Origin of the sequence: Acinetobacter pittii ATCC 19004 = CIP 70.29 (assembly GCF_000369045.1) — a bacterium.
GTDB lineage: Bacteria > Pseudomonadota > Gammaproteobacteria > Pseudomonadales > Moraxellaceae > Acinetobacter > Acinetobacter pittii.
This window is the reverse complement of the sequence record NZ_KB849786.1, coordinates 1,154,743-1,270,085: the sequence shown is the minus strand read 5'-3', so window position 1 is coordinate 1,270,085 and position 115,343 is coordinate 1,154,743. Positions and strand designations below refer to the sequence as shown.

127 protein-coding genes, 1 other RNA gene and 1 pseudogene (1 of these 129 running past the window's edge) are annotated in these 115,343 nt (G+C 38.9%); 45 read left to right on the top strand and 84 right to left on the bottom strand.

Translation table 11 applies throughout. From position 1 onward, the window contains the following. Positions 1–477, top strand: the 3' portion of a protein-coding gene (gene hpaX, locus F928_RS10185; protein WP_005074254.1) for an MFS transporter. The gene continues 843 nt to the left of window position 1, outside the view; the window shows 477 of its 1,320 coding nt (coding positions 844–1,320); the start codon falls outside the window, past its left edge; it ends in the stop codon at positions 475–477. A gap of 61 nt (positions 478–538) precedes the next feature. On the opposite strand, the gene kipR is transcribed toward hpaX, so the two are convergent. The 3 genes from kipR to F928_RS10170 form a co-directional block, all read right to left on the bottom strand. Beyond that, positions 539–1,237, bottom strand: coding sequence for an IclR family transcriptional regulator (kipR, locus tag F928_RS10180; protein WP_002113797.1), 699 nt, complete (start codon positions 1,235–1,237; stop codon positions 539–541). Between the two features lie 204 nt (positions 1,238–1,441). After that, entirely contained in the window at positions 1,442–1,900 is a 459-nt protein-coding gene (locus F928_RS10175) for a DMT family transporter (protein WP_002113572.1), read from the bottom strand. A 9-nt stretch (positions 1,901–1,909) separates the two neighbouring features. Beyond that, on the bottom strand, positions 1,910–2,344 hold the full coding sequence (locus F928_RS10170) for a DMT family transporter (RefSeq protein WP_002113861.1): 435 nt from the start codon (positions 2,342–2,344) through the stop codon (positions 1,910–1,912). 99 nt (positions 2,345–2,443) lie between these two features. On the opposite strand from F928_RS10170, the gene F928_RS10165 reads away from it, so the two are divergent. After that, positions 2,444–3,376, top strand: coding sequence for a LysR family transcriptional regulator (locus F928_RS10165; RefSeq protein WP_005074248.1), 933 nt, complete (start codon positions 2,444–2,446; stop codon positions 3,374–3,376). Positions 3,377–3,413: 37 nt separating this feature from the next. Here the strand turns inward: F928_RS10165 and F928_RS10160 are convergent, their stop codons facing one another. From F928_RS10160 to F928_RS10070, 21 genes are all read right to left on the bottom strand, one after another. Next, complete coding sequence (locus F928_RS10160) at positions 3,414–3,797, bottom strand: hypothetical protein (protein ID WP_005074246.1); 384 nt, start codon at positions 3,795–3,797, stop codon at positions 3,414–3,416. Between the two features lie 166 nt (positions 3,798–3,963). Next, positions 3,964–4,416, bottom strand: a complete 453-nt coding sequence (locus tag F928_RS10155) for a hypothetical protein (RefSeq protein WP_002113854.1) — start codon at positions 4,414–4,416, stop codon at positions 3,964–3,966. Between the two features lie 205 nt (positions 4,417–4,621). Continuing rightward, complete coding sequence (locus tag F928_RS10150) at positions 4,622–4,981, bottom strand: hypothetical protein (protein WP_002113654.1); 360 nt, start codon at positions 4,979–4,981, stop codon at positions 4,622–4,624. A 116-nt stretch (positions 4,982–5,097) separates the two neighbouring features. Continuing rightward, a complete protein-coding gene (locus F928_RS0103750; RefSeq protein ID WP_225517708.1) occupies positions 5,098–5,556 on the bottom strand; it encodes a hypothetical protein in 459 nt (152 codons plus the stop codon). A gap of 69 nt (positions 5,557–5,625) precedes the next feature. Further along, positions 5,626–5,766, bottom strand: coding sequence for a hypothetical protein (locus F928_RS10145; RefSeq protein WP_000770264.1), 141 nt, complete (start codon positions 5,764–5,766; stop codon positions 5,626–5,628). Between the two features lie 468 nt (positions 5,767–6,234). After that, positions 6,235–8,019 (bottom strand): arginine--tRNA ligase, encoded by a 1,785-nt coding sequence (gene argS, locus F928_RS10140; RefSeq protein ID WP_000604968.1) that lies wholly within the window; start codon positions 8,017–8,019, stop codon positions 6,235–6,237. A 252-nt stretch (positions 8,020–8,271) separates the two neighbouring features. Then, positions 8,272–9,060, bottom strand: coding sequence for a nitroreductase family protein (locus F928_RS10135; RefSeq protein ID WP_005074242.1), 789 nt, complete (start codon positions 9,058–9,060; stop codon positions 8,272–8,274). Between the two features lie 3 nt (positions 9,061–9,063). Further along, positions 9,064–9,726 (bottom strand): hypothetical protein, encoded by a 663-nt coding sequence (locus F928_RS10130; RefSeq protein ID WP_000723569.1) that lies wholly within the window; start codon positions 9,724–9,726, stop codon positions 9,064–9,066. A 14-nt stretch (positions 9,727–9,740) separates the two neighbouring features. Continuing rightward, complete coding sequence (locus F928_RS10125) at positions 9,741–10,424, bottom strand: nitroreductase family protein (protein ID WP_000196954.1); 684 nt, start codon at positions 10,422–10,424, stop codon at positions 9,741–9,743. A 3-nt stretch (positions 10,425–10,427) separates the two neighbouring features. Then, on the bottom strand, positions 10,428–11,510 hold the full coding sequence (locus tag F928_RS10120; protein WP_001106817.1) for a SagB/ThcOx family dehydrogenase: 1,083 nt from the start codon (positions 11,508–11,510) through the stop codon (positions 10,428–10,430). A gap of 8 nt (positions 11,511–11,518) precedes the next feature. Then, complete coding sequence (locus F928_RS10115; protein WP_000360277.1) at positions 11,519–12,622, bottom strand: SagB/ThcOx family dehydrogenase; 1,104 nt, start codon at positions 12,620–12,622, stop codon at positions 11,519–11,521. 79 nt (positions 12,623–12,701) lie between these two features. Beyond that, positions 12,702–12,869 carry a hypothetical protein gene (locus F928_RS22455; protein WP_002113558.1) on the bottom strand — a complete coding sequence of 56 codons (168 nt, stop codon included), beginning with the start codon at positions 12,867–12,869 and terminating at the stop codon, positions 12,702–12,704. Positions 12,870–13,215: 346 nt separating this feature from the next. Next, positions 13,216–13,764, bottom strand: a complete 549-nt coding sequence (locus F928_RS10110) for a TetR/AcrR family transcriptional regulator (protein ID WP_005074237.1) — start codon at positions 13,762–13,764, stop codon at positions 13,216–13,218. A gap of 764 nt (positions 13,765–14,528) precedes the next feature. Further along, positions 14,529–15,431, bottom strand: a complete 903-nt coding sequence (locus tag F928_RS10105; protein ID WP_005074235.1) for a bile acid:sodium symporter family protein — start codon at positions 15,429–15,431, stop codon at positions 14,529–14,531. Positions 15,432–15,505: 74 nt separating this feature from the next. Next, positions 15,506–17,146, bottom strand: coding sequence for a long-chain-fatty-acid--CoA ligase (locus F928_RS10100; protein WP_005074234.1), 1,641 nt, complete (start codon positions 17,144–17,146; stop codon positions 15,506–15,508). A gap of 137 nt (positions 17,147–17,283) precedes the next feature. Then, positions 17,284–18,657, bottom strand: coding sequence for an outer membrane protein transport protein (gene fadL / locus F928_RS10095; RefSeq protein ID WP_005074231.1), 1,374 nt, complete (start codon positions 18,655–18,657; stop codon positions 17,284–17,286). A 156-nt stretch (positions 18,658–18,813) separates the two neighbouring features. Further along, a complete protein-coding gene (locus tag F928_RS10090) occupies positions 18,814–20,637 on the bottom strand; it encodes an acyl-CoA dehydrogenase (protein ID WP_005074228.1) in 1,824 nt (607 codons plus the stop codon). Positions 20,638–20,646: 9 nt separating this feature from the next. Beyond that, positions 20,647–21,108, bottom strand: a complete 462-nt coding sequence (gene nodN / locus F928_RS10085) for a MaoC family dehydratase (protein ID WP_005074226.1) — start codon at positions 21,106–21,108, stop codon at positions 20,647–20,649. Between the two features lie 2 nt (positions 21,109–21,110). After that, positions 21,111–22,022, bottom strand: a complete 912-nt coding sequence (locus F928_RS10080) for an SDR family NAD(P)-dependent oxidoreductase (protein ID WP_000154577.1) — start codon at positions 22,020–22,022, stop codon at positions 21,111–21,113. Between the two features lie 44 nt (positions 22,023–22,066). Then, positions 22,067–22,822: an SDR family NAD(P)-dependent oxidoreductase gene (locus tag F928_RS10075; protein ID WP_005074224.1), complete on the bottom strand. Its 756-nt coding sequence runs from the start codon at positions 22,820–22,822 to the stop codon at positions 22,067–22,069. 12 nt (positions 22,823–22,834) lie between these two features. Beyond that, on the bottom strand, positions 22,835–23,599 hold the full coding sequence (locus F928_RS10070) for an SDR family oxidoreductase (RefSeq protein ID WP_005074222.1): 765 nt from the start codon (positions 23,597–23,599) through the stop codon (positions 22,835–22,837). A gap of 178 nt (positions 23,600–23,777) precedes the next feature. Here F928_RS10070 and F928_RS10065 point away from each other — a divergent pair, with 178 nt between their 5' ends. The 3 genes from F928_RS10065 (at position 23,778) to F928_RS10055 (ending at position 26,536) form a co-directional block, all read left to right on the top strand. Next, complete coding sequence (locus F928_RS10065; protein WP_005074220.1) at positions 23,778–24,713, top strand: LysR family transcriptional regulator; 936 nt, start codon at positions 23,778–23,780, stop codon at positions 24,711–24,713. Positions 24,714–24,806: 93 nt separating this feature from the next. Continuing rightward, on the top strand, positions 24,807–25,376 hold the full coding sequence (gene yhgD / locus F928_RS10060) for a TetR/AcrR family transcriptional regulator (RefSeq protein WP_005074219.1): 570 nt from the start codon (positions 24,807–24,809) through the stop codon (positions 25,374–25,376). Between the two features lie 140 nt (positions 25,377–25,516). Next, positions 25,517–26,536: an MBL fold metallo-hydrolase gene (locus F928_RS10055; protein WP_005074216.1), complete on the top strand. Its 1,020-nt coding sequence runs from the start codon at positions 25,517–25,519 to the stop codon at positions 26,534–26,536. A 57-nt stretch (positions 26,537–26,593) separates the two neighbouring features. Here the strand turns inward: F928_RS10055 and F928_RS10050 are convergent, their stop codons facing one another. Then, complete coding sequence (locus F928_RS10050) at positions 26,594–26,962, bottom strand: hypothetical protein (protein ID WP_005074215.1); 369 nt, start codon at positions 26,960–26,962, stop codon at positions 26,594–26,596. A 407-nt stretch (positions 26,963–27,369) separates the two neighbouring features. On the opposite strand from F928_RS10050, the gene F928_RS10045 reads away from it, so the two are divergent. Both F928_RS10045 and yjlD read left to right on the top strand, forming a co-directional pair. Next, the gene (locus F928_RS10045; RefSeq protein ID WP_005074213.1) at positions 27,370–27,918 is read left to right on the top strand and encodes an RrF2 family transcriptional regulator; all 549 of its coding nucleotides are present in this window, start codon (positions 27,370–27,372) and stop codon (positions 27,916–27,918) included. A 158-nt stretch (positions 27,919–28,076) separates the two neighbouring features. Then, entirely contained in the window at positions 28,077–29,282 is a 1,206-nt protein-coding gene (gene yjlD / locus F928_RS10040) for an NAD(P)/FAD-dependent oxidoreductase (RefSeq protein WP_005074212.1), read from the top strand. A gap of 94 nt (positions 29,283–29,376) precedes the next feature. On the opposite strand, the gene F928_RS10035 is transcribed toward yjlD, so the two are convergent. Then, on the bottom strand, positions 29,377–30,069 hold the full coding sequence (locus F928_RS10035) for a type 1 glutamine amidotransferase domain-containing protein (RefSeq protein WP_005074209.1): 693 nt from the start codon (positions 30,067–30,069) through the stop codon (positions 29,377–29,379). Between the two features lie 155 nt (positions 30,070–30,224). Here F928_RS10035 and F928_RS10030 point away from each other — a divergent pair, with 155 nt between their 5' ends. After that, positions 30,225–30,641, top strand: a complete 417-nt coding sequence (locus F928_RS10030; RefSeq protein ID WP_002113932.1) for a MerR family transcriptional regulator — start codon at positions 30,225–30,227, stop codon at positions 30,639–30,641. Positions 30,642–30,865: 224 nt separating this feature from the next. On the opposite strand, the gene lysl is transcribed toward F928_RS10030, so the two are convergent. The 3 genes from lysl to cpo all read right to left on the bottom strand — a co-directional run bounded on the left by lysl (position 30,866) and on the right by cpo (position 34,177). Continuing rightward, positions 30,866–31,933, bottom strand: coding sequence for a saccharopine dehydrogenase family protein (gene lysl / locus F928_RS10025; protein ID WP_005074206.1), 1,068 nt, complete (start codon positions 31,931–31,933; stop codon positions 30,866–30,868). A 15-nt stretch (positions 31,934–31,948) separates the two neighbouring features. Beyond that, the gene (locus F928_RS10020) at positions 31,949–33,187 is read right to left on the bottom strand and encodes an NADH:flavin oxidoreductase/NADH oxidase family protein (RefSeq protein WP_005074205.1); all 1,239 of its coding nucleotides are present in this window, start codon (positions 33,185–33,187) and stop codon (positions 31,949–31,951) included. A 159-nt stretch (positions 33,188–33,346) separates the two neighbouring features. Then, a complete protein-coding gene (gene cpo / locus F928_RS10015) occupies positions 33,347–34,177 on the bottom strand; it encodes an alpha/beta fold hydrolase (RefSeq protein WP_005074203.1) in 831 nt (276 codons plus the stop codon). A 328-nt stretch (positions 34,178–34,505) separates the two neighbouring features. Between cpo and F928_RS10010 the strand changes: the two genes are divergently transcribed. Further along, the gene (locus F928_RS10010; protein ID WP_005074202.1) at positions 34,506–35,405 is read left to right on the top strand and encodes an acetoacetate decarboxylase family protein; all 900 of its coding nucleotides are present in this window, start codon (positions 34,506–34,508) and stop codon (positions 35,403–35,405) included. A gap of 84 nt (positions 35,406–35,489) precedes the next feature. On the opposite strand, the gene F928_RS10005 is transcribed toward F928_RS10010, so the two are convergent. From F928_RS10005 to F928_RS09990, 4 genes are read right to left on the bottom strand one after another with little or no spacing between them, the layout of a single operon-like run. Continuing rightward, positions 35,490–36,959, bottom strand: a complete 1,470-nt coding sequence (locus F928_RS10005) for an amidohydrolase family protein (RefSeq protein ID WP_002113897.1) — start codon at positions 36,957–36,959, stop codon at positions 35,490–35,492. Next, positions 36,956–37,750: an ABC transporter permease gene (locus F928_RS10000; protein ID WP_005074200.1), complete on the bottom strand. Its 795-nt coding sequence runs from the start codon at positions 37,748–37,750 to the stop codon at positions 36,956–36,958. The genes F928_RS10005 and F928_RS10000 overlap by 4 nt, the downstream gene beginning before the upstream one ends. After that, on the bottom strand, positions 37,743–38,564 hold the full coding sequence (locus F928_RS09995; protein WP_002113938.1) for an ABC transporter ATP-binding protein: 822 nt from the start codon (positions 38,562–38,564) through the stop codon (positions 37,743–37,745). Before F928_RS09995 ends, F928_RS10000 begins: the two co-directional genes overlap by 8 nt. 50 nt (positions 38,565–38,614) lie before the next feature. Beyond that, positions 38,615–39,607: an ABC transporter substrate-binding protein gene (locus F928_RS09990; RefSeq protein WP_002113681.1), complete on the bottom strand. Its 993-nt coding sequence runs from the start codon at positions 39,605–39,607 to the stop codon at positions 38,615–38,617. Between the two features lie 656 nt (positions 39,608–40,263). Between F928_RS09990 and F928_RS09985 the strand changes: the two genes are divergently transcribed. The 3 genes from F928_RS09985 (at position 40,264) to hpxO (ending at position 43,577) form a co-directional block, all read left to right on the top strand. Next, the gene (locus F928_RS09985) at positions 40,264–41,277 is read left to right on the top strand and encodes an isopenicillin N synthase family dioxygenase (protein ID WP_005074196.1); all 1,014 of its coding nucleotides are present in this window, start codon (positions 40,264–40,266) and stop codon (positions 41,275–41,277) included. Positions 41,278–41,510: 233 nt separating this feature from the next. Then, complete coding sequence (locus tag F928_RS09980; protein ID WP_002113694.1) at positions 41,511–42,227, top strand: FadR/GntR family transcriptional regulator; 717 nt, start codon at positions 41,511–41,513, stop codon at positions 42,225–42,227. A 192-nt stretch (positions 42,228–42,419) separates the two neighbouring features. Continuing rightward, on the top strand, positions 42,420–43,577 hold the full coding sequence (gene hpxO / locus F928_RS09975; RefSeq protein ID WP_002113556.1) for an FAD-dependent urate hydroxylase HpxO: 1,158 nt from the start codon (positions 42,420–42,422) through the stop codon (positions 43,575–43,577). Between the two features lie 99 nt (positions 43,578–43,676). On the opposite strand, the gene F928_RS09970 is transcribed toward hpxO, so the two are convergent. The 6 genes from F928_RS09970 to abaQ form a co-directional block, all read right to left on the bottom strand. Then, the gene (locus F928_RS09970; RefSeq protein WP_005074192.1) at positions 43,677–44,972 is read right to left on the bottom strand and encodes a hypothetical protein; all 1,296 of its coding nucleotides are present in this window, start codon (positions 44,970–44,972) and stop codon (positions 43,677–43,679) included. A 176-nt stretch (positions 44,973–45,148) separates the two neighbouring features. Then, entirely contained in the window at positions 45,149–46,522 is a 1,374-nt protein-coding gene (locus F928_RS09965; protein ID WP_005074190.1) for a nucleobase:cation symporter-2 family protein, read from the bottom strand. Between the two features lie 50 nt (positions 46,523–46,572). Beyond that, positions 46,573–46,908, bottom strand: a complete 336-nt coding sequence (gene uraH / locus F928_RS0103740) for a hydroxyisourate hydrolase (RefSeq protein WP_002113914.1) — start codon at positions 46,906–46,908, stop codon at positions 46,573–46,575. A gap of 396 nt (positions 46,909–47,304) precedes the next feature. Beyond that, positions 47,305–48,879 carry an aldehyde dehydrogenase (NADP(+)) gene (locus F928_RS09960; protein WP_002113745.1) on the bottom strand — a complete coding sequence of 525 codons (1,575 nt, stop codon included), beginning with the start codon at positions 48,877–48,879 and terminating at the stop codon, positions 47,305–47,307. Positions 48,880–48,889: 10 nt separating this feature from the next. After that, the gene (gene araD1, locus F928_RS09955) at positions 48,890–49,888 is read right to left on the bottom strand and encodes an AraD1 family protein (protein WP_002113632.1); all 999 of its coding nucleotides are present in this window, start codon (positions 49,886–49,888) and stop codon (positions 48,890–48,892) included. Positions 49,889–49,898: 10 nt separating this feature from the next. Next, a complete protein-coding gene (gene abaQ / locus F928_RS09950; protein WP_005074187.1) occupies positions 49,899–51,203 on the bottom strand; it encodes a multidrug efflux MFS transporter AbaQ in 1,305 nt (434 codons plus the stop codon). A gap of 169 nt (positions 51,204–51,372) precedes the next feature. On the opposite strand from abaQ, the gene ilvD reads away from it, so the two are divergent. Both ilvD and pdhR read left to right on the top strand, forming a co-directional pair. Next, complete coding sequence (gene ilvD / locus F928_RS09945; RefSeq protein WP_002113765.1) at positions 51,373–53,106, top strand: IlvD/Edd family dehydratase; 1,734 nt, start codon at positions 51,373–51,375, stop codon at positions 53,104–53,106. A gap of 83 nt (positions 53,107–53,189) precedes the next feature. Beyond that, a complete protein-coding gene (pdhR, locus tag F928_RS09940) occupies positions 53,190–53,906 on the top strand; it encodes a FadR/GntR family transcriptional regulator (protein ID WP_002113901.1) in 717 nt (238 codons plus the stop codon). Between the two features lie 67 nt (positions 53,907–53,973). On the opposite strand, the gene F928_RS09935 is transcribed toward pdhR, so the two are convergent. Both F928_RS09935 and catM read right to left on the bottom strand, forming a co-directional pair. Next, positions 53,974–54,768: a TorF family putative porin gene (locus tag F928_RS09935; RefSeq protein ID WP_005074184.1), complete on the bottom strand. Its 795-nt coding sequence runs from the start codon at positions 54,766–54,768 to the stop codon at positions 53,974–53,976. 80 nt (positions 54,769–54,848) lie between these two features. Then, positions 54,849–55,763 carry a LysR family transcriptional regulator gene (gene catM, locus F928_RS09930; RefSeq protein ID WP_005074181.1) on the bottom strand — a complete coding sequence of 305 codons (915 nt, stop codon included), beginning with the start codon at positions 55,761–55,763 and terminating at the stop codon, positions 54,849–54,851. A 100-nt stretch (positions 55,764–55,863) separates the two neighbouring features. Between catM and catB the strand changes: the two genes are divergently transcribed. The 7 genes from catB to pcaD all read left to right on the top strand — a co-directional run bounded on the left by catB (position 55,864) and on the right by pcaD (position 62,250). Next, positions 55,864–56,970 (top strand): muconate/chloromuconate family cycloisomerase, encoded by a 1,107-nt coding sequence (gene catB / locus F928_RS09925; RefSeq protein ID WP_005074179.1) that lies wholly within the window; start codon positions 55,864–55,866, stop codon positions 56,968–56,970. A gap of 23 nt (positions 56,971–56,993) precedes the next feature. After that, the gene (gene catC, locus F928_RS09920) at positions 56,994–57,284 is read left to right on the top strand and encodes a muconolactone Delta-isomerase (protein ID WP_005069136.1); all 291 of its coding nucleotides are present in this window, start codon (positions 56,994–56,996) and stop codon (positions 57,282–57,284) included. Positions 57,285–57,444: 160 nt separating this feature from the next. Beyond that, on the top strand, positions 57,445–58,365 hold the full coding sequence (catA, locus tag F928_RS09915; protein WP_005069135.1) for a catechol 1,2-dioxygenase: 921 nt from the start codon (positions 57,445–57,447) through the stop codon (positions 58,363–58,365). A gap of 134 nt (positions 58,366–58,499) precedes the next feature. After that, on the top strand, positions 58,500–59,171 hold the full coding sequence (catI, locus tag F928_RS09910; protein WP_005069060.1) for a 3-oxoacid CoA-transferase subunit A: 672 nt from the start codon (positions 58,500–58,502) through the stop codon (positions 59,169–59,171). Between the two features lie 18 nt (positions 59,172–59,189). Continuing rightward, positions 59,190–59,843, top strand: a complete 654-nt coding sequence (gene catJ, locus F928_RS09905; protein ID WP_005074177.1) for a 3-oxoacid CoA-transferase subunit B — start codon at positions 59,190–59,192, stop codon at positions 59,841–59,843. Between the two features lie 402 nt (positions 59,844–60,245). Next, complete coding sequence (pcaF, locus tag F928_RS09900) at positions 60,246–61,460, top strand: 3-oxoadipyl-CoA thiolase (protein WP_005074169.1); 1,215 nt, start codon at positions 60,246–60,248, stop codon at positions 61,458–61,460. A 10-nt stretch (positions 61,461–61,470) separates the two neighbouring features. Then, a complete protein-coding gene (gene pcaD, locus F928_RS09895; protein ID WP_005074168.1) occupies positions 61,471–62,250 on the top strand; it encodes a 3-oxoadipate enol-lactonase in 780 nt (259 codons plus the stop codon). Between the two features lie 57 nt (positions 62,251–62,307). Here pcaD and pad read toward each other — a convergent pair whose 3' ends face one another. From pad to F928_RS09830, 13 genes are all read right to left on the bottom strand, one after another. Then, a complete protein-coding gene (pad, locus tag F928_RS09890; RefSeq protein ID WP_002121058.1) occupies positions 62,308–63,795 on the bottom strand; it encodes an NAD-dependent phenylacetaldehyde dehydrogenase in 1,488 nt (495 codons plus the stop codon). Between the two features lie 33 nt (positions 63,796–63,828). Further along, complete coding sequence (locus F928_RS09885) at positions 63,829–65,046, bottom strand: hypothetical protein (protein ID WP_080632680.1); 1,218 nt, start codon at positions 65,044–65,046, stop codon at positions 63,829–63,831. Between the two features lie 144 nt (positions 65,047–65,190). Then, the gene (tynA, locus tag F928_RS09880; protein ID WP_080632650.1) at positions 65,191–67,506 is read right to left on the bottom strand and encodes a primary-amine oxidase; all 2,316 of its coding nucleotides are present in this window, start codon (positions 67,504–67,506) and stop codon (positions 65,191–65,193) included. Positions 67,507–67,714: 208 nt separating this feature from the next. After that, complete coding sequence (gene feaR, locus F928_RS09875; RefSeq protein WP_002120995.1) at positions 67,715–68,629, bottom strand: transcriptional regulator FeaR; 915 nt, start codon at positions 68,627–68,629, stop codon at positions 67,715–67,717. A 198-nt stretch (positions 68,630–68,827) separates the two neighbouring features. Further along, positions 68,828–69,784, bottom strand: a complete 957-nt coding sequence (locus F928_RS09870; protein WP_002036543.1) for a p-hydroxyphenylacetate 3-hydroxylase reductase component — start codon at positions 69,782–69,784, stop codon at positions 68,828–68,830. Positions 69,785–69,829: 45 nt separating this feature from the next. Beyond that, the gene (locus F928_RS09865) at positions 69,830–70,783 is read right to left on the bottom strand and encodes a PDR/VanB family oxidoreductase (protein WP_002121017.1); all 954 of its coding nucleotides are present in this window, start codon (positions 70,781–70,783) and stop codon (positions 69,830–69,832) included. A 34-nt stretch (positions 70,784–70,817) separates the two neighbouring features. Next, positions 70,818–71,555, bottom strand: coding sequence for an SDR family NAD(P)-dependent oxidoreductase (locus F928_RS09860; protein ID WP_002121069.1), 738 nt, complete (start codon positions 71,553–71,555; stop codon positions 70,818–70,820). A 10-nt stretch (positions 71,556–71,565) separates the two neighbouring features. Further along, positions 71,566–72,051 carry an aromatic-ring-hydroxylating dioxygenase subunit beta gene (locus tag F928_RS09855; protein ID WP_002120925.1) on the bottom strand — a complete coding sequence of 162 codons (486 nt, stop codon included), beginning with the start codon at positions 72,049–72,051 and terminating at the stop codon, positions 71,566–71,568. 10 nt (positions 72,052–72,061) lie between these two features. Beyond that, on the bottom strand, positions 72,062–73,339 hold the full coding sequence (locus F928_RS09850) for an aromatic ring-hydroxylating oxygenase subunit alpha (protein WP_005074154.1): 1,278 nt from the start codon (positions 73,337–73,339) through the stop codon (positions 72,062–72,064). A 29-nt stretch (positions 73,340–73,368) separates the two neighbouring features. Beyond that, the gene (locus F928_RS09845) at positions 73,369–73,902 is read right to left on the bottom strand and encodes a nuclear transport factor 2 family protein (protein WP_080632649.1); all 534 of its coding nucleotides are present in this window, start codon (positions 73,900–73,902) and stop codon (positions 73,369–73,371) included. 4 nt (positions 73,903–73,906) lie between these two features. Beyond that, positions 73,907–74,266 carry a hypothetical protein gene (locus F928_RS09840; protein WP_000387554.1) on the bottom strand — a complete coding sequence of 120 codons (360 nt, stop codon included), beginning with the start codon at positions 74,264–74,266 and terminating at the stop codon, positions 73,907–73,909. Between the two features lie 25 nt (positions 74,267–74,291). Further along, positions 74,292–75,440, bottom strand: coding sequence for an acyl-CoA dehydrogenase family protein (locus F928_RS09835; protein ID WP_079393539.1), 1,149 nt, complete (start codon positions 75,438–75,440; stop codon positions 74,292–74,294). A 36-nt stretch (positions 75,441–75,476) separates the two neighbouring features. Beyond that, positions 75,477–76,586, bottom strand: coding sequence for an amidase (locus tag F928_RS09830; RefSeq protein WP_005074151.1), 1,110 nt, complete (start codon positions 76,584–76,586; stop codon positions 75,477–75,479). 149 nt (positions 76,587–76,735) lie between these two features. Here F928_RS09830 and F928_RS09825 point away from each other — a divergent pair, with 149 nt between their 5' ends. The 3 genes from F928_RS09825 to F928_RS09815 all read left to right on the top strand — a co-directional run bounded on the left by F928_RS09825 (position 76,736) and on the right by F928_RS09815 (position 80,320). Then, positions 76,736–77,203, top strand: coding sequence for a MarR family winged helix-turn-helix transcriptional regulator (locus F928_RS09825; protein ID WP_005074150.1), 468 nt, complete (start codon positions 76,736–76,738; stop codon positions 77,201–77,203). Between the two features lie 400 nt (positions 77,204–77,603). Continuing rightward, positions 77,604–78,953: a spinster family MFS transporter gene (locus F928_RS09820; protein WP_005074149.1), complete on the top strand. Its 1,350-nt coding sequence runs from the start codon at positions 77,604–77,606 to the stop codon at positions 78,951–78,953. Between the two features lie 110 nt (positions 78,954–79,063). Then, the gene (locus tag F928_RS09815) at positions 79,064–80,320 is read left to right on the top strand and encodes an OprD family outer membrane porin (protein WP_005074147.1); all 1,257 of its coding nucleotides are present in this window, start codon (positions 79,064–79,066) and stop codon (positions 80,318–80,320) included. A gap of 37 nt (positions 80,321–80,357) precedes the next feature. On the opposite strand, the gene F928_RS09810 is transcribed toward F928_RS09815, so the two are convergent. The 4 genes from F928_RS09810 to F928_RS09795 are packed head-to-tail and all read right to left on the bottom strand — an operon-like array spanning position 80,358 to position 84,192. After that, a complete protein-coding gene (locus F928_RS09810) occupies positions 80,358–81,101 on the bottom strand; it encodes an SDR family oxidoreductase (protein WP_002120998.1) in 744 nt (247 codons plus the stop codon). 15 nt (positions 81,102–81,116) lie between these two features. Beyond that, a complete protein-coding gene (locus F928_RS09805; protein ID WP_002121108.1) occupies positions 81,117–81,815 on the bottom strand; it encodes a histidine phosphatase family protein in 699 nt (232 codons plus the stop codon). Continuing rightward, a complete protein-coding gene (locus tag F928_RS09800; RefSeq protein WP_005074145.1) occupies positions 81,812–82,933 on the bottom strand; it encodes a phosphotransferase family protein in 1,122 nt (373 codons plus the stop codon). Before F928_RS09800 ends, F928_RS09805 begins: the two co-directional genes overlap by 4 nt. Positions 82,934–82,950: 17 nt before the next feature. Next, positions 82,951–84,192, bottom strand: a complete 1,242-nt coding sequence (locus F928_RS09795) for an acyl-CoA dehydrogenase family protein (RefSeq protein WP_005074144.1) — start codon at positions 84,190–84,192, stop codon at positions 82,951–82,953. Between the two features lie 89 nt (positions 84,193–84,281). Here F928_RS09795 and leuO point away from each other — a divergent pair, with 89 nt between their 5' ends. Both leuO and pcaU read left to right on the top strand, forming a co-directional pair. Then, the gene (leuO, locus tag F928_RS09790; RefSeq protein ID WP_002121073.1) at positions 84,282–85,202 is read left to right on the top strand and encodes a LysR family transcriptional regulator; all 921 of its coding nucleotides are present in this window, start codon (positions 84,282–84,284) and stop codon (positions 85,200–85,202) included. 42 nt (positions 85,203–85,244) lie between these two features. Continuing rightward, on the top strand, positions 85,245–86,057 hold the full coding sequence (gene pcaU / locus F928_RS09785; RefSeq protein WP_002120879.1) for an IclR family transcriptional regulator PcaU: 813 nt from the start codon (positions 85,245–85,247) through the stop codon (positions 86,055–86,057). Between the two features lie 94 nt (positions 86,058–86,151). On the opposite strand, the gene F928_RS09780 is transcribed toward pcaU, so the two are convergent. The 23 genes from F928_RS09780 to F928_RS09680 form a co-directional block, all read right to left on the bottom strand. Beyond that, positions 86,152–87,018 carry an MBL fold metallo-hydrolase gene (locus tag F928_RS09780; RefSeq protein WP_002120908.1) on the bottom strand — a complete coding sequence of 289 codons (867 nt, stop codon included), beginning with the start codon at positions 87,016–87,018 and terminating at the stop codon, positions 86,152–86,154. A gap of 4 nt (positions 87,019–87,022) precedes the next feature. Further along, the gene (locus tag F928_RS09775; RefSeq protein ID WP_005074141.1) at positions 87,023–87,436 is read right to left on the bottom strand and encodes a DUF6691 family protein; all 414 of its coding nucleotides are present in this window, start codon (positions 87,434–87,436) and stop codon (positions 87,023–87,025) included. A 4-nt stretch (positions 87,437–87,440) separates the two neighbouring features. After that, entirely contained in the window at positions 87,441–87,854 is a 414-nt protein-coding gene (locus F928_RS09770; RefSeq protein ID WP_005074138.1) for a YeeE/YedE family protein, read from the bottom strand. 135 nt (positions 87,855–87,989) lie between these two features. Further along, a complete protein-coding gene (locus tag F928_RS09765) occupies positions 87,990–88,448 on the bottom strand; it encodes a DUF6438 domain-containing protein (protein ID WP_014206923.1) in 459 nt (152 codons plus the stop codon). Positions 88,449–89,280: 832 nt separating this feature from the next. After that, a complete protein-coding gene (locus F928_RS09760) occupies positions 89,281–89,730 on the bottom strand; it encodes a Mor transcription activator family protein (protein WP_005074137.1) in 450 nt (149 codons plus the stop codon). Between the two features lie 119 nt (positions 89,731–89,849). Continuing rightward, positions 89,850–90,287, bottom strand: coding sequence for a gp16 family protein (locus tag F928_RS09755; protein ID WP_005074136.1), 438 nt, complete (start codon positions 90,285–90,287; stop codon positions 89,850–89,852). Beyond that, complete coding sequence (locus tag F928_RS09750; RefSeq protein ID WP_005074135.1) at positions 90,284–90,496, bottom strand: hypothetical protein; 213 nt, start codon at positions 90,494–90,496, stop codon at positions 90,284–90,286. Before F928_RS09750 ends, F928_RS09755 begins: the two co-directional genes overlap by 4 nt. After that, entirely contained in the window at positions 90,490–90,777 is a 288-nt protein-coding gene (locus F928_RS09745) for a hypothetical protein (RefSeq protein WP_005074133.1), read from the bottom strand. Before F928_RS09745 ends, F928_RS09750 begins: the two co-directional genes overlap by 7 nt. A gap of 61 nt (positions 90,778–90,838) precedes the next feature. Then, positions 90,839–91,156, bottom strand: coding sequence for a hypothetical protein (locus F928_RS09740; RefSeq protein WP_005074131.1), 318 nt, complete (start codon positions 91,154–91,156; stop codon positions 90,839–90,841). A gap of 5 nt (positions 91,157–91,161) precedes the next feature. Continuing rightward, an RNA gene (locus F928_RS21930) (hammerhead ribozyme type II) lies at positions 91,162–91,230 on the bottom strand. Continuing rightward, positions 91,229–91,438, bottom strand: a complete 210-nt coding sequence (locus tag F928_RS09735) for a hypothetical protein (RefSeq protein ID WP_005074127.1) — start codon at positions 91,436–91,438, stop codon at positions 91,229–91,231. Before F928_RS09735 ends, F928_RS21930 begins: the two co-directional genes overlap by 2 nt. 11 nt (positions 91,439–91,449) lie before the next feature. Then, positions 91,450–91,629 (bottom strand): hypothetical protein, encoded by a 180-nt coding sequence (locus F928_RS09730; RefSeq protein ID WP_005074125.1) that lies wholly within the window; start codon positions 91,627–91,629, stop codon positions 91,450–91,452. After that, on the bottom strand, positions 91,629–91,901 hold the full coding sequence (locus F928_RS09725) for an HU family DNA-binding protein (protein WP_005074123.1): 273 nt from the start codon (positions 91,899–91,901) through the stop codon (positions 91,629–91,631). The genes F928_RS09730 and F928_RS09725 overlap by 1 nt, the downstream gene beginning before the upstream one ends. 17 nt (positions 91,902–91,918) lie before the next feature. Next, positions 91,919–92,536: a DUF3164 family protein gene (locus F928_RS09720; RefSeq protein ID WP_005074120.1), complete on the bottom strand. Its 618-nt coding sequence runs from the start codon at positions 92,534–92,536 to the stop codon at positions 91,919–91,921. After that, positions 92,529–93,212 carry a DUF2752 domain-containing protein gene (locus F928_RS09715; protein ID WP_005074118.1) on the bottom strand — a complete coding sequence of 228 codons (684 nt, stop codon included), beginning with the start codon at positions 93,210–93,212 and terminating at the stop codon, positions 92,529–92,531. The genes F928_RS09720 and F928_RS09715 overlap by 8 nt, the downstream gene beginning before the upstream one ends. Then, entirely contained in the window at positions 93,213–93,449 is a 237-nt protein-coding gene (locus tag F928_RS09710) for a hypothetical protein (RefSeq protein WP_005074116.1), read from the bottom strand. Further along, positions 93,446–93,664, bottom strand: a complete 219-nt coding sequence (locus F928_RS09705; RefSeq protein ID WP_000752926.1) for a TraR/DksA family transcriptional regulator — start codon at positions 93,662–93,664, stop codon at positions 93,446–93,448. Before F928_RS09705 ends, F928_RS09710 begins: the two co-directional genes overlap by 4 nt. A gap of 190 nt (positions 93,665–93,854) precedes the next feature. Continuing rightward, positions 93,855–95,132, bottom strand: coding sequence for an ExeA family protein (locus F928_RS09700; protein WP_005074113.1), 1,278 nt, complete (start codon positions 95,130–95,132; stop codon positions 93,855–93,857). 9 nt (positions 95,133–95,141) lie between these two features. Next, a complete protein-coding gene (locus F928_RS09695; RefSeq protein ID WP_005074110.1) occupies positions 95,142–96,893 on the bottom strand; it encodes a DDE-type integrase/transposase/recombinase in 1,752 nt (583 codons plus the stop codon). 2 nt (positions 96,894–96,895) lie between these two features. Then, positions 96,896–97,780, bottom strand: a complete 885-nt coding sequence (locus tag F928_RS09690; RefSeq protein WP_005074107.1) for a DUF3102 domain-containing protein — start codon at positions 97,778–97,780, stop codon at positions 96,896–96,898. Positions 97,781–97,792: 12 nt separating this feature from the next. After that, positions 97,793–98,089 carry a MarR family transcriptional regulator gene (locus tag F928_RS09685; RefSeq protein WP_005074106.1) on the bottom strand — a complete coding sequence of 99 codons (297 nt, stop codon included), beginning with the start codon at positions 98,087–98,089 and terminating at the stop codon, positions 97,793–97,795. Then, positions 98,089–98,250, bottom strand: a complete 162-nt coding sequence (locus F928_RS22445) for a hypothetical protein (protein ID WP_005074103.1) — start codon at positions 98,248–98,250, stop codon at positions 98,089–98,091. Before F928_RS22445 ends, F928_RS09685 begins: the two co-directional genes overlap by 1 nt. 44 nt (positions 98,251–98,294) lie before the next feature. After that, positions 98,295–98,501, bottom strand: a complete 207-nt coding sequence (locus F928_RS09680) for a DNA-binding protein (RefSeq protein WP_005074102.1) — start codon at positions 98,499–98,501, stop codon at positions 98,295–98,297. A 104-nt stretch (positions 98,502–98,605) separates the two neighbouring features. Here F928_RS09680 and F928_RS09675 point away from each other — a divergent pair, with 104 nt between their 5' ends. From F928_RS09675 to F928_RS09635, 9 genes are all read left to right on the top strand, one after another. Further along, entirely contained in the window at positions 98,606–99,070 is a 465-nt protein-coding gene (locus tag F928_RS09675) for a helix-turn-helix domain-containing protein (RefSeq protein WP_228681180.1), read from the top strand. 17 nt (positions 99,071–99,087) lie between these two features. Beyond that, the gene (locus F928_RS09670; RefSeq protein WP_005074098.1) at positions 99,088–99,852 is read left to right on the top strand and encodes a hypothetical protein; all 765 of its coding nucleotides are present in this window, start codon (positions 99,088–99,090) and stop codon (positions 99,850–99,852) included. Next, the gene (locus tag F928_RS09665; RefSeq protein WP_005074097.1) at positions 99,849–100,478 is read left to right on the top strand and encodes a hypothetical protein; all 630 of its coding nucleotides are present in this window, start codon (positions 99,849–99,851) and stop codon (positions 100,476–100,478) included. The genes F928_RS09670 and F928_RS09665 overlap by 4 nt, the downstream gene beginning before the upstream one ends. Positions 100,479–100,556: 78 nt before the next feature. Further along, the gene (locus tag F928_RS09660; protein WP_005074094.1) at positions 100,557–101,057 is read left to right on the top strand and encodes a glycoside hydrolase family 108 protein; all 501 of its coding nucleotides are present in this window, start codon (positions 100,557–100,559) and stop codon (positions 101,055–101,057) included. Then, the gene (locus tag F928_RS09655; protein WP_005074091.1) at positions 101,054–101,413 is read left to right on the top strand and encodes a DUF7940 domain-containing protein; all 360 of its coding nucleotides are present in this window, start codon (positions 101,054–101,056) and stop codon (positions 101,411–101,413) included. Before F928_RS09660 ends, F928_RS09655 begins: the two co-directional genes overlap by 4 nt. Continuing rightward, positions 101,410–101,754: a hypothetical protein gene (locus tag F928_RS09650; protein WP_005074089.1), complete on the top strand. Its 345-nt coding sequence runs from the start codon at positions 101,410–101,412 to the stop codon at positions 101,752–101,754. Before F928_RS09655 ends, F928_RS09650 begins: the two co-directional genes overlap by 4 nt. Next, on the top strand, positions 101,751–102,062 hold the full coding sequence (locus F928_RS09645; protein WP_000006949.1) for a hypothetical protein: 312 nt from the start codon (positions 101,751–101,753) through the stop codon (positions 102,060–102,062). Before F928_RS09650 ends, F928_RS09645 begins: the two co-directional genes overlap by 4 nt. 8 nt (positions 102,063–102,070) lie before the next feature. After that, positions 102,071–102,619 (top strand): DUF3486 family protein, encoded by a 549-nt coding sequence (locus F928_RS09640; protein WP_005074087.1) that lies wholly within the window; start codon positions 102,071–102,073, stop codon positions 102,617–102,619. After that, on the top strand, positions 102,616–104,172 hold the full coding sequence (locus tag F928_RS09635; protein ID WP_005074085.1) for a hypothetical protein: 1,557 nt from the start codon (positions 102,616–102,618) through the stop codon (positions 104,170–104,172). The genes F928_RS09640 and F928_RS09635 overlap by 4 nt, the downstream gene beginning before the upstream one ends. On the opposite strand, the gene F928_RS09630 is transcribed toward F928_RS09635, so the two are convergent. Genes F928_RS09630 through F928_RS09620 form a run of 3 tightly spaced genes read right to left on the bottom strand, consistent with a single transcriptional unit; the run spans position 104,169 to position 106,147 of the window. After that, positions 104,169–104,900 carry a hypothetical protein gene (locus tag F928_RS09630; RefSeq protein ID WP_005074082.1) on the bottom strand — a complete coding sequence of 244 codons (732 nt, stop codon included), beginning with the start codon at positions 104,898–104,900 and terminating at the stop codon, positions 104,169–104,171. The two genes, F928_RS09635 and F928_RS09630, sit on opposite strands and share 4 nt — an antisense overlap. A gap of 51 nt (positions 104,901–104,951) precedes the next feature. After that, entirely contained in the window at positions 104,952–105,722 is a 771-nt protein-coding gene (locus F928_RS09625) for a hypothetical protein (protein ID WP_005074081.1), read from the bottom strand. 50 nt (positions 105,723–105,772) lie between these two features. Next, positions 105,773–106,147 carry a hypothetical protein gene (locus F928_RS09620; protein WP_005074077.1) on the bottom strand — a complete coding sequence of 125 codons (375 nt, stop codon included), beginning with the start codon at positions 106,145–106,147 and terminating at the stop codon, positions 105,773–105,775. 222 nt (positions 106,148–106,369) lie between these two features. On the opposite strand from F928_RS09620, the gene F928_RS09615 reads away from it, so the two are divergent. The 10 genes and pseudogenes from F928_RS09615 to F928_RS09570 all read left to right on the top strand — a co-directional run. Beyond that, positions 106,370–107,983 (top strand): DUF935 domain-containing protein, encoded by a 1,614-nt coding sequence (locus tag F928_RS09615; protein WP_005074075.1) that lies wholly within the window; start codon positions 106,370–106,372, stop codon positions 107,981–107,983. Further along, on the top strand, positions 107,983–109,242 hold the full coding sequence (locus tag F928_RS09610) for a phage head morphogenesis protein (RefSeq protein ID WP_005074073.1): 1,260 nt from the start codon (positions 107,983–107,985) through the stop codon (positions 109,240–109,242). Before F928_RS09615 ends, F928_RS09610 begins: the two co-directional genes overlap by 1 nt. After that, on the top strand, positions 109,239–109,715 hold the full coding sequence (locus F928_RS09605; RefSeq protein WP_005074071.1) for a phage virion morphogenesis protein: 477 nt from the start codon (positions 109,239–109,241) through the stop codon (positions 109,713–109,715). The genes F928_RS09610 and F928_RS09605 overlap by 4 nt, the downstream gene beginning before the upstream one ends. Before the next feature lie 79 nt (positions 109,716–109,794). After that, positions 109,795–110,865 carry a phage protease gene (locus F928_RS09600; RefSeq protein WP_005074069.1) on the top strand — a complete coding sequence of 357 codons (1,071 nt, stop codon included), beginning with the start codon at positions 109,795–109,797 and terminating at the stop codon, positions 110,863–110,865. Beyond that, positions 110,866–111,279 (top strand): hypothetical protein, encoded by a 414-nt coding sequence (locus tag F928_RS09595; RefSeq protein ID WP_005074066.1) that lies wholly within the window; start codon positions 110,866–110,868, stop codon positions 111,277–111,279. Then, positions 111,276–112,184: a Mu-like prophage major head subunit gpT family protein gene (locus F928_RS09590; RefSeq protein WP_005074065.1), complete on the top strand. Its 909-nt coding sequence runs from the start codon at positions 111,276–111,278 to the stop codon at positions 112,182–112,184. Before F928_RS09595 ends, F928_RS09590 begins: the two co-directional genes overlap by 4 nt. An 11-nt stretch (positions 112,185–112,195) precedes the next feature. Beyond that, positions 112,196–112,624, top strand: a complete 429-nt coding sequence (locus F928_RS09585) for a gp436 family protein (RefSeq protein WP_005074063.1) — start codon at positions 112,196–112,198, stop codon at positions 112,622–112,624. Next, positions 112,618–113,229, top strand: coding sequence for a phage protein Gp37 (locus F928_RS09580; protein WP_005074059.1), 612 nt, complete (start codon positions 112,618–112,620; stop codon positions 113,227–113,229). Before F928_RS09585 ends, F928_RS09580 begins: the two co-directional genes overlap by 7 nt. A 3-nt stretch (positions 113,230–113,232) precedes the next feature. Continuing rightward, positions 113,233–113,583: a hypothetical protein gene (locus tag F928_RS09575; RefSeq protein WP_005074056.1), complete on the top strand. Its 351-nt coding sequence runs from the start codon at positions 113,233–113,235 to the stop codon at positions 113,581–113,583. A 3-nt stretch (positions 113,584–113,586) separates the two neighbouring features. Beyond that, positions 113,587–115,343 (top strand): annotated as a pseudogene (locus tag F928_RS09570) (hypothetical protein); the annotation flags it as partial.

Here is a 115,343-nt window from a genome sequence, read left to right as displayed (position 1 = left end):
TTAGAAATCGGTTTAGTGAATGCGATTCCTTATGGCCTAGCTTCTATTGCAATGATTTTTTGGGGTCGTAGCTCAGATCGTAAAAATGAACGCCGTTGGCATACAGCAATCACACTATTGATGATCTCATTTGGTTTATTAATTGCTTTGTTCACGTCTTCACTTATTGGCACAATCTTTTTACTCAGTGTCGTATTAATTGGTGCTTATTCTATGAAAGGTCCTTTCTGGGCTTTAGCATCCTCATGGATGTCACCGACTACAACGGCGGCAGGTCTAGCAGCCATTGGTGCATTTGCCAATCTGATTGGTGGCGGGTTGATGGTAAATATCTATGGCGCAATTCATGATGCAACAGGAAGCCACGCTATTGCCTTACTTCCACTTGCAGCACTAAACCTTGTGTCGGCTATTATGGTTTTCGTTATGTCTAGAAAAAAAGCTGTTTTGTTTAGCCAACCACAAAGTACTTCATAAACAATATACATAAAAAAGGGGCTAACGATTTAGCCCCTTTTTTATATCTACAATATTAGAATTAATTACGAATACTCTTACCACCTAAACTTTTCGTTAAATCATCTGCAATTTTGAAGAAAAAATCCCCCACAGATTTTGCAATTTCCGCAGTAAAACGACTTGATGGCCCCGAAACGACTAATGCTCCAACTACATCATTTTGAGCGTCAAATACAGGCAATGCCATTGAAGCAGCATGTGGCTCCGTTACACCCGTTGAATAAAAAGGTTCAGTTCTTGCTAAAACTTGTTCGTGTGTTGATCGCAATGCTTGAGCGCCTGCTGCTCCATCCATTGGTCGAACTTCGCCCGGCTGAATATGAACACGCAGTCGATGGGTAGAGTTCACTCTATATTGGCAAAGACGATATGCCCCATGTTTAACGTAAAACGAAGCAGTTTCACCAGTTTCATCAACAAGTTGCTGTAAACACGGCACCACATGTCTTTCTAGATCTAAAGCATCTTGATAAATTGTATTTAAACGCATAACTTCGCTGGCAAGCGTATATCTGCCATCCGAAAGACGGTTAACAAAACCAAAATCTTCTAGCGAAACGATTAAGCGCATGATGGTTGCTTTATTTAATTCTGTTCGTTCTGCGAGTTCTGCTAGGGTTAAAGATTTATCACCTATTCTAAAAGCAGTTAACAAAGTTAAAAGGCGATCAGCCGATGCATTTCCGCTTGTTGCTGGGTGAGGTTTAATTTTAACCATGTTTTTCCTACAATAGCTTGATATCAATTTTAATGTATTGAATTAGGTTTTTAACTTTACCATATTTCTTATATTTTAATTCTATCTCTCGACAGCAACTTCTTTCATTTATCAAAGTACTTAAAATATGAAGCATGGCCTCATTATTAGTAGGCTTTACCACTAACAATGAGACCTATATTAATTTTCAATCTTAAGCTTGTATTACGCTTCTATCTTTTTGTCTTTACTACTTGAATAGATAAAATATAAAGCAATCCCTAAGCAAATTAATGCACCTAATCGATACGGTGAAAAAGGGAGCATTTCATTACCAAACCAGCCAAAGTTATCAATCAAGATACTCATCAAAAGTTGCCCAAAAATTACAGCCACCGTAGCAACCGCAGCTCCAATTCTTTGTACAGCCAGTACCATAATGACAATATAAGGCACTCCACACATAGCACCCAACAACTGCCATTTAGGAACATCTAACAAGGTTAAAGTTTGTTTAGGTTCAAAATAAAAAATAAGCAGTGCAGTAATTAGAGCACCGACCGAGAAAGTCAAAAAAGCACTACGAAATACACCAACCTTAGCTCCAAGTTGACCATTAATTGCAGCTTGCACACTCAGTAAAGCACCACCAATGACGGCGAGAAGAATCATTAAAATTGTCATGCGCGTCTCCTATGCTTTTGCGACAAGTACAAGTGCAACAACAATAAAGATGAGTGCCAAAATTCGTTTACGGTCTACCTTTCGGTGTGGAGTCCCCAACAAACCATAGTGGTCGATGATCAGACTTTTAGACACCTGCCCCGCTAAAATGCCTATCATCGTCATGGCAATACCGATAATTGGAGTGGTAATGGTCAAAATAATGACGTAAGCAGGGCCAAGAACACCACCGAGTAATTGCCAAGAAGGAAGCGTAAAAAATGAAGGACTATTACGTGGACTAAAAAACAGCATGAGTAAAAAGGTAAGTGCTGCACCCACGCCAAAAATACTAAACGTGGCCCACAACTCACCCACCTCCTTTCCTAACGGCCCTAAAAGCCCTGCTTCGACCGATAGCCCCATTCCCCCTAAAATCGTTAGGAGTAGTAATAGAATTTGCATCTACATTGCCTCTTCTGTATCTAGGCAACGAATACTAAAGTAGCCAATTCATCAGAAAAACAGCATAATTCATGAATCACTTTTGCAGAAATTGCACAAATGGATTTAACAAATTCGATTGATATCCGCACGCTTCGCTTCTTTATTAGTGTTTATAACGCACAAAACTTCTCGAATGTAGCGCGTAAAGAAGATGTGTCTGCATCTATGATTTCTCGAACCATCCAACAGCTTGAAGATGCATTGGGACAGCAACTTTTCTACCGTAATACGCGAGCAATCACACCGACCGAATCGGGCAAATTATTTTTTGAATATGCAAAAAGAATTACCGAACAATTTGATGAAGCACAAAAGGCATTACAAGATAAAACTATAGAGCCATCCGGACTCGTCCGAATTAATGCCCCTGTGTTTTTTGGTCAACGGCATATTGCGCCGTGGTTGGCAGGTTTATCAGAACGTTATCCAAGACTCTTAATAGAACTAATACAAACCGATGAATTTATAGATCCGTTACGCGAAAGCACCGATTTAATATTTCGCATTGGAACGCTGACCGACTCATCATTTCATGCACGTATTTTTGGTACACAAAAGTATCATTTGGCCGCCTCTCCTCAGTATGTTGCCGAATATGGTGTTCTTGATCAGCCAACAGAACTTAATCAACACAAATGCTTAGTCTATAAAGGTTTTGAAGGTCCTAACCGTTGGTTAGTGAGAAAGCCCAATGAAGAATGGATACATTATCCAATTACCCCCTTACTTTCTTCAAACAATGCCGAGAGTTTAATGACAGCTGCGCTTCATGGTATGGGGATTGTTTTATTTCCGGACTGGTTGATTGGCGAGGCTTTAAAACAAGGCGACTTAATCAAGCTTTTACCTGAATATGAAGTCGCGATTAAATCACAGCCCCAGCATATTGCAGCCATTTATCCAAATGTCCGCCATCCGCCACTCAATATTAGAGCAGTGATAGATTATTTTTCAGAAATCTATGGAGACACACCGTATTGGCAGAATTAATTTTTGATTTATAACAAATCTTAAAGACTAAGATGTATCAATGTTTTCCTATTCGTATACGAAAACTATGCGGACTTACATCCGTAATTTTAATCGTATATAGATATTTAAGCTGTTCTTGATCTTTTCTCATATCAATTTCAACTATCCCATCAGCTTTCTCACCAGTTATATCAACCTTATAAGAGTAAGCTGGTCGCTTAGGACTAGAATAATGGTCCGATCCAAAACTACGAATACTATAACTTTTAATTTCTCCAAATTTCTCACTTATAGTTTTATCGGTATATATCGCTGATTCAACTCTTTGAATATTTCCCTTATTGTTAACAACTAAATACCCACCACTAAAAATAAGAAAAATTACAATTAATAAAGCTATGTTTCGTTTTTTCTTCAAATCTTTAAATTCTATAAACATGTTATTTTAACGTTACTTAGAAGAATTAATTATACAAACTATAATGGCTTAATAGACCAATTAACAAATTTAATTTCTATTGGTAGATTTGGATTACTCCAAAAAGATTGTATTTCATCAACCTTCTTTAAATTTTTAACAGTGCTTTTTCCTTTAACTTCAACAACTATATTCCCATTTTTTCATTGTAGCTAACTGTTTGAATGGTATAAAAATAATTTTTTACAAGCTTTAGTGCTTTATTTATCTGACTTATAGCCTCTTCTCTACTTTCTTTAGCCCCGTATTGAATATCAATAGGCAGATCACCTTTAGAAATTGCGTTTCCTACTACTATATTTCTCTTTTCATTCTGGCCATAACCTTTGACTCTGACCACAATTTTATATGTAGGCAAGTTTTCAATATAAATACCAGCGATACGTCCTTTAAATTCTTCTTCAATAGCATCTAAGGCAGAGTCTCGGTTAGCTTCTAAAAATAATGCTTTATTTGCTTCTGCTGTGTTAACCCCATGCAATAAAGAATAACTACGGATGCCCTGCTCAATTCCTTCATTTGATGCAGCAAATGTACAAGATGATGAAATTAAAATTGTTAACGCTAATATTTTTTTCATTTTTACCTTCTGGTCAAAAATAAGACTTAAATATAGCGATATATTGTTTATATAAAAACCAACTAAAATTGAGGCGAAAAACAAATCCCCTAAAGATTTCCCTTAATATTTTATAAGTAAATATAATATTTTTAAGGAAAAGCTTGAAAATTACAGTTTCTAAAACAAAAAATTATAATCCGTTATTTTTTGTTTATTTTCTAAGTTAACCACACATACTAGCAACTATTCTTTTAGTTTCTGGGTTGATTACTATAGTGACTCTGTCGGGGCGAAATTCTTCTGTAACTGGCTCCCCAATGTAAGCACTTCGATAGACTCTTGCATTAGTCATCGATAGGATCTGCTTTTCTGTTAAATCAGTTTTACCTATGAGATTCTTAGCTTTAACTGGATCACAATCAAAAGACGCATCCCATTCTTTACTTTTGCTAGGTACTAGAGGCTTAGATTCTATCTTTTGTTGCTGTTCTTGAGCTTGTTTAGGAGCTTCAGCATTTAATACATTATTTGAGCAAGCTGAAAGCAGGCTCATCACAAGCCCCCAAAAAACATATTTTTTCATATTTCTAAATACTAATTATTTATTTAAAGCCAATATATCATAAGTTAAAAAATGAGAAGTCACTTAAGGCGTCTATATAACTTTAGAACATAAAACAATTAAATTTATTAAAGCTATCACAACAGATGTTTATAACTCTGCTTACCACATTCATAAGGAGTACCTTTTAATTCTTCTAATTCCTCTTGTAATTTTTGTCGATCAAGTGGAAAAACAGTCATAACATCCTGATCTTTTAAGCCAAACCTTTCTCTATTTAACTCCATAAATTCAATCATTGGTTTTTGTGCTTTTCCAACATCGCATAAAAGATCAGTTATTCTCATTTGATGTTTAAAGCTAACTTGCCCCACCGAATGAATCCCGCTTAAATAGTTTTGTAAGTTTTGTTCAGCAGTTCGGGAATTTTCTATCAATCCTAGAAAAATTATCATTCTCTCTCTTCCTAGCTTTTCAGCATGTAAGTAACCAGAATTTAAACAAAATAAGATAAAGATAATTGAAGATAATTTCATTTTTTCTTGGATGTAAAAATTATTTGGATTTAAATTATAAATCAAAAGCTCTAGTCTCAATAAACACCACTACAATAAAAAAGCCCATCTTCCGATGAGCTTTTTAGTTAATTAAGATTATTAAATGCATTAGGCTTTAAATTCTGCTAATACAAAGTTTTTTACTATTTCATCAAAATTAGGTTTCAGAAGAGTTGGCTTGCTATCTTTTATAGTTTTATACCAATAACTCGCTGCAACTCCCATACTAATCAAAGCTAACAATTTCATAGCTCACCTCACTTATTGGGAAGAGTGAAACTTAAAGTATCATTCGCGTTTGTAGCGTTCCAACTCGTTTTAGCAAGGTTTCTGTATATTTTTTAAGCAATGTGTAATAAAAAAGTCCATTTCTTTGGGAGCTTTTTTTTAGGCTATTAGTGCAATTTACTTACACTTCGACCATTATAAAGCATATCTAGTACTTATCTTTTAGAGGGTCAAGGTTTCAATAAAAGATTAAGAATAGCCCGCCTCACCACTCCCCCTTTCATCTAAACTATTCGGGGTTAAAGCATTGAACATCAAGCCATCAATAAGTTTTAAAAACCATGTTGGCATTGGGTCTTAGCGGGTAGTTTTAAACTAAAAACCTGATCAAAAAGTTCTCAAAACAACCATTTTCTATACTCAATCGTCATATATTAAAATCGATAGGTAATCACACAATTTCTTTACATTTTTTGTTACTTGAGTATTTTACATACGAGTTGGAACCTCTATCCCTAGTAGCCATAAGCCACGCGATAAAACAGCATGTGCTAACATACACAGTGAAATTCGCGATGAACGTATTTCGTCATTATTAGCATTCATAACTGAACATTCTTTATAAAATCGATGGAAAACTTGTGCTAAGTTAAACACATAATTAGTAATTTCATTTGGCGCATAAGTGGAAGAGACAGAAAGAATATAATCTGGAAAACGCGCACATTCTATTACTAATTCACGCTCAGCAGGTTCAATAATATTAATATCTCCCTTACTCCAACCATATTCCTCAGCTTTTTTTAGAATAGAACTTATACGTACACATGCATATTGTACATATGGTCCAGTTCGCCCTTCGAAAGAGACAAGCCTCTCTGCATCAAAAATATAGCCTGATTGCCGGTGACTATCTAAATCTGCAAATTTTATCGCCGCCAGACCAACTTTACGCGCTAGTAATTCACTTTCCTCACCTGTTGTTTCAGATCTAAGGGCTATACGACTTTTCGCTTTCTGTATCGCTTCTTCAAGCAGGTCTGATAAACGTGCTACTCCCCCATCTCGAGTTTTATAAGGTTTACCATCAACACCATTTACAGTACCAAAACCAATATGAATTAATTTAGTAGATTTAGCATAATCAGCAACACGAACCGCGCGAAAAACTTGTTCAAAATGTAAGGATTGTCTTTGATCTACTACATATAAAATACTTTCAGGTTGGAATTTAATATAACGATCTAACACTGTAGCTAGATCAGTAGTCGCATAGAGTGCAGAACCATCCGACTTTTCTAGTATTAACGGTGGCATAGGTTTTTTATCTGTTTCCTCAGAAACATCAATAATGAGAGCACCTTGACTCTCTTTGGCTATGCCTTTGCTTCGTAAGGATTGGATCATTTCAGGAATAAGGGGCTGCACATCACTTTCTCCAAGAAATAAATCAAAATGTGCATTAAGCAATTCCATATCTTTAAGCTGCTTACTCAGCGATATCGAACGCAATTTTTCCCATAGAAGTCTATAACCAACATGACCTGCTTGTAAGGCAGCAGTAACTTTTCGAGCAAATTGCATCCGTTCTGGATCATTTTGACAAGCTTTAGATGCTTCAGGATATAAACTATCCAACTCCTCTATACATTTCAAAGAGTCAATTGACAAAGACGGATTTAGCTCATCAAAACATCGTAGATTGGGGTATCTAATTTCAATTTCAGAGATTAGCATCCCCATTTGCAGCCCCCAGTCTCCTAAATGTAAATCCGAAATTATGTTGTATCCTTGAATGGCAAAAATACGTCGTACACTCTCTCCAATTATGAGAGAGCGTAAATGTCCTACATGTAAAGGTTTTGCAACGTTGGGACCACCAAAATCAATAAGAATACAACGTTTATTGTTAACAAGGGATACATTGAGATTCGGGTCTTCTAATTGTTTAGATGCACTTCTATTTAACATCTCATCAGATAATTTTAAATTAATAAATCCCGGACCTGAAACTGAAACATTAGAAAATTCCGGAGAAATTAATAAATGATTGACTACAGTTGTAGCTAAGTCAAATGGATTTTTTCTAAGGCTTTTTGCAACTTGAAGGACACCATTACATTGGAAATCTGCTATATCAGTCATCATTGATTTAGTTGAAAATGCCGTCTCCGTCGGTAATCCTGCTTTAATAAATGCAGCCTGTAAAAGGCTATTAATTTGGCTTGTTAAAGATGGCTTTTTTTCTGAATCTATCAAATCATATAATATCATAATCTACCTCCAAAAATCATTTAAAATAAAACTTTTAAAAATTCGGTAAATAAAAGTAATCTTCTATATACATACCAAATAAAAACAAACTTATTTCTATTCTCAACCTCTTATTTATTTAATCAATAGGCAAATAAATATAAGTCAACAAATAACAATAATATCTACAAACCAAGAGCCTATCAATATAAATTCATTTAAGATTCAAAACAGGCTAATCAAAAAAAATATTAAATAAAATTAATATTTAAACTACCTCCTAATCAATAGAGTTAAAGCATAATAAATTTCTTTTTCAAAAACAGGAATATATTTATTACAAGTTTCAAAAGCTACAGTAAAACCATTATTTAAAGAATTAACTAAACTTATATTAGCCAATATATGACCAATATCAAAATAAATATCCGTTAAATAAGAGGAAGACTTATATCGCCACATATATACGGAAGGTCTAATATAAATATTAAAAGCAATAATATTATCAAAAAAATATTCCTCAGATATATTTTCTTTATAAAGTATTAAAGTATGTTCAACACAATTGTAATAATAATAATTATTATTATAAACAACAAATATTTCAACGCCATGTCTAGCTGCAATAGATGGACTAGGTTTAATCATCACATCATCAAAGTGAAATTTAACAATTTGTTTGGACTTACAAGAAAAATATAATAATAAAGAAATAACATCTAAATTTGAATTAACATTATCAAAAGAATTAATATCTTCTAATTTAATATAAACATTATCATCAAAATCCAAAGTTAAACGTGGTTGTTTATTATTTTTATGTGAAATTAAATTATTATTCATATCAGCTTTTCTAACAAAATCTTCATTAGTATAATCTATATATCTAATTTTTTTATGCCATTGAATATAATTAGTATTCAAATCAAATTCTAAAAAAAAATTTCTTAGATCTTTAACAAAATTTGAGTATCCATTAGGAATTTGAACACGTCTATTTAATTTGTAATCTACCATCCATAGTTTAGCACATAAAAAAATAAAACTTCTTGTACTTCTCATATATTACTCCTTTATAATTGCCTGCGTTACATATCTTTCTCTTCCCATAATAGTCCATCTACCATGATCGATTATTTCATAATTTTCATCTAATATATTATAAGTAGAAGCTAAACAAGAAATTGCATTTCCACGCCTATTACATACCTCATATGAATTACTCATCATAATAGCTTCTAATCTTGATTTTTTATAAGCTAAATCAATAATAGGAGATACTGAAGCCCCCCAACCAGAAACTCCCCTATATTCAAACTGAGTAATCGCATGAAATAATTCTTTCTCAAATTGATAAATAAAAGTTTTTGAGTTTATATTATTTATAATAATTACAGGTTGATATCTAGGATCATTTCTTATTTTATAATTATAAAATCTTTCTTTTAACTCATAACAACTATTTTCAATAGAATTTATTTTATTTGAATGCGCAGAAAAACCAGTAGTAGTTGAAAAAATATTTAAATCTCGTAAGTTGTAAAAAACGACTCTTTCAACAGCTTCAGACAAGAGCTTTTCGTATGCTAAATCAGTATCAAGATCAATAGAGCAACAATTCAGATTAATCTTGCCTCCAAAATTTGCAACACCATCAAAAATACTATATATCTCATTATCTATTGTAAGTTTTGTAAGGTTATAAGAAACTAAATTTATTTTTTTCATAATAAATTACCATTTTAAAATAACATAGCATATTGGGGTAAATTCCGCCTTCCACTTTTCAAAATACTTTCTCTTATAAATAATTCGTTTAGCCCTCCTATTGTTATACTTTCAAAACCAAGTGACAAACATTCTAATATAGCCATTTGAGCACTATGTCCTACTTCTATACAAACAAATCTATATGATTTTGAACCATAGCGGGAAGCAATTGCTGTTAATCTACAGCTCCATAAAATCATCCATGAAACACTCTTAAAATCTACATGATGAACATCCATAGTTTCTTTTAAAGGCTGATTCAAGGAGTATAAAAACAAAATATCGGATTTTTGTGGACAATATTCATAAATATTAATTATATTTCCATTTTCAATTTTACATAAAAAAAGCTTTAAAGGATAATAACCACCCGCAGATGGAATAGTTCTATTAGATTTCGTTAAAAAACCATAAGATGCATTTAATATCTTCTTTGCATCATTTATCGTCGGCGTTTTATTTTTTAATTGCCTTGAAGAATATCGATTAAAAAGATTTTTATTAATATTTTCTAAAGTTGATTCTTCAATAATTTTTTCAACTTTATCAATAGTACTTGGTAAAAAATATCTTTCATCTTCAAATATACAATACTCACTTTCTGTAATTTTCTGAGAAAAGAAAGCAAATCTAATAAAATCAGTTATTCTAGTCATAATTCACCCAATAGCTGCAATATATAAAGGAATATTATCAGAAAGATCTAAAAAATCTGCCATCTCTTCATCAAGTATTGCGGGTGTTATAAATGTATTAAAACCTTTTATTGTTGCTTGCACTAAATAGAACTGGCAAAGTTGAGCTGTATTTATTAATAAATTTCTGTAACTTCGCTCGTGTTTATATACCGTACTATATTTTTCTAAATCTGCTGCTATTATAATAGTAGCTAAACCGCCTGCTGCTCTTTTTTGACCAATTGCTAATTTGGCCACCTCTTTTTTATAATTTCCTTCTCTTATTAGTATAAGTGCATGCTTATTTAAATCATAATAGTAACAACCCGCAGATAAGACTTGATCTAAAATTAACAAATCTTTATAAATTACTATATATGTATGAAGTGCTGAAAAAGCACTATCATATACCGAGTCTCTATCACTAGATTCAAATATTTTCGTTCCTCTTTTTCTTGCATATTGATTTGAAAACCATAAAATTGAATCTATATCGTTTTGGTTAAATTCTTTTTTATAAAATGGCTGGAATGATCTCCTACCAATAATACCGTGAAGAATATCTTCTCCTGAAATATCATCTAAATCACTATTCAAATAATAGTAATTACTTGCATTTTTCTCATCTATCTCTTTAATTTTACTATTTTCTATTGGTTCAAAACTTTCATTTTCCAAACCATTAAAATATGCTGGATCATCTGAATAATTTAAATTTCTTGAAGAAAGATGCAAAACCAAAGCATCAATCCATCCATTATCAACCCACTCCTGCACACCAGCTTTTTTATGTACAATTGTACTAGCTTCAGCAAGTAAACCATAACTAATAAATGTTGATAATATATCATCCACCTCTACCTTTGATATATTATATTGTGAAAGAATTATTTCTTTTAACTCATTTATAGGACATGGCACAGATTCCGTTATTGTAGCAAATATAGGCAATATCTCTATATTTTCTACCTCATAGGATTCCTTTGAAATTAAATCATAAATTACTAAAGAGCCATTATTATTTTTTAATTGAATTGCTGGTTGAATATCTACAATATAGTTCATATATAATCTCAATATATAATAAAAGATGACATAACTGATTCTTTTAATGGATTTAGAGACAAGATTGATTCAATTAAATTTTCTGGTACAGAGTAACTTTCTGTGCAATCTAAACCCAAAATACTACCTACTATTATTTCGTTTGCATGAATATGTCCCAAATCAAAATGCATTACTCGGTAACTTCTTGCTTCTCTATATCGAAACATACTTCGTTCAAATATACAGCTATGTAAAATTATCACCTTCGGTTTTTTTCCTTTTCCTCTCACTAGTACATTACTTGCTATTATTAGTTTATTAACATCAAATGAGCTAATATTTATTTTATCTAATCTATGATTATTTACATTAAAATGATATGCTCCAAAATCTATACCATCTACTCCATCATTAACAATTATATATGCCTCTGTTGTATGCCTAGCACCTCCAGAAGGAACAGGTTTAAGTATATGCTTTCCTGTAGCATACATCTCTACTGTACCAACTTTGGCTATGGAGTAATTTAATAAAAGATTAATTAAATCTAATGATATTTTATTATTTAACCCCTCAATTTCTTTTGAGAAAATACTATTATTTATTTTACTCTTAAAAAATTTTAAAGGTATTAATTCAGCCAAATCATATTTTGGTATCGAATTCCTATACTTTTTAAAATTAGATGGCGGTTGCTCTTCTCTTACCTTGATATCCATTTCATTATGATCTAACTCTTGAATTTCTTTACTTTTAGAGTAATTTACCCAATTCATTCGTGAGGTACTAATATGAAAGAAAACACTTTCCATATTATTAATTAGTTTTTTTGAAAGAATAAACTTATTATACCCATATCCATCTTTTATATTATTTACTTCTAGTATTCCACAATCTATCAATCCTTTTATTGCATTAATAACATAATCATTTTCATGATTAATACTCTCTAATGCTTCTAAAACACTTCTTGGTTTCAAGAAAAATTCCCATACCTCCCAAAACATTTCATTTTTAATAATATCAGGTTCCCAAGCCAAACGGTCTTTTGCTCTGTATAAATACTTCTCAGATCCAATAAACCTAACTTGAAATGATGGGCATATTTTAAGTATAGTATTTTTATCCAAAATTTTTCTCCAATATTTTATTATTTCAGGAGAAATAGGAACCCTTACGGGCTCCTATTATCTTTTTCTATTCTAATATTCAAATAGGTTTAATTATTATGACACAACCTTGTCTATTACCTAATGCTCCATGAGTCTGAGTTGAGTTCTTTTTTAATGCTGCTTTAAAGTCATTTCTTGTGGGAACTTTACTTGATTTAATTAAGCTTTCGGTTGATTGGTTAATATTTTCATTACAATCATTCATGATGATTTCCTCTCTTTATATATACGTTAATTTTTAATTTAAATGTTGCACAAATTGCAACGTTTGGTAAAAAGCAAGATATATGCCAACATTACCACTCTATATTAACTTATTATTTAGCTTAATAATTTTTATTTAAATTATTAACTCACATTCGATCTATTAATTTTAATCTCTCAAATAAAATATAATTGCCCATTAATAGTGCAATATTTTTTTTATGCACCAAAAATAGCAAATTAAAAAAATTTAAACGTATTCTGAATAAAAAGACTCCTTTTAATAGTAGTGATGAGAGGGTATAAGCAATCTTGTTAAATCCCTTTCTTATTTTATTTAATTTTATCTAAAAAGAAAAAAACCTCTCCACCACCACATCCCTCTCTTCCAAACTTTTTGAGCTTAAAATCTGGAACATCAAGCCATCAATTAAGTTTAAAACCATGTCGGCACTTGGTTTTAACGCATGGGTGTCCAAACTAAAAACCAAATCAAAAAGTTCTTTAAGCAGCCATTTTCTATATTCAAGCGCTATACGGTAGGCCTGCGGGTAAATCTGTTTAGTCTCAAAAATGGCTTTAAGTAATAGATAGTACAGGCTATTAAAATTAACATGTAAAACAATAATCTCTTTGAGTTTATCGCTTGAGGTTCGGTAACGGCTTGAGTAAATAATTGCCAGCACTTCTTCTTTAAGTTTGCTTTTTTGAAAAGATATGCACATTTCAATAAGTCGCTGTTTTGAGTGAAAGTAATTATAAAAAGTGGCTTTAGGAATTTTGGATTTTTTGACGATTAAGTCCACACCCGCATTGTGAAATCCATAGAGATTGAACAGCTCAATTGCTGTATGAAGAACCTGTAATTTTTTGGAAGATCTTTCTAAAGTTGGCATCGTTTTACCGTTATAAATTCTTGTTGTTGCTAAAAGAGATTAAAAAGCCTGTGCCTTTTCTGGGAGAAAAAAAGGCACAGCAAAGCCGTAAAGACTGTGCTTGGCACATCTCAAGTTTTATTGTTGCTAAGTTTTAGACGTAATGATTTAAAGCCTGAAAAGCCTATAGCTCATCAAACTGCTTTAAAATTTTAAGTTGTGTCGAGATAGTTTTTGACAGTGACTGCCAATAATTTATGAATGTGCATAGCCAACTCCTTCTTGTGGGAGTTCTGCCAAAGCATTATAAATTATGGTGGCAGAACGGAAGAGGGTTGACGGACTGGTTTGGACTCCAGCACACTCGAAAGTGTCCCACTCCCGTCCTACCGCTACGAGAGGGAGACGAGAGATACATGCAAAACTATTCCTCAGAAGAAATAATCCTGATGTAGTCCAAACAAAACGGTCCGTCAAAACCGACTGGCAATGTAGGCCAGCCCGCAAATGGTAATCTTCAATATTTGAGCTGTCAATGTGAAATTGGCTAGAAATTATTTAATTAAATTATTGTTTTTCATTTAATTACATAATTAAGAAAAACCTTAAATATTGGCTTAACAATTTGCTTTTATAACAGCACTCTAACGCTTTTTTTATTGTAACTGCGCTTGCTCGGCCATAAATATTTTAAATTTTGAGACTAAAAAAGGAGGTATTAGCCTCCTCTTTTAATTCAAACTATAAACGTTTGGTGGTAGTTAAATACCTTTATCTGCCAGATATTACTGAAGATTCTTTGAATATGTTTTAGTTGATATTTGTGTGATCTCTTTCTTTTCTAGACGATTTAACAATGTGCCAAAGATTGCAGCAACAATGTACATAAATAATGAATAAACTGCTGCTGGCATAGCGGCCATACTGCTTGCCATTACTGTAAAAGCAATGGTCATGGCTAAGGTACTGTTATGAATTCCAATTTCAAACGCGCAAGCTTTTGCCTGAAAGCTATTTACACCCAATAATCTTGGAACAAAATAGCCAACCATTAAACTACATACGCAAAACAGCAAAGTTGCCAATCCAATTTGTCCAATATACGTCATCAGATTTTGGTAATCTCGTGCAATTGCTAATATGATGATCGATACGAGAAAAAGGATAGCAAAGATACGCACAGGTTTATTGAGTTTTTCGGCCGTATGCGGTGCAAAATGACGGACTAACATCCCGATCCCAACGGGCACTAAAATAATGAGAAAAACCTGTATGATTTTAGAGAATTGCAATCCTACATTTTGCCCATTTTCCATAAAGTGTTGTATTGCAAAATTCACAATTAATGGAAGTGTAAAGGCAGCAATGACTGAATTTATAGCCGTTAAAGTAATATTTAAAGCGATATCACCTTTATAGAGATAACTAAATAAATTAGCAGTTGGCCCGCCCGGTGACGCAGAAAGGAGCATTAATCCAACAGCAAGCATGGGTGGTAAAGCAAGAACCTTACAAATAATAAATGCAATACCGACTAAAATAACCAGTTGGCAAAATAATGCGATAAACACGGCTTTTGGGTGTTGTCGCACGCGTTTAAAGTCATTTATGGTCAACTCTAGGCCCAAACCAGCCATAATAATTGCGAGTGCAATTGGTAAAAATACGGTAATTAATCCTGAACCCATAATCTCATTCCTTTTTTCATTTATTTATGGACCTTCTATTCCCATACGCTTATGTTTTTAATTAAAAGTTCTTATTAAACCTTTAGTTCTTTTCTTAAAATTTTACCCACGTTCGACTTGGGTAATTCATTTATAAATTGAATATAGCGTGGTTGTTTGTAGCCAGTCAGGTTTTCTTTTGCATAGATTTGAATTTCTTCAACCGATAAAGAGTCATCCTTTTTGACAATAAAGGCTTTAGGCACTTCACCCGATTTTTCATCTGCAATCCCAACCACGGCGACTTCCAAAATTTTTGGATGTTGGGCTAAAACTTCTTCAATTTCGTTCGGAAAAACATTAAAACCTGAAACTAAAATCATGTCTTTTTTACGGTCAATAATTTTGGTATAGCCTTTTTCATTCATAAAGCCAATATCACCCGTTCTAAAGAAACCATCAGCAGTCATGACTGCTTTCGTTTCTTCGGGTAAATTCCAATAACCTTTCATGACCTGCGGGCCACGAATTGCAATTTCTCCAGTTTCACCGGGTGCTAATTGATGACCTTCATCATCCAAAATTGCAATATCCGTGCTCGGTACAGGAATACCGATCGTGCCACTAAAAGTATTAGAGATTGGCGGGTTAAAGGTCGCCACAGGCGATGTTTCTGATAAGCCATACCCTTCACGGATAATACGTCCTGTCAGTTTTTCCCATCCATCGGCAGTAGGTTTCAAAATTGCCATACCGCCGCCTGTAGTAATTTCTAAACGGCTATGGTCCAATTTATTAAAGCCTTCATGATTAATCAGCGCATTAAATAAAGTATTTACAGCAGGAAAAACCGTAGGACGATATTTTTCAAAACAATGTACGAGAGCGTCTAAATCACGCGGGTTTGGAACCAAAACAGTGGCATAACCTTTATTCATTGCACTGTGCAATAAACAGACAGTAAAACCAAAAATATGATAAAGCGGTAAGGCACAGATCGCTATTTCATCTTCGAAAGCATCTCGGTCACCAAAGTAGCTTTTAAAAACCACATTATTTTGTAATAAGTTGGCGACAATATTTTTATGGGTTAATTCTGCGCCCTTGGATACACCTGTTGTTCCGCCCGTATATTGCAAAAGCACAGTATCCTCAAGAACAAGCTTAGGACGTATATAGTCTTGGGCATTTGCCTTCAATAAGATTTGCTTAAAAACGTATTTTTTAGAATCTAAGGTGTCTAATTCAGTAGGTTGCTCGACCAACATTTCAGTCATGGTGGTCGTAATAATCTGCTCAATCGACACTTGCTCTTTGACAGCATCATAAACAGGTAAAAATTGCTCTAATATAAATAAGACTTTTGCACCTGCATCATTTAATTGATGCTTTAACTCGCGTGCTGTATAGAGGGGGTTAATATTGACCAGAATGTAACCTGCACGAATGACGGCAAGTGAAATAATCGGGTATTGAATAATATTGGGCATCATTACGGCAATACGTGTCCCTTTTTCTAGCCCTAAACTTTGCAAGAAAGTTGCTACTTGTCGACTATATAAATCGATTTCAGCATAAGAAAAAGATTGATCTGCAAATATAAAAGCCTTTCTTTGCTGGAACTTATTAAAACTGTTGTCCCAAAAATCGAGAAGTGAAGTTTGTTCATCCGGCAATGTAATCGTACTTTCTATATTCCATTGCTTATATTCGTCTAACCAGATCTGTTTTGTCATCTTATTGTCCTTTTATGAGAGGGAGAAATGGAACTATTCCTACTCCACTTTTTATATTTTCTTTAATCTCTTAATCTGCTTACTCTCGTGCAGAAATAAACTGTTTATATAACTAAGCGATCCATCAAATAGTTGAATTAAAATTTATAACCAATTTTCAAACCGTAACCGATTGAATAGTTATTTTTATATTCACCCACATAATATTCACTGCCTGCCTGAGCACCAAGCTGACCTTTGGCGTCACCAAGCCATAGGTACTTCATTCCACCTGAAATAAAGTATTTTGAAGTTGGACTATATTGCGCACCAAGCCCAACACTGTAATAACCTTTAGCTGGTCCGCCTGTGGATACGCGCTCACCTGCTCCCGAGTCCCAACCTACAGAAACTGAACCCGACCATTTATCGCTTAGGCGTTGTCCAATTCCAAGATTGGCAGACCATTGATCATCATAATAACGAACCAGATTAAAACCGTTTGGACGACTTGGCGTTGATAGAACCCCAACAACTTCTGAGATTTCACCAAAACGATAGGGTTTAAACTCAAAATCATTCCAGTGAACCCAACGCACGTTACCGAACAATAAAGTACCTTTGCGTAATCCGGTCTGAAATTCCAAATTCACTGACTCTGGCGCTCTAAACTTAGTTGATCCTGATGTGCCTGCTTCGGGTAAGCCCGCAACAATACGATTGAGTGCCTCCCTCCGCGATTCAGTGAGTTGTCCTATAGAAACCATATACGCTAAATGCTGATCAAGAAAATCACGGCCTTGCTGCGTACTTAACATATCAACCAGTGGCGCATTTTCATTGGCAGTCACTTCATGCATAATTTCTGAACGATAGGTCAATGAGGCTTTAATGGCTTTTTCGGGAATTTGATAACCAAATCCTGCCAGCCATCCCCAATCTCCAACTTCTTTGGCATTAAAGTCATAGCCATTATATAAACTGAAAACTTGACCTCTTAAATTGACGTTACTCTTAAACGTCTGATAAACAGGGCCTGCATAAAAATTCCAGTTTTTATCCGGTTGATAACCAAAAATCAGACTAAAATTTTGCATAACAAAATTCGATTTGGTGTTCCCTGTTACGACTTCTCCACCGGTCTTTTGGGCAAGTGTTGCTGAATCAATACCCGGTATTAAAATCGTATCACTCGGCTTAGCAACAAAGCTGTTATTTCCATAATATTCAGAATCGGAAGTAAAGGGCTGATCGTAAAGAAAACCAAATGAAAACTGAGGTGCTAACTGTAATTTCAAAGCTGCACTGGGACGATAATCAGAGTTTGCAATATCAGAAATACTATTACGGGTTGGGTTTGTACCTGCTTCTTGTCCTTCTAATGAAGTGTCTGAAACAGATAAACTTGCCTCAAAATAATTACCAGGTTGTAGAAATGCAGAAATTGATTGTCCTGTTCGATCAAATGCTGCTGCATAGAGTGGGCTCGTACAAAATGAAGCCATAACCATGACTAATGTTTTCTTTTTCATCTTTTAATCCGTCCTAGATTTTTATTTTTACTTATTAGGGCGCTCTTTACTGAACGCCTGATGTTTGTTTTACATAGTGATTCTTATTAGGCATTTTCTATAAAATCGGGTTGTTCTCCTTTTCTGTTAAACAGCGCGGTTAAGGAATGGTTCTTATTAGAACCATTCTTCTGACATATTGAGTGGAGTGGCCTCTACCGGATCAAGTACCACTAACCAACTTATAATTTTCGGCATTTCCCAACCAAAGAAATAATCACACGCTGCAAGCTTCCCACGCAGAAAATCAGGGTCTGTTGAGTCCGGCATGAGTTTATGAATGACTACAGCTTGATCAAGCCATAACCATCCCACCACAAGATGTCCAAAAGCTTCTAGATAATTGGCGGCATTTGCCAGTTGAAGTTCTACATCGGTTAATGCATGCAATTTCTCTGTTACATTTCGGATGAGTTGCCACTTTTGGTCTAATTGATCTGCATGATCTTTTAAAGAAGGCTCTGCGTTGGCTTGTTCAATCGTATTCATGATTTTTTCATGTAATAGCTTCATCGACAGTCCCTGATTAAGACGAGTTTTTCGTCCTAATAAATCGAGCGCTTGAATGCCAAATGTTCCTTCATGAATCGGGTTGAGTCGATTGTCCCGATAAAACTGTTCAACATTATATTCACGGGTATAACCGTAGCCGCCATGAACTTGAATGGCTAAATCATTTGCCACAAGCCCCCATTCAGAAGACCAGCTTTTCACTACTGGTGTTAATAGATCAAGTAATTGATGTGCTTGATCGCGTTGCTCGGCATCTTCAAGCGAGTGGATATCATCGGTTAATCGGGCTGCATATAGGCACAGTGCCAACGCACCTGAGACATATGCTTTTTGCGCCAAGAGCATACGGCGAACATCCGCATGTTGAATGAGCGGAATTTGTGGAGAACTTGGATTGCGTTCACTACGAGAGCGACCTTGTACTCGAGTTTTTGCATAATCTAAAGCATGAAGATAACCAGTATATCCCAATGCTGCTGCCCCAAGTCCAACCGAAATTCGGGCTTCATTCATCATATGGAACATATAGGCCAGTCCTTTACCAGCTTCGCCGACTAGCTCACCAATTGCGCCTGCTTCTCCTTCGGGTGTGAAACGACCTTCCCCAAAATTCAGCACACAATTCACAGTTCCCCGATAACCCATTTTGTGGTTAATTCCAGCTAATGCCACATCATTACGTTCACTTGGCTGTCCATTTTCATCGAGTAATTTGCGCGGTACAGTAAACAAAGAAATACCTTGCACACCTGCTGGTAATTGTCCATTTTCATCTGGAATTTTTGCCAAAACCAAATGAACAATATTGTCAGAGATATCGTGCTCGCCACCTGAAATCCACATTTTGTTTCCAAACAAACGATAACGACCATCTTTTGTTTTAATCGCACGTGTACGAATATCAGCCAGACTTGAACCTGCTTGCGGCTCCGATAAGCACATCGTTCCGAAACATTTGCCTTCTATCATAGCGTTGACATAGGGTTTAACTTTTTCAGGTTCACCATGAGCCATTAATAAATTTGCATTACCAATGGTTAAAAAGGCGTAACCCGCTGTTCCCGAATTGGCACCAAGTAGATATGCCATACCTGCACGCTCAATGGTATTGGGTAAGTTCATTCCATTCCAATCTGACGGAAACGCTGCACTCATCAAACCTGCATCCGCAAAGGCCTTTAGCGCTACCCCGACTTCAGGATTGACAGTTACACGTTCACCATCAAAAACAGGTTCGTTACTGTCATTTTTTTTATTATGAGGAGCAAATAAATCGGTTGCCAAAGCCTCGTAAACGTTTAAAACAGACGTATATTCAAAACGGTCCTGTCCTGCAAAAGAATTGCGTTGGCTGAGTTCTTCGACTTTTAGCCAATCGAATAGCAAAAAATCGACATCACGGCGAGAGAGAATTAATTCATTGCTCATGGTTTATTCCTATACATTTACAAGTGTAAGCCACTCGGCCACAAGTGCCGGTTTTGCCTGATCTTCGATTTCAATCGTGACTTCCATGATCAACTGATAACTTCCCTTATTTTTTTGGGAAATATTTTTTAAGTGAAAATTTCCACGCACCCGCTTACCGCTATGTACAGGACTCATAAAACGCAAATTATTGATGCCATAATTCACGCCAGATTTCTGCCCCTGTACAGTCGGCAAGACCTGAGCGGCCATCGCTGAAAGTAAAGAGAGTGTTAAAAAACCGTGGGCAATCGTGCCCCCAAAAGGTGTCTGACGAGCAGCTTCTTCATCCACATGAATAAATTGATGATCTTGTGTGACATCCGCAAAGGTATTAATCATGCTTTGATCAATGGTCATCCATTGCGAGCTACCTAATGCTTGGCCTTGCAACTCAACCAGTTGGTCGATGCTTAATGTATTTTTTGTCAAAATTACTCTCCTGCCATTAATGAAGCCTTTTTCAGCTCAAGCTCGCCCTGAGCGCCTCCTCTGACAGGAACAAACTCATCTGTTCGGTCTGAAACATCAGCTAAACGTTGTGCTAAAACATGCGGAACCTGTTCATCCGTACCTAAATAAATTCCTTGCGTAAGGGTAATGTGGGCAGCTTCAAAACTACCTGCGCCCGCACAAAGAATCATACGGGTAGGTGCATCTTCGCTAACCAAAGTCGCGATTGCAGGACTGACCGCACTTGGAGCAAGTGCTTTAAGGGCTTCTTCGGGTAATAATCCTTCAAGCATACGCGTTGCAGCTGTTGGTGCTAAACAATTCACCCGAACATTAGATTTTTCACCCTCTAAAGCCAGTGTCTGCATGAGTCCAACTAATGCCATTTTTGCAGCACTGTAGTTGGACTGCCCAAAGTTGCCATATAGACCAGAGGATGAAGTCGTCATAACAATACGACCATATTTTTGCTCGCGCATAATATCCCATACCGCTTTAGTGCAATTTACTGCCCCCATTAAGTGGACATCAATCACGGTACGGAAGTCATCTAGTGACATTTTGCTAAAAGTTTTATCTCGAAGAATTCCAGCGTTATTAATTAAAATATCTACACGTCCCCAACGGGCAATTGTTTCATCTACCATCTGTTGAACTTGTTCAATATCAGTGACTGAAGCACCATTTGCCATCGCCTCGCCACCAGCAGCAATAATTTCATCCACGACTTTTTGGGCCGCCATGGTTGAGCCACCTTTTCCGTTCACATCGCTACCAAGATCATTCACGACCACTTTTGCACCCAAACGAGCCAGTAACAATGCATGTTCCCGCCCTAGACCTGCGCCTGCACCTGTAACAATAGCCACTCGATTGCTTAAATTAATTGTCATGATTTTTTCCTAAATATATGAATAAGATGTATTTAATAAATGTTTTAATAAGCTGTCACACCGCCATCAATTGCAATGGCTTGACCTGTGAGATATGAGTTTTCTTTGGCACACATCATCAGCATCATTGCCACCACTTCACTTGGATGGCCAAGACGCTTCATTGGCGAGGCCTGCGCTAAAAAGTCTTGTTTCTCTTTGAGTTCACTGTCGACCACCATCGGGGTGGTTGTATAAAATGGACAAATTGCATTAACTCGAATGCCTTTATTTGCATATTCAACCGCTGCTGTTTTGGTTAATCCCACCACAGCATGCTTTGCCGCAGCATAGGCAGCCAATTTGGGAGCAGCGCCTAAACCTGCAACAGAAGCAACATTCAGAATAATGCCCCCACCTTGTTGCAACATCTGACGAATTTGATGCTTCATTCCAAAGAACACACCTTTGGCATTGACGGCAAAACTCAAATCCAAATCTGCTTCATCGGTATCAATAAAGCTTTTCATAGGCGGACTCATACCTGCATTATTGATCCCGACATCGATTCTACCAAACTGAATAACTGCACTTTGCACCAAAGCCTGTACATCTGCTTCACAGCTGACATCACACACTTGCGCAACCACCTCTACTCCTGCTTGGCGTAGCGGTTCAACTACAGTATTTAACCCTTCAATATTCAAGTCACCCAACACTAATTTTGCACCATACTTTGCCAGTTGCTCTGCCAGCAATGCACCAAATCCACTCGCCGCACCTGTGATTAAGACCACTTGACCTGAATAATGTTCGTACATTGCTATTCCTCCCTAAATAGTTAAACCGCCATCAACCACAATACATTCACCATTGGTGTAACTCGCAGCATCTGACACTAAATAAAGTACAGTTCCAGCCATTTCACGTGGTTCTGCATGACGGCGTAATGGAATTGTGTCCATCCAGCTTTTATAAATATCTTCATTTTCAAATAGTGCCGAAGCAAATTTGGTCTTGGTAAGACCCGGTAATAAAGCATTCACTCGAATGCCCAATGGTCCACATTCTTTTGCAAAGGCTTTGGTCATATTCACCACCGCAGCTTTGGTAATAGAATAAATACCTTGTCGGTCTCCGGGTTGTAGGGCATTTACAGATGCGGTATTAACAATTGCACCGCTACCCTGTTCTTTCATTAATTTACCCGCTTCAATAGACATGAAGAAATATCCACGAATATTGACTTCAACCGTTTTGTTATAGGCCCCAATATCTGTATCTAGAATATGACCAAAATAAGGGTTGGCGGCCGCATTATTGACTAAAATATCTAAACGACCGTGTTCTTTACGAATATATTCAAAAATTGCTGCAATATCTTCGAGTTTACCCACATGACAAGCGGCTGCCTCCGCTTTACCGTTTGCTGCAATAATTTCATTAGCAACGCGTTGGCAATCTTCAATCTTGCGACTAGATACAATTACATGTGCACCTTGTTCTGCTAAAAGTTTGGCAATTTCCTCACCAATACCACGGCTTGCACCTGTAACTAAGGCTATTTTTCCAGTCAAATCAAATAAATGTGTTACCATATCATTTCCTTATGTTCATAGGTTTTATAAAAATTAGTTGTAATCAACGCTTCTAAATTTGGTTACCACAAGCGCTACATTCAAAATTCACAGTATTAATCACTCTATTTCTTATGCTATTTCCTGACCATATCTAACTTGTTACAATGAATAAAATGAATTGTTTGAATAACAAACTATGAATGAAATGAATAATAATATTGCCTCTCTTGCTCGTATTGACCTGAATTTATTTCGTGTATTTGTGGCAATTTATAAAGAAAAAAATCTAACACGGGCCAGTGAACAACTTTTTCTAAGTCAACCTGCTGTTAGCCATGCTTTGGCACGTTTACGTGATCATTTTAATGACCCATTATTTATTCGAGATGGACACGGTGTTGTTCCATCACCTTTAGCCAAACGTTTATGGCCTAAAATTGAACAGTCATTACAACTTATGCATCAAGCAATTCAAAGCACGCATGACTTTGTGCCAGCACGAGATTTAAAGCATCTCACAATTGCTATGAATGATGAGTATGAAGGAATTTTTTTACCCTCTATTATTCAGCACTTAACTCAATTTAATCCTAATTTACAGTTAAATAGCGTACGCATTGATCGTAAAAACTTAAGACATGAGCTTTCTACGGGGAAAATCGATTTTGCGATTGATGTTCAACATTCGGTTGAAGATAGCATTGGTTATGAATGCCTTACTAAAGATCAATTTGTAGTAATAAGTCGTAAGCAGCATCCTTTATTATCCAAAACAAACCTAACCAAAGAAATTTATTTAGAAGCTAAACACATTACAGTGTCCTCTCGTCCTACAGGTCGTGTTTTTGAAGATTTTTTCTTATCTAAACAAGGTATCAAAAGATCGATTAGTTTCCGCTGCCAACAATATGAAACGGCAATCCGATTAATTACACAAATAGACCATTTACTCACGATTCCTCAATGTCAAATTGCTCATTTTAAAGATACTTACCCTCAAATTAAGGTGCATCCACTACCGATAGATATTGTTGGATATCAGATGAATTTATATTGGGATCAGCAAAAGGCCCATGAACACCAAATCGTATGGTGTAAGAGCCAAATATTGCAGCTTATGAATAATTTATAAAATATTAAATTTATGACAGTAAAATTCTATTTCGCTTGCACTGCTCATATTTTTATGTATGATTGAGTAATCACTCAATTAATATTTTTGTATATGGCTCGTCCTCGTAGTGAAGATAAACGTAATGCAATTTTAAGTGCTGCTATTGAAACATTAGCAGAGCTTGGCGAACGTGCGTCTACCTCAAAAATTGCCAAAGTTGCTGGCGTGGCAGAAGGTACTTTATTTACCTATTTTAGTAATAAAGAAGAGCTGCTTAACCAGTTATATCTTTCGCTAAAGGCTGAGTTACGTCAGGTGATGATGCTTAGTTACCCCACTAACGCTGACCTGCAAATACAAATGTCACATATCTGGCAAAGTTATTTGGACTGGAGTCTAGAAGCCCCTCTTAAACGTAAAGTAATGGCGCAGCTTTCGACCTCGGAACAAATTACTGAGCAAAGCAAACAAATTGGCATGCAAACCTTTTGTGATCTCACCCAAAACATTCAAGAATGTATTAATGATGGAAAATTAAGAGACTATCCACCGTTATTTATTGCTTCAATTTTAGGTGCGCTTGCAGAAGTTACACTTAATTTTATTGCCCAAGACCCTTCTCAGGCCGAGCTTTATCGTAAATCTGGTTTTGAAGCGTTTTGGCATGCAGTTTCAATTTAGATAAAAGTTAAGGATGCGCGGCGTCCTTATTTTTAAACCAATTAATGAGTGAGCAAATACTCATTTAAATAAATCAAAATAAGCACTTAGCCCAAGTTCTTATTTGCACATATAGGTTTGTTCCAATAAGGAAAAACAAGATGACTATTTCAAACACAACAGACTTGCCTTCTCCCTTAATGCCATCTCAACAGCACAATGGCAAATTTAGAAATACGCGTCCCAATCAACACAAGCCTTCTTTTGGCAAAACACTTCAGCTCATGTGGAAGTTTTTATTTAACAAACCAAAAGACACCGTTCCAAACAAAGAAATTCCTATTTTAAGTTTGTCGAAAGAGCAGTTATTAAGTGCACCCGATCGCTCTCTATTTCGCTTGGGCCACTCAACTATCTTACTAAAACTGCAAAATGAATTTTGGTTAACCGACCCAGTTTTTTCAGAGCGTGCATCACCTTTTCAATGGCTTGGACCAAAACGTTTCCATCAGCCCCCAATTAACATTGCCGAATTACCACCCATTAAAGGCGTGATTTTGTCGCATAACCACTACGACCATCTCGACTACCATGCAGTAATACAGCTTAACGATAAAGTTGAGCATTTCTTAACTCCGCTTGGTGTGGGTGACACACTCATTAAATGGGGAATTCCAGCAGAAAAAGTTCAACAACTTGATTGGTGGGATACCACACAGGTAGATGGACTAAAATTGGTGGCTACCCCTGCCCATCATTTTTCAGGCCGTGGTATGGGCGATAGCAATGCGACACTTTGGGCATCGTGGGTGATTATTGATAATGACTTACGTGTATTTTTTAGTGGAGATACGGGATATTTCGATGGGTTTAAAGAGATTGGACATCGTTATGGCCCATTTGATCTGACCATGTTAGAAACTGGTGCTTACGACCCTGAATGGCCTGATGTCCACATGCAGCCAGAGCAAACGTTACAAGCGCATATCGACTTAAAAGGACGCCATTTGTTGCCTGTACACAACGGTACTTTTGACTTGGCGCTTCATGCTTGGGATGACCCGTTTGAACGTATTGTCGGTTTAGCTCATGAAAATAATTTAGCCATTAGCACACCGCAAATGGGTGAACTCTTGAATCTTAATGAACCAAATGTCGAAAATTATTGGTGGCGTTCGTAAGTTTGAAGAAATTATTTGGAGAGTAAAAGAATGCTTTTGCTCTCCAATCTTAATATTTTAACTTGTCTTATGTGCCTTCCAAGGAAACTTAATTGTGCACACAACAAAAACCAGAAATAAAAATTGGGAAATATACATATAGTTGAGCAAGTCTCGCCCTACCTTTAATGTAATCCAAGTGTTGTGAATGACATCACTAAATATAATAAGAAAAGTTAGAATTAAGCCGATACGAGGTCTATAAAATAGAAGAATTGCTGCAAGTGGATCAATAAACGTTAAAGATGTCCAATAAATACAAGTAAATAAAGGCGCATTGTTATAGTCCCAAAACAAACCATGCATCAAAACTGTTTGTAAATGGTTGAACCCTGCACCGATAAGGCAAAGTGCATAAATACATCTAATAATAAATTCAGTTTTCAAAACAACTCTCTTATTCATTCATCATGCTATATAAAAAAATATTTTTATTCAGATAAATCTATTTAATATTTTAAGTAAAACAATCTACGTAAATATAATTTAAATAACTCTATAAATAAATGATAAATGCCTATTCCGTTTCATCTATCTTACTTATAAGTGGTGAACTATTTGATTAAACACCTGTTAGACATTCTTACGATTCAGAGAACTTAATAAAATATTTTTTATAAATTATTAAAATCTGTTTATTTAATAAAATTTAAATTATTCAATAAGATACATTCATAGTTAACACTTTTAAATAACCCTCTTTAAACTAGGACTAACTTTATCCTAGTTTTATTGTTGACTTAAAACACAGACTACATTAGTCTGTGTTTGTAGTTGATCAATTATGAAATTAAATGGCTTATATCACTAGTAGCGTCGAGTATGCGATTCACTGTCTTCTTTTTCTTGTGAACAATGAAGATAAACCTTTAAGTAGTAAGGATCTTGCCGAATTACAAGGAGTCTCTCCGAGTTTTATGGCCAAGATTTTTCCTAAACTTGAAAAGGCAGGTCTCGTTATTGCTCAAGAAGGTGTTCGTGGTGGATATTTACTCGCCCGATCTGCTCACGAAATCAGTTTTTTAGATATCGTGAATGCAATTGAAGGTGAAAAACCGCTTTTTGAGTGCCAAGAAGTGCGTGGTAAATGTGCAGTCTTTAACAATGCCCCGCCAGATTGGGCAACCAGTGGTGTATGTGCAGTACATGCTGTCATGCTACAAGCCGAAAAAGCTATGCGAGACGCTTTAGGTGCTCATACACTTGGCGATATTGCAGACCGTTTTGGCCGTTATGCCCCCGACGTATTTTTTAGTGATGTAAATGGTTGGATCAATGAACGCATTGAAGGAAGAACAGCAAAAATGCGGAAAAGTAAAATATCGCGGGATACTCCCGACTAATGAACTGAAAGGGTCTCAAACCCTAGAGCAATAACACCCCCTAATCGTTTTAAACGCCTTCTCAGATTTTTCGGACAATCAGAGAAAGGATTCTCTCACCTTAAATTTTGTGATGAGCAGGAATGTGCTGTCCGAAAATCTATCAAAAGGATAATCAAATGAGTAAGCGTATTATTATTGCAGGTTCTGGCTTTGCTGGTTTATGGGCTGCACTTGCTGCACAAAGAGCAATTCACTTAGCTTCGCAAGAACAAAACATTGAAGTGGTGATGGTTTCCCCTAGCCCGAATGTTGGGATCCGTCCTCGTCTTTATGAAGCTGTGCTTGAAAACATGAACCCTGATATTTCAGAGTTATTAAGTGTGGTGGGAGTTAAATTTCTGGCAGGTTGGGTAAATAAAATTGATGTCGACCAACAGACCATCGAAGTTTCAACCACTGATGGCAACAATCAAACCTTAAGCTATGATCGTTTTATTCTGGCAACCGGTAGTACGACTTTTATGCCACCTATACCAGGCCTTACCGAATATGGATTTAGTGTAAGCACCCTAGAAGATGCAGAAAAACTAGATCAGCACCTTAAAAACTTAGCAAATAAACCTGCAAATGCAGCGCGTAATACGGTGGTCGTTGCAGGTGGTGGTCTTACCGGGTTAGAAACTGTTACCGAAATGCCTGAACGTCTGCGTAGCATTTTAGGTGCAACTGATGTCCGTGTAGTTTTAGTTGATTCCTCAACAGAAATTGGCGCGGCGATGGGTGACCAAGCTGCTACCGTTATTCGAGAAGCTCTTAGCGAGCTTGGTGTGGAAGGTAAAGCTGGGCTACGAGTTACAGCACTAGATGCATCAGGGGTAACACTTTCTAATGGCGAAAAAATTGAATCAGAAACCGTGATCTGGACTGCCGGTATGCGAGCCAACCCACTCACCTCTCAAGTTACTGGTGAAAAAGATAATTTAGGCCGTATTTTAGGGGATGCCTATTTACATGCACCTGAAGCAAAAAATATTTTTGTGACTGGCGATACTGTAAAAGTTCCAACTGATGATTTAGGGAATTTTAACGTGATGTCGTGTCAGCACGCCATGAGCCTAGGCCGTGTAGCGGGTTACAATGCTGCGGCAGAATTAGTTGATTTACCCCTTCATCCATACAGCCAACCAAAATATGTAACTTGTGTTGACTTAGGTCCTTGGGGTGCACTTTATACCGAAGGTTGGGATCGACAAGTTCAATTTGTGCGTGAAGAAGCGAAAAAAATTAAACAGGAAATTAATACTGTCTGGATTTATCCACCAGTTGCAGACCGTGAAGCTGTTTTTGCAATAGCAAATCCTGATTTTGTAATTGTTCCTTAAATTTAACCTCGTAGGATCAATCCATTTATTTAAAAACCCTAAAAGCAAGCCCATCGCTGGTCCTACTTTTAGGGTTTATATTTGAATTATTAAATTATGACTTTTCTAGCTCTTCTATTATCGCTAAAGCTGTCTTTTTAGCTGAAAACGGGTTTTGACCCGTAATTAACTTACCATCTTGAACGACGTATGGTGCAAAAGGAATAAAAGCTTTTTCATAACGAGCACCATATTCTTTCGCTAACTCTTCGGCATTGTATGGCACTTTTTTTGCTACTCCTGCCAAAACCTCTTCACTCCATGCAAAGCCTGTTAACTTTTTGCCTGTTATAAGTCGGTCACCATTTGAAAGTCTGACATTGAGCAAGCCACAATAGCCATGACAAACACTCGAAACAATGCCGCCCTTTTCATAAATGTTTTTGGTGATTTCTTGAAGTTCAGGATTATCTAAAAAATCCCACATCACCCCATGGCCACCTGTGTAATAGATCACGTCATAGTCTTGCCAATTAATATCGGAAGGCTTAAAGGTATTTGCCAGCAGCGTAATAAAAGCCTGATCTTTTTCTCGGTCTTTAACAGATTTATCTGCCACTAAAGGCACAAGCGATTTTGGTTCAATTGGAGTTTTTCCACCATTTGGACTCACAATATCTTGCACATAACCTTGTTTTTCAAACTCATCATAGGCATGGGTAAGTTCACCTAACCACAGTCCTGTTTGTTGATCTACATCCTTATAGCGTGAAACATTGGTCACGACGTGTAATATGCGTTTAGACATTTTCTCACCTCATTTTCATATTTATAATTCTATTCTTTCGTCTATCAAAGCATAGAAAGTTGTTACTGAAAGTGTGTGCTTGGTAAAGTTATGAACCTTGCTTTTGTGTTACTATAAGTCTAAAGTTAGCTTGAATGTCAAGAGAGTATGTGGCTATGAATATTAGCGAGTTATCGAAATTAAGTGGTTTAAGTACCCCTACTATTCGTTATTACGAGCAAATTAAACTCTTGCCTAAAGCAAAAAGAAAATCGAATGGCTATCGTGAATATACTGATAACGATTTGAAACAACTTTCTTTAATCCAGCAAGCTCAACAAGTCGGGTTTTCTTTAGCAGAAATTAAAGCATTTTTGCCATCGAAAGTTGTCGCTTGGGACCATGATGCTCTCATTCAAACGATTGAAACCAAAATTCAGGAAATAGAAATTTTAGAACAAAAGCTAAAAGTCAGTAAGCAAAACTTACATACCATGATTGAAGCTATTAATAACAAACCAGATGAAATTACATGTGAGCAAAATGCAGAACGTCTGATGAATCTCTATTTTGACAACGCAAAAACACCATAATTTCAATTAGAGTTAATCGCTCTCGCGTTGTATAGATGGGTACTGGTATCAACTAAGTAACCAAAGCGTTTAAGTATCAATCTATAAATCTAAAAAAACGAATTACGGACCAACGCTGTAATTCGTTTTTTCATGCAAATACTATAGAAAAAAATCAGCCAATCTTTTGATAGCGAAAACCTTATTCGGGACGATCTATAAACATGCTGTTTTAATAAAGGCTTTTAATTAATAACCAACGGACCAGAACCCGGCAACTCGGTCACTAGTTTATAACCCATCAGTTTTGCTGGCGTATATGTACCGCCTTTCACTGTATTTTTGAGTAAATAATTCACCACAGTCAGTGAACCATTTACGGTAAGGCTATATGCATTTTCTGTTTGGATACGGGCAGTTTTGATTTCCCCACGTGAATTTCTGGCTTCACCCCAAACATAGGTAGGTACTTTCGCGCGGAGTTCCTCATTTGGTCCAACAACCGTTTTTTCAATACGTGACTTAATAAACTTCTGCACAGCATTGATTTTTAATATTGGGCGTACATAGTTCAGCATTTTTGCACCAAAAATCATTTTGGGAAATGCGGGTACAAATACTTCAATGTTTGGAATACCAGTTGTATAGAACGCTGTAGATACGTCTCCCCACGGAACACTCATGGCACTTTTTTTACCGTCACCAAAATCAATGGTCCGAACATAATGTGCTAATGGAACGGTGATAATTTTTCCGTTTTTACGAATTTTTCCGCCTTCGGCCATACCTTCTGTACTTGTTTTTGCCGTACCCGGTGAAAGCCCTGTTTTTGAATCAAAACCAAGCGCCAAATGGGTCGCATCTGGCAGAGCTTCTTTGAGCGCAGCGGCAACGCAATCTGTCGGAATCACATCAAAACCAACACCTGGACAAAGCACAACATCGGCTTTTTCGGCTTGGCTGTTAAGTGACTGTGCCAACTCAAATACTGAGATTTCGCCCGTAATATCTAGATAGTGAGCACCTGCCTTTATACAAGCTTCCATCATGGGTTTCGATGTCGCGGAAAATGGCCCTGCACAGTGCATGATCAGTTTAAAGCCTTTGAGTTGTTCACTTACCGCATCCACGTTATCGAGCCCAAAAGCCTTATAACCAAGCCCCAACTCTTGAGCAAGTGCTTCAACCTTAGCTTTGTTACGACCAGCCAAAGTTGGTTTTAGACCTTGGCGTACAGCTTCACGAGCGATTAACTCGCCCGTGTAGCCATTTGCTCCATAAATTATCCAGTTTGAATCGTTCGCATTTGTCATAACACAACTCACTTATTAAGAAGCAAATGAATAGTCACGCATGCCTTTTTTGTATTGGCGAGTACGGCATGACATAGCTGATTGTTGCAAAATTAAAGCCCAAGCTGGTGAAACATTTGGTTTTGTTTTTTTACCTGCGCTTAAATTACGTAACTGGAATTTGACCACAGCCATATTGGCAAGTGAAGCAAGTGTTTTGTTCTTCCAAGTAATTGGTTTTAACTCAGGAGTAAGATTCTGGCCTTGTTTCCAAGCATTTGGCAAATTAGGTTCAATTGCTAGAGCTGTGGCAATACCGACCATATCTACACCACTTTCAATCACTTTCTCTGCCACTTGTTTACGGCGTATCCCACCTGTCACCATAACAGGCATTTTGGCAACTTTACTAATCTCTTGCGCAAATTCTAAAAAGTAAGCTTCACGAGCAAGTGTACGGCCATCACGTGCTTGACCTTGCATTGCAGGTGCTTCATAGCTACCGCCTGAAAGTTCAACCAAATCGACTGCATGCTCATTTAACATTTTAACCACTTGTTGAGCATCTTCAGCGCTAAACCCACCACGTTGGAAATCGGCTGAGTTCAGTTTTACTGCAACAGTAAACTGAGGCGAAACCACTTTACGAACAGCTTTAACAATCTCAATTAAAATGCGAGCGCGGTTTTCTAAAGAACCACCCCATTGATCTTGGCGTTTATTACTCAGTGGAGAAAGAAACTGACTTAATAAGTAACCATGTGCTGCATGAATTTCTACACCAGTAAACCCAGCTTTTTCACCTAGACGCGCTGTGTTTGCAAAACGCTGAATCACCTCTGCAATCATAGATTCAGTCATTTCAATTGGTGTATTAAAGCGATTTGACATTTTGCCAAGATCAAGTGAAATAGCCGATGGCGCCCAAGTCTGCTGACCAAGGTTTGCTTGCATTTGACGCCCCGGATGGTTAATTTGAAGCCAAACCTGAGCGCCTTTTGAACGACCAATTTGTGCCCATTTTTTAAAAGTATCCAGATGCTTTTCATCTTCAAGCACTACGCCGCCCGGTCCAGTCATCGCTCGGCGGTCTACCATCACATTTCCAGTAATAATTAGACCTACGCCACCATTTGCCCAAGCCTGATATAAACGCATTAATTCTTCTGATGGTGCATGGTCTAAATCAGCCATATTTTCTTCCATTGCCGCTTTAGCAATACGGTTAGGAACATATGAGCCATTTGGGAATACTAATTTTTCGAACACTTTCATTGGAATGACCTCATTCAGTATGGCTTTACTTTAAGATTAAAGCTAACTTTAATGTCAATACCTTTTAGCATTTCTATATTTATTACTTTCAATTTCATTTACTTATAAATAAAAAAGAGGCACTTAATAGGCCTCTTTTTTAAAGTTTAAAGCTTTAAATTATTCGCGAATAAACGTCAACAAGTCAGCATTAATCACTTCATGGTTTACAGTTAACATACCGTGAGAAAAACCCGGATAGATCTTGAGTTGGCTATTTTGAAGTAACTCAGCAGATTTTACGCCAGACGTTTTATTAGGCACGATCTGATCGTCATCACCATGTAACACCAAAACAGGAATGGTGATTTTCTTTAAATCTTCGGTAAAGTCAGTTTGTGAGAACGCCACAATACCATCGTAATGCGCTTTTGCACTACCCGTCATACCCTGACGCCACCAGTTAGCAATAATACCTTCAGATGGTTTCGCATCTGGTCGGTTAAAACCATAGAACGGACCAGATGGAAGATCTCGGAAAAATTGCGCACGGTTGGTGAGAACCTGATTTTGCAGATCATCAAAAACTTCTTTTGGTAAACCTTCAGGATTATTTTCAGTTTTAACCATCAGTGGCGGAACTGCACTGACAAGAACAGCTTTCTTAACATTGTCTTGGCCATGACGTGCAATATAGTGAGCTACTTCACCACCGCCCGTTGAGTGGCCAATGTGAATTGCATTTTTAATATTCAGATGTTTAACCACTTCTGCAACGTCATCTGCGTAGTGGTCCATATCGTGACCATCCCACACCTGACTCGAACGTCCATGTCCCCGTCTATCATGGGCAACTACACGAAAACCTTCTTTAAGGAAAAAAAGCAACTGTGTGTCCCAATCATCTGAACTTAAAGGCCATCCATGATGAAAAAATAAAACTTGGGCATCCCGTGGTCCCCAATCTTTATAGAAAATTTCTACGCCGTCTTTTGTGGTTACATATCCCATCTTTGTTCTCCTGGTGAAAAACTGCTTGTTGATTCGTTATAAAGGATTGAATATTTATACTAAGTTTAAAGTTAACTTTAAGGTCAACTATCTTAATCGTCTTTTAAAAATAAAATTTATATGAAGACGCTAGGCGACATTGTATCTTTTTAATCTTTAATTGTTTTTATTTTATTTCCCTTAAATGTCAAAGACTTTACACCTCAAAATTAAAGACTTGACCTTAAAGTTAGCTTTAATCTTATAGTTTCTGTATTGATTCTAAATTAACACGTCTTGAAATATACAGCATTAGCTACTCGGTCAATTAATATAAAGGTGAACTTTCATGAATACAAAACAACAGTTTACTGAAGTTGAATTTGGGCAACAAAAAGTCAAAGTACCCAAAGGTGGTTATTATGACCGTTTCAGAATGAACCCCGATTTAGATGAAGTCGCGCAAGATCCTGCTGTTGGCAACATCGATTTTTTCCGTCATATTCCTAAAAAAATTGTGGAATCCCGAGTAGGTCCTGTTTGGGCACCCAATTTTTATTATCGTAGTGCAAATGTACAACTGCTCATGCTTGCACCTATTAAGCAAATTAAAGCAAAACTTCCTGCTGACTTAACGCCATTACAACCATTTCCAGGTTACGGGTTGGTTGCTGTTACGTTTTTTACCTATTCTGTTTGTGACAATGACCCTTATAACGAAGTGTCGATTGCGATTGTTGTCCGTAAGCCTAATGCTCGTGGTTCACATATTGCAGAGTTAATGAAATCGATGCGTCAACGTCATTTTTATGCTCATGTTTTAGCTTTGCCTGTTGATACTGAAATCGCCAGAGTGCGTGGTGTATATGGTTACCAGCTACCAAAATGGTTAACTAAAATTGACGTCAACATTAACTCAAAAGAAGTGCAAGCCGATATTTTTGATGTTAATGGCAAATTGGATTTAAGCTTAAAGACCGCTGTACCGACTTTAAAACATGTTGATTCTGAAACACATATCAACAGAGCCACCATGCTACATGTTGTTGATGGTAAATGGCATCAAACTGAAGTTGAGTCCAACATTCTTTCTTTTGCACAAAAACTTTTTCCAAAGAATGTTCAACTTGAGAAAAATGAGGGACCGTTAAGTACATTGCTAAATGAGCTTAGTGCTTCAACTATTCTCCGCTTAGATATTATTGAGGATGCTCAGGTGGTGCTTAATTTGCCGATTAAACTTCTTTGATATTTTGGCGGTATGATTACCGCCTCCCTTTAATTTAAAATAAACTTAAAGCTATTAATATCATAGTCTAATCAGATATCTAAGTTAGGCTATTTTCGCCATTTCGACACTACGCTGCTGCAACAGTTTCACCGATTGCTTCGCTTGCCAAGCTAATTCCATCATATCAACATCAGGAATTTGATCATTTTCCACTACCATTTTTCCAGCCACAAACATAGCTTTAATATGTGCTCTCCCGCCACTTGCCACAGGGCCAATCGCCATATCATGTAAGCCGAAATAACGCGGATCATTCAATTGATAAGCCACTAAATCTGCCTGTTGTCCAACCTCAATTGAACCCACTTGATCTAAACCTAAAATCTTAGCTCCACCTAAAGTTCCCCAACGAATGATATCCTCTATACTTGCAGCATCTGCTCCTCCTTCAAATAACCCACCCTCATATTGAGGTAGAGCCGACATGCCCTTTCTGGCCCGTTGTAACAGCCATGCAGCATGGGTTTCAGATAACATATCTGCGGCTTCATTCGAGCCCGCACCATCTACTCCAATCGAAATAGTCATACCCGCTTGTTCTAAACTGACAAGATCGGCAATACCACTCCCCAAACGTGCATTACTCTGAGGACAATGTGCAATCCCTGTTTGTGTTTGACCCAACAGCTGTATTTCTTCAGGTAATAGCTTAACCAAATGGGCAAACCAAACATCGCTTCCAACCCAATCCTGCTCTGCACAAAACTGTACAGGTGTCATACCAAATTTGGTTCGAGCCGCATCCAGATAATCTACTGTTTCAGATAAATGGCTATGCATGCGGATACCCAATTGTCTAGCAATCTTGGCGCTTTCTCTTAATTGCTGTGCAGTGGTCGAATGCAAAGCTGTAGTGGGTGCCATTACGATTTTCCGGAATGCATCGGAACTCGGTTGATGATATCGCTGTACTAGGAGTTCTATATCCTCCATATAGTCTTCAAATTTCTCAGGGCGTAATGCTTGCGGTAATTCGCTTTCTAAGCCACGCGTTAGAGTTGCGCCACCTCGGCATAACACAAAACGCATGCCTAACTTTTCAGCTTCATCAAATAAAATCGCAGCCCCATCGAATGGCATTTGTGGCCAGTAAAGATAATGATGATCCGCTACTGTTGCACAACCTGACCGTAATAATTCAATTAATCCGATACGTACTGCCACCCGAAATGTAGCTTCATCGAATGCACCACGAAATCGGTATGGCGTACTGGCAAGCCAAGAGGTTAGGTTTTGATTTAAACCTTGCGGTTCTCCCTTCAATAAGGATTGAAATAAATGATGATGAGTATTTACCCAAGCTGGATAAATTACACAGTCTTTCGCATCGATAATTTGTTCATTCGATTGTGCGGTCAGTTGTCCCAATTCAATAATTTTACCGTCTTGAATACGGATATCAGTAAATGAAGAACGTGCTGCATCCCCCGATAACCCTGTCAAAATGGCATAAGCATTTTTGATTAAATAGCGATGATTTAAAGAACCATTATTTGAAAGATCAGGACTCATACTTGTTCACTCTCATGCCATTTACTTAAAAAGAAATGACTTAATAAAGACATTAGCACAAATAAACCCAAGCCTGTGCACGTAATAAGAAATAATGCTGCAAACATTAATGGTAAATCGAGCTGAAAACCTGCTTGCAAAATTTGGTAAGCCAAACCTGCACTAGTCCCACCAGCTCCAGCCACAAACTCCGAAACCACGGCGCCAATAAGTGCCAAACCAGAAGAAATACGCAACCCACCAAAGAAATAAGGCAAAGCATTCGGCACACGTAAGCGCATTAAAATTTGCCAACGACTGGCTTTATTGATCTGAAAAAGATTAAGTAAACCTTTGTTGACGCTACGTAAACCTAAAGTGGTGTTAGTCAATATTGGAAATACTGCAACTAACATGGCACAAACGACTAATGCTAATGTTGTATTTTGAATCCAGATAATCACCAGAGGGGCAATAGCGACAATTGGAGTCACCTGAAATAAAATGGCATAAGGCATAAAACAGGCTTCTACTACACGGCTTTGTACAAAGACGAAAGCGATCAAGGTGCCAATGACTACAGCACAGACAAAAGCCAATAAGGTAATTTTTAGCGTGATCAACAAGCTTCCAAATAACACACTGGACTCTTTAATCATTGCCATAACAATATCGCTGGGTTTTGGTACGACATATACAGGTACTTCAAGCTGTTGAAAACTTAACTGCCAAACTAGTAGGAAAATCAGACCTAACCCTAGTGGAGCTGCAATAAGTTGTACCTTTGGATGTTCCATTAATGGTTTAATCATGACTATGCCCTCCGCTTGCCTCAGCTAATACTTGGGATAGATGTGAACATTGTTGAATAAAGACTTCAGAACTACGGAAAGCTTCATCACGCACATAAGGCCCCTCAATTTCAAGGTCAGCCACCACACGTCCTGGTCGTGCCCCCATCACAATGACCCGCGAAGATAAATACACTGCTTCATAGATGCTATGAGTAACAAAAACTACGGTTAAATCTCGCTCAGACCATAATTGACGAATATCACTGTCAAGTTTATGGCGAGTAAATTCATCTAAAGCTCCGAAGGGCTCATCCATTAACAGTAAGTCTGGTTCAGTCACTAATGCGCGAGCCAAAGAGGCACGCATTTGCATCCCCCCCGAAAGCTCTCGTGGATAAGCACGACTAAAGTTTTCTAAACCAACCGCCTTTAACGCGGCCATAACTTTTGGTGTACTAGTTGATTTCGAAATATGCTGCAAATCCAAAGGTAAGCGTACATTTTCTGCAATATTAGCCCAAGGCATCAGGGTTGCTTCTTGAAAGACCATTGCCATTTTGCATTGTGATTGAATCTCGGCCTTGCCATTCCAACGCACTAGTCCCGCAGAAGGTTGCTCCAGATCGGCAAACATTTTCAGTAAAGTACTTTTCCCGCAACCTGACGGTCCAAGTAATGAAACAATCTCACCACGTGCAATATTTAAATCCAAACGTTGTAAAGCATTAGTACCATTTGGATAAGTCTTTTCTACCCCTCTGACCATAATCATTGGCGTAATAAAATTTGAAGATTCATGTATAGAAGTATCAATTGTTAATGCAGAATTCATATGGTTTCCCCTCCGCGCGAATGCCTTTTTTCTTAACCCTATAACCCTGACTACTTAGCAGTTTTAACAAACTGTGTGGTATAAGCAGTTTTCCAGTTGGTTTGAGCTTTTAACAAACCAGCGTTCACCATAAAATCTCGTGTGGCTTTCCAACGCGCATCGGTCATGACCCCGATTCCTTGTGTTTTAGCATCTCCTCCATCAATCAGTTTGAGTTTGCGCATTTGACCTACTGCAAAGGCCAGCAGTTCATCTTTCATATTTGGGTTTTCTTTTTTAATCAAACTATTCCCTAATCGAGGATCAGCTAAATAGTTTTTCCATCCTTCCATCGATGCCTGAACAAAACGACGCATAACATCTGGTTTGTTTTGAATCACATCATTGCGTGTAACTAAAATACCGCCATAAGCTGGATAGCCAGCATCAGCAAATAAAAAGAAATTACTTGAAGGCTCTGCTTTTTTTGCCTGAAAGACTTCAGAGGTTGCATAGGCTTGCTGTGCCACATTTTTGCCAGCTAAAAATGGCTGCATATTGAAGGTATAAGGGCGAGCCTGTGCTGCATTTAATTTATATTTCCCTTTTAACCATGGCCACCAGCTTGCTTGCCCACTGGTTGAAACAAGAATTGTTTTGCCTTTTAAGTCCGCCAAAGACTTTACATCGCCATGAGTTAATACACCTTGTGGGTCAAACTGAAATGGTGCCGCAACTGCTTTGATTGGAAAATTACTTTCAATACCCTTTAAGACCTGTAAATCATAATTAATTATAATGTCGGCACGTTTGGACAATAGTAAGGTCATATTATTGACCTGTGGCCCACCAATTTTAATATCGACATCGAGTCCGTATTTTTTATAAATCCCTTGTGCAAGTGCCTGATAATATCCACCTTGCTCGGCTTGTGCATACCACGTGGTTTGTAGAACAAGTTTATCGGCAGCATAACTGGTTGAACTGAAAATTGTTCCTAGCCCCAATAATGCACTCACAATAACAGTACGTCGCCCTTTGCTTACATAGTGCTGAATATTCATAAATAAGCCCCCTAAATCTGTATTGATTTATCTTGCTATTCTTTTTAGGGGGGCAATCAATGTATCAAATGCACATTTCTCTCAAAACCAAGATGGTTTTGTCCCCAAAAGAGGAACAGCAAACGCTGTAGAGCAATGTCCCGCATGTTTACTACACACTGACCGCTTATACTCAGGAATGAATTAGCAAGCTCTGTGCCAATTTTGATTTCATTTTGTTTTTCATAGTAATAATCTAATTTGGGCTTATTTTTAATCATTCCTCAATGAACAAACTGCGTTAATTAATTTGTTTTATATGCGGCTTAGTGGTGCACTAGGTCATCATTCATGCACTTCACAGGTGCTTTTCTAGAATAAAAGATTTTTGATTATTCATCGCTGATTCATCTTAAATGCAATATTGCTCTCCCCATCCCAACTTCATAACCTATCCTTAGAAATTGGCACAAAAAGTGCTACATGCTCTATGTCAGAGTAGAAGCGTTCAGCATAGTAGTAATATTAATTGCTATGTGGGTCATTGCTCAGAAAACAGTTCATGTTCTTTACATAAAGTTATCTTTTATTAAGAACGTGTGGCTCTTTTTTGAATGTGACCCATTATTTCAATCTATTTGATTGGGTCACGATTATCCAAAATATGAGGTTGAAATATGAACAGCGCCAATATGACTCCAGTAGCTGAAAATGACTACAGCTTAGAAGAACTGCAAAAAGAAGCTCGTATGGGAGCTTTTGGTCAAGAGACCTTTGAACGGGAAGTCCGGGTCATTAATTTATCAAATTTTGAACAACGTAAATATGAAATTGCGGACCAACTCTGGTCAGCAGCTACCGATATTGGCTTCTTTCAAGTATCGAATCATGGGATTCCACTTGAGCAAATTCAAACTGCATTTGAAATGACACAACAGTTTTTTAATCTGCCAGAATCAATTAAAGCTCGCTACCCACTCAATCGCAATGCAGGTTGGGAAAGTAAGGCACAGGTTCGTCCATCGACCAGCACACCAGACCAAAAAGAGTCTTATCAAATTACCCGCCCACGTATGGAAGGTCTTTATCCTAGTCAAGAGGAATTACCTAATTTTAAAGATACCATGTTGGAGTTTGAACATGCATGTTGGCAAGTCGGCATGAAAATTTTATCTTGCTTTGCTTATAAACTAGGCTTTGCCGATAACTTCTTTACTCTTGCTCATGACCCGGATCAAGAAAGCTACCAAAGTACTTTAAGAATGCTGCACTACTATGCAATTGACCCTGCTCTTAAAGATCAATTAGGTCTATGGCGTGCAGGAGCACATACAGATTTTGACTGTTTAACGCTACTGTTCCAACGTAAAGGACAAGGTGGCCTGCAAGTTTGTCCGGGTAAAGATATGGAACAACAGCAATGGACCAGCATTGAGCCACGTGATGATGTAATTACCTGTAATATCGGTGATATGCTCACGCGTTGGAGCGATGATCAACTGCCTTCTAATTTTCATCGTGTCAAAAATCCTGAAACAGATGAATATCAAGGCGCACGTTATAGTTTGGCATTCTTCTGCCAAGCCAATGAAGATATGATCATTGAAGGGCCACAAAAGAAATATCCGGCCATTACAGCTAAAGAATATTTAAAACAAAGAATTAGCGCAAACTTCAACGGAAAGTATTAAAAGTACTGCGTACGGTCAGAGATAAATAGTCTCTGACCGTTCTGAAGTTTCAGCAATACATATTCTCATTAATCATTCTTAAACTTTTTATCCTTATTCAATAACGTAATATCCAGTTCAACTGGTCTGATCTGTTATTAAAAATACGGCTAATTTTAAGCACGCGCACCAACAAATAGATAAATTTTGTGTAGAATCAAATTATTTATTTATATATTTACGGTGTGTTGCTTATGAGCCCACAAGCTATGCTCAATGGAAAATCATCTCAGGTGACTGAGCAAGCGGTGGAAATCATTTATCAACGCATTCAACAAAATACTTATGCCGTCGGATCTGCTTTACCCTCACAACGTGAGCTTGCAATTCAATTAGGAATCAGCCGTGCATCTTTGCGTGAAGCATTAACCCGCCTTGCCGCTTTAGGTCTATTAGAAATCAAAGCAGGTAAAGGTGTTTACGTTATTTCACAGCATAGCCAAGCGGCAGAACAATGGGATGGTGAACATCGTGTATCACTTAAAGATTTCTATCAATTACGCTATGTACTAGAAAGTTTTTGCGCACTTCTCGCATGTGAGTATTTAACTGAAGATGATAAGTCCATCTTACAGCAACATTACCAATCATTAGCAAGTGCAATCAAAGAACAAAACTGGCAAGCAGCCTCTGAGTTTGATTATGCATTTCATCAACATATTATTGAACTTAGTCATAATCAATCGATTATTCAAACACTTAAAATACATACTGACTGGATTAAAAAGAGTCAGATCCTACCCTTTGTTCAACCCAATCTGGCATTTAAAACCATTCATGAACATGAATTAATTCTGCAAGCTTTATTTAATCAGGACTCAGCAGCAGCTGAAAAAGCTATGCAAGCACATATTATTGGTGCCGCACAGCGTGCTGGTGTGTATTTTTCCAGACATAACAGCGCAATATAATCATAAATTCCAAATTTGTAGTGCTATGCACTACTTTGCTCCATACTTTGAACCACATCAATACCACCTTTTTAAGATTGCTTTTTAATGGAGCAATATTACTGGTATGACCAGTAAAACCAGTTAATAAAATTGGCACACTTCTCGCTTAGAACGGTTTAGAAACTTACTTAAATACTTAGGATCTGAACAATGAATATCGCGATTGTAGGTGCAGGTATGGGCGGTTTAACTGCTGGTATCGCTTTAAAAAAATTTGGTCATCAGGTCACAATCTATGAGCAAGCAGCCGAAATATTACCTGTTGGCGCTGCCATCTCACTTTGGTCAAATGGTGTTAAGTGTCTCAACTATCTTGGTTTAACGGATCAAATCCAGAAACTAGGTGGACAAATGGAGTCTTTAGCATATCTTGATGGTCTTAACCAACAAACCATGACCCAATTTAGTTTGTTACCTTTATATAAAGAAGTAGGACAACGTGCCTATCCTGTCGCTCGAGCTGATCTACAACAATTATTAATGCAGCAATTTGGTGTGGAAGACATCAGACTCGGGATGAAAATGACTGCAATTGAAGCTCTTCAAAATGATGTCACCATACATTTTCAGGATGGTTCTCAGATAACAGCTGATCTACTGATTGGTGCAGATGGTACACATTCTCTTACGCGGCAGTTTGTACTGGGCCATCAAGTTGAACGTCGCTATGCTGGTTATGTAAATTGGAATGGCTTGGTTGATATTGATGAGCAGATTGCACCGGCCATGCAATGGACCACATATATTGGTGAAGGTAAACGTGTATCACTCATGCCCGTTGCACAAAATCGTTTCTATTTCTTCTTTGATGTGCCGCTTGAGGCTGGACTGTCAAATCAGCGTGAATATTATAAGCAAGACCTTAAAATGCATTTTAGTGGTTGGTGTGAACCAGTACAAAAACTCATTGAGCGTTTAGATGAGAAAAAAACCAATCGTGTCGAGATCCATGATATCGAGCCTTTTATGAATTTCTATAAAGGACGTGTAGTGCTCTTAGGTGATGCTGCCCATAGCACAACTCCAGATATTGGACAAGGTGGCTGCCAAGCCATGGAAGATGCGATTTATCTTGCTCGTGCCTTACAAATCAATACCTTTGGTTTAGAAGATGCTTTGAGCCGCTATCAAAACAAACGCAATGATCGTACTAAGGAAATGGTGTTAAGAGCCCGAAAACGTTGCGATGTGACACACATGAAAGACCCGAAAATCACGCAAGAGTGGTATGAATCTTTATATCAGGAACAAGGTACTCACATCATGCAAGGGATCATCAGTAATATTATCGGCAATCCTCTCGACTAAATATTTAAATGCTTTCCCCCTCTATAGGGGGATTTTTTAACCCATAAAAAAAAAGTGCATATTTCGATTTAAATATGCACTCTATGCTATAAAACACAGTTAAAACTTATAAGACAGTGCAAAACGGTTTTGTAAGAAATTTTTGTCATAGCGTGGTGATGTTTGGATACCTGCAAAATTGCTGACACTAAAACCTTTTAAAGCTCCCGTAAAATTATAAATACCAAACAACATATATTCAGATTGATTTCGACTCGCGACATTTTCCGACTCTTTTAAGTCCATAAATGAATAACGCGCGCCAGCTATCAACTGATCTGTCAAATTACCTTCTAAAGACAACATCAATGCATTACCTGAACCTAAATCTTGAGTGCTGGTGAAAAATGGCTGGGCAAAAAGTTCACCTGAAGAGGTTTTAGCTGCATAGGGTGTTAATAATGCCCCATTTAAATAACTACCCTGATCTGGTTTTATATAGTTATACGCGACTTTTAGACTGGCGGTAGGCATAACCTTAAACGCAGCCTGTACACCGAAAATTTGGCTATTAACCTCTCCAGCAAGTGCTTTGCCCTGATCTTTACCTGAAATATACTGGATTGAAAATTCAGGACTATAATTAAGCATTGGAATTGCTAAATCAGCTTGGGTATAGATTAGACGCGTATAGTCATCATAATTTTGATACCAAAATTGCGTTTTTAAACTTTTATCATTGGCTAAATTAAAGCGCTTCCCTGCACCAACCGACCAAACCCCATTGGTTTCCACATTTGAATTTTGACGAGAAGTTTTATTGAACTCATCCTCGCCATAACTTTTATATTTATTTACTTTAGTGAGTCGTAAGAAATCATAATTATTCCCGATCTGTACATCAGCAGCCTGATATAAAAACATCAATACACGACGGTCAGCATAATCGCCCATAAAAGGTAAATTTAGCCGCTGGTTACCAATCGTCACTCTAGCCAAATCGTTTTTCCAGCTTACATAAGCTTCTGCTAGACCATCCCTATCTTCTTTTAATTCTGGCACTTCATCATTTTCATTTTTATCATCCAGACGGCGCTGTATGTCGTATCCCACAGCTGCCTGTATGCCATAAAAAGGAGCTGTTTCATATTTAATATACCCACCAATGACGGTCGTATCCTGATTTAAATTATTCACAAAATAGCCATTATTAAGTGAGTAATATGCAGATTTAACTACCCCATGAATACTGCCGCATGCAAATGCTGCCCCTATACGGTCCATTGCATCATTACTCGTCTGACAATCCTGCTTTAGATTAAATAGGCCATTCAGACTGGTATCAGCAGCCCATACCGGCACAGTAGCAGCCATGCTCAGCATAAGTAATGCCGATTTTAATTTAAAATTTCTCATAAAATTCCCCTATAAGATTTGATTTGAAAGTCGCTTATGGTCTTTCAAAAGACCTGTTTTTGACCTTTTTAAAGTCAAAATCCCCCTAACCTATTCATTATTGAATAAGCGACCTTTAAATTTTTGCGAATGAAAATGCGGTTAAATTAGAATGTCTAATCCCTAACCGGTGTCGATCAATGCCCTGAATTTATGGGCGTAGTTGCAACATCAACGGACTTTTTGCTAAACGGTAAGTGGTTAAAAATAATATTAAGCAAAATGGCAGTGATACAGGCAGAACTAATACCTGAATGTAATAGGGTTTTTACCCATGTCGGAAATTGCGCATAAAACTCTTGGTTTACAATTGGAATCATGCCGATTGTGAGTGAAGTAGCGACAATAATCAGATTCTTATGATCGTTATAATCTACTTTGGCTAAGGTTCTTATCCCACTAGCAGCAACAGTGCCGAATAATACAATGCCCGCTCCACCTAAAACTGGCATCGGAATTGATGCAACAAAGCGGCCAATAACAGGTAATAAACCCAAGATAATTAAAATTCCACCAGCTGTTGCGACTACAAAACGGCTTTTAATACCTGTAATTGCAACCAGACCTACATTTTGAGCAAAGGCGGTTTGCATGAATGAACCAAAGATTGGGGAAATTGCACTCGATAGCATATCTGCACGTAGACCATTACCAATTCGTTTTGAATCAACTTTAGTTCCAACGATTTCACCAATCGCAATAATATCGGCCGTGGTTTCAGTCATGATTACCAAAGTAACAATTACCATGGAAAGAATGGCAGAAAATTCAAATACAGGAGAACCAAAATGGAAGAAACTTGGAAAAGCAAAAATAGGACCCGTACTTACTCTTGAGAAGTCAGTAAAGCCTGCAATATAAGCAATTACTGTACCCAAAACGATTGCTGCAAGAATCGCAAGGCGGCGCAGAATCTGATTTTGCAACATACTAAAAATAATCACAATCGCTAGCGTAATTACAGCCAAACCAGTATTAGTCGGATCTCCCCAGTTTTCAGCTTTCGGGTTTCCTCCCATAATCCAGCGGATCGCAACAGGTGTGAGCGAAATACCAATCATGGTAATGACGCATCCTGTGACCACAGGTGGAAAGAAGCGGATAATTTTTGCAAAGAATGGTGTAATCAACAAACCAATTAGAGATGCGACAATCACAGCACCAAATGCAGATGGCAACCCCCCACCGGTACTCACAATTGCCAAAATAGTGGCAACCCCTGCGAAAGATACGCCTTGCACAATTGGTAATTTTGCACCGAAATATTTAAAGCCAATGGTTTGTATAACTGTGGCGAGGCCTCCCACAAATAAGGCGGCAGCCACCAATAAGCCAATCTCTGAAGCATCTAGACCTGCAGCTGCACCAATAATCAATGGCGGTGCAATAATCCCACCGTACATGGTCAACACATGCTGCAAACCATATAAGATGTTTTTATTCATCCCTAAATATTGATGTTCTGCCGAGATATGCGGATCTCTCTCTGGATTTATATTGTCTTGATGCATGGGTTAATTCCTCAAATTAAATTCATGATGTCCATATTGCTTGGGTTGATTTAGCTGCCACGATACGTTGAATATGAGAAAGGACTGATCAATAGAGGCACGTGAAAGTGCTGGTGAATATCATTGACTTTAAAATCAATACAGACTCTCGGATAAAAGCTATTGGTATTTAGGGCCTGAAAATAATCCCCTACTTCAACAACCAATTGATAATGACCACGAATAAATGAGTCGACATTAAATGCTTGAATACGTCCATCTGCATCAGTGAACTGTTCATCGATTAAAATATATCCATGGCTCGTTTCCTCGAATAATTTCACCAATACTTGAGTTACTGGCTCGCCGAGTGATGCACTTAAAATATGTGTGCTGATACCCGCCATTATTGAATCTCCTGATTTGAGCGAAGAAGGACGTTTCTGAATTAATTCAGAAATCCAAGTTGGGATATGCACACAAGCTTGTAATACCAGCCGAGCCTGACTAGAAGCTAGTTGATTAAAAGTTTCGAGTTGCATATCCGCTCCAATTTAATGCATTGTCTGACTGGTCTGACCAGATGCATTAAATTAAGCAACAAATATGCCAGTTTAAATAAGATAGGCTTTCTAATAGTTATACATACAATCGGTTTAAAACTACTTCAGGCTTATTTAAATGCGAATAAAAGAAATAAAATTCTTTCAAAATAACTTTATGTAGACTTTTGAACAGTATCCTTAGGGATAGAAAACAACAATAAAAAAAGAGACCAGTTTGTGGTCTCTTTTTTGAATTGATTAGATAGCTTCTCTGGTCATCTCACCATTCACCAATCTTAAAATCTGCAACGGGTTGCTGTCTTTTAAAGCCTCTGGCAATAAGCTTTGCGGATAGTTTTGATAACACACAGGTCTGAAATAACGGTCAATTGCCAAGGTTCCAACAGAAGTTCCTCGGGCATCTGAAGTGGCTGGATATGGTCCGCCGTGTACCATCGCATCACAAACTTCAACACCCGTTGGATAACCATTTATGAGCAATCGACCAGCTTTTTCTTCTAACACTGGAACCACATCTGCAAACTCGGTTAAGTCTGCTTCGTCGGCAATTAAAGTTGCAGTCAGTTGACCATTCATGCTTTGTAGCGCCTGAATGAGTTGAGCTTTATCTTCAACCTCAATGATGACGGTGGTTGGTCCAAAGATTTCTTCTTGCAGAAGCTGGTCACCCGCCAGTAACAGCTCAACATCGGCTTTAAAGAGTTGTGGCTGTGCCTGATTGCCTTGCTGGGTTTGACCTGCCAAGTGCTTAATACCTTGATGCTGGGTTAAGTGCTCAAGACCAGAGGTATAACTTTTCAAGGTGCCGGCATTGAGCATAGTCTGTGCAGGTTTGCCACCCATAATTTCGGTTAGGTTACTAATGAGCTGACTAAACTCGGCTGATTTAATTCCCAAAATTAAACCTGGATTGGTACAGAACTGACCACAACCCAAAACAACTGAATCTGCCAAGTCCTGTGCAATTTTTTCACCACGGGTTTTCAGGGCTTCTGGCAATAATAACATCGGGTTAATGCTGCTCATTTCAGCAAAGACCGGAATTGGCTGTGGACGGGCTGCTGCCATATCACATAAAGCGCGACCACCACGAAGTGACCCCGTAAAACCAACTGCTTGAATTAAAGGGTGTTTCACTAAAGGTTCACCGACACCATTACCATAGATCATGTTAAATACGCCTTTAGGCATATTTGATTTTTCTACGGCACGTTCGATTGCCTGCGCTACAAAGTCTGCTGTCGCCATGTGGCCACTATGCGCTTTCACCACTACAGAACAACCCGCTGCCAGTGCCGAAGCAGTGTCACCACCTGCGGTTGAAAAGGCGAGCGGAAAGTTACTTGCCCCAAAGACTGCCACAGGGCCAACACCGATTTTAATCTGACGCAAGTCTGGGCGAGGTAAAGGCTGACGCTCAGGCAAGGCTGTATCAATCCGCGCACCTAAAAAGTCACCACGACGTAACACTTTGGCAAATAAACGCATTTGTCCACTGGTACGGCCACGCTCGCCTTGTAAACGTGCAAGTGGTAAAGCGGTTTCCTGTGAGACAATTTCAAGAAAATCTGTACCTAATGCATCGAGTTCATCAGCAATATTTTCTAAAAAGGTAGCACGCTGTTCAGGTGATGTATGACGATAAGTCTTAAACGCTTGACTGGCGGCTTCACAGGCCTGATTAATCTCTTGCTCAGTTGCATGGTGAAACTCATAAGGTAGAGCCTCATCAGTCGTAGCATGAATACTTTTTAATAAAGTTGTACCTTGTGCACTACGTGAACCGCCAATAAAGTTGTGTCCGATAACCATTTTATATTCCTTAGAGTGTAATAACTGAACCGATCGGTAGCTCTGGTTGTGTATGTGCGAGCTTATTTTTGAGTGGAAGTCCGAACTCTTTCATCTCTATTTCAAACTCATCGTTAACCTGTGCTTGAATACCATCAGCAAAAGATAGAGTCGCTGTACCGAAATAGTGAATATGAACATCCCCTGCTTTTAAGAATTGTTGATACTTAAAGTGGTGATATTCCAGATTTGCCAAGCTATGGCACATATTGTCTTCACCAGACAAAAACTCTTTTTCCCAAATGATTTGTCCATCACGGCGCAATCTGCTAGTTCCGACTAAATGTTTTGGTAACTCGCCTGTACGTAAAGCTGGACCAAAACTACAAAAACGTAATTTTGAATGCGCCAGATATAAATAATTACGACGCTCCATCACATGGTCAGAATATTCATTGCCCAGCGCAAACCCGATTCGGTAAGGCTTTAAGTCTTCGCCAATAACATAGAGGCCTGCAATTTCAGGTTCTTCGCCGCCGTCTTCGGCAAATGGTGGTAAAGGTAATTCAGCTCCTGGCCTTACCACGATTGAACCGTCACCTTTATAAAACCATTCCGGTTGTGCTCCGATCTGACCTTGTGCTGGACGCCCCTTTTGTAGCCCCCATTGAAATATCCGCATGGTGTCGGTCACCGAGCTGTCATCGCTTAAATTTTGTTGATGCATTTTGTCGCGTGCAGATGCAGAACCTAAATGGGTTAAGCCTGTACCAGAAACTAAACAGTGCGTTGGGTCTGGATGATCTAAAGGCGGCAATACCTTTAACTCTGCTAATAAAGATGAATAATCATAGGTTTCCGCTTCAAAGCCTAACGCCTCAACTTGTTGTTCCAGTGAAACTTTATTACGGATTGCTAAAAGTGCTAAATCACGAACCGATTGAATATTTTTAACCGGATATGTCATGTTGCCTTCTACTTTAGCGACGGCACGTTGATTTGCACGATTCTCAAATTGAATAATTTGCATGTTTTATTCCTTACAAAGGCTTTTGAATATTCACTGTTTGTGTTTTTTGACGTTCGAGCTTGGCATAGACGATGTAAGTCAGAATCAAGCCAAAAAGCATGACGATAGATAAGAAATACAAACCAGCAGCCATATTTCCCGTGTATTCTTTTAAAAGTCCGATCCCAAATGGACCGACATAGCCACCTAAATTTCCAACGGAGTTAATTAAGGCAATACCAGCCGCTGCACTTGCACCCGTTAAGAAACGACCCGGTAATGTCCAAAACACGGCAGTCGATGAAAATAGACAGAACGCAACTACAGCCAAAGCTGCCAACTGCATAACTGGAGAATTTAGCCAACCACTTAAAAACATTGCACAAGCACCTAGTGCATACAGAAAACTTAAGTGTCCGTAACGATCGTTCAGGCGGTCAGTACTACGCGGAATAATGAGAAGTCCAATAATTCCAAAAACGTAGGGAATGCTAGATAAGAAGCCAATTTGAATATCACTACCTCCCCCAAATTGCTTAATAATGGTAGGAAGCCAGAGATTTAAACCGTAAATACTTAAAGTCACTGGTAAGTAATACAATGCTAATAAAAGTACGCGTTTGTCTTTTAAGGCATGCAGTGGATTGGCATGTCGGGTTTGGTCATATTCGGCTTCATCTTTAACAAGTTCATTTTTAAGCCATTGTTTTTGTTCAATGCTTAACCATTTCACTTTATCAATATTATCTGGCAACCACAGGAATGTCGGTAAAGCCAATAAAACCGCGGGCAAGCCAACTGCAACAAACAACCATTGCCAGCCGTGCAAATTTGCAATGCCATCCATTCCAAGTAATAGACCAGCTAAAGGCCCTGCAATCATCATGGCAATCGGTTGTGAAAGCACAAACATTCCCATGATTTTTCCGCGATGCCGCACCGGATACCACTGTGTAATTAAATATAAAACACCAGGGAAAAAACCTGCCTCTGCTACACCGAGTAAAAACCGTAATAGATAAAAACTTTTAGGGCCTTGAATAAGCGCCATGGCCATAGTGATGAGGCCCCATGTTAATAAAATGCGGGTAAACCATTTACGAGCACCAAATTTGTCTAAAAGCAAATTACTTGGAACTTCAAAAAGAAAATATCCAATAAAAAATAAGCCAGCTCCTAAACCATAGGCAGCATCACCAATTCCTACATCTGCACCCATATGCAAATGGGCAAATCCGACAGCAGCCCGATCAATGTATGCCACAAGATATAGTATGACTAATGCAGGTATCAGCTTAAACGTGACCGTCCGTATTACATCCTTTTCGAAATCCATGTTCGACTCCATTTCCTTTTATTTACTTATAGAGCATCTTGCTCGTAAATTATCCCTTCAATTTAAAATATAGTAATACTATTTAAATTTCAAACCTTTTAAAAATAAAATTTATGGTGTATTTTTAATTTAATTAATTCTAATAGTAATACTATATAGGGAAATTTGTATGAATAACAAACAAGTTCTTCGTTCGGCTGCTTGGTTTGGTACAACGGATAAAAATGGCTTTATGTATCGCAGCTGGATGAAGAACCAAGGAATTCCAGATCATGAGTTTCAAGGCAAGCCCATCATTGGGATTTGTAATACGTGGTCTGAACTCACCCCATGTAATGCGCATTTTCGAAAAATTGCCGAACACGTAAAAAAAGGGATTTTAGAAGCGGGCGGCTACCCTGTTGAGTTTCCTGTATTTTCAAATGGTGAGTCGAATTTACGTCCTACCGCCATGTTTACCCGCAACTTAGCCAGTATGGATGTTGAGGAAGCTATTCGTGGTAACCCTATTGACGGCGTGGTGTTACTGACAGGTTGTGACAAAACCACCCCTGCATTATTAATGGGTGCCGCAAGTTGTGATATTCCTGCCATTGTAGTAACTGGTGGGCCAATGCTGAATGGTAAGCACAAAGGTAAAGACATTGGTGCAGGTACTATCGTTTGGCAAATGCATGAAGAGTTAAAAGCAGGCAAAATTGATTTAAACGAATTTCTATCTGCTGAATCTGGTATGTCACGCTCGGCTGGTACATGTAACACCATGGGTACAGCTTCTACAATGGCGTGTATGGCTGAAGCCCTAGGCACTTCTTTACCCCACAATGCGGCCATTCCAGCGGTAGATTCTCGCCGTTATGTGTTGGCTCATCTTTCAGGTATGCGCATTGTTGACATGGTTCATGAAGATTTACGTCTTTCCAAAATCTTAACCAAAGAAGCCTTTGAAAATGCGATTAAAGTCAATGCAGCTATTGGTGGTTCAACCAATGCCGTAATTCACTTAAAAGCAATTGCTGGACGCATTGGGGTTGATTTACAACTCGATGACTGGAACCGTGTTGGCCGTGGCATGCCAACCATTGTTGACTTACAGCCTTCAGGCCGTTTTTTAATGGAAGAATTTTATTATAGCGGCGGTTTGCCAGCCGTGATTCGTCGTATGGGTGAAGCCAGTCTCTTACCACATCCACAAGCCTTAACCGTAAACGGTCAAACCATTTGGGAAAACTGCCAGCAATCACCTATTTATAACGATGAAGTGATTCGGAAAATAGATAACCCAATTCGACAAGATGGCGGTATGTGTATTTTGCGCGGTAATTTAGCCCCTAAAGGTGCGGTGCTTAAACCATCTGCTGCCACACCTGAACTGATGAAACACCGTGGTCGTGCAGTCGTATTTGAAAACTTTGATGATTATAAAACCCGCATTAATGATCCAGACCTTGATGTTGATGAAACTTGTATTCTTGTGATGAAAAATGCCGGCCCTAAAGGCTATCCGGGCATGGCCGAGGTTGGAAATATGGGGCTACCACCAAAAATTTTAGCCAAAGGCATTACCGACATGGTTCGTATTTCCGACGCACGAATGAGTGGAACAGCGTATGGCACGGTCGTTTTACATGTTGCCCCTGAAGCCATGGCAGGTGGGCCTTTGGCCGTAGTTCAAAATGGTGACTTTATCGAACTTGATGCCTATGCTGGAAAACTTCACCTAGAAGTGAGTGATGAAGAACTTAAGCAACGTCTTGAAAATTTAGCACCATCAGCTCCACCAAGTTTTATTGGCGGTTACCGTAAGCTCTATGTAGAACATGTTTTACAAGCCGATGAGGGCTGTGATTTTGATTTCTTGGTCGGTTGCCGTGGCTCAGAAGTTCCACGTCATTCTCATTAATATTTATTCTTGAAAAAGATGATCTTGTTAAAACACAAGGTCATCTATACCATAGGATATTCAACATGTCGTAATAGTGAAATATGAGTAAAGCTGACTATAAAAATCCTATTCCAAGCAAAAGCCAACATGCATTAATTGTTCAACAATTGGGATTAAAAATTGTTTCTGGAGAAATTTCAGAAAATGAGAAACTCCCAAGTGAAGTTGATTTATGTGAGGAATATAAAGTCAGCCGCCCTGTCTTTCGCGAAGCAATCCGTGTTTTAAACGCTAAAGGCTTAACTTACTCAAGACCCAAAATTGGAACTGTGGTAAGGCCTAAAGAAGAATGGCATTTACTCGATCCAGATGTATTGTTTTGGCTAATTCAAACCACGCCTGAACACGAATTTTTTAAAACACTTTCTACCGTACGACGCGTTTTAGAACCTGAGCTTGCTTATATTGCAGCAAGTACAGCAAACGAAGAAGATATTGAACGCATTAAACATGCCTATGATGGGATGGAAAAAGCAACAACAGTTGAAGAATTTATAGAGCCAGATATTCAATTTCACTTAGCAATTGCCAAAGCAACGCATAATGACTTATTGGCTTATATGTCAAAAATGCTGGTTTTACCTTTACAGCAATCTATTCAAGTCACCAGTCTACGCCCAAATTTACAAGGCCATTCACTACCTAGACATAAAGCGATTTTAACCGCAATTGAAAATAAAGATCCGCTCTCGGCTCGCCATGCTTCACTTGTTCAGCTAGACGACACCAAAATGGCTTACGATTTAATTAAAAAATAATTTGATATATTCACTATTTAAAGCCTGATCACTCAAAATAAAGTAATCAGGCTTTTTTATTTATAAATTAGAATACCTTTTTAACTGAGACAGTAAATGTCGAATCAATCGGATTTGAAATTGGCGCATCAGGTTCACCATTACTATACTTTTTATAGAAACCATCTTTGTCCCAAGCTTTGGCATACGCTAAACCAGTAGTCCAGCCATCCCCTAAATCTTTAATCAATTCGACTTTCATATCTTGAAAGTTAGCTTCCGAGAAATTTTTAATTCTTTCATAGCCATAGTGAGCACCAAAAGTCCAAGACTCATTGATAGGCTGAGTAAAAGTTAGATCTAGATAAGTTGTTCCTCGTGAACGTTTACCTGCTGGGCCACCCATCGTATCTGAGTTATAGCCTGCATAATCTGGAGTGTAGGTAATGAAATATTTAAGAGTCAAAGGCCCATAACCAATTTGAGGCACAATTTCGCCATAGTTATAACTGGTACTTCCCGTTTCAGGCGTACTTTTAGCTCCTGGATAATAGTAATAAAAAACCGTCATTCCAGCCGAAAACTTATCAAAAGTTTTTATATAACCTGTATAAAAATCCCACTCAACTGAAGCATCACGAAGATAGTTAGAACTTACATTTGAAGCCCAAGTCCCTACAAATAATCCATTCGGATTTGCATAATCTAGACCAATTTGTAATGCAGGCTTGCCCCAAGTTTGTTGGAAACCACGTGAGATATATTGACTTGCGAAGGTTACATTAGCACTGTATGGAGAAATTTGTTCTTGTTCATTTACTTGCTCAGCATGTACAAAACCACTAGACATAACAAGAGAAGCTATCCCTAAAATTTTTCTCATCTAATAATCCTTTTAAATATTACCTATAGGTTTAAAGTTTTAAAATAACATGATAATTCAATTTAAAACGTATTAAAAAGTTATAAATTCAAATTTCTGGATACTTCTTCTTCGCTATAGATCTCTTCAATACAATCTAAGATTTTAGGAATATACGAACTTTGGTCCATATTTCGCATTGATAGAGAAATGGGACTATAGGCTTCTAAGTCTAAGATATTTAAATAAGTTAGATTCTTCATTCCAATGTCACAGGCGCTTTCTGGAATAATACAAATACCCTCTCCAGATGCCACCAAGCCAAGTGCCATATGAATTTCGCGGACTTCAGTCAGTTTGGCAGGAACAAGACCTAATTTGGTAAATAAAGCTTGAATAGTGGTCGAAAAATTCGGCTTAGGTGTTGTGGGATAAGAAAAAATTGTCTCATTGATAATTTGAGATAAATAAATTCCTGATTCTTGAAACTCACTTAAAGGATGTTTTTTATGAATCGCGAGTTTTAATTTTTCTTTTCGAAGTAGAAGTCGCTTAATGGCAGGATCGCTAATAGGTAGCCGTCCGAAACCTAAATCAATTTTTCCTAACTTTAAGGCTTCGACCTGATCTCGTGTACCACATTCAATAAGCTCGACATGAATGTCAGGATTTTTTTGTCTAAATAGATAAATGACCTGCGGTAATCGCCCATACAGAAGCGAACTCACATAGCCAACTTTAACAACATTCTCGACTAGCTTCAGTTTCTTTGCCATAGAAGCAGCTTGAGCTGTATGGGTCAAAATCTGTACCGCATGTTGGTAAAAAAACAGCCCTGCTTCAGTCACTTTTAATGGACGTGACCCTTTCACAAATAGATCAATGCCTAACTCTTCCTCTAGTTTTTTGATTTGGCGCGTGAGTGGTGGCTGAGCAATAAAAAGCTTCTCAGCCGCTTTAGTCAGACTTTGTTCTTCAACAACGGTAACAAAATAACGTAGATGCCTTAATTCCATTAATATACCTTTTTAGTATCTTAAAATACCGTTCTATATCTATTTTAGGCTATTACATTCTTCTATGGTATGTAAACAAGTTTGAAATAGTTGAAACTTCATGTATAGAACCATAGAAACCATACTTGTGGATATTCCAACTATCCGTCCTCACCAGCTGTCTGTGACTACAATGCGTACTCAGACTTTGGTGCTCGTTAAAATTACGACCACGGATGGTATTGTAGGTTGGGGTGAAGCGACCACCATTGGTGGACTGAACTATGGTGAAGAAAGTCCTGAAAGTGTCAAAGCCAATATTGATACTTACTTTGCACCATTACTCGCATCAGTTAAAGATTTAAATGTTGCTCAAACACTAAAACTGATTCGTAAGAATATTAATGGTAACCGTTTCGCGAAATGTGCCATTCAGACTGCTCTACTTGATATTCAGGCAAAACGTTTAGGCGTGCCATTAAGTGAAGTTTTAGGTGGCCGTCTGCGTAATAGTTTACCTGTACTTTGGACGCTCGCGTCTGGTGACACAGAAAAAGATATTGCTGAAGCTCGAAAAATGATTGAGTTAAAACGTCATAACACGTTCAAACTCAAAATTGGTTCACGCCCTTTACAACACGATGTTGATCATGTGATTGCAATTAAAAAAGCACTCGGTGCAGATATTAGTGTACGCGTTGACGTAAATCGTGCATGGTCAGAGCTGGAATGTATTCAAGGTATTCAACAGCTTCAAGATGGCGGGATTGATTTAATTGAACAGCCTTGTGCTATTCAGAACACTGAAGCTCTTGCGCGCCTAACACAGCGTTTTGATGTCGCAATTATGGCGGATGAAGCTTTAACTGGTCCTGACAGCGCATACCGTATTGCAAAAAGTCATGGTGCCGATGTATTTGCCGTGAAAATTGAACAATCTGGTGGTCTGATCGAAGCGTGTGAAGTTGCCAAGGTTGCAGGTTTGGCTGGAATTGATCTTTATGGCGGCACTATGCTTGAAGGCCCTGTAGGTAGCGTGGCTTCTGCTCATGCGTTTGCAACCTTTGAAACATTAGCGTTTGGTACTGAATTATTTGGTCCGTTATTGCTTACCGAAGAAATTTTGAAAGAACCGCTACGTTACGAAAACTTTGAATTGCACTTGCCAACAGCTCCCGGCTTAGGCATTGAAATTGATGAAGATAAAGTCGAGAAGTTACGTCGTTAAGGCAACAGGATAAGGAGTTTCCCATGTTATTTCATGTACGTATGGATGTGCATATTCCACTTGATATGCCAGCCGACAAAGCAAATGAAATTAAGGCTGTTGAAAAAGCCTATTCGCAAGACTTACAGCGTCAAGGTAAATGGCGTCACATCTGGCGTATTACAGGCCAGTACTCAAACATCAGTATTTTTGATGTCGAGAGCAATGAAGAATTGCACAATATTTTACAGGGTTTACCTCTCTATCCTTATATGAACATCGAAGTTATGGCGATGAATCGCCACCCTTCTTCTGTTCGTGATGATGATTCGTAAACCAAAAGAATTTTTTAAATGTGATCTCTGAAGTCCATTTAAAAACCAAGCAGATTATTCAGAAGGTAACAAGGAACGTGGCGGCACTTATTCGCTAGCAAAACAAAATGCCCGCAGCGCTGCCACCCAAAACCGTATTGCATACTTAAGGAGTTTTAGTATGAACCGTCAACAAATTGATGCGCTTGTAAAACAAATGAATGTCGACACTGCAAAAGGCGAAGTTGATGCACGTGTTCAACAAATTGTAGTGCGCCTTCTCGGGGATTTATTTCAAGCCATTGAAGATTTAGATATTCAACCTTCAGAAGTATGGAAAGGTTTGGAATATTTCACAGATGCTGGTCAAGCAAACGAACTTGGTCTTTTGGCAGCTGGCTTAGGTTTAGAGCATTATCTTGATTTACGTGCAGATGAAGCTGATGCCAAAGCTGGTATTACGGGTGGCACACCACGTACCATCGAAGGCCCACTTTATGTAGCTGGCGCGCCTGAATCTGTTGGTTTTGCGCGTATGGATGATGGTACAGAATCTGGCAAAATCGATACCTTAATTATTGAAGGTAAAGTAACCGACACGGATGGCAATATCATTGAAAATGCCAAAGTTGAAGTATGGCATGCCAACAGTTTGGGTAACTATTCGTTCTTTGATAAGTCTCAATCTGACTTCAACTTACGTCGTACCATCTTAACTGATGCTGATGGTAAGTATGTTGCATTAACAACTATGCCTGTAGGTTATGGTTGCCCGCCAGAAGGTACAACTCAGGCCCTTCTTAACAAATTAGGCCGTCATGGTAACCGTCCATCTCACGTTCATTACTTCGTTTCTGCACCGGGTTACCGCAAGCTGACTACTCAATTCAACATTGAGGGTGATGAGTACTTATGGGATGACTTTGCTTTCGCAACCCGTGATGGCTTAGTTGCAACAGCAGTTGATGTAACTGACCCAGCTGAAATTCAACGCCGTGGTTTAGATCACGCTTTCAAACACATCACATTTAACATCGAACTTGTTAAAGATGCCGCTGCTGCTCCTTCAACTGAAGTTGAACGTCGTCGTGCTAGTGCTTAATTGAAAGTATATGTGAGTTAAAAGTTCGCTTTTGACTCACAAAATTTATTCCATTTATTACTACCATTAAGAATTTAAATAAATTTTTAGCGGTAGTAATACATCACGTTACCTCATGCTCTAAGGTTTCTCACATGATTGACAAAAGTAAGTCCTCACTAAGCGAGGTTCTATCGCAGATTAAAGATGGTGCAACCATTCTGATTGGTGGTTTCGGTACCGCAGGACAACCCGCTGAACTCATTGACGGACTGATTGAACTCGGTGTTAAAGGCTTAACCATTGTCAGCAACAATGCCGGTAATGGTGACTATGGTCTGGCGAAACTGCTTAAAGCAGGTTCGGTTAAAAAAGTGATTTGCTCTTTCCCGCGTCAGTCTGACTCTTATGTTTTTGATGAACTTTACCGTGCGGGAAAGGTCGAGCTTGAAGTCGTACCACAAGGTAATCTGGCGTGCCGTATTCAGGCAGCCGGTATGGGCCTAGGCGCTGTGTTTACCCCAACAGGCTTTGGAACACTTTTAGCCGAAGGCAAAGAAACCCGCGAAATTGATGGTAAAGACTATGTGCTTGAGTATCCGATTAAAGCTGACTTTGCCCTGATTAAAGCTTACAAGGGCGACCGCTGGGGCAATCTGGTTTACCGTAAATCTGCACGTAACTTTGGCCCAATCATGGCCATGGCTGCTGATGTCACCATTGCTCAGGTTTCTGAAGTGGTTGAACTCGGTGGATTAGACCCGGAACACATCATCACCCCAGGTATTTTTGTACAGCACGTTGTACAAGTAGCGCCAGCACAGTAAGCAATAAGGAGAAATAACATGAGCTACCAGAAACTCAGCCGTGACCAGATTGCAAAGCGTGTGGCACAAGATATTCCAGATGGTGCCTATGTGAACTTGGGTATTGGCCTACCAACCAAGATCGCTAGTTACTTACCTAACGATAAAGATATTTTTCTTCATTCTGAAAATGGCCTGTTGGCTTTTGGCCCGCCACCGGCGGCAGGTGAAGAAGACCCAGAACTGATTAATGCGGGTAAAGAGTTTGTGACCATGCTTGAAGGTGGTAGCTTTTTCCACCATGGCGACTCGTTTGCGATGATGCGTGGTGGTCACCTTGATATTGCGGTACTTGGTGCATTTCAGGTTGCTGCGAATGGCGACTTGGCGAACTGGCACACGGGTGCACCCGATGCGATTCCTGCTGTAGGTGGTGCGATGGATTTAGCGGTTGGTGCCAAGAAAGTATTTATCACCACAGATCATGTGACCAAGCAAGGTGAGCCGAAGATTGTGGCTGAGCTGAGCTATCCGGTTACAGGTAAAAAATGTGTTGACCGCATTTACACGGACCTGTGTGTGATTGACGTGACTAAAGATGGTTTAAAGGTGATCGAGAAAGTGGAAGGTCTTAGCTTTGATGATTTACAGGCTTTGACTGGTGCAACTTTGATTGATGCGACTAAAGATTAAAATTTAAACAGCAGTAACTATCGTGAGAAGCGACATGGATGTCGCCCGTTGGACAGGGAGGCAAGGAAGCCTCCTCTGTTCAACAAAGGTTTTTGTTACTTTTGACCTTTCAAAAGTAAGGTATCACTTAAGCAAAAGACCTGCGGATATCACGGTAGATTACAGCCGTGATGTTATCCGTTGATATGAAAATTTATAAATCATCACAACGTGGTCTTATCTGTTTAAGCCAGATGCCACCAGCTAATTCGTGTCACTTTTTTTAAAAAAGTAACCAAAAACCTTTGTTACTCAGACACAACTTCCCTGTTGTGCTGAGCAACGAGGCGACATCCATGTCACCACCGCGAAATACTTACGGAGAATGGCTAAAAAGGCCTGAAGTAAAGGACGAAAGTTAGAATGAAAAACGCTTATATCATCGATGCCATCCGTACTCCATTCGGCCGTTATGCCGGTGGTCTTGCACCTGTCCGTGCCGATGACCTTGGCGCTGTGCCGATTAAAGCGCTCATGCAGCGTAACCCAAGTGTAGATTGGAAACAGGTCGATGATGTGGTCTATGGCTGTGCCAATCAAGCCGGTGAAGATAATCGTAATGTCAGTCGTATGTCAGCACTTCTTGCAGGTTTACCGTATCAGGTGCCAGCAACCACCATTAACCGTTTGTGTGGTTCATCACTCGATGCCATTGCCATTGCTGCCCGCGCCATTAAAGCAGGTGAAGCGAATTTGGTGATTGCAGGTGGTGTGGAAAGTATGAGCCGTGCACCCTATGTGATGGGTAAGTCTGACAGTGCCTTTGGCCGTAGCCAGAAGATTGAAGACACTACCATGGGTTGGCGCTTCATTAACCCGAAACTTAAAGAATTGTATGGTGTAGACACCATGCCCCAGACTGCCGAAAACGTCGCTGAACAGTTCAACGTTAATCGTGCAGATCAGGACCAGTTTGCCTTGGTGAGCCAACAACGCACCGCAAGCGCGCAAGCCAAAGGCTTTTTTTCTAAAGAAATCGTGGCAGTTGAAATCCCTCAGCGTAAGGGCGATGCTCTTGTGATTGATACCGATGAACATCCACGTGCATCAACCACCCTTGAAGCTTTAAGCAAACTTAAACCTGTGGTTAAAGCAGATGGCGCAGTAACAGCAGGCAATGCTTCAGGTATTAATGATGGTGCAGCGGCTCTATTGATTGCTTCTGATGAGGCAGTCCAAGCTTACAACTTAAAACCGCGTGCCAAGATCATTGCTTCAACAGCAGTGGGTGTAGAACCACGTATTATGGGCTTTGCTCCGGCACCAGCCATTAAAAAATTACTTAAACAAGCCAACCTGACTTTAGAGCAGATGGATGTGATTGAGCTGAATGAAGCCTTTGCTGCACAGGCTTTGGCCGTGACCCGTGATTTAGGTTTGCCAGATGATTCTGACAAGGTAAATCCAAACGGTGGTGCCATTGCTTTAGGTCATCCACTTGGTGCATCAGGTGCACGCTTAGTCACTACAGCCTTAAACCAGCTTGAACAAACAGGTGGCCGTTATGCCTTGTGTTCAATGTGTATTGGTGTGGGACAAGGCATTGCTTTGATTATTGAACGTGTTGAAGCACTTTAAGGAGAAACAAATGCCATCTTTTCGATCTGCCGATGCACAAATTAACTATCAAACTTTTGGCGAGCCATCTTTCCCTGCTCTGGTATTTTCCAATTCTTTGGGCACCAACTATGGCATGTGGCAAAAACAGTTTAATGAGTTAAAAGATCAATTTTTTGTGATCTGCTATGACACACGTGGTCACGGTTCATCATCTACGCCTGACGGTCCATATACTGTAGAGCAATTAGGTGAAGATGTTGTCCGTTTACTGGATCATCTAAATATTAGCAAAGCTGCTTTTTGTGGAATTTCTATGGGTGGTTTAACCGGTCAATGGCTGGCAATTCACTACCCTGACCGGTTTAGTCATGTGGTTGTGGCAAATACTGCCGCTAAAATTGGACAAGAACAAGCATGGCTTGACCGTGCAAAATTAGTACGTGAGCAAGGTTTACAACCGATCGCAGCTACAGCAGCCTCGCGATGGTTTACAGATCCCTTTATCCAAAGTCATGCTTCAATCGTCAACAACCTATGTAACGACTTAAGTGCTGGCAGCGCAATGGGTTATGCCAATTGTTGTGAGGCTTTGGCTAAAGCGGATGTCCGTGAGCAGTTAAAAGACATTAAAATTTCTGTATTGGTGATCGCTGGAACTCAAGACCCTGTAACGACTGTTGCAGATGGTGAGTTTATTCAGCAACGCATTCCACAATCAAAACTTGCAGAAATAGATGCCTCTCATATTTCCAATGTAGAGCAACCAGAAGCTTTTAATAAAATCCTAAAGGATTTTTTATTAGGTTAATTTAATGATTCAAAAAAAATGGCCTATAAAGGCCATTTTTTTATATCTCGTAGAAACTTAATACCGAATCATCACCGATTTTAATTCGGTGTAATCTTCAATAAATGCATCTGAAAACTCTCTGCCAATTCCTGAAGCTTTCACGCCGCCAAATGGAACTGAAGGATCTAAGAAAGTATGCATATTGACCCACAAGGTGCCTGCTTCAATTTTAGGAATTAATCGCAAAGCTTTAGACAAATCATTTGTCCAGATACTTGCGGTTAAACCAAAGCGTGACTGGTTCATCAGTTGAACGAGTTCTTCATCAGTTTCGAATGGCATTATCCCGACCACCGGACCAAAAGTTTCCTCTGAAAATAAAGGATCATCCGTATTTTTGAAGGAAATCAAAGTCGGCTGTACAAAATATCCTGATCGATCTAGAGTCTCACCACCGGCAATAATCTGGTTTTTGGCTTTAGCCATATCTAAATAATGTTTCACTTTATGAAAATGTGGCTGATTAGAAAGTGGACCAAACATACTTCCTTCATCCATAGCCGATCCAATTTTGAAACTAGAAAGTGCTTTCGAGAGTTTCTCGACCAGTTCATCATATTTTGCACGGTGTACAAAAAAACGCTCTGGGGATGCGCAAACTTGACCTTGATGTACAAAAGTTGCTTGCAACAAAGTCGGTAAAATCTCATCAATATTTGCATCGGCCAAAACAGCTATGGCATTTTTACCACCCAGCTCCAGACTTACACGGGTTAAATCACTGCTCATCGCAAGTTTACCAATCGCAATACCTGTTGGTACTGAACCTGTAAACGAGACTTTCTTAACGAGCGGCGACTCAATTAAATATTGTCCTGTCTCCCCCTTACCCGTAACCACATTAATTACACCCACTGGAATACCTGCCTCAATGGCAAGTTCAGCTAAGCGTAATAAAGATAAGCTGGCAAACTCACTTGGTTTAAGCACAATCGTACAACCAGTGGTTAAAGCTGAACCAATTTTCCAAACACCAATCATCAGTGAAAAATTCCAAGGCACAATCCCTGCAACCACGCCAATAGGCTGTCTTAAAGTAAAGGCTGTATATTTTTCACCTTGCATAGAAGGAATAGACGGTTGCATGGTTTGACCATTAATTTTAGTTGCCCAACCCGCAAAATATCTTAAGAAAATAACGGATTGTGCGACCTCAAGATGACGGGAAATATTGATAAGTTTTCCGGTAGACAAAGTTTCAAGCTGTGCAAGTTCTTCACCATATTGCTCAATTAAGTCTGCTAGCTTGTTCAGTTTAACGCCACGTTCATACGGCGTTGTTTCAGCCCAAGCATTTTGAAAAGCATGTTCAGCACTTTTTACCGCACTATCTACATCTTGTTGACTACCAATACTAATTTGAGCAACCACTTCTTCAGTCGATGGATTCACAATATCCACTTTATCTAAAAGCTCGGCAGCAACTAATTTTCCATCAATAAAATGTCCATGTTGACGCGCCATAAATTGCTGTACGCTTTCTAAAATCTGAACTTCACTCATTTTTATTTCTCTCAATTCATTTAAAAGGATTTATTAATAGATGTATTGCAAAATTAACTGCGCATACACATTGGTCTTATCATCGTAGTTTTGAGTACCACCACTATGGATATCGTGTTTCGGTTTATAGAGCCCAACTAAAGGAATAACATTGAATTTTTTATTGACCGACCAGACTGAAAAGACATCTAACTCATGTCCATCTACATTAGTTAAAGATTTATTTACTGTTTTGAACTTATAGGCCAAAGCACCCAACATAAAATTTTCTTTCAAATTCATCATGTAAGAAACTTGATGAATATCGGCATTTTTATTGAATGGACCAGCATAATTTCCGGCAACTTCGCCCTGAAACCATGTACCAAAGCCGACTGTATTTCCATAAAACATAGTGTCATATTGGTCTGAAAAATGACTAAAGCGGTAACCTAATGAGGGGGTATATTTTGAAGATAAAAAATTATAGTTCAGCGCTAAGTAGCCAGCATTTTCTTGGCCATCTTTTTTATCTTGAACCACAAACTCAGTTTTAACTTGTAGTTCTGGCAAAGGCTGATAATTCAAACGTAAAGCATAATTTTTAAGATCTTCGCGCCCTGAAACGTGTTCAGCATCTTCAAGGTCTAATACATTTAAATAGGTAAACCCAACGCCCCTATCTTTAAGCTGATATATCAGATCAGTCACAAACAGTTCAGGTGAAAATTGTGCTTTATTGTCGGACTTTAAATAAGCCAGCTTTAGCGTTGTATTCTCTTGCGGTTTGTATTGAAGCAAACTTGTAAAATCAAAGCTTCGACGAGCTGCCAGATAATATGCGCCGCCCCGATCGAGTGCACCATCCGCAGGCGCTTTACCGAGGTTTAACGCATCACCTGCAATGAAGAACCCGTCACCAATCATGATATTTTGCCGACCAATACTTAAATCATAGGTGATCAATTCATCTTTATTGGGGCCGTCTTTAAAACCAATGATCCATTCATTCACATCTGTTTTACGTTCTTTGCCATTACTATTTTGGCCGGCATCACCATCACCAAATGTTGCCGAGCTAATACCGCTCAAACTTGCATAGAGCTGATTGTTTTTAAAGGTGTATTGTCCTTTAGCACCATATTTAAGATGACCTTCTTGCCAATTAATTCTTTCATCCTCTAGATTTTCGCCGTTATAGCTTTTACCACTACTAAAAGCTCCAAAAGTTGCTTCAAAAGTTGGCTTAATTTCAAGCTCACCGGCATGCACAGTTGAAAAAAATGAGACAAAGAGAGTCCCTCTCACAACCTGAGAAAATAAATTTTTCATTGAGAAATTCCTTTTTTGCGAACGGCCTAACCGTGCTCAAGTGTGGGTAACCGATTCATTACCCACTCTAGATCATTTACTCGTTTAGTGATGGTCGTGCTGTGTGTTTTGCTCTTCTTCACCCAAGTTTAAAGTCGGGGTGCTGTCAAAGAAGTTCCAAGGTTTGATGAGTGTATTCACCCACTCTGTCGGCATGATTGGCCATTCTTCAGCACGCGCCACATGCGTTGTACCTGTTGTCATCCAGACCACAAGGTCTTTATTTTCAATATTTTCATTGTTGCCAATGAACTGTCCTAAACCTGTGTCATGAGTTGAACGGTTTGAATATTTCCCTTCAGGATAGCGTTCGTCTGGATTGTACTGAGTCACCCAAATTTGCTTATCCATAAAGTTCAAACGTTTAAATAACCATTCATCTTTAGAGAAATTGGCTCCTTTCGCCACAGGGTGTGTTCCACCTGCAAAAGGAATTAATTGGTAAGAAACTGGATTACCTAATTTATTTTCCTTGTTGAAATTCGTGAGTAAGCGAATGGTAGATGGATCAAATTTTTCAGCCGCATTTTGCTCATTCGTAATGACTTTACTATCAATTTGCATTGAGCTTGTACGAACACCACCTTTGTCATTGGCTTTCACCACAGGGTCCATATGCATAAAGCTGTTGTTTTCCCCATCTACATCCATGTCTAAGCGGAAGTTATAGATGTGCTGATGCGTTGTACCCACAATATTATGGTCAATTAAAGTTCCATATTTGGTGTCTTCTTTTGCGGTACTGTCATGCATGGTGCGTGATTTAACGCCTTTAACAGCTTCAATACCCGTTGCACCCGCATTAATCCCAATTACACCATTTTGGGCAAATACCCAGTCAAACATGTAATCGTAGTTTCCAACCGTACTAATCCAGCGCACCACAAGTTCACGGCGGGCTTCACTGGCATCTTGGTTACCAAAAATTTCGTGATGTTTATATTCAGGTCCTGCATAACGTTCAAATACAGCAATGGCATTTGGAATCACTTGTGGCTGGCCTTTGTAGTCTGTAATCACGGCATCAAGTAAAACAGCGTTGTCGGGTGCATCTGTTCCCGGAATAATAGATGAGGTAAGTGTTCCCATACCATATTCGCCAGAGTCCAAATAAGATTTGAAGTACCATCCAATATCAGGATCACCATATGGAACCACCATTCCACCCAAGTTGCCTTCATACATGACTTTGCGCTTCACACCTTTATCTTTATAGGTCACCGTTGAAAGTTGTAAGCCAACACGAGAGTCTAACGCCACATGCAAACACCAGTTGCCCCAATGTATGGTTTGACCGGTAATGCTAAAGTTCTTACCCTCAGGTTCAGTAATATTGAGTGGTTTTAGCTTACTTGCTACGGGCTTATTCGACATATAAGGTCGATTTGCCATTGGCACAGGAATAATCGCACCTTCTTCAATCTTGATAATTTTTTCTTTATCTAAATCAACTACAGCAACTAAATTTTCAATTGGATGTGCCCAATAATTGCCATCCCCTACATCTAGGTAAGCAACGACTTTTAATATATTGAGTTGTTTGTCCAGACCATCTTTACCGCCAAAATATCCAACAGTTAGCGGTGTAGCAATCACTTTCTTCACATCGGTAATACCGCGTTTCCGTAAAGCTTCCTGATATTCTTTACTTGTCTCAATTACACGCTGTACGGCTTCAAAATTATCGAGCAACACCATTCCATGAGTGTCTTTAAGTACATTCCATTTTGTGACTTGTTGAGTGTTAAGATTAACTTCACCTTCAATTGCTTGACTCCCCTTTAATAAAATAAATGAGGCAATACGATCTTCTTTAAATTCTTTGTGATTAATAAAGTAGTCCCAAACTTTTGCTTTTTCAGGTTCTTTAAGCTTTAACTCGGCAAAACGCATATTTTTATAGGCGTATTTCGAGCGGTTAATCACATCAAATGTCTTTTTAATTTCGTCAGAATTTAAGCTATTGAGTGGATGAAACGTATTTTCAATTTTAAAAGTTTGATCTAACCCAGACTGGAATACTTCATTAAAAAAATCTTTTCCAATAACAGGTTTACCATCTTTAATTAATAAAGGCACGCTGAGCGTGAAAGGTTTGCCATTTATCAAAACCTGATCTGAATTAGGTTTAGCTCGAACCACCATAGAACCTTTGGTGATCATATAAGTATTAGTAAAGTCATCTTTAACAACTTTAGCGCCTTGCTCACTCATGTTTTGATAAAGTGAGACCATGTCGGCCTTTCCACCATGAGCAAACGCTTGAGTATTGAGTCCCCAAAAGCTTGCAGCGATTGATAAGTTAAGTGCCAGTATTTTTTGTATGTCATTCAATAATCGTTGTTTACGCATTGGTTTCATCCTTTTCATCTATCCCTGAACTATCTGAATCAGACAGTTAAAATGCACTTCCTGTGAGTGAAATTCATTAGACCAACTTAATAGTTTTATGGTTATTAAGCTTATCTAACCTGCTCTAATGAATTTAATTTCAACACACTTACATAGGGCTAGCTTGTTCAAGAATGACGTCGAATTTGTCTAAAAATGACATTAAAAGAAGAAATATTTAAACCGGCATACCCTCTCTAAATTCTTTAGGAGAAATACCATAAGTCTTTTTAAAGATTTTTGAAAAATGAGCACCGTCCCAGAAACCCCACTTCAAGGCAATTTGGGTAATCGAACTCTGTTTGTTCTTTTTATCAAGCAAATCTGCTTTGACTTTTTCTAGACGCTTGAGCTGTATATATTTGTTAATAGATAAATTTTCTTGAAGGAACAAACGGTAGAGATGACGTAGAGATACCCCAATATGCTCTGCAATTAATTTAGGTGTTAAATCGGGTTTTGCTAAGTTTTCTATAATATAGCGCTCGGCTTTTTCCATTAGATTATTGGAGCTATGAACATTTTTATAATTGATTGTGGGTTTGATTAAGGCGATCAGCGCATCTTCAAAAGCATTACCGTCTTCGGTTGCGTACCAAAGTTTGATGTTTTCTGCAGACATATTTTTCAAAATATTCTTGAGTAAAAAACCACTCATATTTTGAGTAATCAGTTTTCCAAAATATTCAGTACTAATATTTTCTTTAAGTAATTTTTCACGTGAGAGATGGACTGAAATCTGACTCACCAAACCTTGCGGATACATCGAAATAGTTTCGACCGGGTCTACCAACACAATATCGCCTTCATTCAGACTTAGAGTCTCATTCTTATACTCGAGCAGCATTTTTCCCGAATACTGCAAAATCAAAAAACAAAAACGATTATTCACTCGATCTATTTCATCGGCTTTTCGGACAATTTTATTGGCATTATTTTTAATAAAAGCAATTTCGGTATCGCCCAATAAAAAGCACTGAACCTCACCAATGAATAAATTACGGGTTCCATCAAAATCGGTTTCAAAATTGCCGCACACATTTTTAATATGGTGCGTCCATGTGAGTAATGCATCACTTACATATTGGTTCATCCCTTACCTCTCTATACATGTGCCACCGCTCAAGATTTTGCGCTTGTGGTGGTGCACTGTCTTGGCATATTTGCAATCATGTTTTATTGATAAACAAATTGTGTGCCAAAAATTCCTTATCCGTGGAATTGTTTTGATGATAGTCAGCTAGATGTAAAGAAGCTGATAAATCAATTCAATTTATCAGCTTAATGGGGCTTATGCTACTCCCGCAAAATCTCGCAGCATGGTAATAAAAATATTCTTTTGTTCCTCAGAATACTTTTTAAACACCTCATTTTGGTGGCTATCGGCAATATCAAACAAATACTGCGCCGTTTGTTTGCCTTTTTCGGTCAGGGCGTACAAATTATCATGATCGACCAATAATCCTTCAAATTTTAGAATTTCAGCCGACCTTTCAACTTCTTGCATTGGCATAGCAATATCTCGCGGTAAATCTTCTTTACTAGAAGCAGTACCACTTGCCAAAACAAGCAAGAGACGAGATTCACTGGTACGGAAACCCGAAGCCATTTGCTTAGGAATATAGTCGGTTTGATAGGCTTTAAAAGCACGGCTCATTAAGTAGCAGACATTATTATATAAGTGCCCATAATGTGTTTGGTCTACGCCGTTCTGTTCAGTTTGTTTAACTTGAAGGCTTGGATGCGGCATGACACAAGAATATGCACCTTGATGGTAAACCAGCGGGCTTCGGCCTTGGTCATGGAAACGAACCACTTTACCAATAATAATCCAGTGGTCACCACCTTCGATCACTTGATAACGTTCGCACTCAAACACCGCAGAACAATTTTCTAAAATAGGTGCGCATCCTGCGCCAAGTTGAAAATTTGTGTCGGCAAATTTATCAATATTGCGTCTCGAAAACTTATTAGACAGCTCAATTTGCGTGCCCGATAAAATATTGACTGCAAAATGTGTTGCTTCTTCAAATACTGAAAAACTTGACGATTTTTTATCAATGCTCCACAAAATAAGCGGTGGATCGAGTGATACTGAATTAAAACTATTTGCGGTTACACCGACTTTCTCACCTTGTGCATTTTGTGCAGTAACAATGGTAACGCCTGTTGCAAAATTTCCTAATGCTCGTCGGAACTGTAGTGGATCGACCGTAAACTCATCTATTTGTTGTAATACATTCATCATCTTTCTCCTAAACCTTCTCTTACATCCATATAAATCGCGAGAGCATTAAATATCTAAAACTAATCTCGGTGTTTTAGAGCGTGAACAGCACACTAATATTTGCTCATTGCTGGCCTTTTCTTCGTCAGTAAAATAAACATCTCGATGATCAGGTTCGCCTTCAATTACATCGCACATACAGGTTCCGCATACGCCTTGCTCGCAAGACATTTCAATGTCGATGCCTTCTTTAGCCAAAGCCTGCAAAATGGTTTCGCCAGCTTCAACCATAATAATTTTTCCGCTACGCTCAGCCACCACTTCAAATGAATCTCCCGATGTGTCGGTTTCGACTTGGAAATACTCTTTGTGGATTTGCTGCTCAGGAAAATCGTGAGTCGTGGCGAGGTTAATCACCCAATCCATGAAACCGACTGGACCACAGGTGTAAATATGGCTCTCTAGGTCAATATCTTTAATGGCAGATTCAAAAAATGCTCGGTGGCTTGCACCTTCCGATTTAAAATGAAAAGTTGTGTGTTTTGCTAACTCACCATTTTTAATTTCATCAACAAAAGCACATTTTTCAGGGCTAGCGCCGCAGTAGTGAAGCTCAAATGATTCGCCTTCATGTGCAAGTTGATACGCCATCGTGATTAATGGCGTAATCCCGATTCCACCGCCAATCAAGACACTGTGTTTGGCTTTTAAAAGTGGAAATAAATTTTTTGGCTCACTGACCTGAATTTGCATGCCATCTTTAATTTCATCAAAAGCGGATATTGAGCCACCACGTGATTCAGGGTCACGTAAAATTCCAAGGCGAAACTTACCTTCATCATTTGGATTTTGGCAAAGTGAATATTGGCGCACCATGCCATTCGGTAAGTGCACATCAATATGCGCACCTGCTTCAACTTTTGGCAATGTTGTAGAAGTTGCAGATTCAAATTCCATGACTGCAATATTTCCACCTTCCACATGGCGATTTTTAACGACAACATCATAAAGTGTAGTCATGATTCAACTCCCTTTTCATGATTAAGCGATTGGCTTAACGCATGAATAAACCACCGTTAATATCCCATGTTGCACCAGTCACAAACGCCGCATTTGGACTCGCAAGCAACCCACAAGTTTCAGCAATAAAATGCATACTTCCTAAGGCTTTAACCGGAATATTCTGGATGAACTGTTCCATTTTTTCGTCTGACACCACACTATGAACGATCGGTGATTCCATAGGTCCCGGTGCAACTGCATTGACCGTTACCCCTTTTGCCGCAAACTCTTTGGCAAAAATTTTGGTTAACGTCACAATCGCGCCTTTGGTTGCCGCATAGTGTGCACCTGTTGCAGTACCACCGTTTTGTCCTGCTAACGACGCCATATTAATGATGCGTCCATAGCCTTTTTTAGCCATATATTGGCCAATAATTTGGCAAGCCTGAAAGGTGCCGCGTTGGTTGACTTGGGTCACCCAATCAAAATCGGCTACGGTAATTTCTAATACTGGCGTTGCTTTGGTGACGGTAGCATTATTAATTAACACATCAAGTTTAGAAAATTTCTCTTCAATCCATTGCACCGCTGCATGAAAATCTGCCTCAACTGAAATATCTAATTTCAAGGGAAACATATTTTGGGCATATTGACTTTGAGCCTTGGCATTTTCTGCTTTTTCAAGCGTACTTGCCGACAAAATCACTTGATGGCCTTGGCTCGCAAAATATTCAGCAATGACATTACCGAGTCCAGAAGCAGCACCTGTCACTAAAACAACCTGTTTCATGTTACCGCTCCTAAAGAATGTAGCTAATACCAGCTAAGGTATCGGTTGAGTTAACCAAGTTAATGATTTTACGGTTAATCTTAAAGCCTGTAGCCGCATCACGAGTTAGATGGTAGGTAATATCAGCTGTGTAATGCTTAAGGTTTTCTTTACGGAATTCACGTAAGTTTTGAGCACAACGCAAAACGATTTCATCATCTTGGTCTTGAATGACTCGTACTCGCGAAATACTGCGTACCGTATTCGCCTTTGGTGCCGTAGAAATTGCCTCACCATTTTCAAGACGCTGTACACGTAAAGTACGCATATGATTATCGTCATAGGCATAATTTAAGTTGTTTTCGTAGTCAGTGAGGTTTGGGTCAATTGGAATGATATAGACACCTTTTTCATTCCATAAATTAAGCCATTCACGGTACTCGCTGTGGTCTAACATATCTGCTTCGGCCCAGATGAAAGCAGTGACTTCATTTAACAATTGCAGATTCATATTCATTGCTCTCTCCTTAAGCCGTCATCATCTTTTTCCACTGCTGGTATGCTGCACGCATACCAGTTTCAGCACTGACATCACTTTTTAAACCATCTTCAGTTTTGACTTCGCCCGGTAAACCGCGGTTGAGCATGATCCATAAATCATTACCCGCATTGGCGCCGTGTTGTACGCGCTCCCATGCCTCAGAGTCATCTGGTGTACCAAAACCAAATGGACCTTGGAAATGTTCATGCAAACGTAAGCGATATTGGTTGGCAATTTGTGGGCCACCATCCATCGTAATTACCGAGTGATGAATTTCTGTTTCAGCAACTGAAATTGGCTGTAACACACGGAAGAACGCCATCGAACATGCAATATTCGGGAATAAATTTAAGTTAAAGCCAGAACCACCGACTGCACGAACAATACGGCGTACTTCTAACTCTTCATGGCCTTCGTCACGCAAAGCTTGAGCCAAGTCTTCAAAGCGCTCTTGAATTGGTCGCTCCATAAGCTCTTCGTCTAGATCAACCAGTTCAGGAATCATCACCATAACACTGTGACCATTCCCTAAGTCTTCAACAAAGCCTGGTTGGTTTTCGAAGTTAAAGAGTTCTTCTGTTTTTTCATCGACAGAACTTAAGAATGACTTATGTACCAACGGGAAGTGATATGCATCGGTGGTATTTTCAAGCTGGATTTTCCAGTTACCCGGGAAACGGAAACGGTGTTCACCCAACACTTTAATTGGATAACCCGCGCCCTGTTTCATAAATAGGTCAATCCATTTTTTTGCAGGCCCAAGGAACTCTTCAAGAGGCTGAATATCTTCTTTAAATGAAGCGAAGATCATGCCGTTATATTCTTCTACACGTAGACTCACCAACGGTAATTCTGACTTATCTAAACAATCGCCGTAACTTTCTGGAGATGGCACACCACGTAAACTGCCATCAAGTGCATAACTCCAACCGTGGTACGGACATACAAAACTATTAGTTTTTCCTTTTTTATGTTCACATACGGTTGCTGCACGGTGACGACAACGGTTTAAAAGTACATGGACTTTCTTTTTACGGTCACGTACCGCCACAACAGGCTGTTTACCGATGTTAATCGTTTTATAGCTTCCGCCTTCTGGAATTTCGCTGGCATGCGCAACCCAGACCCAAGTGCTATAAAAGATTTTTTCCATTTCTTCATCAAAAATACGTTCATCTTTATAAAGAGAAGTATGAGCACGGTCACTTTGAACCAAAGCATCGTAATCAATGCCAATGTTATGCGTTGGGATAATACTGTTCATATCAATAGTCCTTTTAAATATGTCCTGGGTCATTCCTGGGAAGGTACCGGCAATTCAGCTTCAGTGTGCCAATGCGATACGGGACGACTGAAAATATTCTGTGTTTGGAAATGTTTAATTTTCCATGTTCCATCTGCTTGCTTTTGAAACTTCACATTGAGCTTTGCTGTATTCAGATGACTACGGCCATCTTTAAAGGTTGAAGTTTGCAACATGAGCCATGAAGCATTTGCATCATTTTGATTTACATAAATTTGTTCTGAATTTACAAAGTGTGCATTCATAACAAAGTGAGATTCTTTTTGGGTATAACTTTTAAACATGTCGTAAATCGACTGCCAAGAATCATAACGGCCAAAAGATTTGGCATATTTCTCACCAACACCTTCCCAAATACAGTCCTGATCAAAAAGATTCATTAGCTCATCAAGGTCTGTATTTGCATTAAGCTCGTCGCAGATTTCCATATAACGGTTCAGGCAGTTACGAATGGCATTGTGCGCTTCTAACTGTTCTAGTCGCTCTAAGATTTCTGCAATATTCACTTTGTCATTCATTGCCATCGCCTTAACGTTGGATAATCAATTCGCGCCCAACACGAGCTTCAACTTTGCAATATTTCCAAAGTTTGTATGGCCCTTCACCCACCACTGTCGTTCTAAACAAGTTGCAAGCTGCGTGTACGGTTTCAATATCTGGAACATCTGCAAGCAAGTACGTCGTCCAAGGCCAACCTGCACTTGGGCCAACCATGCTTTGGTCATCATCAAGATTTCCAAAAACATGAACACCCGGTAAGTCATGAATGCCATTCCACATTTCACCAAACGCGGCCCAAACTGCTTTTGCTTCAGCAGGTTCTGCATCAAAAAAGTTTTGATTAATACCCATGCAGAACAAAACGCGTAATGATTTTTTAGCTTCCATCTCAATATCCTTTTAAAAATTAAACTTATAAATAACCTGGGGTTGGTTTTAACCCGAAACTGATTGAGCCTGCATTTTGTAAAGTTGCATCACCCATAAAGGCATGCTGAGTCACCACGTTGGTGTCATTCACAAAACGGCTAAATGGATTGTTGGTATAAATTGCTGTCATACCCGCGAGCATTTGCATTTTTCGGGTGACTTTGGCGCAAACTCGCGCTGCATGGGTACATGCCAGACGCATATCGCTAATTTGTTCAGCAGTTGCTTCACGACCAGCAATAATTTCATTCCAAACAATATCCATGGTTTGATAAAACCAAGACTTTGCAGCCTGAAACTCAGCATCAGCTTGAGCGAACTCATATTGAGTCACTGGGCGGTTTGCAATTTCTGACCCGCCTGTAATCGATGCTTTACCTGGTGCCAATTTTTCAAATTCTTCTAATGCAGCAGCTGCAACCCCAATACCCACCACGGTTAATACTTGGGTGGCTAAAGACAGTGACGGATATTTAAAGAATGGCTCGCTGAGTTTCGAAGGTTCACCACGTACAAAGGTCCATTTCTTTTCGACCAATACATCTTCAACGACTAAGTCATGACTTCCTGTACCTTTTAGGCCAACGGTGTCCCAAGTCATTTCGATTTTTGCTTTTTTGGCAGGCATCACGGCCATGCGTGGTAAGCCTTGCATTTCATTGTTTTTAAGCGGTGAAATCCCCACACCAACAATGTCAGCGCCCATACAACCACTTGAGAATTTCCAACGTCCACGAACTACGACACCTTCATCTGTAATTTCAGCAGGTTGTGGTGGGAAAATACCTCCGGCAAATACGACATCTGGTCCGTTTTGGTACAACTCTTTAAGTGTATCTTCAGGCAAACTTCCTAAATACGCAGGGCTCATACCGAAACTTGCGACCCAACCGACTGAACCATCAGCTTTAGATAAAGTTTCAATCAATTCACAAAACTGTCGTGGTGAACATTCATCACCACCAAAACGTTTCGGAACCAATGCACGGTAAACACCGATTTGCTTAAGCTTTTCGATAACGTCTTGACTCACATAAGCCTGATTATCAAATTCACCTGTACAGGCACGCTCACGAATTTCTTGGCACAAAGCATCTAAGTCAACTGCTTTGTCTTGAGAAGCAAACTCCATTTTAGATAACTTATTCATCATCTAACTCCTTGTAATTTATTGCATTGCATCAACACAAAATTTAGCTATTGCGCATAATTGCTCATCTTTTTGATGCTTTGATACGATCTGTAAGCCCACTGGTAAACCTTCACTGGTTTCAAGTGGCACTGAAATAACGGGATGACCTGATAAATTAAATGGTCGAACTAAACCTGTAAGATTCAAAAAAGCGACCGTGTTTTCAGCTTCAGAAACTTTCGGTGGAATTTGTGGAAGTGTCGGTAAAACCAATGCATCATATTTTTCTAATAAAGCATCGAGTTCTTGGGTTAGCTGCGCTCTCACAACTTCTGCTTGTTTTACTTGTTCTAAAGTAGTGTGTGCCGCTTTTAATAAACGACCATTTACATCAGAACCAATTAAGCCTGTTTGAGTTAATTCACCAAAAGCTTGCCAATTTTCATAATTAATAATTTGCATGCCTGCATCATAAGCCGCTTCAAAATGTTCAACTTTTTCTAAGGTGGTATCTAAATTTGCTTTTTGAAGTGCTTGATGAATACAGTTCCAAACGACTTCATCTGCGCTTACATCTAAAACAGCAAGTTTTGGTGTACGAGTAAATTCAGTAGGTTTGAAAGTTGGATCAATAATTTGCATGGCCTTTTCAATCATCTCGACTGAATTTGCAAAAGGACCAACGCAATCTAAAGAACTTGACGGTGGATATACGCCTTTGCGACTTACCCGACCAAAAGTCGGTTTTAAACCAAAAACTCCGCAACACGCAGCGGGCATGCGGATAGAGCCGCCCGTGTCTGTACCTAAAGTAAAATCAGCTTGTTTAGCAGCAACTGCTGCAGCCGAACCACTCGAAGAACCGCCTGGAATAAGTTCAGGATATTTAGGGTTAATCGGTGTACCAAAAGCGTGATTAATGCCTGTAATACCAAAAGCCAATTCGTGCAAATTTGTTTTGGCAATAATTTCACAGTCAGCTTTTAAAATGTTTTTAACCACCTCAGCATCATCTTGAGCAGGTTCAACATTTAATAAAGCTCGACTACCAGCAATGGTTTTTAGACCTTGAATATCAATTGTGTCCTTGACCATCACCTTGAGCTTGCCACTTCCTTTGTGCACGCTTTGGCTAACAATATTCATTCACTTTTCCATGTATTTTTATTCATTAATCAAAATATCGGAAAATTTAATGGAATTGTCAAGTATTTTTTATAATTTGTTCCCAAGGAAATATCCAAAATTTTGTTTATAATAGGATTACCCTTTTTTCACTAAGTTATTGCTTAGCTATGCTTGATCATTTAGAACAATTTCTTCCTAATAAAGAACCGTCGAGTATTCAAAACTTCCCTTTTTTTTGGGTATCTCAAGTTAACGGAAAATATTCACAACTCATTGAAAAATCAATAAAAAAACTAGGTATTGATAATACACGCCGTAAAATCATTTTAAGTACTAATGCTTTGGGTGAAGCCAGTATTACCGATATCGCTAATCTTTCTACCTTAAAGTTAACGACTGCAACAAAAGCTGTATATCGCTTAGTAGAAGATGGAATTGTTGAGGTCTACTCTTCTACCACCGATGAACGCATCTCGATGGTGAAATTAACGGCCAAAGGTGTTGAGCTAGTTGAACAGATTAATCAAATTAGTGTGGTCACCTTGGCAGGCATTCTGAATGCTTTTTCAGAAGACGAGCTACATAATTTAAATACCCAGTTAAAGAAATTATTTGACCTGATGCCATCCAGCTAAATATTTCTCATTATGATAAATTAGCTCTCTTAGAGCAGTTAAAAATTTCTTTTTCTTTAGCTGCTCTTTCGTTAAAACAATAAAAATTAATAAAATCAAATTCTTATATCATAAATTTATCTATATATAATTACTTAACATACTTTTTAGGTATTCTAACATACTTAATAAGTAATGGAATTTTACATATAAAAAGAAAATAATAATTCCATGATCTTAAAAATCCCATTAACTCCTAATTGGGTTTAGACGCACTCTTCCGGTCTGTACGAGACCAAATTACTCATTTCTAGCCTATTTATTATTCTTATCTAAAAGGGGGAAATATCGAAAACTTTAGAGGAATAATAAAAGTTAGATATCAATTTCTTTAAGCGTTTTATACATAAGGATTAAGTGTATGAACCAAAGTAATATCGCTGTTGAAAGGACACAGAAGAAAAGCAATGCATATGCATGGTATGTGGTCATACTTTGTATGTTGGCATATATATTTTCATTTATTGACCGCCAAATTCTGGCGCTGATGATTGAACCCATCAAAGCAGATCTCCAACTTTCAGATACTCAATTTAGCTTATTACATGGCCTCGCCTTCTCACTGTTTTACGCCGTTATGGGTTTACCCTTAGCCTACATTGCCGATCGTTTTTCACGACCAAAACTAATTTCAATCGGGATTATTGTTTGGAGTCTGGCAACAGCAACTTGCGGTTTAAGTAAAAACTTTATTCAACTGTTCTTAAGCCGTATGGCGGTAGGTGTCGGTGAAGCGGCTTTATCTCCAGCGGCTTATTCAATGTTTAGCGACATGTTTAGTAAAGACAAACTAGGGCGTGCTGTCGGGATCTATTCAATTGGCGCTTTTTTAGGTGGAGGTATTGCCTTCTTAGTTGGCGGTTATGTCATTAACCTGCTTAAAGGTGTGACACTCATTGAAGTTCCATTATTAGGCGCACTTAAAGCATGGCAAATTGCCTTTTTAGTGGTGGGTTTACCCGGCATCATTATTGGTTTGCTGTTTATTTTGACCGTTAAAGACCCTGCACGTAAAGGCCAACAGCTCAACCAAAATGGACAAGTTGACCAAGTTAAATTCACACAATGTCTTCAGTTTATTAAAAAACATTCGAAAACATTTGCTTGTCATTATTTAGGTTTTACCTTTTATGCAATGGCACTCTATAGCCTAACTAGCTGGACACCTGCATTTTATATTCGTAAGTTTCAACTCGCGCCGACTGAAACAGGCTATATGCTTGGTACCATTCTGTTAGTCGCAAATACATTAGGCGTATTTTGTGCAGGCTGGCTAAATGACTGGTTTATCAAAAAAGGCCGTCAAGATGCGCCGATGTTCACGGGTGTAATTGGTATTGTTGGCCTGATTATTCCAATTGCATTTTTTACCCAAACAGATCAGCTTTGGCTTTCAGTTAGCTTACTGATTCCTGCAATGTTCTTTGCATCTTTCCCTTTAGTGATTTCAGCAACTGCTTTGCAAATGTTAGCCCCAAACCAGTTTAGAGCACGCCTTTCTGCCCTCTTCCTTTTGGTGAGTAACTTAATTGGACTCGGTATTGGCACAACACTGGTAGCCATTATTACAGATAAAGTTTTTGGTAGTACGTTAATGGTGGGCTCTTTTTTATCTATTGTAGGTGGTTTGTCTTGTGTACTTGCTTTAATTCTGCTTTTCAAAGGCTGCAAATTCTTTAGTGAAAGTATGAAGCTTGAAAAATTAAATTAATAGATCTCACAAATTGCAAAAATGTACTCTCTAACTAAACGCTTAGAGAGTACCGAAATATTCAAAATTACGTAGTGCCGAGGACTGGCGCATCTTTTTGGAAATGGATTATGGAATTATTTCACCGTTTTAAACCACGCACTTTAGCTGTTGCCACTTTAATACTTATGTGTAGCAACTCATGGGCCGCAAATCCAAATCAGCAAACTGAAGATGAATGGAAATTCACTTTAAAAAATGCCTACATTAACCGTGATTTTGATAATGATGCACTCAAAGACACTGGTAGTTGGTCTCAGGCAGCGTCATTATTTTATAAATCGAAAATGCATGACACCCCGTTAGTCATTGCAGACAAGCCAATCACGATTGGGGCTGATGCTTCTGTTCAATACGCCGTGCGCTTAAGTTCAGACAAACATGTTGCGGATACAGTTTTGCCTTTTAATAAAGAAACACAATCTCAAGCCTCTGACTTCTTAAAATACGGTGCGACTTTAAAGCTGGGTTATGACAAAACTCTTTTAAGTGTCGGTGAACTCTGGCTAGATTTACCTGTAACTGCCGTAGATGCTAGTCGTCAGTTACTCACTTCGTATTGGGGAACCAACCTAAAGTCACAACTTTCAGACCAACTCTACGCAGAAATTGGTCGGGTTGAAAAAGTATCTCCACGAAATGAAGAAGACTTTAAAAAGTTTTCTTTCACATCAAATGGGGTTACTAAAGAATCTGATGGTTTGAACTACATTGACCTGCGCTATCAATTCACGCCGTCTTTAAAGGGTGAATATTACTTCGGTAATTTAGAAGATCTGTATAACAAACACTATGTAGGACTGGAACATACGTGGAAGCAACCAAGTTTTGCTCTGACCTCTAAGTTTAAATACTTTAATGCAAAAGATGATGGCAATACTTTTGATATTGATGCGCAGAACATCGGGGTGCTAGAAACGCTCAAAGTAAAAAACCATACCTTTGGCTTGGGCTACCAACAAATTATTGGTGAATCAGCTTACCCATTACCAGATGGTTTCTTACCAGAAACTTATTTTATTAACTGGAATGCTACGGGCTTCTTTAAAGAAGATGAAAAGTCTTACCATGTCATGTACGGCTATGACTTTAAAGATTATGTTCCGGGCCTAAATGCGATGGTGAAATATGTTTACGGACATGACTTTAAAGCTGCCAATGGTGAAAAAAACCATGAAACCGAATCGAATGTGATTTTAAACTACGCATTTCAGCAACCGTTCCTAAAAGGCGTGGCCCTGCAATATATTCGTATTGATTACAATGTAAAACATGGCAATGACTTTGGCGAAGACCGTTTATTCGTCAATTACACCAAAAAATTCTAAATAAAAATTACCCCCTAAAACTTAGGGGGTAATTTTTTTATCCTAATTTATTGACCAACTTTAATGGTAAAACCTTCATAACAATACTCATGGGTAACCATGGCCACTGTGGCACATAAGCTTTTACAGGTTGTTTTTCGATAGCTTTTACTAAAGCTTTACATCCTGTTTTGGCGTCAACTTCAAAAGGTAAATGTTTAGCACCTTCATTCATTTCAGTTCGGATGTAACCTGGGAAAATGGTTGAGACTTTAATTGGAGTATCTAGTAATTCAGCACGAATACCCTCGGCCAAGTGAGCAACTGCAGCTTTACTTGCCGCATAAGTCGATAAATGTTTTGGTAATCCACGCATCGCACTCATGGATGACATCATCACCAAATGACCAGCGTTTTGCTCTCTAAAAATTTCAGTCGCCGCCTCACACTGTGCTAAGGCAGAGATAAAGTTTGTTTCAGCTGTGGCTCTGTTAATTTCAAAATTACCTTTACCAATACGACGGCCATTGCCTACTCCGGCATTTACAATAATTCGGTCTAAATAGCCAAATTCTTGTTTAAAGGCACGAAATACTTCAAAAACCTGATCGTAATTAGTTACGTCCAGACTTTTTGCAATGACTTTTATACCGTACTCATTTTCAAGTTCGGTTTTTAAAGTCTCTAATCGGTCTAAACGGCGTGCACAAATCGCCAAGTTATAACCTTTCGCTGCAAATTCATGCGCCATACCTGCGCCTAATCCAGAACTTGCGCCTGTAATTAAAATCGTCTTTGCCATGCTTTTATCCTTATTTTAAATCCATGTCAGTAAATCTGGACGCTTAGCTTTTATAAAATGATGTTCATTTAAACTTAAAACCTGAGCTTCATTTCCAATCAAACGCAAAGTCGTGAGACTTGTATTCGTGATTGCCCAATTCAACGCAAAAGTTCGATTAGGGCTAAGTTCAAGCAGCTTGCCAATTGCTACAGAAATCACTCCACCAGAGGTAAAAACAACTGCATAGCGAGGTTCGGTTTTTGCTAACTCATCACAAAGTTGCTGCAACGCCGTTTCGACTCTTTCTTTAAAGTGTGGCCAAGACTCATCATATTCATGATGAAAGTCACCATCTGTCCATCGTCCAATGGCACCTTCGAATATTTTGGCAAGATATGCGCGTGGATTCTGTTCTTGTGCTACGTCAGCTTTTAACAGTTCAGGCTGTTCAAAACGCGGTTCATAACGGGCAAAAACCTGTTGATGGTTAAACTCATTCCATAAATTATTATGATGAATCACCGCATCTGGAAAGCATTCATCAAGTGCGAGCTTTGCAGTCTGCTCATGACGCTGCATAGTTCCAGCAACCACATACGGTTGTTCTTTCAATATTTGCTTAAAATAACGACCTAACAAAGTCGCCTGAGCCTCGCCATTTTCAGACAGCTCATCATAGTTACTTTTACCAAATGATGCCTGTCCATGTCTTACCAGATAAATTGTGGTCATCTTCTTAAAATACCCTGTATTTTCTGTAGAGATTGCTGAGCAAATTCAGATTCTTGCAATTTTTGCTGTGCGATAAGTTTTAAAGCTCGGATATGTAGCGCATGAATCACGATCCAGAAATCTTTAAATGCAGGATTTCGGGTTTGTTTATGGTAATAACGGTAATAGATTTGCTGGGCAATCACTGCTAAACGGAATACACCGAAGACTTCATAAAAAGCCCAGTTCTGAGGCTCCAATCCTGTTTTCTGCAAATAATAGTCAACGACTTCTTTTCGTGAGAACATTCCCTTTAAGTGAGTCGGCTGACGGCGCGTCGATCTAAAAATCATGTTATCCGTTGGCTCAACCCAATAGGCCAAAGCACTGCCTAAATCCATTAATGGATCACCCAAAGTTGCCATTTCCCAATCGAGCACACCAATCACTTCTGTTGGATGTTCTGGATCTAAAATCACATTATCAAAACGCCAATCATTGTGAATAATACAAGTCGTAGAATCTTGAGGGATATTATCGTTTAGCCATTTTCGAACATATTTAAATGAAGGAACGTTAATTGTGCGGACTTTTTCATAGCGCTTATCCCAACCTTCAACTTGTCTACGGCAATATCCCGCACCTTTGCCTAATTCAGCTAAAGGCGTGTTCTCATAAGGTACTTGATGTAGCTCAATCAGCTTATCAATAACATTTACACAAAGCTCATGAACATCTTCTTCATTAAAGCCAAGCTCAGGCGGTAATTTTGCACGAGCAATAATACCTTCAATGCGTTCCATGACATAAAAATCACAGCCAATGACCGATTCATCCTGACAAAGTGCAACCATTTTAGGAAGCACTGGATAATAAGGCGCAAGATTTTTCTGCACCATATATTCACGGGCCATATCGTGGGCTGACTTCGCTTTTGTTCCTTTTGGGGGACGTCGCAAAATTAAATCGGTATTTTCATATTTTAAACGATAAGTCCAATTCGACGCCCCGCCCGTATATTGAGTAACAACTGCTGGGCCAACCAGCTCAACCCCTTGGTTCTTTAACCAGTTTTCAACTGCCCCAATATCAAGTTCTTCACCTTCACGTACTTCACCGCCTACATCAATTACCGACATATTCACTTCCTTTAAACTTATACTTTCTTATGACGACCATAACCACGTTTGGCCAACTCTAATTTGGCAATCATGCCTTTATGTACTTCATCTGGACCATCAGCTAAACGTAAACTGCGTGCTTGGGCAAAGAAACCCGTTAATGGCGTATCTCTTGAAACGCCTGCACCGCCATGTAGCTGAATCGCCATGTCGACTACTTTTTCTAAAACACTCGGAGCGACTACTTTAATTGCAGATATTTCTGTTAAAGCAGCCATATTCCCTAAAGTATCCATTTTATAAGCAGCATACAAGGTTAAAAGTCTGGCTTGATCTATGGCGACTCGAGCATCAGCCACGCGTTCGAGGTTTCCACCGAGTTTTAAAATTTCTTTGCCAAACGCCGTTCTAGACATGCCTCTATCAATCATGAGTTCTAGCGCTTTTTCAGCAGCGCCAATACAACGCATGCAATGGTGAATACGTCCTGGCCCTAAACGCCCTTGTGCAATTTCAAAACCTTGCCCCGCTCCGCCAATAAAGTTTTCGAGAGGCACTCGAACATTATTAAAATGAACTTCACCGTGTCCATGCGGTGCATCGTAGTCACCAAACACAGGTAACATACGTTGAATTTCGACACCTGCGGTATCAATCGGTACTAAAACCATAGAGTGTTGATGATGACGGTCTTTGGTTTCATCTGGGGTATGCGCCATAAAAATAATGACTTTGGCATTTGGATCACCTAAACCAGAAGACCACCATTTTTTGCCATTTAAAACAATTTCATTACCATCGATGAGTGCAGTCGCTTGCATATTGGTTGCATCGCTTGACGCAACATCTGGTTCAGTCATACAAAAAACAGAGCGAATTTTTCCGTCCAATAAAGGCTGTAACCATTGTTGTTTTTGCTGTTCACTGCCATAGCGCCATAACACCTCCATATTTCCCGTATCTGGTGCATTACAGTTAAAAACGGTAGGTGCCAATAAGCTGCGGCCAGTCAATTCAGCAATATGCGCATATTCTTGAACAGTTAACCCAGCACCCAACTTTTCATCGGGTAAAAACATATTCCAAAGACCGGCTTGTTTAGCTTTAGTTTTCAGAGTTTCTAACAGTTCAGGCCACTGCCATTTTTTCCAGTTCCCATCTGGATTTAACTCATGAACCTCTTCCCAAAATTTTGCTTCGATAGGTTCTATTTCTTCTAAAATAAATTTTCTTGTTCGCTCAGCAAAATCTTGAGCTTTCTTTGAAAGTTCAAACATTCTTTTTTCCTTCACATCATTATCTGGTCTTTACATCAACATAACTTGAAACTTAATATGAATGAAATGATTTTATTAAATAACACCTCATGAATAATATTCATAACCTGCATGGCCTAGACCTAAGCTTTTTTCACCGAATCGATATCAATTTATATCCACTATTTATTGCGATTTATGAGCAAAAAAGTATTTCAAACGCGGCAAGTAGCCTTAATATTACGCAGTCAGCAGCAAGTCATGCTTTGCAGCGTTTACGTCAGCAACTTGAAGATGATGTATTTATACGTGTAGGCAATAAAATGTCTGCCACTCCTTTTGCCGAGCAGATTTACCCAACTGTTAAGCAAGCACTTTTAACGATTCAAAATATTAGCCAACAGAAACATGTTTTTGATCCAACCAGTTTAAAAAGCTTAAAAATCGCCGTGCATGATGAAATTGAGCCGATTATTCTTCCAAGACTGGCTCAACATTTTCAAAATCTTAATTTAGATTTGCAGTTTGTGAGTATGAAGCTAGATCGAAAACATATTATGGCGGACTTGGCGACACAACAGCTCGATTTCGTGATTGACCTAGAACAATACTTATCTCCAAAAATTACCTTTGATCATTTGGTAACAGATGAGTTTGTCATTTGCAGCCAACTTAAAGAAGTCGATTTAGCTAGTTATATCAGTGGTCGGCACATTGGTGTTTCGTCACGCCGTACGGGCGCTTTACTTGAAGATATTTATTTAAACCAACACCAAAAAATTTCAAGAAATGTATTTATGCGCTGTCAAAACTATTCAACGGCGTTACAAGTTTTAGGAGCCCAAGCCGACGCAATACTCACCATGCCTCGAATGATTTTGCAGCATTTGTCTTATAGTCATGAAATTTGCTTACATTCTCTGCCTTTTGAGATAACCAACATTAAAATGGGTATGTTTTGGCACGAAGATTTAAGGGATAATTTAAGACATCAATTTCTGCGACATGAAATTATTAAACTTTTTCAGTAAAGCAAATTGATCTACTAAGCTTCTATCGTACAAGGATCAGTAATGAGTAAAGATGAACGGATAATCCAGAATCAGGACAACAAAAAAACGATTCGTCATGAAGATTACATTGCTGGTATTGGTAAAGGCATGGCGATTTTAGATAGCTTTAGTAGTAATCAACATCGTTTAAACATTTCTATGGCTGCTGAAAAAACTGGGCTTACCCGAGCAGCAGCAAGACGTCATTTATTAACTTTAGAATATTTAGGTTATCTTGAGTCAGATGGTCACTATTACTATTTAACTCCGAAAGTTCTTAAATTTTCAGGAGCTTATTTAGGTGCAGCCCAGCTTCCGAAAGTATCTCAGCCTTTATTAAATCTGTTAACTAACCAAACTTCTCTCATTTATTCGGTGATGGTACTTGATGGTTATGAAGCCATTACTATTGCTCGTAGTGCGGCCCACCAACAAACTGACCGTGTAAATCCATACGGCTTACACTTAGGTAACCGTCTGCCTGCTCATGCGACATCTGCGGGTAAAATTTTACTGGCACATTTAAGCCAAGAAGAACAATTGGACTGGCTCCAAAAATATCCTCTTCAGCGTTTAACTAAATATACGCATGTCGAAAATGATAAATTTTTAGAGTTACTACAAGAGATTCGAGAACAAGATTGGTGTTATTCGCGTGAAGAACACGAATTAGGAGTTCATGCACTCGCCGTACCAATTTATGGACAAGACTTTAAAGTGGTTGCAGCTTTAAATATTGTTTCTCCAACTATGAAAACAACTGAAGAATATTTAATTCAACATATTCTGCCGCTATTGCAAGAGACTTCGCGGGATTTAAGACAAGTTCTTTAAATCTTGCTTAGGCTATTTCGACAGGGTAAATTTTATTGTTTGCTTAGGCTATTTGAATAGATAGAACGATCGCGGATGAATGCTTAGGCTATTTCTAAAAATAATTAAACGGAATTTTCAAATAACGGATCCCATTCGCTTCAGGTTCTGGAAAATTTCCACCATTCATATTAATTTGAATTGAAGGCAAAATTAATTTTGGCATTGCCAAAGTAGCATCTCTTTTTTGACGCATTTTGATAAATGATTCTTTAGAAACTCGTCGATTTAAATGAATATTGCTTTGCTTTTGAGTTTTTATATCTGTTTGACAGACATATTCATCACGACCTTCGGGCTTATAGTCATGGCATAAAAACATGCGCATATTGTCGGGAAGTGTATAAAGTTTTTGTACCGAATCATAAAGCTCAGCAGCACTTCCTTTAGGAAAGTCGCATCTGGCCGAACCATAATCAGGCATAAATAAAGTATCACCGACAAAAACAGCATCGGCAATCACATAGCTTAAGCAAGCGGGTGTATGCCCTGGTGTAGGAATGTTATAGGCTTCTATCTCCCCTATTTTGAAATGTTCATAATCTTCAAACAAATAATCAAAAGGTTGATTTTCATTGAATTTCTTAAAGTCAAAATTATAAATAGCCGAAAATGTTTCTTGTACTACCGAGATTTTTTGACTAATCGCAATTGTACCGCCCAATTTAGATTTTAAATATTGAGCCGCAGTCATATGGTCCGCATGTACATGGGTTTCTAAAATCCATTGTACTTTAAAGTTTTGCGCCAAGACATAATCGACGATCAGATCAGCATTGGATGTTTTTGTAGTGGCCGATGCGGCATCGTAATCAAGCACGCTATCAATAATAGCGCATTGAAGAGTCGCTAAATCCGCAACAACATAGCTAAAAGTATTGGTGTTTTCATCAAAAAAATCTTTTACTAGAGGTTGTTGCATAGGCTTAATTTCCTTTATTTAAAATTCGGTAAATAAACATTCCTAATAACATTGCGACAATAAAATAAAGCGCTTCAAAATGCCCTAATCCAATCAGAGTTAAAGCGGGCGCTGGACATATACCTGCTATTCCCCAGCCTATACCGAAAATAAAAGCACCAACAATTAACCTTTGGTCAATCTGTGTATTCGTTGGTAATTGAATTTGTTCATTAAAGAGTGTTTTAGGAGTTTTTATAGCCTTTTGAAATGGAATAAATGCCACAGCAATAGCACCTAACATTACAAACATTAAGCTAATATCCCACTGCCCAAAAATATCTAAAAAAGCTAATACCTTTTCTGGATTAGACATGCCAGAGATCATTAAACCTAATGAAAATAAGCTACCAAATAAAAAAGCAAAAATGTTTTTCATAGGATTACCCCATCACATGACGAATGATATAAACCGTTAACATGCCAGCAAACATAAAAACTGCTGTCGCTATCATCGAGCGTTTTGATAACCTGCTCATACCACAAATACCATGACCGCTTGTACAACCCGACCCTAACCGTGTTCCAAAGCCTACAAGTACACCTGCTAGAATAAGTGCAAATGTATTAGCTTTAATTTCAATTTCAGGCTGATAAAAATAACCATATATGAAAGGTGTAATCACGAGTCCCGCAATAAACCAGAATGCCGAACTCTTAAAGGTGTCTTTAGTAGGATTGATGACTTGAGCAAGCAAACCACTGATTCCGGCTATACGGCCATTTATATATAAATACCCAACTGTTGCGATGCCTAGTAATAAACCACCAAAAAAGGTATAGACAATATTTGACATATAACCACTCTTAACAATATATGTTTTTATAATCTGTATTATACGCTGATTCTTTTAGAAATACTTAATATAAAACTTTTGAGTTTATAATTCTTCTTAACAAGAAAAAGCCCCAAGATTTTGGGGCTTTTGTCATTAAATTAGATCTTTAATGCCTAATTGTTCAGGTAACTTTTCCATAACCTTATTCAATCTATTATTTGCTGGAGAGATACAACCTGTGTAATGGCTTAATTTAGTTTCTGTGCCATTAGGTTGAATCCAAGTAATGTAATAGCTAGACATGTCGGTCGCTGTTTGCTGGCAACCCGCAGTTTTTGATTGTGTACCTGTTTCAGGGCGATAAGTTTTTAGATCATCTGCAAGTTTTTTATAATCTTTAACGCTACCTTGAATTTCTTTAACACCTATAGCTTTAGTGTATTGTTTACCTTCAAAGCGAATTAAACCTGTAGGTGTTACTTCTACAGAATAAATCGGACATGCGCCAAAACATGGGCTAGAAGCATAGCGGATTGTCTCTTGTGTATTCGGTGCTTGCTGAACAGAAGCACAACCCATCAAAGCTAAACCAGATAAAGTTGCAAGAACCAAAAATCTCATTACATCACCTATTATTATCAAGTGGCTTTAATTTATCAAATCATACACTTCTTGTCATTAAAGACTATTTTTTGTGATTTTATTCATTATTTAACTTTTAATTTTGCTTAGGCTATTGAGCAAGATAAAAACATTTTCTTTCACCCATAAAAAAAGGCCCATCTTTCGATGAGCCTTAAGCCATAAAAGCTTAAATTCCTGAAATACAAATTATTACTGGATAGTAATAATCTGCGTCGACCATTCTAGCGCAACCCAATAAATTATATAAATATAATATAAGTATATATTTAAGCTCGTTTTTCCAACAAAAAACACCTTATTTTTAAGGTTTAAAACTTAATAATGTTTATTTTTAATTAAAATTCACAATGTTAAGTTAAACAAAACTTAATAAAAGTTAAGGTTTTATTTATAGGTAAAAAATCCTAAGGAACTGGTCAATAGTTAAGCTATATCTAGCGTTCAGGCTGAATTGACCATAAGACTATTTCAAGTTTAGCAACAACATCAAGCACTTTTTTACTATTTGGTAAAGCTATCTAGTTAAAAATATAGAATTTACTTTTACTCTTTTATATAAAAAATATATTAAAGGATAAGGCAAAAGAGAAATACTCTCTTTTGCCTTTCTTAATTATTGTTCTAAGCTATAAGCGATCACATAATCACCATGATCAGGTGTGATACCTAATAATATAAATATATAAGAGTAATGAGATAATTGTGGGATTTTGTGGGATAAGATGGGACTAAGTGGGATGAGATTTGAAAAGATTTTTCATACAGTGAAATAGAAAAAGCGGGCTTTGGAGTCCGCTTTTTATTCGAATAAATCCAGATTCTGGTCTAAATGGAATTTAAGCTTTTCTTCGCCATTTACGATACTGCGGATTGTTCTGATAGTCACGCCAAATTTACGGGCTATCTTTGAGCGACTTTCTTTTTTTGCAGCCATTTCACGGATCGTTCTGTTACGCATGGCAATCGTGATTGTTGTCGCCATAGGCACTTCTATTGAGTTATTCCCTAAATGCTCTGAGAGCAGCTGTAGCTTTGAATAACCGATAATCTGTGAAAGCTCATGATGAATGCCTAGAGCGTGCTTGTGGGGTACAAAAACTAAGATGCCACCATAGCTCTCAATAAGGCTCAAAGCTGGTTTTATACCGATAAGCTTCGCCACAAATGCAAAGTTTTTTGGCATAAGTGCAATGAGTTCTTCATCAGAAAATAGTTGTTGTGCATCAGTGATGTGAGGACGATAAACCATAATTGCTCCCGCTGTTATCCCATGTTAAGATTTAGCAGTCTTATGATTTATCTCCTCTTACTTTCGTCGGTGGGTGGAATTGAAAACCTCAGTGTTGGCGCACTGGGGTTTTTACTTTCTTATTGTTCTGTTCTTTCAATGCCGCAACGTTTGCACCATTGTCGTAAGTGATTAATGATCATGTCTGCGTGATGACTGCTCATAAATTGCAAGGCACTCACACCAACTCTTTTCTCTACAAATTTTGCTAAAGCTTTTTCGCTACTATTTCTGACTTGACCAGCTTCATGAAGCTGTAACCATAAATGGCGGATTAATTTACTTTGGTCATCATTAGCTAAATTTTTAACTCCAGATTTATTTTTTGATTCAATCTCAAAGCCAAGTTGTTTAAAGCGATCTAGCACAGTTTCAAGCTGTGCTAGGTTCAAATCTTTTGAACTGGTTTTACCAGTAGTACTAGTAAGAATGTCGCGGTAAAGCTCATCATCTAATTTAAGATTTGTTTTGCCCACATGAATTAGCTTGATCAGATTAGCTTTCTTATTGAATTTCATAGCAACACTCCAGAACGGATAATTGCCTCTATCAAGCCACCTAGACCACAAAGAGCGATTAGAATGGCAATGCCTGCTTTTATCGTGTAGGCACGTTTCTCAAAAATGGTTAAACCCAAGCTATTACGTGTTATCCAAGCCAATTTTGCTTCTTTGAAACAGCTTCCTAATCCGATGAAGAAAATAACGAAATAAGCAATGATCAACATTGTGGTTTCTCCTTCGGAATCTTAAATGAAAATACAAGCTTCCATATTTGCTGTACGGCTTCAGACATAACTTTGGCATCAGGTTCTTCATAGCCAAATGAATTAATAAATGTTCCGTGATTAGGTGTATAAAATCCTTCCTTCTTGCACCATTCAAAATATGCATTTGCAACTTGAATCGACTTTACTTGGAAAGCAAAGGTAGCCTTTTTATGATGCACCTCAGCACGATGCTCAAAGATTTTTTTTGCTTCTTCATCTGTCAGCCTCATAGTTTTCATGAAACCTCTCCCAAACTTTCCACCACGTCTGGTGGTAACTTTTCCAAATCCTCAATGTTGATCATTTAATTTCCTCAACTTCACAATCTGTAATATGTAAATCTTGTCTATTGAAGAAAGTGGAGTTAGCTGGAATACCTGTCATACCTTTTTTCCAGTCAGCTACTACATAGCCGAAAACATCCCAATTTCCATTTTCACCACCGTTTAAAACCAATTCAGCGGCATATTTATAGAGGTCATCTTGAGTCTTGAAATCTTCATAGCCACAGGCTTTGATGCCATCAATATCTTGTTGTGATAACTCTTTAAATTCCTCTGGTAGCTCAATTTCAATTTGAGCCTCTATAGTGATAGTTACTAATTTTTTCATACCCATATTCTTCTCCGCTGCTCATCAGTACTGGATCACGACATCCAGCAGACACGGGCACTCATGCCCGTGTTTCGCTTATTTCAAATATTCCTGTTCAGGTTGGTATGTAGCTTTTTCATCGTTTGAAACTGGTTTGGCTTCCCATGTGCTTTCAAAAAAAGTTTGCTGATTTGCTTCCATCGTGTCTGAGATTTCAGAAGCAATTTCGAGCGCATGGGCAAGGTCGTCAGCCTCAACAACGTGTTCTTTGACATAGATATTTGAAACTTCAACTTTAAACTTCATTCTGTTCTCGCTTATGCTTCGAGTGTATTTAAGGCTTGATCAATCGCTTTTTGCTGAACTGTGTCTCTTGCAATGCGCTGGTTAGAACTATTCAACACGTGGTACTCGAAATATCCGCAAAGGTTGAATTTCCGAACAACTCTTAGTCCTTTCTTCTCAAGAACATCCAAGTGATTTACTTTTGTTGCCATTACTTAATAGCCTCTTTTAGTGCCTTTCCTGCCTTGAATGAAGGTGCTTTTGCAGCTGCAATTTGAATTTCTTCACCCGTTTTAGGGTTACGGCCAGTACGCGCAGCGCGCTCTTTTACGGTAAAAGTTCCGAAGCCAATCCAAGAAACACTTCCGCCTTCAGCTAAAGCCGCAGCGATTGCATCTTCTACCGCTTGTAGTGCTGCTGCTGCTTGTGATTTAGTTAATTCAGCGTCCATTGCGATGTTTGCGATTAAGTCAGATTTATTCATGTTTAAAAGTTCCTGTTTTAAGAAATAGATGCGATGTCTAGAGATAGCGGTAAGTAACCACCAGTAGCGTCATCGCGGGTGTAAAAACGTAAGTAGGCTTTGCTGCCAATAATGTTGATGCTGTCTGAAATGGCTTGCATTGCTTGCTTCCATTTCGGGTGGTTGATTTCAATGCGTTTTAATCCAAGTACTTTGGTTGTGCTGATGTCTCCCTTTTTGTCCACGTGGAATGCGTTATTAATGATGACTTTGATTTCGTCACGGCTGCCTTCAGTCCATTCTTCAAGGCACTCATCAATGAGTTGTTTTGCAGCTTGCAGACGCTCATCAAAGCTGATGTTTTCCGCGATATTGCGTTGGATTTTCAAACGTCCGTCATAGGTCATGAGTGTTACGTTGCCTTTATTGCCACCAACTTTTGCACCGTATTGGTCGGTAGAAATTTGGATAAAGCTGGCAATATCAGCAAAGCCTTCAATTTTGAACTCCTTTAAAAGGTCATGGATTTCTTTCGCTTTCTCATGAAGTTTGCGAACCGTTTGGTCGCGCAATTTGTCAATTTCTTTGACATTGGCTTCTGGTACAAATGCACCTGAAGCGTTTTCCCAATAACCTTCTGTAATAGGCTTATTCATGTGTTGCTCCTTGTTCTGATTCAATTTCCGCAGCCTTAAGGCGTTGGTAACACTGTTCTAAAGTTTCATCTGGCTGCTTGTTTTGAGAGACATGCGCCATAAGTTGTTCTTTGGGAATGTTCTTCAGCCCGCGCTCAGGTTGCTTCTCATTCATATGGATAAAGCCCATCATTTCGGTAACGCTTGTATTTGGGCGTGTGAATTTTTGACGGTCATGTTGAGCCTGATCAGCTGCACGTTCAGCTTCAGTTTTTGCACGTGTTGGAGTTGGTGTGCGTTCGACTGGAGCTGGCGCATTTTCTGGCTTGAATGAACTGATCACTTCATACAGATAGCCGTGATTTTTTAATGGCAACTGCAATTTGCCTTGGTCGCGACGCTCAAGCATGGTGTTGATTGCCCAGATCCAAGCAGCTTTAGGAGCTGGGTAACTTTGATGACCACGTTTTATCTGTTGAGCGTTAACATCTGGTGCAATTTCGCCAAGTAACTTAGCTGTACGATCAAAAGTAAGTTCACGATTTTGAGGGCGGAACATTCCCAAATACTTGACCAGTGGCGTAGCTAAATCACCAACCAGATTTAGTGAAGCAACAAAAGCTTTGCTGGCTTCACCATGCCCTAATAGGGCATCTAGGCTGTTTGTTGCTCCGCAAGCTGGGCATCTAGTTCTCATTTAGTGACTCCCAACAAGTCGCAACAATGCGTTGTGGATTGCCTTGATAATTAGGCAAGCACAGTCTTCACCAGAATCCCCTTGTAAGGCTTCTTGGTACAGTTCAAAAAATTCAGGATCATCAGAAATTTTCTGAAGCTGTTCCCATGTAAGTTCATTGGGAATAACCGCATGTTTGTTATCAACTAACTTATTTAAGTCTTTGTTGAAGTGCTGGCGTTTCTGTTTGATGTTCATAGACCACCTCGAAAATGCTTAGATTTGCTTTCAACTGCTGTTTGACAGTCAATGCAAAGCTTTACGTTGCCTAGAGCGCGACGACGTTCTGGAATTTCTGCACCACAGTCTTCACATTCATAGTTGCTGACTTGGTCAAAGTGTTTAATGTTGGCAAGTGCATGGTCTAAATCCTGTTCAGACAATGTGCTTGCAACATCTGCGAAATCAGCCATCTCAACCTCCGAAAATTTTGCTTAATGCGTTAAAACCAGCACATGCAACGACCATGATCGTGATGCAAACCATGCCAATGACGTATTCCTTATCCATTGCAACCTCCTAATACAGCCATCACCACAGCAACCCCAAAGGCCCAGAGCGAAAAGCTCACAGTCAGTACATTTCTTAAATTAAAATTCATGCTTAAACCCCCATCACGATGTCGCGGGTGATAACGTCCTCGCCAATTTCCGCTGCGAGGTTCATTGAACTGGTAATCAAGTTGCCAATGGCAAGTGGATATAAAAGTGAGCGTGTGGTTTTGCCAGCGCTATTGATATGAGTTAGGCGGTCAACAATTGCTTGAATACCGTCTTCAGTGATGATCGACTCCAGCTTTTTATCAACGCTTTTTACTCGGTGTTGTAAGTACTCAACCAATGAAGTATTTGTTAAAGGTTCAAGTGTCACGCTCTCACAGCGTTGAACAACTTCACGAACTGCGGGATTACGCTCACTTAATTTGTTTGCAAGTTCTGGCTGACCAATTAAGACGATTCCAATTAGTTTTTTGTAGCCATCTTCTAATTCAAAGAAACGCTTTAATTGTTTTAGAGTGGCAATTGGCAAGCTGTGAGCTTCTTCGATCACTAATAAATGGCTATAACCAGCTTCGCTTGAATTTTTTAAAATCGTATGAACTTGGCGAAAACGACCCTCGGCAGAAATGCGTGGTTTTTCTTGACCAGCACTGACCGTATTAATAATTGCTTCAGCAATATGGCTTGATTTAAGTGTCTTACCTTTAATGTCATTATCTTCAGTTGCAATGACGTATGGTTCGATAATTAAAATTGGTAATTTTTCACGACGAATACGGTCTAAAAGGTCGCGTCGTAAAGTCGATTTACCTGAACCCGACTCACCAGAAATTGCAATGAATCCGCCATGTTTTGCTGTTTGATATAGTGCTTGACGCACATAGTTGATATCGCTGTTCAAAAACAGTTCTTCAACTGCGCGAACTTCATTTGTAAAAGGGTTATCAAACAAGCCAAACAGTTTTTTAGCTTGTGGAGTCAACGACTGTTTTGCGAGCAACATGGCTTGTTCGTCCTCATTTAAAAGTTCATTAATTTGTTTGTTTCCATGTCGTGCTACTAATGCGCGATACACATGGTCTAGTTCTCTTTCACTTGCTGCTTCTGAGCCAAGTCGTTCGAGAAGTGTTTTTTGCGGTGGTGCATCAAACATTTCGTTGAATGCGTCATCAATTTCTGTCTCGCTAATCTTTGCGTTGATCAAGAACTCTTTAAAACGGGCTTTCACAAACTCAGTATTCTTCTTCGGCCATCTCAGGCAGTTGATGATGATGTTGATCGATGACGCGCTTAGCTGTACGTATCGAGCTAAGTCAGCTTGTATAATTCCGTTGTCTAAAATTAGATCCTTGAGTTTTGTCGAGCAGTCTTTTTGTTTCATGGTTGCTCCTTAACCGACAACGCGAAGTTGTGGTCGTTGTTGTGGAAGTTCTTGTTCAGCCTTGATTGCTTCAGCAATTTCACGTACTGCATCGGCAGGGACTAAACCATCTGGATAAGATTTTTTGAGGGCTTTGTAGTGATCCGTGGTCCACAGGTCACCGATTAAGCCTCGGATTTCTTTTGCTGCTTCTACTGTTGAAATAGGTGCAGATTCACGACGTTGTTTTGGTGTTGTGACTTGCTCACCAGCACGTTTGATGTAAGTCGGAACTTCAACCGCTGTAACGTCTGCCATAGCATTGAGCTGGCCTTCATAGGCTGGTTTCTTCTTGGCAATTGCTTTGTCAACTTGTTCCAGCGTGTCAGCGCCATAGGCGTTCTTGAGAATGCGTTTACGGTTTTCATCAATTGCGCTTTGAGGCATTGATTTGATTTCTTCACCAATAACAGCCGCATCATTCCCAAAACCGACCCAATCAACTTGCAGTGGTTCACATGTGAAAATGACTTCATTGCCATGCTGATCCTTGGTCAATACATCGATGCATGGCGCACGGTATGGATTGACAACAATTTGCAATTTAGCTTTCGGATAAACCCCATCAACATGGCGAACGTCATAGTCTTGTGAGCCATAGCCCTGAATGGCATGACTAACGGTAAGGTTGGCTTTTACTGTTTTTTCAACTGGTACTGTGCTGATAAGTTCTCGGCATAATTCCATCGGTGGAGCAATGCGTAATTGTTCAGGCTTAATGGTTTGCCATACAGCATTACGGCTGCGCTTAGTACGGCTATGAATTTTGGTTTCATTCCAGTACATGCGCCAATCAGCTGCTTTCGCATTTAGTTCTTGGATGTTGTTGATCTGCATGAAACGCAGACGGCCTTCAAACTGTGTTTCAACAATATTTTGAGCGTTTTCAACTTGACCTTTTGCTTGTGAATTACCAGTTGCATGGGCCATAAACATTACATCAAGGCGTTCAAGTAAATTCCTGAACAATCCGCTGGTGTTGGCACAACCTTTGTCTGTGTAGAGGATGTTTGGCACACCGTGCATAGGTTCTTGAGCTGAGCGTTTTTGAATAGCGTTTAAGAAAATCTCAATTAAGTTTTCAGAGCTTTCACTTCCGTACACGTACTCAACATAAATTGAACCTGAATAGTGGTCGGTCATGACATAGCGAATCACACGATCATTTTCGATTTTCTTCACATTGGCAGGTTTGTTCTTGTAGAACTTTTTCTCATCCATGACTTGCATACCACCTCGCGGGAGGTAGAACAAAACACAGACAGATGCATCGACTTGCCAAACATGGTTCGGGTGTAGCGATTTTTGCTGTGTATGTGCCGATGGTGTTGCTAACTGTTTTGGATGGCACATGTTTTGTTTCATGATGCGTGAAACAGTTGCCGCTGATACTTTTGGCGCTTTACCATCTGCAATGAGCATTTCAAGTGCTGTTGTTACTGGTAAAGTTTTTTTGCCATTGGCACGTGTTGCCACATGCACCATGCCACCAATCATTTCAGCTACTTCAGTTGGTACTACTGTTTTGCCTTTGTCAGAGCGTTGTTTGCGTTCAGATTTAAAACCTACTTTTTCAAGTTCACGGTAAAGTTGCGGTTTGCTAAGACTTAAAAAGTCACAAGCAGTTTTAACAATCGCAGCTTTCCCACCAAACTCAGCAGCAGTAAGTTTGGCTGCAATCTCACGCAAATAATCTTGTTTTGCTAAGTTTGGATTTGTCATGATTACTGCTCCACGTTTGTTGCATCAAATGCAGCAGCGTCTTGATCCGCAGGTAACCATGCTGGGTTTACCATCGTTTCAAAATCAATTTGAATTCCTAGCTCAACACTAGTTTGGGCAATCTGTTGAAATGCGCTGATTACGAGGGCTTCAAGTTGCTCTTGGATGTTGTAAAGGCCATGCTCGTTGATGGTGTCTAAAACTGAGTTGACCGTATTTTTAAAACGCACTGTGTCGTTGTGCATTGTTAAACATGCGGTGTTGGCTTCTTCTAAAGCTTTAGCTGCAATTAGTTGCTCTTCGGATTCAGCGCGTTTTTTGATTTGAACAGGACTCTGGAGCTTTGTGAGCTTTGCATCTAGTTCGTTAATCTTTTGGTCTTTCTTTTGGAGGAGTAAGTCACCAGCTTCTTTGTCAGCTTTAATTTTGCGAAGTTCATCTTTTAATTCGCGTACTGACATAGTTTCAATGCTGTCTAAAGAAACCTCACCAATGCTTCCACCTTGTTCGATGACTTGTATTTCATCGTCATCTAGCGTCACAAGCTCAAGCAACTTTGTTTGATTTCCAGCTTTCTGCAAAAGCGAACTCGAATTCGTTTTTGAGAATTTCAACACCGCTGACATAAATTTTTGTGCCATACGTGGGGTGAAATTCAACATCTCAACGCGCTTATTAAACTCACCATGCGGTGTAATCTCTTTTAAGATTAATAAGCGCTTGCCAAGCTCCATCACTGCTTCAACAGTACGTTGTTGGAAAAAGCGAATTTCATCTTCCAATACACCAACAGTTAAAGCTCCTTCATAACCAAGTTGCGTTGCTAAACCTGCAACAGCCTTTGTATGATTTTGAATTTCAACTTCAGTGACTACTTCATTGCTCATAACGAAACCTTATTAAAACTGTGTGTTAAGACGTTGGTTGTATTCATTAATTCGTGCTTGAACACGGTCATATTCTTCTTTACAAGCTGTTGCAAATTTGACCGCCTTCACACTTGGGGCATAGTTGCCGTTGTCACGTTTTTCTGCCCAACCATCCGCTTCAAGGGTTTGGAGTGCGCGAGTAATAAATACAGGTGTTTCTTTCAAGCTTTCAGAAAGCTGTTTATTGCTAAGGCCGAAAACGTAATGACCGCGTAGCGCGAATAAAACACGTAGAACTTTCTCTGCTGATTTATTTGTTGCTGACATTAGTGACCATCTCCTAAGCTGTGTTTGGGTAATACAAGTTCATCTCGGAGGATTTGGTTGTCTTGCTCTGCCATTGCCCATCCAACAAAGCTAAAACTCATACAAAAAATCAGCACATAAATGATGATTAGCACTTCGTTAACTTTTCTTTTTGGTCCCATATCTTTTCCCTTGTGCAAAAGTGTGCAAAAATGTGCACATTAGGTTAAGCAGTGATATTTTTCTCACTGTTTGGTTTTATGCCAAGTTGGACAGCGATTTGATGACCTTTTCCACGCTTACATTTGGCTTGACCATTCAAAACCTTATATACATCTTGTGGGGTGTAACCATGTTGAATAGCCCAATCAGTAACGGTTTCACCTGTTTTCTCAAACTGGGCTTTGACTTGAGCTGGAGTTTTAATCGTCATAAATTTGACCCTCTAATTTGTGCGATTTAATTCGATTTAAGTTGAACCTTGGACTTTATAATTGCTCAATATTTTGAGCATGTCAATAATGGATGATCATTATTTTGAACAATTTTAATGAAAGATTGCGCGCGGAAGTAGATAGAATTGGAGTTAGTCAGTTATCAAGAGACTTAGGAATTGCTCGTAATACACTTTATAATTGGTGTGAAAAAGGAAATATACCTTTAGATAAGTTGCTGCTTTTAAAAGATTATGGCCTTGATGTTGATTACATTATTACAGGTCAAAAAGTAGTCCCACTAGTAAGCCCAGAAGCGCTAATCATTGCTCAAAAATATGAGCAATCAACTACTGAAATAAAAAATAAAGTTTTGATGTTGTTATTAAGTGGTGAGGATGCGACAAAAAATGTCGTAACTGAGATTTCCAACACTGGAAATGGCACCCAATATAATGCTAAAAAACAAACTGTTAATAATGCTCCAGTCACCCAGAATAAAACCAAAGTAAAAGTTGGTAAGCAACGGGGTGATATCGTGAATGGAGATAAGCATGTAGCCAAATAGCTGGGAGGAATTAAGGTATGAAAAATATGGGCGATGATGAAAAAAACATTAAAATCCATAAAATTTTAGGGGATGTTGTTGGTAAAGAAGGTGTGACAGAGATCAATAAGCTCAAGGGTGATTTAGTTCAGGGTAATAAGTATTTAATTAAAAATGGTAAAGAAGCTCCTCCACAAGATCATCCTAACGGAAGAGATTGCCCTCAATGTGAAGGCTGGACTTGGAAACGTACGAGAGAATGTGTTCATTGTGGATGTGATATCTTTGCCCTAGATGATGAAGCTGACTTGAAACGGCAACAGGAAATCCAAAAACAACAAGAAGAATTAAAAAGAAATCAGGCAATTCAAAGACAAAGAGAGCTTGATATTCAAGAGCAGTTAAGGATCCAGCGTGAATTAGAAGTTCTTGAAGAGTTGAAAAAACAGAATAAAAAAGAACCGCAAACCTTGTGGGATGTCAGTTCAAATGAGCTTCTAAAAGAACATGAACATTGCAAGAAACAGAAAATGGATGTTTATTCCAATAGGTTTATACCTTTTGCCATAACTATATGTGGGTTTGGTATTTCAATTTATTTAATAATTACCTTGGTTCTTCCTAATATGTTTGTATTAAAACATACGGACTGGTATTGGATTTACGCAGTTATTTTTGGATCAGTTTTTCCATCAGCGCTTTGGTTAAATAAAGTTAGAACAAGAGATGATAAATTGGTTGCTTACTATAAAGAACGTATCGAACTCATTGTACATATTTTAAGAATTCGTGGTGATTTATGAATAAGGATTTCGAATGGTTAAAATGGGTTGGTCTTTTTTCTGTTATTAGTATTATAGGTGCAGTACTTTATTTTATTCCTAATAAAAAAGTTACTTCCCCCACAATTGAGCAGACATCAACGACCTTTAAAGAAGAACAATCTGTTGTCCACGATACTCAAGAACCTCTTGCACGATCATATAGTGAAGTTGTATTTGGGCTAAAATCTGAAGTTGGTGATGCCGTAAATGAAGTTCCTCCAGTTACATTATATGTTGCTGATTTAATGGCAGCTAGAAATGTAAAATGGGATGAGTTGAATCAGATTAGTACTACGTCATACGGCAAAGTAATGAAAGATATTCAGGAAGAAGCTCTTAAACTTTTATGTTCAAATGGTGTAGTAACAGAGATTTATGGGTTCAATAGTCAGCAAGGAAATAAGTTTTATGAAGCTGGGATTTTGGATGATAGTGGCAAGGTTTACAGAGTTGTTGCAATAGGTTCATCTGGTAATATTGAAGCAGAAAGTAGAGTGAAATTTTGTGGTCAGGTTACTGGTAGATTGCATTTTAATAATGCAATTGGTGGAACAACTACCGTACCTTTTTTAGTTGGGATGTTTGATTTACCTGCCAATAAATAAACCAAGCGGAAGCATTTCCGCCTGATAAAAAAATAGTTCAGATAGCAACATAGCCTCATCATTTGATGGGGTTTTTTTGTGAACAAAACTTTTCAAACAGCACTAAATCGAGTGCTTCAGCATGAGGGCGGATATGTAAATCATCCCTCTGATCCTGGTGGTGAAACCAATTACGGCATTACAAAAAGCGTTGCCCGTCAGTATGGTTATAAGGGTTCTATGAAAGATATCCCAATGGATATTGTTGAGAAGATTTATAAAAACCAATACTGGGATGCAATGAGTTGTGACAGTTTCCCATTCTCTGTTGGTTTCCAACTTTTTGATGCAGCTGTTAATCATGGCCTGCTTAATGCTCGAAAACTTTTACAACGTGCAGTCGGTGTGGAAGATGATGGCATTGTTGGTTCTTTAACTTTAGCAGCTGTTCGTAAGCAACCACAGTTTGCTTTAATCAGTTTATTCAACTCCAAGCGTATTGAATTCTATACAAAGATTTCAACTTTCAATGCCTTCGGCAAAGGCTGGATGGCACGTGTAGCGGTGAACTTGAAATATGCTGCGGAGGATATGTTATGAGCCAATGGAAGCGTAATTTCCGACGTCAGCTAGCCAAAAGTCAAAATGGTTTGTTGAATCAAAATAAACCTGTTGATTCACAATATATTCAAGGTGTTGCAGTAAAGCTCAAAAAGCGCTGGATTGTAGAAAATTGGCGTAGTGGTTGGTTGTGGTTGTCGAACTGGTTCTTTGCATTAATTGCATATATTCAATTATATGGCGTGCCACCAGAATTGATTCAATTACTCCCGTTAGCAACTCAGAAAGATGTAACAGCTACTTTGGCTGTCTTGGGCTTTTTTACTCGTTTTATTGATCAAAACCGTGCCAAGCCTTTGCCACCTGCATCTGATACGGCTAAGGAGGATGCATGACAATTGAGCTTGAACCATATCAGGTGTTTTTAGTTCTAACGGCTGTGTTAAGCGCAGTCGCTGGAATGATCAGAATCATGGGCAGCCAGATTAATAAAAACATTCAGCAAAACTTCGAATCAACAAATCAGAAGATTGAGGAAGTGTCACGTCAGGCAATTAAAGGGCAAGAAGAAGTTCGTGAGCTTGAGCGTAAATTTCTTGAGTTTAAAGCTGATATGCCTTTCCGCTACATTGCCCGTGATGACTATATTCGTGGTCAAACCGTTATTGAAGCCAAGCTGGATGCTGTAGCAGAAAAGCTTGAAAAAGTTCAGATTAAGCAAGGAATTAACCTATGAGTTTTGATCTTCAAAAAATCCGTCGTGAAGGTATGCGTTGGCATTTACTGAATGCCTTAGATAAAGCTCGTCCACTTGGTGCATTGGATACATTATTGCTTGATGTAATGCGTGCCTTATACGCTGATACGACCCCACAAGAATTACATGTTCAACTGGACTATCTAGAAGAACGTAAGCTGGTTGAAATTAAAAAGCAGCCTGATGGACATTGGCATGCAAAGCTTGATCGTTTAGGGATTGATATCGTTGAGTACACCATTGATTGCCAAGCTGGGATTGCCCGTCCAGAAAAGTACTGGAACTGAGGTGACACATGGCAAGAGAGTCGTCAATTGATCTGCTAAGTGCTGAAGATAAAACTTGGCTTGATAAGCGGTTTATGGATCAGGGTTTTTGTGGCTATGAAGAAATTGCAAAAATCCTGCAAGAGCGCGGTTACAACGTCAGTAAGTCAAGCGTACATCGTTATGGTCAGAAAATAGAACAAAAACTTGCAGCGGTTCAGGCAAGTACACAAGCAGCAATGATGATTGCTGATGCAGCTCCAGATGATAGTGATATGCGTAGCTCAGCTGTTTTATCACTAGTTCAGACTGAGTTATTTAATGCGCTCATTGCTTTGCAAGAATCAGAAAACCCTGATGCAGACCCAGCAGATCGAATCATGCTCATGGCAAAAGCAGGTAAAGGTATTGCTGAAATTTCAAAAGCCTCAGTGAACCAGAAGAAATGGGAAACGGAAGTCCGTGAGCGTGTTAAAGCTGCTGCCAAAGCAGTTGAAAAAATCGTCAAAAAAGGCGGCATGTCTAAGGATACTGTTGATGAAGTTAAGAAAGAAATCCTAGGAATTATTGGATTATGAGCGAGCAAAAAGTCACCGATCCCCGTGAGATTCTTAACTCAGCTGGTTACGAAGATGTGCCAGCGGTTCTCTTGCCATATCAACAAGAATGGATTGCTGATAGGAGTCCGCTGAAAGTAGCAGAAAAATCGCGACGTATCGGTCTGACTTGGGCTGAAGCAGCAGATGCTGTATTAGATGCTGCAAGTGATAATGGGCAAAACTGTTATTACCTTGGCTACAACAAAGACATGACAGTTGAGTTTATTCAAGCTTGCGCTATGTGGGCAAAGGCATTCGATGCTGCCTGTAGTGAAGTTGAAGAAGGTCTTTGGGAGGATGGTGATAAACACATCCAGACTTTCACTATTCGCTTCCCTAAGTCGGGTAAACGTATCGAAGCTTTAACTTCACGGCCATCGAACTTGCGTGGTCGTCAAGGTCGAGTGGTTCTGGATGAATATGGATTCCATGAGCAGCAATCAGAACTTTTAAAGGCAGCTATTGCACTATTGATCTGGGGCGGTTGTGTGCGAGTCATTAGTACACATGATGGTGAAGACAATCCTTTTAATGAACTGATCAAAGAAATCCGAGCTGGTAAACGTAAAGGCACAGTTCATCGTACAACTTTCCGTGAAGCTGTTGAACAAGGTCTATATAAGCGTGTTTGCCTGCGTAAAAAAATTAAGTACAACAAAGCTGAAGAAGAAGCTTGGGTTGAAGATACATATAAATTTTATGGCGATGCAGCCGATGAAGAGCTTGATGTTATTCCAAGTAAAGGTGGTGGACGTTGGTTGCCTCTCTCATTACTTGAGGGTAAAAAAGATGCCTCAGTCCCTGTTATACGTTTCGAGGCTCCGAAAGGTTGGGATGATTTTAATAATGTCAGTGAAGAAACTCGTAATACCGAAGTAAAGGAATTTTTTGAAGAGCATTTGTTGCCACTTTTGGAAGCATTGCCGCCAAAATTAAATAGTTTTTATGGTTTAGATTTCGCACGTAAGCAGAATGCTTGTTCATTTTGGCCTTTAATTGAACAGCAAAATACCAAAAAGAAAATCCCATTTCTTTTTGAGATGTTTAAAGTCCCCTACAAACAACAAGAAGAATTTCTACGTCTCATCATTGCTAAGCTGCCAAACTTTAGTAAAGGTGCACATGATGCTGGCGGTAATGGTGGATTCTTAGCTGAAGCGATGCAAGTACTTCACGGAGATCGGATCGAAGCAGTGATGCTTACTGAATCGTGGTATCGAGAGCATACACCGCACTTTAAAGCAGCTTTGGAGGATGGTGATATTGAGAATATGCCAGCTGATCAAGATGTCATGGAAGATCATCGCGCATTTGTTTTAGTTAATGGTGTTGCCCGTATACCAGCGATGGGTAAATCTAACTCAAATAACAAAGACCGACATGGTGATAGTGCTATTGCACATTTGCTTGCAGACTATGCATCAAAGAATCCAAGTGCACCAATTGAATTTACTCCACTCCCTTCCAAGGAGGAAATGGAGTTAAATCCTGATGATTATGATGGTTGGTTGAGTGACGTTGGGTGTATCTAGAGAATTCTTTTCGTTTTTACGTACTTTTTTCCATGGTCAGTAAATGTTATAAGCTTATATTTTTGTTCATATTTACGACCTAAAATATTTTCAAATCCAATGCTAATTTCTCGTTCTATTTCTTTATTAGCTCTGTAGGCAATTTCTTCATCAGAAGTAAAAGGTGAAAGAATCTCTTGATAGTGATCTTTAGGGAAAACTTCAAAAGTGCTTAATTTATGATGGGAAATATTAACAGTAATATACCTTGCTGGATGTTCACTCTTATTAGTAAAACTAATCCTAAAATTAAACTTACCATTTGCAACACTTACTACCCAATCAACCGTAATCACTGGCGCAACTGAATGATGTCTATCTTCTAATTCAGCTTGTTGTAATTGCGCCATTATTTTCTGTTGATCAACTGACTTCTTCATTTCATCCACTTGTAATTTTAAAGCTTCAGTACTTGCTCTGAGTTCCTCATTCTGAAGTCTTATAGACTCGCTGTTTTGTTTATATCCTAAGATCAAGAATAAAAAAGCTAGGGGAGCAAAAGCACCAGCTAAAAAATCTCCTAATTCATTTGAAGGGAGTAAAACGTTTTCACCTTCACCTAAACAAAACTTAAGTGTGTATAAAAAAATAATTAATAAATATAAACAGACTACCCAAAAGACCCAAGCTTTATAAAAAGGCTTTTTAGGTGGCGCTGAGTTTTGTTCTGGCGGTATTGAATCTTGCACGAAACTAATTCTCCCTAATTATGATGAATGGTTTAGTGATGTTGGATGTTATTAATCATCGTTTTTAATTCGTTGGATTAAAACTTTTCCATTTTTTTCTTCGGGTAACGATACAAATTGTATTTCTTGAAATTGCTCATTATCAAAAGCATCAAAATATGTTAGACCTAATTCTAGTATTATCGCCCCATTATGATTTGGTTTGACAAAATCAGGTAAGTAACGGGGCTGAATAATGTAATCTTTTTCATTATTCCCAACTACTAAGTCGAGTCGTGGATATAGCAAAAGTGAGCCTTCAGAAACCTTACTAGATTTGTCTGAAAGTAACATAAGTAGTTCTCTGCAAGTTGCTCTACTGTTATACAGAGTGAACATGAATGTGAAACACTTTTTCGAATCATCATAAGAAATAAAGCATTTTTTAAAATGAAAAAATGGTTGTGCTTGGATATGTTGTATTCTTCTCTGATGCTCTATCTCGCTTTTATTTAACTCTATCTCTTCTTTTGTGGCCTGAACTAGTTCTCTTTGTTGTACAACACTATTTTGTAATTCTTTAGCTTGAAGATTTAAGGCTTGTGTATTTTGCTGAAGTTCTCGGCCTTGTTGTTTATATCCTAAGTATAAAAATAAGAAGGCTAAGGGTGCAAAAACACCAGCCAAAAAATCACCTAATTCATTTGAAGTCAGAAGAACTTTATTTTCAGGATCTATGAAAATAAATGCTAAGTTATATCCCAAAATTAATACGCCATAAATTACTGCCCAAAATACCCATGATTTATAGAAAGGTGTTTTTTCTGGTGTTTGATTCTGCACGGAACTAATTCCCCTAATTATGATGCTTGTTTTAGTTCGGCTAGGTCTATTTAAATGACTACCTTAAGTATGCTGGATAAATATGGGTTTTTATGACCAACAAAACCATTAATTTCAAATTGGTCAATGGTCAGTTGAGCAATTACTCGGATAGCTTCTATTTCATAACTTTCAGCAATATCTTCTTCTTCAAGCTTAATCAACTTAATTGAGCATATATCAGCTTTTGAATCATAAAATAATTCTTCGATATATGAAGTGAGACCTGCTTTATCTAAATATTTACAAAACCAAAGCATTTCTCCTAATTCACGGTCATCATCATATCGACTCCAAATATTGATGTTGAAGATCGTTTCAAACTCACCTGAGGAAAGCTCATTTGTTATTTCAGGTGTTTTATGTACATTGAACATTTCAGACATTATTTGTCCCTATTGTGAAGAAAATACGTTGTTATTCTTATTATGCTGAGAAGTAAGTACAAAAAATAGATTTATAAATCTTTATAAACGCTCTTTACGGCATTTATTTTTTATTTTGCTGCAATGACCCGTAAAACAGAATAAGCCGCTTAAATCGCAAATGAGCGCATGAAATTGGGCGGAAGCATTTCCGCCTGATTTTAAGCCCGCTAAAATTTCACAATGGTGCAGAATCCTCAAATTGTATTTGCATCTATCATGGCTAAAAAAGACCGTTCCCCAAAAAAACAAGATCGTGCTGCACTCGAAACAAATCAGACTGCTGAAATCGCTTGGCTGACTAATCAGGCCCAAGAACATCCTGTGGTTGGAATGACTCCACAGCAAATGTACCGCTTACTCACAGATGCTGAGCAAGGCAACTTGCAAGCGCAAGCTGACCTGTTTGCTGATATAGAAGAGCGTGATGGTCATATCTTCAGTGAGATGGATAAACGCAAGAAAGGCATTAACGGTCTGGACTGGGGTGTTAAACCACCAAAAAATGCATCTGAGCAAGAAAAGAAAATTGCTGAAGAAGTTCGTGAATGGATTGAGGACATTCAAGACTTTGAAATGTTTTTGTTTGATGCGATGGATGCTGTTGGTCATGGCTACAGCTGTCAAGAAATCGAATGGCATCAAGTTGGTAATTTGTGGCTACCAAAAAGTTTCGAGCACCAGCTGGCGCGTAATTTCATGACACCATTCGATAAACCAAATGAGCTGCGCCTTAATGATGGTTCGCCAGAGGGTGCAGAGTTTTGGGACTTTGGGTGGTTTATTCATCGTCACAAAGCAAAATCGGGATACATTGCCAGATCAGGTTTACACCGAATTTTATGCTGGCCGTTTATCTTTAAGAATTATGGCATTCGTGACGTGATGCAGTTTCTCGAAGTGTATGGCTTGCCTATTCGCCTTGGTAAATATCCTTCAGGGGCAACCGATCAGGAAAAAATGACTTTGCTGCGTGCAGTAATGTCGATTGGTCGTAATGCTGGAGGCATTATTCCAGCGGGTATGAGTTTGGATTTTGAATCGGCAGCCGATGGTGACACAAAGAATCATATGTCACTCATTGATTGGTGTGAGAAAACAGCTTCAAAAATTATTGTTGGTGGAACTCTGCTGTCTCAGGCAGATGGTAAAACCAGTACCAATGCCCAATCAAATACACATGAAATCCAGTTTGAAAAAATTAAAAAGTCTGATGCCAAACAACTAGCACGATCATTAACGGATTACCTTATCAGCCCTTTGATGCGGCTGAATTATCCAAATGTTACAGCTGAGCGTTATCCGAGCTTTTTCTTTGATACATCTGACACTGAAGACATGGAGGTATTTGGTAATTCTCTTGAAAAATTGGTACGTGTTGGCATGAGAATCCCTGTGTCATGGCCTCATGAAAGACTTGGTATTCCACAACCTGCCGATGACAAAGAACCAATCCTAACAATTCAAAATGGGCCTGTGCCTAATTTGGCAATGAACACCTACCAGCCACAATTGTTGGGTGGCATCATTGCTGCCAATTCAGCACAGCTCCCTATTGAAGAGCAAGCATTGCAATTGTTGCTAAAGGATCAAACCAATATTGCCCAAGACACAGTTGAGTCGTGGACCAAGCAACTATTGTCAAAAATTCAGTCAGGCAATGAAGAAGAGATTCTTGCACTTCTACAAGACGTGTATCCAGCCGATGACGAACCAGCATTACAGGAAAAACTGACACGCCTAATATTTGCAAGTGAAGTATTGGGCCGTCTGAGTGTTCAAGCGGAGCAAACCTAATGCCTACAGCACAACGGCCAGAGCTGAACGCTCTGTTTACATTGCCCCCTGAAGATGCAATTTCTTATTTAGAAAAGAAAGGCTTCAAGATTGGTTGGGACTGGCATGAAACACTAGATAATGCACACAGCAAAGCATTTACCGTGGCAAAAGTTGCACGTATGGATCTGCTCCAAGATATTCGCCAGTCCTTAATTACAGCGATGCAGCAAGGCCAGTCGCTTGAGCAGTGGAAAGCTAGTATTACACCTACGCTTCAGGACAAAGGTTGGTGGGGAAAGAAAATTGTTGTTAACCCTGAAGGCCGTGAACAGGAAGTACAACTTGGCAGCCCACGTCGGTTACGAACAATTTACGATACAAACATGCAATCTGCTTTTGCAGCTGGTCGTTATAGAGCCATGCTTGCAGGTGCAGAAACTCGACCATATTGGGAATGGCGTCATATCTCAATTAGTAACCCACGCAAGCAACATGTTGCCTTAAATGGAAAGATTTTTAGTTATGACGATCCATTTTGGTCGGTAGCTTATCCACCTTCAGAATGGGGTTGCAAATGCCGTATTATTGCCCGATCCAGACGTGAGGTTGAAGGTAAAGAAATATTAAGTGGTAAAGGTCATGCCAGCACAATTAATGAAAAAGTCGGTATTGATCGTAATACTGGCGCTGATGTGATTGCAAAACGGACTCAATTCAATATCCCAACTAAAGACGGCACACTGACATTTGCTCCCGCAGCTGGCTTTAATGGATCACCAGCAACAAGCTATTTAATTGAAAATGTTATGGCACAACGAGCAACGGATTTAATGGGTATGTCTAAAGGCTTGAAGCAAACTCAGGAACTATTGAATAACAGTGCACGCACAAAAATTCATGAAAAATTTATCCAGAATGCCTTACGTTTAACTGAGCCTAAAAATGAAATCAGTATTATTGGTGCACTTCAAGCCAAGGAAGTCCAAGTACTTACACAACAAGGGGTTTCGCTTGAATCGAAACTTCTATTCATGAGTGACACCGTTATTGTCAATAAAGAATATTCAGATATAGCGGTTAGTCGATTGATGGCGTTGCCTCAGTTGCTTACTGAAGCTGAGCAAGTCTTTTGGGATGCTCAAGAAAAGCTATTGTTTTATGTTCTTGAAAAAGATGTGGTTCAGTTTGCAGTGAATGAACCTACGGGAAGTTTTGTAGTATCTAAGATTGTACGTAAAAAAGACTGGCAATCTGAAGGACTGGAGCTAATTCAATGACTATAGAACTAGGCAATAGAGAATTAAGGACAAGGCTCACTCGCGTTGCTGAAGCGATGCAAGATACAACACCACTTGGTCATGCTATTGCCAATAGTTTTTTGACAGTTACTGATGACAATTTTGATTCTGAAGGCCGTCCAGCATGGGCTGGCTTAAGCCTAGTCACCTTGGCCCGTCGTAAGTCAGGGAAAATGCTATTTCAATCTGGTCAGTTGCGTCGCAGCATTACCACACGTGTTTCAGACAATGAAGTTGAGATTGGGACAAATGACCCCAAAGCGCCAACACAGCATTTTGGGGCTAAGCAAGGTCAATATGGTAAGTCTTCAAGAAATGGGCCTCTTCCTTGGGGTGATATTCCTGCCAGACCATTTCTACCAATGGATAGTGCTGGCAATTTACAACATGAGGCAGAGCTTGCCGTTTTTGATGATGTAGACCATTACTGGCATCAAATATTTAATTTCTAAAACTGGGCGGAAGTGTTTCCGCCTGATCTTTTTTCTCCCCACATTCTAATCTCATATCATCGTTTTAAAAGTCGATGTTATGAACAAATTACTCGTAGCCCTTTGCGCTTTCGACATTAAGTTATCTGCTGATAAGTTGGTGCTTATTCCAGAAGGAATTTTTAAAGGCATTGATGGACGCCCATTTGATGCACCTTACTGGCGTTTAACACCAGAAAATGGTCGTGCATTAGCAGCTCAACTCAACACTCGAACTATTGATATGCTGGTTGATTATGAGCATTCAATTATTGCTGCAAAACAAGAAGGCAAAGAAGCTCCAGCTTCAGGTTGGCTGCGAGCTGGTGGCTTTGAATATGTGGATGGCGTAGGTCTATGTTCTAACAATTGGTCATGGACTAAAAAAGCCCAAGATTATATTGAAGCTGAAGAATATAAATACCTTTCACCCTTCATTTTATACGACGCAACTGGGGATGTTCATGGTCTCATTAACGTTGCACTAACTAACACTCCAAATATTGACTCTCTACCGCCTGCAAAACTTGCAGCAGCGGCACAGGATTTTTTGTCTCAAAACCGTGAGGATTCAACAATGAATGAGTTTCTAAAGCTCATGCTTAAAAAAATCGGTTTGCCTGAAACAGCAACTGAGCAGGAAGCTATTGCTGCTGCAAATACTGCTTTTGGCAAATTCGATACTGCATTCGGAACTACTGTTTCTGGTGAGCAAACACTGGATGCAGCTTTTACCAAAGCGATTGAAGTAAAGACAGCTGCAAATAATCAAGCAGTTGTTGATCCGACTCAATATGTTCCTATGGCTGTATATCAAGAAGCTGTAAATCAGGCTGGTGCAGCTGAAGCAGCTAATAAAGCCAAAGAAATGGAAGATCTTATTACTGCTGCATGTAGTGATGGGCGTCTAACTGGTGTAACAACAATCAACTGGATAAAGGAACAGGCAAAAACAAATCCTGACTTTGTCAAAGCCCATATTGAAAGCTTGCCAAAAATTGCAGCATTGTCTCAACGTCAAACTGAGTCAACGAATAATTTTGGTGGTGGAAAAGATACGCCAAAAAATCAGCATACACCTGAAGCTTTGCAGGTTTTTAACCTGATGGGCATTCAACCAGAGGAAAAATAAATGAGCAGTATTTTGCAAAATGGACGTGATCGTCAGACACCCCGTCGTGAGCTTGGTTTATTCCCCGTATTAGTTAAAGCAAATACGGTAATTCGTGCAGGTTTTATTGTTGTCACAGATGCAACTGGTTTTGCAACTGAAGGTAAAGCTGGTGCGGGTTTGACCTATCTGGGACGTGCTGAAGAAGCAATTGATAACACTGGCGGTGCTGATGGTGATGTGCAGGTTTTAGTGCGCTCACACAATGCTTTCTTTTTTGAAAATAGTTCGACAGACCCTGTGACCCAAGCAAGTTTCGGCAAAGATTGCTTTATCGAAGATGCTGAAACTGTTGCTGCAACTGATAACGCTGGCGCTTTATCAAAAGCAGGTCGTGTGGTTGGAATCGAAGACAATGGAGTATGGGTAGAATGAATGTAAACGGTGCGACTTTAGATGCCATGTTTCTAGGTATCAAAACGGTTTTTAATAAGGCATTTGCCGCAACTCAAACTGAATGGCAAGAAATTGCTATGGAAGTCCCAAGTGCAGCAGCCTATGAAAACTATAAATGGCTTGGCGCAATTCCACAAATGAAGCCTTGGGTTGGTAAAAAGAATATCAACAAGTTAGAAAAATATGATTACGTCATCAAGAACGTTCCTTATGAAGCAACTATTGAAATTTCTCGTGACGACATTGAAGACAACCAAATTGCTGGTTTAACCATTCAAGCTGATTCAGTAGGTGTAAGTGCAAAAAAACATCCTGATCAACTGGTTTATCAAGCTGTAAATGGCGCATTTCAAAATAAATGCTTTGATGGACAACCTTTCTTCTCTACTAGCCATAAAGTTGGTAAAGAAACTGTTAGCAACAAAGGCACCAAAAAACTATCTGCGGCTACTGCTGCGGCAGCTGATGCTTCATACGGAGCTGCCCGTCGATCAATGCTGGAATATGTCGATGAAACTGGGGAATCGTTAGGTGTTGTACCTAATATTTTACTTGTTCCACCAGCACTAGAAGCAGAAGCAAAACGCCTAATTAACAATGAAAAATTGGGTGATGGAAGTGAAAATCCATATCGTGGCACTGCCAAAATTGTTGTTTCAGGCCGTATTAAGGACTCAAATCAATGGTTTTTATTGGATACCACTAAACCAGTCAAGCCTTTCATTTATCAAAAACGTAAAGCCGCTCAGTTAGTACGATCAACAAGCCCAGACAGTAATAACGTCTTTATGGAAGGTGTTTATTACTTTGGTGCTGAAGCACGTGGTAACTCAGGTTATGGCTTCTGGCAACTGGCCTATGGATCAACTGGCGCTCAAGCATAAGGTGATATGAAATGTATGCAACGGCAGACGCGATGATTGAAAAGTTCGGTGAGCGTGAACTTATTCAGCTTACTGATAATGAAGCTCCATATCAGGATGTCATTAATTACGACAAGCTGAATAAGGCTTTACAGCACGCTAACTCTCAAATTGAGGGCTATCTTGTTAGTCGCTATAAGCTGCCGTTGCAAACAGTTCCGCCATTTTTGGAATCCATTGCATGTGACATGGCTCGATACCATGCCTGTACTGGAGCATTTTCTGAGAATGATCCTATCCGTACACGTTATGACGATGCGATTAAAACCCTAAAGGAGATCGCAAAAGGTAACGTCAGTCTTGGTAACGCCCCAGCGGGTGATTCTGAGCCTGTTAAAACATCATCTAACAATGTGATGTTTCAAGTCGGACGCAATGATTTTGGAGGTCGTGGATGGTAAATCTTGATCTCGGTATTGTTGTGCAAGGCATGAAAGATGTCATGGCAAAGCAGATTGAAACTAAGGTGTGGCCGTGGGTTCGTGAAATCAAAACCTATGGTGGTGAATTCGATGATGAAACTTTAGCTTTTATCGATACATTCCCTGCGATCTGGGTGACTTTCCAAGGATCAGGTGCACCTCGCAAAATTAGTGCGAACAAAACTGTTTATCCCGTTAATTTAGTTGTTTTGGTTGGTGCTCGTTCAGTCCGCAACGAAGAAGCTCAACGCTTAGGCGGTGGTCGTGACATCGGAACCTTTAAGATGTTAAGCCTCGTTCAAAACTTGCTTATTGGCAATGATTTATCAAGTGTCAAAGTAAAAGGTTTAGACCCATTAGAGCTGGGCCGAACCAGAACAATTTTTAATACAACAACACGCAAACAATCTGTGAGCGTGCTTTCCCAAGAATTTCATACCCAATACACCATCACGGCCTCTGACAGAGACCGTGAAGAAGCTGAGACTGTTGAAGATCTGCTGGGTATTCAAGTCGATTATTACTTTCAACCAGACGACGGCATTGTTGATGCCTCGGATCGTGTTGAGTTTCAGGAAAATTAAGCTATGTCTATTTCTGCAAATATTAAAGTTCCAGACGTATACACCAGCGTCAATATCAATACTCAGCGGACGGGTTTACCCCTAAACGATCAGCGAGTTTTATTTGTGACGCTGGACGTATTGTCTGAGCAGTTTAAGCCTGTTGATGTCTATGACAAAGCAGATGCTGATGCCAAGTTTGGAGCTAACTCTCAAGCTGGGCGAATGATTACAGCTGCTGTGAAAACTAATCGTACAGTTAGCGTGCAAGCTGTTGCTCTTGCAGTCGAAGATGTTCAAACACAAGCTGCTCTTCAAACTGAAAGCGGTTCTGCGCTTCAGACTGAAGGTGGCGCTTTGATTGAACCGGAGTAAAGTATGGCTCAACAAACAATCGTTATTGAAGTACCTGGCACTCCGATTAGTGAGCTTGAACAAACTTCAAGTGTTTCCCTCTTTGATGTGTTGCCAGTGGTTCAAGATGGTGAAACAAAGAAAGCTCCATTAGAGCAAGTGTCTGATCTTGTTAAAGCTGGATTGGGTTCTGCTGCATTAAAAAATGAGGAAGATTTTGCAACACCAGATACTGTTTTATCAGTAGCACAAGCGAGTCAGTTGCGTGATGATGCACAGAATGAACGTATTGATGAGGTTGAGTTTAAAACGACTCTAGCTCAGAGTGGTTTTGAAGCTTCATTTAATAGTTATGCAGAAATGCTTGCTTATACACCTTCAAAGCCTAATGTTTCTGTCCGTGTGAATGCTGATCAAGATTCAACAAAAGTTGGTACATATACATGGACTGGTACGGAGTATAAAAAAGGTACAGATTTACTAGCAGTTGCAAATCAAAATGCAATTGAATTAGTTGAATCAAAAAAAGATGCAGCTGATGGATTCGTAACTACTCTATCTTTTAATCTGGGTAAAGGTTTGCCTCAAGATGTGACGGATTCCGTCGAAAAAATCAACGGGCTTGTTTATAACTATAATGGCTCTGTTGAAAGTACAACGGCAACAGCTTGGGATGCTTTCTTTATTCCAGTTAAAGCTGGTGATGTGGTTGACGTTTCGGGTTGGTACGGCTCGGGCGGTACGGAGCTACAGGGTTTACTACTACAGTTTGATGCAAATAAGACTTTCATTGGTTCTTTATTTAATTTGGCATCTGTCGGTACTGTTAAACCATATACCCGTATTGCAACTGCAACTCACGATGGCTTTATTTATATGCGTCATCGCAAAGATGCTGGTCCTGCAAAAATCCTTTTAACTGCTCAATCAAATGGTTATGCAGTTAAAGAAGATATTGATGCTGTATTATTGAATAATGAACAGGATGTTACTCATAAATACAGACCAGCTGGTTATTTCGTAATAAATCCTGATCATTCTATTGCTTATTCAAACAACTGGCTTGCATTCTATATCCCTGTTAAAGCAGGTGATGTAGTGCGATTGACTGGGAAACTTGGGAACGCAACATCAACTGATCCTGTGCCTCATTTGGGTCAAACTGATGCCAATAAGAATCTTGTTGATTTCGTGGGGTGGTCAGAAAACCGGACACGATATACAGGAACTGTGGTTGGTACTGCAACACAAGATGGTTTCATGTATGTACGTGTTTTTTATACCATAGGTGTTGATGACTATAAAATTGAACTATTACCGAAAAATCGTCAACTCAATAACAAAAGCTTTAAGCGTTTTGCTACAGCTGAAGAAGTTCGTGAATTACGTGACGCACTGAATGCGACTGGTAAATTAAATATTATCGATGAATGTTTTATCTTTCCTGACCGGATTATGAAACCTGATGGACAAGTTCTTACTGCCTCATCTTATGGGATTGTATATGCTGCATTTGCTCCAGTTAAAGCTGGGGATGTAATTCAATTAAATGCACGTATGGGGTCAGGATCTGCTGAAACAATTGCGTATATTAACCAGCTAGATGAAAACTTAAATTTCATTTCAAATTTAAATTCATACGTATCAACTGGGTCAAATGTCATTGTTGCTGGTGAGGCTGTTGTAACAGCTACTCATGATGGCTTTTTATATCTTCGAATTGACTTGCGAAGTCCGTATGCAATTTATCGATTAACTGATGCTAAGAGCCAAGTTGTTGA

What these genes read in the sequence shown, in the direction of transcription:
- F928_RS10110 (WP_005074237.1), bottom strand. Translation starts at nt 13,764, where the DNA reads ATGCCAACTTTAGAAAGATCTTCCAAAAAATTACAGGTTCTTCATACA.
- F928_RS09715 (WP_005074118.1), bottom strand. Translation starts at nt 93,212, where the DNA reads ATGAGAACTAGATGCCCAGCTTGCGGAGCAACAAACAGCCTAGATGCC.
- kipR (WP_002113797.1), bottom strand. Translation starts at nt 1,237, where the DNA reads ATGGTTAAAATTAAACCTCACCCAGCAACAAGCGGAAATGCATCGGCT.
- F928_RS09855 (WP_002120925.1), bottom strand. Translation starts at nt 72,051, where the DNA reads ATGAATATGAATCTGCAATTGTTAAATGAAGTCACTGCTTTCATCTGG.
- pcaU (WP_002120879.1), top strand. Translation starts at nt 85,245, where the DNA reads ATGAGTAAAGATGAACGGATAATCCAGAATCAGGACAACAAAAAAACG.
- pcaF (WP_005074169.1), top strand. Translation starts at nt 60,246, where the DNA reads ATGAAAAACGCTTATATCATCGATGCCATCCGTACTCCATTCGGCCGT.
- lysl (WP_005074206.1), bottom strand. Translation starts at nt 31,933, where the DNA reads ATGACAAATGCGAACGATTCAAACTGGATAATTTATGGAGCAAATGGC.
- F928_RS09740 (WP_005074131.1), bottom strand. Translation starts at nt 91,156, where the DNA reads ATGGGTATGAAAAAATTAGTAACTATCACTATAGAGGCTCAAATTGAA.
- F928_RS09770 (WP_005074138.1), bottom strand. Translation starts at nt 87,854, where the DNA reads ATGTCAAATATTGTCTATACCTTTTTTGGTGGTTTATTACTAGGCATC.
- F928_RS09680 (WP_005074102.1), bottom strand. Translation starts at nt 98,501, where the DNA reads ATGACGATTAAAACTCCAGCTCAAGTCAAAGCCCAGTTTGAGAAAACA.
- F928_RS09595 (WP_005074066.1), top strand. Translation starts at nt 110,866, where the DNA reads ATGAGCAGTATTTTGCAAAATGGACGTGATCGTCAGACACCCCGTCGT.
- F928_RS09800 (WP_005074145.1), bottom strand. Translation starts at nt 82,933, where the DNA reads ATGTCGGTAATTGATGTAGGCGGTGAAGTACGTGAAGGTGAAGAACTT.
- F928_RS10130 (WP_000723569.1), bottom strand. Translation starts at nt 9,726, where the DNA reads ATGAAAAAAATAAATTTAGTTTCTTATAACCTTACAAAACTTACAATA.
- F928_RS09580 (WP_005074059.1), top strand. Translation starts at nt 112,618, where the DNA reads ATGGTAAATCTTGATCTCGGTATTGTTGTGCAAGGCATGAAAGATGTC.
- F928_RS09705 (WP_000752926.1), bottom strand. Translation starts at nt 93,664, where the DNA reads ATGGCTGATTTCGCAGATGTTGCAAGCACATTGTCTGAACAGGATTTA.
- F928_RS09965 (WP_005074190.1), bottom strand. Translation starts at nt 46,522, where the DNA reads ATGCATCAAGACAATATAAATCCAGAGAGAGATCCGCATATCTCGGCA.
- uraH (WP_002113914.1), bottom strand. Translation starts at nt 46,908, where the DNA reads ATGGCGGGTATCAGCACACATATTTTAAGTGCATCACTCGGCGAGCCA.
- F928_RS09820 (WP_005074149.1), top strand. Translation starts at nt 77,604, where the DNA reads ATGAACCAAAGTAATATCGCTGTTGAAAGGACACAGAAGAAAAGCAAT.
- F928_RS09985 (WP_005074196.1), top strand. Translation starts at nt 40,264, where the DNA reads ATGAACAGCGCCAATATGACTCCAGTAGCTGAAAATGACTACAGCTTA.
- catB (WP_005074179.1), top strand. Translation starts at nt 55,864, where the DNA reads ATGTATAGAACCATAGAAACCATACTTGTGGATATTCCAACTATCCGT.
- leuO (WP_002121073.1), top strand. Translation starts at nt 84,282, where the DNA reads ATGAATAATATTCATAACCTGCATGGCCTAGACCTAAGCTTTTTTCAC.
- F928_RS10100 (WP_005074234.1), bottom strand. Translation starts at nt 17,146, where the DNA reads ATGACAAAACAGATCTGGTTAGACGAATATAAGCAATGGAATATAGAA.
- F928_RS10000 (WP_005074200.1), bottom strand. Translation starts at nt 37,750, where the DNA reads ATGATTAAACCATTAATGGAACATCCAAAGGTACAACTTATTGCAGCT.
- F928_RS10175 (WP_002113572.1), bottom strand. Translation starts at nt 1,900, where the DNA reads ATGACAATTTTAATGATTCTTCTCGCCGTCATTGGTGGTGCTTTACTG.
- F928_RS09745 (WP_005074133.1), bottom strand. Translation starts at nt 90,777, where the DNA reads ATGAAAACTATGAGGCTGACAGATGAAGAAGCAAAAAAAATCTTTGAG.
- F928_RS10105 (WP_005074235.1), bottom strand. Translation starts at nt 15,431, where the DNA reads ATGGGTTCAGGATTAATTACCGTATTTTTACCAATTGCACTCGCAATT.
- F928_RS09805 (WP_002121108.1), bottom strand. Translation starts at nt 81,815, where the DNA reads ATGACCACAATTTATCTGGTAAGACATGGACAGGCATCATTTGGTAAA.
- cpo (WP_005074203.1), bottom strand. Translation starts at nt 34,177, where the DNA reads ATGGGATATGTAACCACAAAAGACGGCGTAGAAATTTTCTATAAAGAT.
- F928_RS09590 (WP_005074065.1), top strand. Translation starts at nt 111,276, where the DNA reads ATGAATGTAAACGGTGCGACTTTAGATGCCATGTTTCTAGGTATCAAA.
- F928_RS10155 (WP_002113854.1), bottom strand. Translation starts at nt 4,416, where the DNA reads ATGAAAAAAATATTAGCGTTAACAATTTTAATTTCATCATCTTGTACA.
- F928_RS09650 (WP_005074089.1), top strand. Translation starts at nt 101,410, where the DNA reads ATGACAATTGAGCTTGAACCATATCAGGTGTTTTTAGTTCTAACGGCT.
- F928_RS09695 (WP_005074110.1), bottom strand. Translation starts at nt 96,893, where the DNA reads ATGACAAATCCAAACTTAGCAAAACAAGATTATTTGCGTGAGATTGCA.
- F928_RS09810 (WP_002120998.1), bottom strand. Translation starts at nt 81,101, where the DNA reads ATGGCAAAGACGATTTTAATTACAGGCGCAAGTTCTGGATTAGGCGCA.
- F928_RS09860 (WP_002121069.1), bottom strand. Translation starts at nt 71,555, where the DNA reads ATGAAACAGGTTGTTTTAGTGACAGGTGCTGCTTCTGGACTCGGTAAT.
- F928_RS22455 (WP_002113558.1), bottom strand. Translation starts at nt 12,869, where the DNA reads ATGAATGATTGTAATGAAAATATTAACCAATCAACCGAAAGCTTAATT.
- ilvD (WP_002113765.1), top strand. Translation starts at nt 51,373, where the DNA reads ATGAATAACAAACAAGTTCTTCGTTCGGCTGCTTGGTTTGGTACAACG.
- F928_RS22445 (WP_005074103.1), bottom strand. Translation starts at nt 98,250, where the DNA reads ATGGGACCAAAAAGAAAAGTTAACGAAGTGCTAATCATCATTTATGTG.
- F928_RS09835 (WP_079393539.1), bottom strand. Translation starts at nt 75,440, where the DNA reads ATGGAGTTTGCTTCTCAAGACAAAGCAGTTGACTTAGATGCTTTGTGC.
- pdhR (WP_002113901.1), top strand. Translation starts at nt 53,190, where the DNA reads ATGAGTAAAGCTGACTATAAAAATCCTATTCCAAGCAAAAGCCAACAT.
- F928_RS09830 (WP_005074151.1), bottom strand. Translation starts at nt 76,586, where the DNA reads ATGAATATTGTTAGCCAAAGCGTGCACAAAGGAAGTGGCAAGCTCAAG.
- F928_RS09935 (WP_005074184.1), bottom strand. Translation starts at nt 54,768, where the DNA reads ATGAGAAAAATTTTAGGGATAGCTTCTCTTGTTATGTCTAGTGGTTTT.
- F928_RS09720 (WP_005074120.1), bottom strand. Translation starts at nt 92,536, where the DNA reads ATGAATAAGCCTATTACAGAAGGTTATTGGGAAAACGCTTCAGGTGCA.
- F928_RS09725 (WP_005074123.1), bottom strand. Translation starts at nt 91,901, where the DNA reads ATGAATAAATCTGACTTAATCGCAAACATCGCAATGGACGCTGAATTA.
- F928_RS09970 (WP_005074192.1), bottom strand. Translation starts at nt 44,972, where the DNA reads ATGAGAAATTTTAAATTAAAATCGGCATTACTTATGCTGAGCATGGCT.
- F928_RS09610 (WP_005074073.1), top strand. Translation starts at nt 107,983, where the DNA reads ATGCCTACAGCACAACGGCCAGAGCTGAACGCTCTGTTTACATTGCCC.
- F928_RS09990 (WP_002113681.1), bottom strand. Translation starts at nt 39,607, where the DNA reads ATGAATATTCAGCACTATGTAAGCAAAGGGCGACGTACTGTTATTGTG.
- F928_RS09845 (WP_080632649.1), bottom strand. Translation starts at nt 73,902, where the DNA reads ATGGCAATGAATGACAAAGTGAATATTGCAGAAATCTTAGAGCGACTA.
- hpxO (WP_002113556.1), top strand. Translation starts at nt 42,420, where the DNA reads ATGAATATCGCGATTGTAGGTGCAGGTATGGGCGGTTTAACTGCTGGT.
- F928_RS09755 (WP_005074136.1), bottom strand. Translation starts at nt 90,287, where the DNA reads ATGAAATTCAATAAGAAAGCTAATCTGATCAAGCTAATTCATGTGGGC.
- F928_RS10145 (WP_000770264.1), bottom strand. Translation starts at nt 5,766, where the DNA reads ATGAAATTGTTAGCTTTGATTAGTATGGGAGTTGCAGCGAGTTATTGG.
- F928_RS09780 (WP_002120908.1), bottom strand. Translation starts at nt 87,018, where the DNA reads ATGCAACAACCTCTAGTAAAAGATTTTTTTGATGAAAACACCAATACT.
- catA (WP_005069135.1), top strand. Translation starts at nt 57,445, where the DNA reads ATGAACCGTCAACAAATTGATGCGCTTGTAAAACAAATGAATGTCGAC.
- F928_RS10070 (WP_005074222.1), bottom strand. Translation starts at nt 23,599, where the DNA reads ATGGTAACACATTTATTTGATTTGACTGGAAAAATAGCCTTAGTTACA.
- F928_RS09635 (WP_005074085.1), top strand. Translation starts at nt 102,616, where the DNA reads ATGAGCGAGCAAAAAGTCACCGATCCCCGTGAGATTCTTAACTCAGCT.
- yjlD (WP_005074212.1), top strand. Translation starts at nt 28,077, where the DNA reads ATGAGTAAGCGTATTATTATTGCAGGTTCTGGCTTTGCTGGTTTATGG.
- catM (WP_005074181.1), bottom strand. Translation starts at nt 55,763, where the DNA reads ATGGAATTAAGGCATCTACGTTATTTTGTTACCGTTGTTGAAGAACAA.
- F928_RS10075 (WP_005074224.1), bottom strand. Translation starts at nt 22,822, where the DNA reads ATGTACGAACATTATTCAGGTCAAGTGGTCTTAATCACAGGTGCGGCG.
- F928_RS09645 (WP_000006949.1), top strand. Translation starts at nt 101,751, where the DNA reads ATGAGTTTTGATCTTCAAAAAATCCGTCGTGAAGGTATGCGTTGGCAT.
- F928_RS10035 (WP_005074209.1), bottom strand. Translation starts at nt 30,069, where the DNA reads ATGTCTAAACGCATATTACACGTCGTGACCAATGTTTCACGCTATAAG.
- F928_RS09775 (WP_005074141.1), bottom strand. Translation starts at nt 87,436, where the DNA reads ATGAAAAACATTTTTGCTTTTTTATTTGGTAGCTTATTTTCATTAGGT.
- F928_RS09615 (WP_005074075.1), top strand. Translation starts at nt 106,370, where the DNA reads ATGGTGCAGAATCCTCAAATTGTATTTGCATCTATCATGGCTAAAAAA.
- F928_RS09795 (WP_005074144.1), bottom strand. Translation starts at nt 84,192, where the DNA reads ATGTTTGAACTTTCAAAGAAAGCTCAAGATTTTGCTGAGCGAACAAGA.
- F928_RS10030 (WP_002113932.1), top strand. Translation starts at nt 30,225, where the DNA reads ATGAATATTAGCGAGTTATCGAAATTAAGTGGTTTAAGTACCCCTACT.
- tynA (WP_080632650.1), bottom strand. Translation starts at nt 67,506, where the DNA reads ATGAAACCAATGCGTAAACAACGATTATTGAATGACATACAAAAAATA.
- F928_RS09585 (WP_005074063.1), top strand. Translation starts at nt 112,196, where the DNA reads ATGTATGCAACGGCAGACGCGATGATTGAAAAGTTCGGTGAGCGTGAA.
- araD1 (WP_002113632.1), bottom strand. Translation starts at nt 49,888, where the DNA reads ATGCAAATTATTCAATTTGAGAATCGTGCAAATCAACGTGCCGTCGCT.
- feaR (WP_002120995.1), bottom strand. Translation starts at nt 68,629, where the DNA reads ATGAACCAATATGTAAGTGATGCATTACTCACATGGACGCACCATATT.
- F928_RS10170 (WP_002113861.1), bottom strand. Translation starts at nt 2,344, where the DNA reads ATGCAAATTCTATTACTACTCCTAACGATTTTAGGGGGAATGGGGCTA.
- F928_RS09825 (WP_005074150.1), top strand. Translation starts at nt 76,736, where the DNA reads ATGCTTGATCATTTAGAACAATTTCTTCCTAATAAAGAACCGTCGAGT.
- F928_RS10010 (WP_005074202.1), top strand. Translation starts at nt 34,506, where the DNA reads ATGAATACAAAACAACAGTTTACTGAAGTTGAATTTGGGCAACAAAAA.
- pcaD (WP_005074168.1), top strand. Translation starts at nt 61,471, where the DNA reads ATGCCATCTTTTCGATCTGCCGATGCACAAATTAACTATCAAACTTTT.
- catC (WP_005069136.1), top strand. Translation starts at nt 56,994, where the DNA reads ATGTTATTTCATGTACGTATGGATGTGCATATTCCACTTGATATGCCA.
- yhgD (WP_005074219.1), top strand. Translation starts at nt 24,807, where the DNA reads ATGGCTCGTCCTCGTAGTGAAGATAAACGTAATGCAATTTTAAGTGCT.
- F928_RS09575 (WP_005074056.1), top strand. Translation starts at nt 113,233, where the DNA reads ATGTCTATTTCTGCAAATATTAAAGTTCCAGACGTATACACCAGCGTC.
- F928_RS09980 (WP_002113694.1), top strand. Translation starts at nt 41,511, where the DNA reads ATGAGCCCACAAGCTATGCTCAATGGAAAATCATCTCAGGTGACTGAG.
- F928_RS10090 (WP_005074228.1), bottom strand. Translation starts at nt 20,637, where the DNA reads ATGAGCAATGAATTAATTCTCTCTCGCCGTGATGTCGATTTTTTGCTA.
- F928_RS10120 (WP_001106817.1), bottom strand. Translation starts at nt 11,510, where the DNA reads ATGAACTATATTGTAGATATTCAACCAGCAATTCAATTAAAAAATAAT.
- F928_RS10020 (WP_005074205.1), bottom strand. Translation starts at nt 33,187, where the DNA reads ATGAAAGTGTTCGAAAAATTAGTATTCCCAAATGGCTCATATGTTCCT.
- F928_RS09655 (WP_005074091.1), top strand. Translation starts at nt 101,054, where the DNA reads ATGAGCCAATGGAAGCGTAATTTCCGACGTCAGCTAGCCAAAAGTCAA.
- F928_RS10055 (WP_005074216.1), top strand. Translation starts at nt 25,517, where the DNA reads ATGACTATTTCAAACACAACAGACTTGCCTTCTCCCTTAATGCCATCT.
- F928_RS09870 (WP_002036543.1), bottom strand. Translation starts at nt 69,784, where the DNA reads ATGATGAATGTATTACAACAAATAGATGAGTTTACGGTCGATCCACTA.
- F928_RS10160 (WP_005074246.1), bottom strand. Translation starts at nt 3,797, where the DNA reads ATGTTTATAGAATTTAAAGATTTGAAGAAAAAACGAAACATAGCTTTA.
- F928_RS10125 (WP_000196954.1), bottom strand. Translation starts at nt 10,424, where the DNA reads ATGACTAGAATAACTGATTTTATTAGATTTGCTTTCTTTTCTCAGAAA.
- F928_RS09735 (WP_005074127.1), bottom strand. Translation starts at nt 91,438, where the DNA reads ATGAAGTTTAAAGTTGAAGTTTCAAATATCTATGTCAAAGAACACGTT.
- argS (WP_000604968.1), bottom strand. Translation starts at nt 8,019, where the DNA reads ATGATATTATATGATTTGATAGATTCAGAAAAAAAGCCATCTTTAACA.
- pad (WP_002121058.1), bottom strand. Translation starts at nt 63,795, where the DNA reads ATGAGTGAAGTTCAGATTTTAGAAAGCGTACAGCAATTTATGGCGCGT.
- F928_RS09685 (WP_005074106.1), bottom strand. Translation starts at nt 98,089, where the DNA reads ATGTCAGCAACAAATAAATCAGCAGAGAAAGTTCTACGTGTTTTATTC.
- F928_RS09710 (WP_005074116.1), bottom strand. Translation starts at nt 93,449, where the DNA reads ATGAACATCAAACAGAAACGCCAGCACTTCAACAAAGACTTAAATAAG.
- F928_RS09865 (WP_002121017.1), bottom strand. Translation starts at nt 70,783, where the DNA reads ATGACTACACTTTATGATGTTGTCGTTAAAAATCGCCATGTGGAAGGT.
- F928_RS10135 (WP_005074242.1), bottom strand. Translation starts at nt 9,060, where the DNA reads ATGAGAAGTACAAGAAGTTTTATTTTTTTATGTGCTAAACTATGGATG.
- fadL (WP_005074231.1), bottom strand. Translation starts at nt 18,657, where the DNA reads ATGAAAAAGAAAACATTAGTCATGGTTATGGCTTCATTTTGTACGAGC.
- F928_RS09700 (WP_005074113.1), bottom strand. Translation starts at nt 95,132, where the DNA reads ATGAAACAAAAAGACTGCTCGACAAAACTCAAGGATCTAATTTTAGAC.
- F928_RS10150 (WP_002113654.1), bottom strand. Translation starts at nt 4,981, where the DNA reads ATGAAAAAATATGTTTTTTGGGGGCTTGTGATGAGCCTGCTTTCAGCT.
- F928_RS09640 (WP_005074087.1), top strand. Translation starts at nt 102,071, where the DNA reads ATGGCAAGAGAGTCGTCAATTGATCTGCTAAGTGCTGAAGATAAAACT.
- F928_RS09690 (WP_005074107.1), bottom strand. Translation starts at nt 97,780, where the DNA reads ATGAGCAATGAAGTAGTCACTGAAGTTGAAATTCAAAATCATACAAAG.
- F928_RS09620 (WP_005074077.1), bottom strand. Translation starts at nt 106,147, where the DNA reads ATGTCTGAAATGTTCAATGTACATAAAACACCTGAAATAACAAATGAG.
- F928_RS09670 (WP_005074098.1), top strand. Translation starts at nt 99,088, where the DNA reads ATGAAAAATATGGGCGATGATGAAAAAAACATTAAAATCCATAAAATT.
- F928_RS10005 (WP_002113897.1), bottom strand. Translation starts at nt 36,959, where the DNA reads ATGAGTCCTGATCTTTCAAATAATGGTTCTTTAAATCATCGCTATTTA.
- F928_RS09850 (WP_005074154.1), bottom strand. Translation starts at nt 73,339, where the DNA reads ATGAACAGTATTATCCCAACGCATAACATTGGCATTGATTACGATGCT.
- F928_RS10065 (WP_005074220.1), top strand. Translation starts at nt 23,778, where the DNA reads ATGAATGAAATGAATAATAATATTGCCTCTCTTGCTCGTATTGACCTG.
- F928_RS09995 (WP_002113938.1), bottom strand. Translation starts at nt 38,564, where the DNA reads ATGAATTCTGCATTAACAATTGATACTTCTATACATGAATCTTCAAAT.
- abaQ (WP_005074187.1), bottom strand. Translation starts at nt 51,203, where the DNA reads ATGGATTTCGAAAAGGATGTAATACGGACGGTCACGTTTAAGCTGATA.
- F928_RS09600 (WP_005074069.1), top strand. Translation starts at nt 109,795, where the DNA reads ATGAACAAATTACTCGTAGCCCTTTGCGCTTTCGACATTAAGTTATCT.
- F928_RS10080 (WP_000154577.1), bottom strand. Translation starts at nt 22,022, where the DNA reads ATGACAATTAATTTAAGCAATCGAGTGGCTATTGTTACAGGTGCAGGC.
- F928_RS09730 (WP_005074125.1), bottom strand. Translation starts at nt 91,629, where the DNA reads ATGGCAACAAAAGTAAATCACTTGGATGTTCTTGAGAAGAAAGGACTA.
- catI (WP_005069060.1), top strand. Translation starts at nt 58,500, where the DNA reads ATGATTGACAAAAGTAAGTCCTCACTAAGCGAGGTTCTATCGCAGATT.
- F928_RS09605 (WP_005074071.1), top strand. Translation starts at nt 109,239, where the DNA reads ATGACTATAGAACTAGGCAATAGAGAATTAAGGACAAGGCTCACTCGC.
- F928_RS09760 (WP_005074137.1), bottom strand. Translation starts at nt 89,730, where the DNA reads ATGGTTTATCGTCCTCACATCACTGATGCACAACAACTATTTTCTGAT.
- catJ (WP_005074177.1), top strand. Translation starts at nt 59,190, where the DNA reads ATGAGCTACCAGAAACTCAGCCGTGACCAGATTGCAAAGCGTGTGGCA.
- F928_RS10045 (WP_005074213.1), top strand. Translation starts at nt 27,370, where the DNA reads ATGGCTTATATCACTAGTAGCGTCGAGTATGCGATTCACTGTCTTCTT.
- F928_RS09840 (WP_000387554.1), bottom strand. Translation starts at nt 74,266, where the DNA reads ATGGAAGCTAAAAAATCATTACGCGTTTTGTTCTGCATGGGTATTAAT.
- F928_RS09815 (WP_005074147.1), top strand. Translation starts at nt 79,064, where the DNA reads ATGGAATTATTTCACCGTTTTAAACCACGCACTTTAGCTGTTGCCACT.
- F928_RS10165 (WP_005074248.1), top strand. Translation starts at nt 2,444, where the DNA reads ATGGATTTAACAAATTCGATTGATATCCGCACGCTTCGCTTCTTTATT.
- F928_RS09960 (WP_002113745.1), bottom strand. Translation starts at nt 48,879, where the DNA reads ATGGTTATCGGACACAACTTTATTGGCGGTTCACGTAGTGCACAAGGT.
- F928_RS09750 (WP_005074135.1), bottom strand. Translation starts at nt 90,496, where the DNA reads ATGTTGATCATTGCTTATTTCGTTATTTTCTTCATCGGATTAGGAAGC.
- F928_RS09665 (WP_005074097.1), top strand. Translation starts at nt 99,849, where the DNA reads ATGAATAAGGATTTCGAATGGTTAAAATGGGTTGGTCTTTTTTCTGTT.